The sequence below is a fragment of the Slackia heliotrinireducens DSM 20476 genome (genome assembly GCF_000023885.1).
In the GTDB taxonomy this organism is placed as follows: Bacteria; Actinomycetota; Coriobacteriia; order Coriobacteriales; family Eggerthellaceae; genus Slackia; species Slackia heliotrinireducens.
Map to the genome: position 1 here is coordinate 1952694 of NC_013165.1, position 114395 is coordinate 2067088.

Genomic DNA, 114395 nt, shown 5'->3' on the forward strand with positions numbered 1-114395 from the left:
AGTATGCGGCGCCGTGGCGGTACCAGGACGCGTAGCTGATGTCCGGGCACTCGTCCGGAGTCCATACGGCGTAGCACTGCGCCCAGGCAACGTCCCCCATGCGGTCGGCGGCTATCTGAAGGTTGTTGCTGACGAGCGTGCCCGCGCCCCGGCCGTCACGGTATTCGCCCAGGCCGTGCATGCACAGTTCGTCCACGGTGTCGCAATGCATGTCCAGCATGCGTATGGAAGGCACCGGTGCCGATGCGGACTGCGCCTTCGAAGCGGCATCTGAGGCAAATGCGTCCTCAAACAGGCTGCTTCCGTCGTTTGCGGAAGCAGGTTCGGGGCGGGCCCCCGCCTTCGAAACCGTCTCCGCCTCGGGCTGCGATGCGCATGCCGCCAACGGCATGGCGCCCATCGCAACGGCACCCATGCCTACCGCAGTGGTTTCGATCATCTTCCTGCGAGTCATCATGAACCGCGCCTCCGCTCGAATCGTTTTTGTGTACCGCCTGCAAGTCTAGCGCAAAACATGGCACAATGGGTGCCGCCGCACTTGGATTGGAAGGAGCGCCGTGCCGGATGTGGAACTGCATAGGGAGCCCGAAGGGCTCACGCTCGTCGGCGACGGCATGTCGTTGCGGGGCGATTTCACGCGGCTGCTCCCCCGTCTTAAACCCGGCACCGTGCAACGCGAGCTGCTGGTCAAAGCTGCAAAGGTGAAAGGCGTGGACGCTCCTGTGGCCGTGGACGCCACCGCTGGACTCGGCGAGGATTCGCTTTTGCTGGCCGCCGCGGGGTTCACAGTATATATGTATGAGAGGGACGAGGTCATTTTCGCCCTGCTGGAAGACGCCTTGGACCGCGCCGCGCAGGTGCCGCAGTTGGCCGACATCGTCCGCCGCATGCACCTGACCCAAGGCGATAGCGTGCAGGCTCTTGCCCACCTGGATTTTCTGCCGGACGTCGTCGTGTTGGACCCCATGTTTCCCATGCGGCAGAAAAGCGCTGTCAGCAAGAAGAAGATGCAGCTGTTCCAGATGCTCGAGGCGCCCTGCACCGATGAGGAGGCCCTGCTCCAGGCGGCAATCGATGCGAATCCGCGCAAGATCGTCGTGAAACGCCCGCCGAAGGGCCCGTACCTGGCAGGCCGCAAACCCAGCCATTCGGTTGCCGGCAAGGCCGTCCGCTTCGACGTCATCTCGCTGCCCCGAATGTGAGGAAACGCGTTGCGCCGCCACCCGCCCGCCGCCTCGCCCATGAGGCGAGCGCCGATTGGTATACAATGGTGCGCGCAAAACACCGAGCCGAAACAGAGGATCCATGGAAGAGCTTATCGACATCTACACCGAAGACCGCGTCAACACCGGCGTCTCCATACCCCGCGAGGGCGCGTTTTTGAAGGAAGGCCAGTTCATGCTGTACGTTCTGGCCATTCTGGAAAACCAGGAGGGAAAGATCCTCATCACGCAGCGCTCGTTGGACAAACACTGGGCGGCAGGCTGGTGGGAAGTCACCGGCGGCGGCGTGCTTTCGGGCGAAACGCCCCACGACGCCGTGACCCGCGAAGTTGGCGAAGAGACCGGTCTAGACGTTTCCGACCAGGACATCAGCCCCGTGTACAGCTACAAGAACGTGGATCTGGCCCGCGGCGACAACTACATCGTGGACATCTACCACTTCCATCTAGATTTCACGCGCGACGACGTGTCCCTTCAGAAGGAAGAGGCCGTGGACTGCATGCTCGCGACCTGGGATGACATCTGCGCCATCCATAATCGCGGCGAGTTTCTGCATTTCAGCCGGCTGCAGCAGGCCCTTTCGGCCGAAGGCATCCTGTAGCTTTCGGCAATCCTCCCACAACGACAGACTCCCGAGCGCCAGCCATCCTGCAGGCTACGGCGTTGGCGGTTCGAACCGCCACACCGTATAGTGCTGCGGGCTCTCGTAGGCCGCGATGCCCGCATGTGTGCGAATTCGGCCTTCCGCCAACCGCTGCCAGCCGGGTCGTCCCAGGTAGGAATAGGTTTCCCCGTTGTCGGACATATGGATGACGGTCACGGCGCCGGTCGCTTCGCGCTCCACCTTGGGAATGAACCGCTCCAGCACGAAGGTGTCGAAGGGGTTGAACAGGTAAAAATCCGTGTAGTCTGCAAACGGCAGGTCCAGCACGTCGCCTTCGACCACGTCGACGCTCGGGAAACGAGACGTCCACGCACGGCAGCGCCGGGCCAGATTTGCATCAAGCTCGACGCCGGTCGCCCTGCCGGGAAACCCCTGTTCAAGAAAGTATGCCAGCACGCGGCCCGACCCGCACCCCACATCCAGCAGATGGCTTTCCTCTGAAAACGCAACGTGCGCGAACAGCTCTTCCAGCACGAAGTAGAACGTAGGCGTCGGGTCATGGGCGCCCTTATCCGCGTGGCTGGTCGGCTGCCACGCGGACAGGGATAGCCCGCACACGGCGATGTCGCGGGCCGCGTCCGCCGCAATCAGGTCTTGTTTGGTTGCAGGCTTAGGCATCGCTTACGCGCGCTCGGGCATATCGCCCGCCTCGTAGGCTTCGGCCAAGCGAGTCAGTGCATCGATCTTGTCGCGCAGTACCAGGCCGTATTCGGTATCGCCCACGTGTAGCGGGGATTCGTTTTCGGCAAGCGTACGCCATTTCGGCACGATGTCCAGGTTGCGCTCGATGGCGGCCTGCTGCGACTCCAGCGGTTCCAGATAGCCCAGACGCAACCCGTTCGCATCGTTGACCAGGGCAAACCCGGCAATGCCCGTAGCGGACTGATACGCACGCGAGAAGCCGCCGTCGATGATCATGGCCTTCCCGCCGCATTTCACGGGATCTTCGCCGTCCTTCACCTTCACCGGCACATGCCCGCTCACGATGCGCGAGACGGCCGGATCCATGCCGAAGTCCTCGAAGATGCCCGCCAGCACCTGCTCGTCCTCGAGCAGCGAGTAGTACGGGTTCTTGACCTCCTTGCGGGCGGCTTTGTCGGCGATCATGTAAATCTCGAAGGTGGCCATCTTGCTCTTCGCGAACAGGGGCGAGCCTTGGCCGAGCCACATGTACCAAATCATGTCGCGGCCGACCTTGCGCTTGGCAGGGTCAGGGTCGTCGAATGCTTGGCGGGTGTAGCGCTCCATGGCGTCGAACAGCGAACGGCCCTTGTACGTTTCGCCGAGCACGGTGACTTCCTTCAGAGAGCCGTCGGCGTTCAGCGGAACGCACGCGTGGTACAGCAGAAAGTCGCCGCAGATTTTGTAGAAGCTGCCCGCATCCAGGAAGAAACGGATGTGGCGCTGGAGCTTCTCGCAGTTCATGAAGGCCTGCTCGAGGTAATCCATCACGGCCGATTCCTCATCCGACAGGCGGTACGGGTCGTCCCAGTCCACCGTCGGGAACACCATGTCCTGGACCTCGTATTCCACACCGTCCACCACCACCGTGCCGCGCTCGCGGTCGATAAGGTGCAGCAGGTTGCGGTCGTCCAGACCGAAGGACGGGTTCTCGGCGATAAGCTTGGCCTCCACCTTGAACTGGATGTATGCGATGGCCTTCTGGATCTTCGACCAACGGGCCAGCTCCTCGGGCGTGAAATCGCCCTTGATCTTCGGCGCGAAGCCCACGCAGGGGTCGTCCTTGTAGGTTTCCAACGCGAAGTCCACCAGGGGTTTCATGCTGATGCCGTAGGAATCCTCCAGAATGGGGAAATTGCCGTAGCGTGCGCAGATGCGCACAACGTTGGCCACGCAGCCCCGCTGGCCCAAAGCGGCGCCCATCCACAGGACGTCGTGGTTGCCCCACTGGATGTCGATGGAGTGGTAGCCCATCATCATGTCCATGATGAGTTCCGGCGACGGCCCGCGGTCGTACACGTCGCCCACCATATGCAAATGCGAAATCGACAGGCGCTGGATCAACGTGCCCACGGCCTCCACGATACCCGCCGGGTCGCCCGCCCTAAGAGCAGGTTCAGCATCGCCCGCAAGCAGGGCCCCGATCGTGTCGGCTGCACCTTCGGGCATCTCGCGACGAAGCGCCTCGGGGCGTCCTTCGGCAACGGCTTGCAGCACAGCCGCCAGCTGCGGCAACACCTTGCCCAGCCAGGTTGTCTGGTCTTCTGGCTGGGACAGGAGCAGCTCCGCCTTCTCGCGGGGATAGTACACGAGCGTTGCCAGTTCGGCCCGCTCCTCTTCGGTCAGCTCGTCGGCGAACAGACTGTCGATCGTCTGGCGGATGGAGCCGCAGCCGCTACGCAGGATGTGGTCGAACGCGTTGTATTCGCCATGCACGTCGGATGCGAAAACCACCGCGCCCTTGAGGTCGGCCAGCTGCCGGGCGCTAGCTTCCGCCTCTGCGCGAGCGGCCTGCGCGGTCGGATACGTTTCGCTCAAGTGTTCAAGGGTTTGCATGTCAATCGTGGTCATACGAGGCCTCCTCGAAATGCTTCGTTGGTACCCCTGCATTGTATCAATCCTGGCGGGCGTTTCGCATCATTTGCACCTATAGGTGCTCTAACCCTCGGCATAGTGCGGACCGCGACATGCCGGCAACAGAGGATTCAGGCCGATGCAGGGCCGTTTGCCCTTGCGCAGGCCCAGAAGAGAAGCGCCGATGCCCTGCCGTGCAACGATATTTCGATTCGTGGAGCACTTGAGGGGGATAATCCGCGCGAAAGGCCTTCCGCGGCCATCTTCTGAATGCTCGGTTCAACACGTTATGCCACATTTTTAGTTTTTCTGTTGCATATATCTATACACCTCTCCCCCAAATCGACGTTCAAACGCATTTGGTAAGAAGTTTTACGCGGATTATCCCCCTCAAGCGCTCCACTGGGCCGATTTTCGTTGCACGAGGCCCAGACCGCTCCACCTTTAGCCAATCCCGAAGCGTAACCGTTGCCGTGGCGATCCCTGCACGCCCAGGATCGACGGAATCGCGGCAATGCTTTGGGATGCAGGACAAGCGCCGCCGCCCAACGCCTTGCACGCTCGACAAACAACAAAAAGGCGCAGACCGAACGACCTGCGCCTTTACCGTACATATGCTGGGTTGCCGCTACGACTCGTTGGACTTCCAGGACTCGTCCACGGCACTCCTGTCGCTGCCGATGGAATGGATCTTATCGTCATCGGTGATGCCGTCCTGCTGGCGGATGAGCTTGCGCTTGATCTTGCCGCCGACAGTCTTGGGCAGCTCGTCCACGTACTCCACGATGCGGGGATACTTGTACGGCGCCGTCTCCTTCTTCACCCAATTCTGCAGCTCCTTGGTCAGCTCGGGGCTGGGCTCGTAGCCACGAGCCAGCACGATGGTGGCTTTCACGACCTTGCCGCGGATCGGGTCGGGCGCCGCCGTAACCGCGCACTCGACAACGGCGTCGTGCTTGACCAGGGCGCTTTCAACCTCGAAGGGACCGATGCGGTAGCCGGAGCACTTGATGACGTCGTCGTTGCGGCCGACGAACGAGATATAGCCCTCGACGTCGCGCCATGCCATGTCGTGCAGGTTGTAATACTCGCCGCCCACGGTTTCGGCGGTCTGCTCGGGCAGGCCGAAATAGCCCACGAACAACCCCGGCGGGTACGCCTCCTTCAGACGGGTGATGCAGATGGCTCCTTCTTCACCATCCTCCACCTCGCGGCCGTCGTCGTCGAGCAGCTTGATGTTCAGCAGCGGGCTGGGTTTGCCCAGCGCGCCGGGACGCGGCTCGATCCACGGGAACGTGGCCACGAGCACCGGGCCTTCGCTCTGGCCGAAGCCTTCGCGGATCTTCTTGCCCGTGAGCTGCTCCCATTTGATGGAGACCTCGGCGTTCAGGGGCTCGCCCGCCGTGGCGAAGTTCTCGATGCTGGACAGGTCGTAGGACGCCACGTCCTCCTGCAGCATGAAACGGTACATGGTGGGAGGCGCGCAGAAGGTTTTCAGGTCGTAATCCTGCATGTGCTGCAGCAGCTTGGCGGGAATGAACTTCATCATGTCGTAGCAGAAGATCTCGGCGCCCGAAAGCCACTGGCCGTAGATCTTGCCCCAGCCGAACTTGGCCCAGCCGCTATCGGTCACGCTCATGTGCAGGCCGTTCTCACGGACCTGCTGCCAGTACTTGGCCGTGATGATGTGCCCCAGCGGGTGTGCGAAATTATGCATGACCGCCTTGGGGTTGCCCGTGGTGCCGCTGGTGAAGTAGATGAGCATGAGCTCGTCGGACTTCGTGGCCTGGGGGCTGCCGGGCTCGGGGCGGGTCCATTCCTCGGACTCGTCGGCGATCATGTGGTCGAAGGACAGCCAGCCCTCGCGCTCGCCGGCGACGACGACCTTCTGCTCCACGGAGGGCGCCTGCTTGACGGCACCTTCCGCCTGGGTGCAAACGTAATCGTCGTTGACGCAGACCAGCGCCTTGATGCCGACGCTGTTGGCACGGTATGCGATGTCCTTGGTGGTCAGCTGCAACGTGGCGGGAATGATGGTGGCGCCGATCTTGCACAGGGCCATGGCGATGACCCAGTACTCCCAGCGGCGGCGCAGGATGCACATGACCACGTCGCCTTTCACGATGCCCATCTTGGTGAAGGCGTTGGCCGCACGGTTCGACAGTCGGGAGATGTCCGTGAACGTGAACTCGCGTTCCTCCCCGTCGTCGTTGCACCACAGAAGCGCCATCTTATCGGGCTCGACCCTGGCCCATTCGTCCACGACGTCGTATGCGAAGTTGAAATCCTCGGGCACGTCGATGCGGAAGTTCTCGTAGAAGTCCTCGTAGCTCTCGAAGGTGATCCGGGGACAGTATTTCTTCAGGATGTAATCCATGGGGTTCCTCGATGTTGTGGTTCTTGTACGTACTGTTGTTGGCGGCGCCTATTCGGCGATGACGGTGACGAACTTGCAGGGCACGTCGCTGGCGCAGCGCTGACCGTGCGGAATCTGCGGATTGAAGTAGATGCTGTCGCCGGCATTCAGGATGAACTCGCGGTCGCCCCAAACCACCATGACGGAGCCTTCCAGCACCAGGTTGAATTCCTGGCCCGAATGGGTTACCAGCTTGGCCGGCGCGTCGGAGGGGTCGATGGTCACTTCCAACGGCTGCATGATCTTGCCGGCGTAGTGGTACGCCAGGTCCTCGAAGTGGTAGCCCGGATAGCGCTCGACCTCTCGGCCCTGACCCTTGCGCACCAGCTGGAAGGTGTCCAGCTTGGCGGCGGTGCCGGTCAGGATCTCGGTGAACTCGACGCCGAACTTGCAAGCGATATGATAGATGGCGGAAATGGGTACATCGGCGCCGGTCTCTTCCCAACGCGTGTACTTCTCGAGGCTAACCTCGAGCTCTTCGGCCATCTCCTCACGCGTAACGTCGCACGCCTCGCGCAGACCTTCGATGCGCATGCCGATCTCGCGCATCTCCTTTTCGCCTTTAGCCATATCGCTCCCTTCAGACAGATGCGTTGTAATCCGCGGAACGACCCGCGGACGCTTGTCGGATAGTCGGATTCGTAAATAAGGAATTATAGCGGTTCGCGAAGCAAAACGGCCGTCGCATCGCTTTAGTGTGCAATAGTACCATAGGAACGCACAATTTTTTTCAAATCTTGCCGACATTTCCGCGCGCCCAATCGTGTATATGGCAGAAGGCGGAAAGGAGAAGGGCCATGGCAACCTCTAACCCCATTGCCGACATATTCAGCCGGCACGCGCAGAGCGTGTACCGGCTCTGCTACTCGTACCTCGGGTCCACAGCCGACGCCGAGGACGCGACGCAGGCCACGTTCATGAAGCTTGTCGCCAACCCGCGCGAGTTCGTGAACGCCGAACATGAGAAGGCCTGGCTGCTCACCTGTGCAGCCAACCTGTGCAAGGACGAGCTGAAGAGCGCCCGGCGCACCCGATCGGCCGACATGCCCGACGAACTGGTGGACCGCACTGCTTCTGCCGAAGGCGAAAGCGACCTGATGGCGGCGGTGCTGGCGCTTCCCGATATCTACAAAGACTGCGTGTACCTGCACTATTACGAAGGGTACAAGACCGACGAGATCTCCGTTATGACCGGAACACCGCCTTCCACGGTCAGAAACAGGCTCGCCGATGCTCGAAAAATCCTGCGCAGCGCACTGGAAGGTGGACATCATGACCGATAACAACCGCGATTTCGAACTTGAGCAGGCGCTCCGCGGCGCCTTTGACGAAAACGTCCGGCTGTCCGACGAGGCGTCGGCCCGGATTCTTGCAAACCTGACCGCAGCCGAGGCCCAGGCCCAGGCCGAAGGCCAGGCCCAAGCACAACCCGAGGCCCAGGCCCAAGCTGCCGCTTTCGACCAGCCACGGATGCAGGTCATCCCCGGCGCCCCTGCGCCCCGCAAGAAACGCCCCGCCGCCTGGAAGATAGCCGTGCCCGTGGCGGCATGCCTGCTGCTGGTCGCCATCGGCGTCGGCGTCGGCACCAATCTGCTCGGATCCAATGCCGAGATGCCCGTGGCCGAGACGAAAGCCGCCTCCGAGGACACGATGGCCGGCTCCGCAAACTCCTACGCGCCCGACGGCGGACTCGCGTATGAGACGGATGAGGCCTACGAAACCTTCGACACCCTCGACGAGGGCGCCCCGATGGAAGACTTCAATACCGAAGAGTACGCCGCCATCGAAGAGAACGGATTCGTCTCCACGGTCACCCGTCCCCTGTCGACCTGCTCCGCAGACGTGGACACCGCGTCCTACTGCAACCTGCGCCGCATGATCAACGACGGTTACTCGTTGGACGAGATTCCCGATGGAGCCGTGCGCATCGAGGAGATGCTGAACTACTTCCATTACGACTCCGGCGAGCCTGAAGGCAACGACCTGTTCGCGGTCCGTGCCGAATCGGCCCGGTGCCCCTGGAACGACCAGACGCAGCTGCTGGTCATGACCTTTACCGCCTCTGACAAGGCCCAAACCGCAAGCAAAGGCTCCAACCTGGTGTTCCTTATCGACATCAGCGGCTCGATGGACGAGCCGGACAAGCTGGACCTGCTGAAGGACTCCTTCGGCACGCTTCTTGAAAACCTCGGGCCGAACGACCGCGTATCCATCGTCACCTATGCCGCCGGCGAGGACGTGTTGCTGGAAGGGGCTTCGGGCGACGACACCCGCAAGATCATGCGCGCCCTGAACCGCCTCGAGGCCGACGGGTCGACCAACGGAGAAGCCGGTCTGGAAATGGCCTACGAAGTTGCCGAGCGTAACTATATAGAAGGGGGCGTGAACCGGATCGTCATGGCCTCCGACGGCGATTTGAACGTGGGCATCACCAGCGAAAGCGACCTGTACGACTTCGTGGAGGAGAAGCGCGAGACCGGCGTGTACCTGTCGGTGCTGGGATTCGGGTCGGGCAACTACAAGGACACGAAGATGGAGACCCTGGCCGACCACGGCAACGGCACCTACCACTACATCGACTGTGTCGAAGAGGCCGAACGGGTGCTGGGCGAAGACCTGACCGCGAACTTCGTGCCCGTCGCCGACGACGTGAAGCTGCAGGTGGAATTCAACCCTGCGCAGGTGAAGGCCTACCGCCTGATCGGCTACGAGAACCGCGCCATGGCTGATGAGGACTTCCTGAACGAGGCCGCCGACGCGGCCGAGGTGGGCGCAGGCGCGCAGTTCACCGTTGCATACGAGCTGGTTCTGGCCGATTCCGATTACGACGTGGCCGACGTGCCCGACCTGAAGTACGGCTCCGGCGAAGCCGCCGGCGATAGCAGCACCGACGAGTGGCTCACCTGCTCCATGAGGTACAAGGCCGTCGACGACGACAAGGCCGTCCGCAGCCAGGATCTGGTCGTGGGTGCCGACAGCCAGACGGAATCCCCCTCCGACGACTGGGTTTTCGCCAGCTCCGTCATCGAGTTCGGCATGATCGCCTCCGATTCCGAGTTCGCCGAAGGGCTCGACACCGGCGACGTCCTGGACCAGCTTGACACCATCCGTCTGAACGACGAGCGCCAAGGTTTCTACGACCTGGTCGAAATCGCCTGGTAACCAACAATGGGACAAAGGGGACAGTCCCCTTTGTCCCATTGCGGGACAGTCCCTTTTGTCCCGCTAGGCCAGGGGCACGTTGCCGAGAACCACGTGGTTCAGATGGCGACGCGCGATCTCTTGGGCCCGATAGAGCGTGTCCAAGGGAGTGCGCGGCAGGTGCATCCAGCGGTAAGCGGGATGAAACCGCGACAAATGCCAGGTCAAGTCGGGATCCACATCGGCAAGCCACGCCGCTGCCCGCTCGAAACCGTCCATGTCGTCGTTGTATCCGGGAATGACCAGCGTGGTCACCTCCACGTGGGAGCAGGCCGCCGCCCGCCGGATGGTTCGCTTCACCACATCGAGCTTGCCACCGCACACGTCGTATCCCTCCTGAGTGAATGCCTTCAGGTCGATGTTCCAGGCGTCGATCCACTCCAGCAGCTCCTCCAGAGGGCCTTCCCCCACCATGCCGTTGGTGACAAGCACGTTCACCAGATGGTCGGGACCGACCAGGTCAGGCGCCTCCTGCGCCCTGACCGCCTTCGCGCATTCCAGCACCTGCCGCCATCGGAGCAACGGCTCGTTGTAGGTGTAAGCAACGCCGATGTTGCCGTAAGGGATGTAAGATGCCGCCGCCTCCGCCAGCTCATCAGGGGTTATGGTGCGCGTCGGCACTGCAGAAGGATCCTCGGGCAACGCGATCTCGTGGTTTTGGCACCAGGGGCAGTGCAGCGTGCAGCCCACACCGCCTACGCTCAGGATGCGCGAACCGGGATAAAAACGAGCCAAAGGCTTCTTCTCGATGGGGTCGAGCGCGATTGAGCAGATTTCCATGGTCACCACCTTCTACACGTGGCGGACGACTTCGAAGCGCTGCAGCCGAACCGGCGCGCCCTCGGCGATGCCCGCCTTCCTTTTCGCGATGGAGATCTGCTGCTCAGCCGTATCGACGCCGTCCAAATCGGGCAGCAGCAGCCCGCGTTGCACGCCACGCGTGACGATGACGCCGTAGCGCTTTGGGTCGAGATCGTCGGCGGAATCGATGGGCTCCGGGTCGGTCAGCACGTCCACGCTCATGTCCAGAACATCCAGCTCGTCGGGCTCGACGGGGTCGAATCGTGGATCGGCGCTGCACGCGGTGACGGCGAACTCGATGATGGTGCGGGCCAAAGGCGCAGGCGACACCGTGCCCATGCAGCCGCGCAGCTGGCCGAAGGTGTGCAGCGACACGAATGCCCGAGCGTTTCGATTCAGCATATCCGCAGGCAGCGGGCTGGGTTTGCCGTCCACTTCGAAGGCGTCGGGAACAAGGCCGTACCTTTCGGGATTCGCGCAGACGTCCTCAACGGTGGGCGTTTCGCCATGCAGCACGTAGCGCTCCACCGTGGCCCGCGCCAGCTTGACGTAGATGTCTTCCGTCGCACGCTTTCGCGCCACTTCGTCGATGGCGTTTTGCAGATAAATCTCGCCGATGTGCCTTCCGGCATCTTCGCCGGTCACGTCGAACGCCGCCACGCCGTAGCCCACGCCGAAGGGCCCTTCGTAGCTGAGCAGCTCGCTTCTGACGGAAAGTCCGTCCAGCGCGCCCGCCATGATTTGGAACGACCGCAGGCCGCATTCGGCAGCGGTGTCGGCAAACGTCGGGTCCACGCTGAGGAAGTAAAGGAAATCGCCCTGGTCCATGGCCCGGGTTATCTCGGCGTCGAACCTTGGCCCTTCGGGCACGAACCCGTACGGGCCGTCGTCCAAAAGCTTGTGCGACAGGTCGCCGCTTGCTACATGAACCCAGTTGCGCCCCAGCTCATCGGCACATTCGGCAATCAACTGGCCCATCCGGTAGTGCATGTGCGGATTGAACCCAGAAAGCCCGATACGAACCGTTCGGCCGCGGAAGCCCGCCTCGCGCAGGAACCACAGAGGGATGTAGGTGGCGTGGTCCAGCTTCGGGTCGCGCTCCCCCTGCGTTCCTGCCGGAAACCCCGTCTCGTAAGCCCGCTGCGATATGAGCGCCGTAAGCTCCTCGTCGTAGTCGGTTTCAAGACGCGTGCCGAAGGCGCCGAAACCGTTCAGGTCGCCTACGGCCTTACGGCCTGGGCTCACGTGGAACCAATCGCGATAAAGCGTCGCGTGGGGAGATGTGATCACCACCGTGTCCGGCGAAAGAGCCACAATGCGACGCGCCACTTCCCTATACGAATCGATGGTCTTCTGAATGCCCCGCTCACGACCGTTTCCCACAGCGGGGATGATCAACGGCGGATGCGGAACGGCGAACGCTGCTTGAATGCCCATAGTTGGCCTCCTTCTTATGGTGGCACCCCTATAGTACCGCGCGAGGCGGATGAGTACGCATGGGGATGCGCAGCGTTTCGGGCTGGTGCCCCTATTTTCCGTCCTGCGTCTCCTGCCGACCAACCGCAAACAGACGAAAACACCGCACGCACAACACCGTTCACATATGAAAATATATAGTCACTTCAATAGGCATTCATGTAATATGCTTTATTCGAACTGAAGTCATCGAGCGAAAGACCGGAACCATGGAACGTTACATAGAATTGCCGAACGCAGAGGGAACCATCCTGCGCGGCATGCTCCACATCCCCGACGCCGAAGCAACCCGCAAGACCGCAAATGCCGAGGGGAAGATCCCCTTCGTCATCTTGTTCCACGGGTTCTGCGACGACCGGGCCGAAATCAACTTCGTCCACATCGACCTTTCACGCCGCCTGGAGAAAGCCGGCATCGGCAGCGCCCGGTTCGACTTCGCGGGCAGCGGAGAGTCCGACGGGGAGTTCATCGACATGACCGTCTCCGGCGAAGTGTCTGACGGCCTGGTCATTCTGGACTGGGCCAAAACCCTGGACTTCGTCGACGTCGACCGCATCGCCATCCACGGCCTGTCCATGGGCGGATGCGTGGCGTCCATGGTTGCCGGCACGCGTCCTGACGAGGTCAAATGCCTGTCGCTGTGGTGCCCCGCCCCAGATGTGGTCTACAACATGAAGGAACGCATGCTGCTCTGCGGCATCGACGCCAGCGACATCCGCGAAAAAGGCTACGTAGACGTCGAAGGACTGCAGGTGGGCGTCGGGTTCTACGAAGACTGCCTGAACATCGACCCCTTCGCAGTGGCGGCGCACTACCACGGCCCCGTCAACACCGTCCACGGCGACGCGGACACCACTGCGTCGTGCACCTGCTCTGAGCGCTACAAGGAAATCTACGGCGACCGCTGCTCCTACACCGTCGTGCACGGGGCCGAGCACCGGTTCAAGTCGGTGGACTTCCGCGCCGCACGCATGAACTCCGCTATGGAATTCCTCACCCGCGAACTGGCCGAATAGCCCTTCGCACACCCGGGCATACCTGGATTATTCCAGTTGCTGCATACAGAAGGAGAAGGTCATCAGGAGGCCTTCGCAACACACGAAAGGAGCAAACCGATGGCAGAAGAAACCGCGAGCAGTCGCAGGCAGCCCAGTGCTGCCGTGGCGGTCGTCTCGTTCTTGGCGATCGTCGCGGTTCTGGTTGTGCTGATCAACCTGAACGTCGACACCACGATGTCGCTGTTCGTAGCAACCATCATGGCGGCGCTTGTTGCCTTTGCGCTGAAGATCCCTTGGAAAGAAACCGAAAGCGTGCTGCTCAAGACAGTCGCAGACTGCATTCCGACGTTCATCATCGTCATCATGGTCGGCATGCTTGTGGGTATCTGGATTGCAGGCGGAACCGTTCCCGCTCTGATGTATTACGGCATGAAAATCGTGTCGCCTTCAATCCTGGTACCGCTGGCATTCATCCTGTGCTTCCTGACCTCTGAGTTCACCGGAACGTCCTTCGGTTCCATCGCCACCATGGGCGTGGCCTTCGTCGGCATCGCCTCGACCACCAACATCCCCATGGCCCTGGTCATCGGCGCAGTGGTCTGCGGTGCCTGGTTCGGTGACCGCATGTCCCCCATGTCCGACACCACCAACCTGGCCTCCGGCGTCTCCCGTGTGCCGCTGTACACGCACATCAACTCCATGCTGTACTCTGCCGTGCCGGCTGCCGTGATCGCGTTCGTGATGTTCGCCATCGCCGGCATCGCCATGGGCGGCGGTCACACCGACCCCGAAAGCCAGCAGATCATCATGAATGCTCTGACCGAAAACTACAACATGAGCATCTGGCTCGTCCTTCCCGCCCTCATGGTGCTGGTCGTCTCCGCGCTGCGCATGCCTGCGTTCCTCGGCTTCGGACTGACCATCATCGTGTCCGTCATCTTCGCGATGCTCACCCAGGGCGTCGGCTTCGTCGACATCATGAACTACGCGGCTAACGGATTCTCCATCGAAACCGGCGCAGGCCCCATGGTCGACAACATGCTCAACCGCGGCGGCATCTCCTCGATGACCGTCCTCCTGGTCACGTTCATGGTCGCCTCCCTCATGGGCGGCATCATCAAGGCAACGGGCATCCTGGAAGTCATCGCCAACGAGGTCCTGCTGAAGGTCATCAAGGGCAAGACCGCCCTGGTCGTCGTCACGCTCATCTACGGTTACGTGGTGAACTTCCTGGCCGCCGGCGGTCAGACCGTCTCCATCATCGTGACGCAGCAGACCTTCGAAGAGGCCTACGAGCGCCTCAACGTCGACCGCCGCGTGCTGTCGCGCTGCCTCGAGGACTCCGCAACCCTGTCCGCACCTATCGTTCCGTGGGGCGTCGCCACGCTGTTCGTCATGGCCACCCTGGGCTGCGGTCTGGAATACATCCCGTACTGCTGGTTCATCTTCCTGGTGCCGATCGCCGCAGTCGTCTGCGCCGCCACCAACATCGGCATGTGGGATGCCGACGGCAACCGCATGTGGGGCAAGTACAAGGGCATGAAGGGCGCTCCCGGCAAAGAGCCTGCCCAGCCTGTGAAGTAGCGTAATTCCCATATCGCGCTTTCTGTGCGGAGCGGTCGATTCGTCGGCCGCCCCGTTTCTTCATCCCGACGTCCTCCGATACGCCGCCCCGTTCCCATAAGAACAGGCGCAAAGGCCGATTGCGCATTTTCGCAGCTTCGCCGTATCGCCGTAGGCGAATCATGGGTATAATTGCCGTTTATATGCAGATAGCACAACGTACCTGAAGGAGCATTCCTATGGCAGACAACACAAGCTCCCCGGCCCCGATCCGCAGTTCCTGGTCGGGCAAATGGGGCTTCATCCTCGCGGCTTCCGCCAGCGCGGTCGGCTTGGGCAACATGTGGCGCTTCCCGTACTTGGCGGCCAAGTACGGCGGCGGCATCTTCTTGCTCGTGTACGTCGTTCTGGTGGTCACCTTCGGCTTCGCTTTGATGATGGCCGAAACGGCCCTGGGCAGGAAAACCGGACAGAGCGCCATCGGCGCCTTCTCCACATTGAACAAGAAATGGAAGTTCGTCGGCATCCTGGCCAGCATCGTTCCCTTCGTCATCACGCCGTACTATGCGCTCATCGGCGGCTGGGTCACCAAGTACATGATCGCCTACATCACCACCCCCGCTTCCGAAATCGCCTCTGACGGCTACTTCACCGGCTTCATCCTGCAGAACCCCGAGACGTATTTCTATCTGATCATCTTCCTGCTGCTCACCATCCTGATTGTCGCTTTGGGCGTGAACAAAGGCATCGAGAACGTCAACCGCGTGCTCATGCCGCTGCTCATCCTCATGTCCATCGGCATCAGCATCTATGCTCTCACGCTGCCGGGCGCCCTGTCCGGCCTGGCCTTCTACCTCATTCCGGACTTCAGCAAGTTCTCCGTCGAGCTGGTGCTGGGCGCGTTGGGCCAGATGTTCTACAGCCTGTCGCTGGCAATGGGCATCATGATCACCTACGGCTCGTACTTCTCCAGGGAACACGACCTTGAGCACTCCGTCCGCCGCATCGAGATCTTCGACACCAGCATCGCCATGCTGGCCGGATTTATGATCATCCCGGCCTCCTTCGCGGCACTGGGCAGCGGCGAGGCCGTCATGACCCATGCGGGCCCGGGCCTCATGTTCGGCGTCCTGCCCACCGTGTTCAACAGCATCGGCGCTTTGGGCCCCATGCTGGGCTTCCTGTTCTTCATGCTCGTGTTCTTCGCGGCAATGACCAGCTGCATCAGCCTGTTCGAGACCTGCACGTCCATCATCGCCGACGGCTTCAAGCTGTCGCGCAAGACCGCCATCCTTGCAAGCGGCATCTTCGTCGTGGCCATGGGCATCTTCGTCAACATGGGTTACGACAACCTGCTGTGGATGGACCCGATGCACTCGCTGTTCGGCTTGGGCGAATACCAGGACTTCCAGCTGCTGGACTTCTTCGACTTCATCTCCAACACCATCCTGATGCCCATCGTGGCTCTGCTGACCTGCATCTTCATCGGCTACATCGTGAAGCCGCAGGCCATTATCGACGAAGTGAAGCTGTCCTCGGCATTCAAGGGCGAGAAGCTGTTCGTCGTCATGATCAAGTACGTGGCACCCGTGCTGCTGGTGGTCATCCTGATCTCCTACACGCTGAACACCGCAGGCATCATTACCATCTAACGTTGCCTGCGCATTCACGTCGCACTTGCACAAGGCGCCGCTCCGATTTCGGGGCGGCGCCTTTGTTTCGGGAAACCCGCGCATGGCGGACGTGAAGCGAAATCGTTGAAAACCTGCTTCGATGTATTTGCCGAGCCGTAAATGACGAAGGAACCGCACAGGGGTATCATAGGCGTGGACATGCGCCCTGCGGCGCATCTTGGGACTAGAGAAGGAACCGCACTTCATGGAACAGCTCGACCTGCAATCGCTTCTGGAAACGTCGGACGAAGTTTGCCGCGACATCGCGCATTCGAACGTCAAAGGGCTTTCCACCAGCGGAAAAACCCCGAAGGAGAGGTTCTACGAGGATCTGGAGCGGTTCGGCGCCTACCTGGCCGATGCCGACGGCAAAATCGGGGACGACGAGGCCACGCTCATCCTGCAGGGCCTCGGCAAGCCGGCAAACGAGCTCAACAAACGCCAAATCATTGCGAGGCCGAAACCCACGGCCGCCTTCGCAGAAACCGTGCCGCTCTCCCTGAAGTACGCCGTGCTGGCAGATGCGGGCTGCAAGGTCAAGCCCGACCCGCACAAGGGCCAGCGCGCCATGGTCTTCTTCGACACGTTCAAGCTGTTCGGCCAGACCATCTTGGCCACCCGCACGCGCGACGTTAGCGACACCGCAGTGCGGAGGTTCACCTCTTACATCGACATGCTGGAGAAGTTCGTCAAAGAGTACGCGGTCTGGCACTCGGGCCCGCAGAAGTTCTACCGCGTGGCCGAAGCCGTCGTGGAAGACCCCGAATCCGCCGAGGAGAAACAGGAGAAGCTGGAGGAGCTTCTGGCCAACCTGGACTCGCTGGTGGGATTGGACGCCGTCAAGCGCCAGGTCCACGACCTGGTGAACCTCATCCAGGTGCAGAAGATGCGCCAGGAGCTGGGCATGAAGACCGACGGCGTGTCCAAGCACATGGTGTTTTCGGGCAACCCGGGAACCGGCAAGACCACCGTGGCCCGCATGCTGGCGGAGATCTACCACTACCTGGGCGTCCTGCGCAAAGGCCAGCTGGTGGAGGTGGACCGGTCGGGCCTGGTCCGCGGCTATGTCGGACAGACGGCCACCCGCGTGCAGGAAGTTGTCGAAGAGGCCTTGGGCGGCGTGCTCTTCGTGGACGAGGCCTATGCGCTCACCGTCAAGAAGGGCGACAACGACTTCGGGCAGGAGGCCGTGGACACCCTGCTCAAAGCGATGGAGGACAACCGCGACGACCTGGTGGTCATCGTGGCGGGCTACACCGACCTGATGGAGCAGTTCCTCGATTCCAACCCCGGCCTGCGCAGCCGCTTCAGCAACTTCATCTTCTTCCCGGACTACACGGCCAACGAGCTTATCGCCATCCTCCATCAGAATCTGGAGAAACGCGAATACAAGCTTTCCCCCGAAGCCGACAAGAAGGCCCGCAGACAGATTCGCTACCGTGTGAACCACAAGCCCGACAACTTCGCAAACGCTCGCGACATTCGCAACTACATGGAGCACGCCATCAGCAACCACGCCACCCGCGTGGTCGGTCTGGAAGAAGCCCGCGGGAACAAGGAGATCCTGAGCACCATCGAGCCCGAGGACCTGGGAGGCTGGAACTAAAACCAGCAGGCGGGGCATGTCTTCGGACGTTCACGCCCTTTCCCCTTCTCCAAATTGACCTGGGCCTTCAACGATAGTCGGAATTCTCCATATATCCGACGTCATATATGCGGAAATTTGTTGACTTTTCGTTAAATACCGCAAGACGGAGCCAACATCCGCCATGCGGTGCTTTCGCATACTGTAGTATGTCCTGCAACAGAAATCCTGATAGAGGAGCTTCTCGGCATTCCCGACGGACACACGGGACGAATTGCCCGCCGTCGCGAGGGAAGGCCAGAAGCCGAAGGGACCAGCAAGAATTCGATTGCCGCTCCTTGGGACGTCGGAGAACATCCGGCGGACTGTCACAGTGATGTGGAGCGCTATCGTGATTGCCGAATCCTCAGCAACCATGTGCGCAACGCATCCATGGTTGTTTTGTTTTGGAGGGCTTATGCTTACACCGAGGATTCAGAGGATGCGGGACCGGTACTTCAACACCATCCCGTCGATCACCGCAGAGCGCCTCGTGCTCGAAACCGAGGCGTACCAGAAGTTCGCGGGCGACGCCGTGCCCATCTTCCGCGCGAAGGTCGTGAATTACATCCTCGAGCGCATGACCACCCTCGTGCTTGACGATGAGCTCATCGTGGGCACCGCCACGAACGCCTACCGCGGCGCCAACCTGCACCCCGAGTTCCAATCCAGTTCTTGGTATATAAGCGACATCGACGAGTTCCAGACCCGCACCAAGGACCCCTACTACATTTCCGCCGAAGACCGCGAAACCATCCTGGCCACCCTTCCCTACTGGGAGGGCAAAGCCATGGAAGACGTCGCCGAGGAGGCCATGCCCGCCTACATCAAGGAGCTTGAATCCGACGACATCCTGTGCGTGGGCCTCGAGAACGGCGTGTCCGGCGAAACCACCTGCGACCATGAGAAGATCATGGCTGTCGGCATCCGCGGCTACATCGACGAGTGCCAGCGCAACATCGACGCCATCGTGCCGCAGACCATGGAAGACCAGGCCAAGGTCGATTTCTGGAAGGCTTGCATCATCCAGTCCGAAGGGCTTATCACCTACGCCCACCGCATGGCCGACGAAGCCGACCGGCTGGCCGACGCCTGCGACGACCCCGTGCGTGCCGCAGAACTGCGCCAGATGGCCGAAAACTGCCGCGTGGTTCCCGAAAACCCGCCGCAAACGTTCTGGCAGGCCTGCCAGATGGTGTGGTTCATCCACGTGGCGTTCTATATCGAAGTGTGCACCACCGCCATCGGCTTCGGACGCTTCGACCAGTACATGTGGCCCTTCTACAAGAAGGATGTCATCGACGAGAAGAACATCACCCGCGACCAGGCCTTGGAGATTCTCGAGAGCCTGTATCTGAAATCCTGCGAGGTGTACGAGGTGCGCGACAGCTGGTACGCCACGTCGTTCGCGGGCTACCCCATGTGGCAGATCCTGGTGGTGGGCGGACAGACCCGAGACGGTAAGGACGCATCCAACGACCTGTCCATGCTGTGCCTCGAGGCCGCCGATGCCCTGCAGACCACGCAGCCCGTCATGGCGCTGCGCGTGTGCGACACCACACCGGAAGAGCTTATCCGCTTCGGCTGCAAGATGACCCAGGAAGGCCAGGCCAACCCCGGCTTCTTCAACGACGCCACCGCCATGAAGATGGCGCTTGCCAAGGGCGGCACGTTGGAGGACGCCCGCGATTGGACCATCGTCGGATGCATCCAGGCCGGCCCCGGCGGCGGCGGAACCGACGGCTCGCCTGACGCCGGATACGTGAACATGGGCAAGATGATCGAGTTCGTGCTCCACGACGGCGTCGACCCGGCAACAGGCAAGCTCATGGGCCTGCGCACGGGCGATCCCCGCGAATTCAAGAACATCGAACAGTTCAAGGACGCCCTCAAGAAGCAGATTGTCCACGCCTACGACCAGATCCGCATCGGCTACAACCTGATGCAGTCCATCCATATGAACCGCTACCCCGTCATTTTCGCGTCCATGGTCACCCGCGGATGCGTCGAAAACGGCAAGTCCGTCCAGCACGGCGGCGCCAACGTATCCACGGCAGGCATGTACGTCACAGGCGCGGCGAACCTGGCGGACTCCATCGCCGCCGTCGAGAAGTGCGTCTTCGAGGACCACGACCTGACGATGGAGGAGCTGATCCGCGCCTGCGACACGAATTTCGAAGGTCAGGAGCGTCTTCGCCAGATGCTGCTGAACAAGCCTCCGAAATACGGCAACGACGACCCCCATGTGGACGCCATATACCGCGAGATGATGCACCATATCGCCGAAACCGTGCAGCAGTGGCCCGACGCCCGCGGCGGACACTACGCCTTCGGCATCGACTCGCAGACCATGAACCTCCCCCACGGCCAGGTAACAGGCGCGCTGCCTGACGGACGTCTGGCCGGAGAGTCGCTGTGCGACGCATCTTCGCCCATGATGGGACGCGACATCTGCGGCCCCACCTCCACGGTGAAGTCTGTGGCCGCCATCGACCAGGACATCCTGCAGGAAGGCGCGCTGTTCAACCTGCGCTTCGACCCCAAGGGCGTCCAGGGCGAGAAAGGCATCGACATCATCGAAGGCGTGGTGAAGACCTTCTTCCAGAACGGCGGCGAACATATCCAGATCAACGTCGTGGACAACGACACGCTGATCGACGCCCAGAAGCACCCCGAGCTGCACCGCGGTCTGATGGTCCGCGTCGCCGGCTACATGGCGTACTTCACCGAGCTGGACAAACAGGCCCAGGACACCATCATCCGGCGCACGCCGCATCTGTCCAGATAGAATACCGCAGGGGTTTAGCGCCGCATGACACGCAACGCCGACAGCACACTGGTGGGAAGCATCCAGAAGTTCTCGATCGAGGACGGCCCGGGTATACGGACGACCGTGTTCCTGAAGGGCTGCCCTCTGCGTTGCGCATGGTGCCACAACCCCGAGCTCATCAGCTTCGAGCAGCAGCTCATCCAGTCGCCGAACAACTGCATAGGCTGCGGCGAGTGCGTGAACGTGTGCCCTGTCGGAGCAATCCGCATGGATTCTGACGAAGGCGTCGTCATCGACAGGGCTTCGTGCACGCTGTGTTTGGCCTGTGCCGACCAGTGCTACGCCAAGGCGCTTCGTGCCGTTGCCAAACCCATGACGATCGACGAGATCCTGGCCGACGCCGAGCAGGACAAGGAGTTCTACGACAACACCGGCGGCGGCATCACCATCAGCGGCGGAGAGATGCTGACGCACGCCGCGTTCGTGGGCGAGCTCATAGACGAGGCTGCACGCCGCGGCATCAGCACATGCATCGATACCACAGGCTACGGCGATGCCGAGGCGCTTCTGGACCTGGCGTCCAAAGACAGCGTCACCACGGTGCTCTACGACCTGAAATCCATCGACGACGAGGTCCACCGCGAGTACACGGGCGTTGGAAACGAAACGATCCTGGCCAACCTGAGGCTTCTGGCAGCCGACGAACGCACGCGAAGCAAGATCGTCATGCGCATGCCGCTCATCAAAGGCGTCAACGACGACGAAGACATGATCGAGCGCACTGCCGAGCTGTACAGGGAATTGGGAATCACCCAGGTGAACCTGCTGCCCTACCACAATCTGGGGGTCGGCAAAGCCAGAAACGTCGGCCGGAGCCAGCGGGAGTTCGAGGCCCCGGACGAGAAGCGCATGGCAGCCATTGCCGAGCGCCTGCAACACGTTGACAACCTAGAGGTCGGAATTCTAGGGAAGTTATAAAGGGAAACTGCAAACTGGAGAGAAAAGGAAGGGAACTGTGGACGGAGGCAATCTAGGAATCATCACCTTGATTCCCGCATTGAGCTTCTTCGTATTCGCGTTTGTCACGAGGAAGTGCATTCTGAGCATCATGCTCTCAGGCCTGATGGGCTATATGTTCTATTACGGCCCCGGCTTCTTCATGCCCACGATGGACGCCATCGTCGATGCGGCAAGCGACTGGGATAACAACTACATCGTTATCATCTGCTTGCTGTTCGGCTGCTTGGTGCAACTGCTGAGGCAATCGAACGGCGCGACGGCCATGGGCAACTGGGCCCGCAACTACGTCAAGTCCCAGAAGCAGGTTCTGCTTCTGACCTGGCTGTGCGGCATCATCATCTTCATCGATGACTACCTGTCCATCCTGGTAACCGCCAACACCGTGCTGCCCCTGGCAGACGAGCACAAGACCCCCCGCGAGATGCTGTGCTACATCATCAACACCACTTCGGCGCCGGTCTGCCTGATCATCCCCATCTCCGCGTGGGTCGTGTTCTTCTCGGGCATCTTCGGCGAGCAGGCCGAAGCCGCCGTTGTCGGCAGCAGCGCCATGGAGATCTACTACCACATCATGCCGTACTTCTTCTACCCGTTCCTGTGCGTCATCTTCGTGCTGCTTGTCATTCTGGGCGTCGTGCCCAAGATGGGCGGCATTAAGAAGGCATACGAACGCGTAGCCGCAGGCGGTCCTCTGTGGCCCGAGTCCAGCGCGGCTCAGAACCAGAGCGGCGAGCTGGGCGAGGTCCTCGGCGCGATCACCGACGACAAGGCCAAAGAGGAAGCAGCCGCCGAGCCGCATCTGTGGGCGTTCCTCGTTCCCATGGCCGTGGTCATCGTCAGCACCATCTGGCTGGGCGACATCCTTTACGGCGTCGCCTTGGGCATCTTCACCTGCTTCATCACCTACCTGCCCACCCGCACCATGAGCCTGGGCAAGTTCTGCGACGCCTGCTACAAGGGCCTCGAGGACATGCTGTTCATCGCCGCCGTTCTGGTCACTTCGCTGTTCTTCAGGAACTCCATCAACCTGATCGGCCTGCCCGACTACCTCATCGAAGTCGCCGCCCCGTTCATGAACGCCGCCTGGCTGCCTGCCATCGCCTTCGTGCTGATCGGCCTAGTCTGCTTCGCAACGGCGAACATCTGGAGCATCCCCGCCGTGTGCACGCCCATCATCCTGCCTCTGGCCGCTGCCACCGGTGCCAGCATTCCGCTGACCCTCGGCGCTGTCATTTCCGCAGCTTGCTTCGGTGCACAGGCCTGCTTCTACTCGGACGTCACGCTGCTGTCGGCATCGGCCTGCCGAATCAACAACGTCGACTACGCCGTGGCCCAGCTGCCCTACATCGGCATCGTAACCGCCATCACGCTTGTGATGTACATCGTCGCCGGTTTCGTCATGGCGTAAGCCCGCAAAACACGCTCTACATCAAGAGGTCAGGCGCCCGCCTGGCCTTTTTTTGACGATATGAAGGCAATGCACAGGGCCTAAGTCCGACCCACCCCCGTGCAGATTCGGATTCGTCACGCTATGAAATGCATGAACGTATGTGCAAGGTGGCATGCCGTGAATAGAACTATCAGTATCACGGCAACGGTGTTACGCCTGTCAACTGCGAATAGTAAAAATGCAATGCACGGGAACAGCGTTAATCCCAAGATGACCGCTGCGCCCGTAACTCCTTGATAGTACAAGGCCCAGCAAACGTAATACAACAACACCGAAGCTACCGTGCATTTTGTCGTCCGGTTCAGGCAAAACGGGTTTTGATCCACCCGCATCAAAAGGCAAAGGCATAGAACAAAAGCGATCTGACACACCGTGGCTACAGAGTCTATCTCGGGCGTCAACGAATCTGCTCTCAATATGTCATTGGGCGCAGGAATCGCAAACCAAATAAAGTTCGGCACCATGACGGCTAAAAACAGCACCAGTCCGCGCCATTCGAAACCAAGGTTGTATTTCCGCAGCATAACCCTTCCTCCGCACAATTCTGGCTTGTCGCTCAGCCACCATTCTGCGGCTCAAGCGGAGTCGTTGCCGCGGCGGACACCCTGTTGCAATCGTCGGGGCGATGGCTTAGAAACCGCCGCCGACAGGACAGGTGGCTTCTTCGCTTCCGATGGTCGCCGATGCAAGGCGGGCACCGAAAGCCACGGCATCCGCCAGCACACACCCTTCGACAAGCTTCATGACCGTTCCCGAGAAGAACGCGTCTCCGGCACCGGTGCTGTCTACCATTTTGGCGGGATACGGCGGGCAGATGCCAGCGCTGCCGGCGCGTCCGTCGAAATAGACCGCACCTTCGGCGCCCATAGTGACGACCATGGAGGCAATGCCCTCCCGAGAAGCAGCATCGGGCAGGAACTCCAGCATCTGGGTCGGCGAATAGTCCGCCAGCGCGCCCAAGCCGAAGTACTTGGCGGCTTCGATCACGTTGCAGATGAAGCAATCCGTCTGCTTGACCAGGTCTTTTCGGCTGAGCACGACGCTCATGTTGCCCACGATGGCGTACAGCGGCTTGCCATGCCTTTTCGCCGCGTCCACGACCACCTCGGCGATGCGCTCGTTCAGGTCCAACTCCAGAACAATCGCGTCGGCCCCGGCCGCGATGGTGTCGATTTCGCGCGAAAGGTGCTCTTCCAGAAGGTCCAGCTCCGGCATTTTGGATATGGACCCGGCAAGGTCGCCGTTCTCGTCGAGGATGACCAGCCACATGCCGATGCCGTTGTCCGAAGCCTGCGGCGCATGGTCCAGATTCACACCGCGCTCGAGCAAACGCCGCCGAACATCCCGACCGAAGGCGGAATCCTCCATCGTACCCACGAAGGAGACCGGCTTGCCAACGTTCGCGAAGTTCTCGGCAACGTTGCGCCCCACCCCGCCGTGAACGATTTTGACATCGCCCACATTGCGGCCCTGCGGGTCGTATGCGCCCTTCGGAACCCCTTTGACATCCACGAACGTCGTGCCGATCACAACCGTATGGCCCATTGGCAATCGCTCCGTCCCAAAATCCCCGCCGCCGTTACAGGCGCTCTTGCACTTGCGCGTCCAACCGCTCCATGATTGCGCGGCACTCTTCGAACACCTTCGCCTCGTCGATGCTCACGAGCCTTCGGTGCTCCATAAGCAGCTCACCGTCGACGATGACCGTATCCACCTCGCTGCCTTTGGCGGAATACACAAGACCCGAAACGATGTTGTTCGCCGGCATGAACTGGGGTTCGTTCAGATTGACCAGAATCACGTCCGCCAAGGCGCCTTCTGCAAGTACGCCCAGCTCGCCTTCACGTCCGATCGCCTTTGCGCCGTTCAACGTCGCCATGCGCAGCACGTCGGCGGCGCTCACGCATTGCGCCTGCTCGGTGGCACCTTTGTACACAAGCGACGCGACGTTCATCTCGGAAAACAGGTTCAAGCTGTTGTTGCTGCCGCAGCCGTCCGTACCCAGGCACACGTTGATGCCGGCATCCAGGAACTTCTGGGCAGGCGCGAACCCGTTGCCCAGTTTCATGTTGCTCTTGGGGTTCAGCGCAACGCTCACGCCCTTTTCCGCCATAAGGCGGATGTCCTCGTCGGTCGCGTACACGCAATGCGCGGCGATTACCGGCACGTCGAAGACACCGAGTCCGTCGACGTACTGGATCGGCGTGGTGCCGTGATCTTCCGCAACGCCTGCCATCTCGGTGCGGCTCTCGGACAGGTGTATGGTCTGGCCGATGCCACGCTCCTTGCACGATTGCGTAAGCTTCTGCAGGTAGTCGGCCATGCAGCTGTACGGAGCATGGGGGCCGTGGATGAATTGGAGCCGGCTTTCGTCCTTGAACAGCTCCATTTCCCGCACGGCCTGGCCGAATTTCATGATGGACTCCTCGGAGTCGGCCACGCCCGCAAGGCCGCGGGAAATGACCGCGCGCATGCCGCTGTCGCGCACGGCGCCTGCCGCCGCGGAGCGCGGACCGTCTGTCTCCTGGGCCGACTTGATCGTCATATCCACGAAGCAGGTGGTGCCGCTGCGAATCATCTCGCAGGCGGCCAGCAACGTCGCCCAGTAGACGTCTTCCTCGGTCATGTAGTCCTCAAGCACCTGCACCTTGTCCAGCCAGTCGAAAAAGGCCATGTCGTCCGCGTAGTTGCGATGGAACGTCATGTAGGCGTGGGTATGCGCGTTGATAAGCCCGGGCATGGCAAGCATTCCCGTCGCATCGATGACCGTGCAATCCTGCGGCTCAACATCGGGCGCGATGCGTTCGATGCGGTTACCGGCGATGAGGACATCGCGTTTTTCACAGGTCCATCCGGACTCTCCGTGCAGCAGAACGAGACCGTTCTTGATCAGGGTATTCATCGGCACTCCTCTACCCTCTTGCGACGGCGGCCTAAATCGTCGAGTTGTTCAGATACGCTTCCTGTTCGGGCGTCAGCGTGTCGATTTCAATGCCCAGGAAGGCCAGCTTCCTGTGCGCGACCTCCAGGTCGACCTCTCGCGGCACGTCGATGAGCTTTTCAGTCAGCGTGCCCTGGTGCTCGACCAGGTATTTCGCGGACAGCGCCTGGATGGCGAAGCTCATGTCCATGATCTCCGCGGGATGCCCGTCACCGGCGGCCAGGTTCACCAGCCTGCCTTCCGCCAGCACGTACACGTGCGTGCCGTTGGGCAGCGTGTAGCCCATGATGTTGTTGCGCATCTCGCGCGCCTCGACGGCGATCTCGCGCAGGCGCTTCATGTCGATTTCCACGTCGAAGTGGCCCGCGTTGCACAGGATTGCGCCTTCCTTCATCACCATGAAGTCGGGCTCGGTGATGACCCCGTTGCAGCCGGTGACGGTGACGAAGAAGTCGCCGATCTTGGACGCCTCGTTCATGGGCATGACCTCGAAGCCGTCCATATACGCCTCGATGGCCTTGATGGGGTCGATCTCGGTGACGACCACCTTGGCGCCCAGGCCCTTCGCGCGCATGGCCACGCCCTTGCCGCACCAGCCATAGCCGGCCACGACAACGTTCTTGCCTGCGACGATGAGGTTCGTGGTGCGGTTGATGCCGTCCCAGACGGACTGGCCCGTGCCGTAGCGGTTGTCGAACAGGTGCTTGCAGTCGGCGTTGTTCACCTTCACCATGGGGAAACGCAGCTGACCTGCGTTGTCCATGGCCGTAAGGCGGACGATGCCCGTGGTGGTCTCTTCGCAGCCGCCGATCACGTATTGCAGCTCGTCTTGCATCTCGGTGTGCAGCATATGGACCAAATCACCGCCGTCGTCGATGATGATGTTCGCGTGATGCGACAGCGCCTCCTTGATGTGCGCGTTGTACTCCTGGTCCGTGGCCCCGTGCCATGCGAACACGTTCAGCCCGGCTTTGACCAGGGCGGCCGCGACATCGTCCTGCGTGGAGAGCGGGTTGGAGCCCGTCACGAACATCTCGGCGCCGCCCGCGGCCAAGACCTTGCACAGGTATGCGGTCTTCGCCTCCAGATGGATGGATAGCGCGATGCGAATCCCCTTAAAAGGCTGGGTTTGGCTGAAGTCCTCTTCCAAACTCCTCAGAAGCGGGCAGTTCCTTTTCACCCATTCGATTTTGTTCTCCCCAGAGGGCGCCAAATCGATGTCGCGAATGATGCTCATTGCCAGAATCCTCCTCGATCCATTGTTGCAGCAATCAAAGCCATGCGTAGACATGTTTCTTGGAGACAGGATACCCGATTGGCACCCGAACTGTCGGCGAAGGCGCCTTCCCCCACGATTTAAACGGGACGGGCGAAGGCGCCGCAAGCTTGCTGGGGCAGATACGTCAGCCCCTATTCCCAAAGAGAATCCGTACGGGCGGCAGCACGCTGCTCCCTGTATTTGCGCACGCCGAGAATCAAGAACACGGTGCCGGAGATAATCAGCCCGACCTCGACCGCAATCGGGAAGAGGTCTGTCACGTTGATAGGGCTCAATTCATGCAGCGTGTAGGCAAGCATCCCCGATCCAATCGCGAGCTGCGGTGCGCCGATTGTGAAGAAATGCGAGTAGCTTTTCCCAAGGTGCCGCTCGATGTCTTTCTTGTCGGTATACAAATCCAAGGGGCCGTCAGCCACATTTTTCCGTAGGTACACCCTGTCCGCGTACTCGGCAACGACGGTGATTCCGCTTTGCTCCAGAAAAGCCAGGTATTCCTTCCTTTTGGACCCAGAGTACTTCGGCAGGTCGACTGCATAGTGAAACTGAGCGGGGGCCACATCTTCGAACTCGTAGACGCCATTGTCGTACCCGATGAGCAGGCGTCCGTCCTTGCCCTGCTCGTTGAGCCATTCCTGCTCTTTCTGGATATCCAAGAATGCTTTCTTAACGGTCGTCCTCATCGGTCGCCTCCTTCATATTCGATGCGTTCGTCAGCATCTCTTCCAAACGATCAAGTTCCTTCTCAAAGAACTGCTTACCTGTATCCGTGATTATGTACTCGACCTTTCTGTCCGTCGGATGTTCGTCCAACGCCTTAATCCAGCCCTTCTTCTGCAACGCGTCCAACGCTCCGTACAAAGACCCTGCACCCAGATTGACCCGGCCGTTCGTCATCTGCGAGATCTCCTTCATCAAGGCGTACCCATGTGCCGGACGGTGAAGCCGCAGAAGAATATAGAAGACGGACTCGGTAAGTGCTCCGCTTTTCGCCGCTCGTCCCATGATTTCACTCCTTCTATTACGTAAAACGTTGTATCGTTATTTGTAATATTACATATTTCGTAATAGTCGTCAAGGGACGATTCGAAATTGTTTTCCAGGGAACGAAAGAGCCGACCGCCACCCCGCTAAGGCCCTGCACACAACAAAAAAAGGGCGCGCCGTTTATGCGACGCGCCCCGGTGTTCAAGCAGGTTCAGGCTACTTTGCAGCCTCGATGAGTTTCTGATGCAGCTGGCCTTCGATCTGGGCGAGCTCGGCCTCGGCCGCAGCGCGCTTCTCAGAACCTTCGCGCTGGATCTGCATGACCTCGTCCAGCGTGGCGATCAGCTGCTCGTTGGTGTGACGCAGCGTTTCGATGTCGACGATGCCGCGTTCGCTTTCGCGGGCAGCCGCCACCGTAGCAGTCTTCAGAGCGTCGGCATTGCGCCTGAGCAGCTCGTTGGTCATCTCCGTTACCTGGTGCGTCGCCGCAGCGGCCTGGTTGGCATGCTCAACGCCCAACGCGATGACCATCTGGTTCTTCCACAGCGGGATGGTGTTCACCACGGTGCTCTGGATCTTTTCGGCCATAAGCGCGTCGCTTGCCTGGACCATGCGGATCTGCGGCGCCGTCTGAAGCGCGATCTCGCGGGTCAGCTCCAGGTCGTAGACACGCTTCTCGAAGCGGTCGCACTTGACGGCCAAGTCGCGTGCGGCCTGGGCGTCTTCGGGCTTGCCGGATTCGTCGGCTTTGGCAATGGCGGCCGGAATGTCGTATGCGCGGACCTGGGCAATCTTCTCCTTGCCCGCCAGCACGTACATGGACAGCTCTTTGAAGTACGCTGCGTTCAGCTCGTACATGCGGTCCAGAACGCCGATGTCCTTCAGCAGCTCGCGCTGGTGCGCCTCAAGCTGGTTGGAGATCTCGCGCACGTTGGCTTCGACGGTGCTGTAGTTGGCCTTCAGCGCGGCGGTCTTGTCGCGGCCTTTCTTGAACAGGCCCAGGAAACCGCCTTGCTCCTCCTCGTCGGGACCCATCTTGCCAAGCTGGACAACCAGCGTCGAGAGCTGCTGGCCCATCTCCCCCAGGTCTTTGGTGCGCACGTTCTCAAGGGCGCGCTCGGAGAAGTCGGCCACCTTGTGCTGGGCGCCGACGCCGTAGGAAAGAACGGCGGACGAGTCTTCAAGGTCAATCTGCTTCACGAATTCCGTGACCTGGGCGCGCTCCTCGGCCGTAAGAGCAGAGCCCTCGGGCGGCGCCGGCATGATGGTCGTGGGCGTGACCTCGGGGGCCGCAGGGGCAGCGGGAACGGGAGTGCCGAACTCAAGCTTCGGAGTGGGTATGCTTCCGTCCTGGTTGAAGTCGAATTCGTTTGCCATCTGTTCTTTCCTTTCCAAAGTTGCACCTGAAACGGCGATTGATACCGAATTGCCTTAACGCTGGCCCGTCAAACCGTCCTGGCTCAGCATCGTGCGCATTACGTACGCGTCGCCGGACACGTCCCATACCTGATCCAGGCGGAGGTCGTCCAGCTGCTTATCCGTCGCGGACGTGAGCAGGTCGAGCATCTCGTCGACCTCCTGGCGCGTCGCGTCGGCATTGGCGCCCGTCGCCTGGACAGCATCGAGCTCGGCATAGGCGTTGACAAGCTTCTCGGTGGTGGGTAGATAGTATTCAACGTAGCGGTCCAGCTTCGGGGCCACGTCAGGATGGCTACGCACGGCCTCGGACATGCGGGCGATGCGGTCGGTCAGATCGGCCATGCGGCGGCGCGTGTCCTCATGGGTGATGCGCTCCGATGCCTTCATCATGGACATCGCGAAACGCTGGCACGCCGAAACGACGCGCTGGGCATCGTCGGGCATTTGGGAATCGGCCTGCCGGCGGGCCTGCTCATAGGCCTGCGCCTTCTGGATGTTCGCCTGGGATTGAAGATGCGCGTTGTAGGAAGCACTGGTCAGGTACAGCGTTTCGTTCACGCCGTCGCCCTCCAGGCGTCCCTGCGGTATGGATCCGCAGCTCAAGGCGCGCTTGAGGATCTTGCGAAGCCTCAGCATGGGGATGCCCGTCGCCACGGAAAGCTCCCTCACCGGAACGACAAGGCGGTCCGCCAACGCGTAGGCAATCCTATCTATATAGGCACCAAGGCCGAAGGTGTCGGTGCCGCGGGACACCAGAGCAACGCCGCCTGCCACGAATGCGGCCGTAGAAAGAAACCCCATGGCAGCGAGAACGCCGTTGATCTGGGTGAAGATGAGCGAGAACACCAGCGAGCTGACGGCCGTGGCCAGCAGGACGACTCCGCCCGCAACCTGAAGGCCGCCCACCAGCCCCGTGCGCTTCGGCGTGATGACGTAAGGCGAGCGGACGGGAGCCTGCGAATACCCTCTGACCTGGTCAATGGCGTGCTGCGCAGCATTCGCAAGCGTAGCGCCCAACCCGTCGAAGTCAAGGGAGGAAACGGCCCGGTTGGCAGCCTTTGTCGCGCGAACGACGGCATCTGCCCCAGTCGAAACGACCTGGGAGATAACGCCTTGCGAATTGCCGTTGCTGTTGTTCGGATAGGTTGCCATGCACGTTCCTCCATATGGTGGCGAGGTGTCGGCAGCTCCTACATCATTGCGTGCCGCACCAAGTTTCTGGGTACATCGTACCACCTCGTACCGAATACCGACCGAATCGCTACCGCGGTGTAATATTCAAAGGCCCTGCGTAACAAACCGGTGTCAGCTTGCCGTGCACCAGGCCTCCCTCGGACACCTTTAAACCGAAGCACATGCATCGATAAGGACCGATAGCGCTTTAGTGTGTAAAAGTGGTGATTCGAAAAAACACATCCAACGCTTTATGAAAAACGGTATCATGGCTCTATAGTTTTTAAAGGAGGCCAACACATGGAGATCACCAACATCAAGCAAGCCGCAGATCGCATCCGTGCGCTCCGCGAGGATCTTGGTCTGTCCATGCAGGAAATGGCAACTGCCACGGGCCGCACCCTTGCCGAATACGCGGCGCAGGAATCGGGAGAAACGGATCTTTCCTTCACGTTCCTGCACAAATGCGCAAAGGAACTGGGCGTTGACGTCGTCGAGTTGCTGACGGGCGAAACGCCGCACCTGACCGGATGCTCCCTCGTTCGCAAGAGCGAAGGCCTTTCCATCCAGCGCAAGGGTAGCTTCGAATACCTGCATAAGGCACCGAACCTCAGGCACCGCCTGGCTGAACCGTTCCTGGTTACCCAACCCTACGAGGAGGAAGAGCAGGGCAAGCCCATCCACCTCTCCTATCATGAGGGCCAGGAGCTCGACTACATCATCTCCGGCCGCATGCGCTTCGCATACGAAGACGGCGGCGATGTCGCCATCGAAGAACTCGGTCCCGGCGACCTTCTCATGTACGACTCCGGCAAAGGCCACGGCATGATTGCCATCGAAGGCGAGCCAGTCGTATTCCTCGCTATCGTAATGAAGCCCGAAGGGAACGCAGGCATTATCTAGGCGCCGCGCTTGTTATTTTGCGTCGGCGCCGAAACACAGCACCCCTGACCACGCTTTTAGAGGCGTGGCAGTTGGTGTGTTGTGCCCATGCCCGCTAACAACCCTCTCATTACGAAAGAAAACAAAACCATGCTGAATCTGAATGAACGTTACCTTACTGAACGCTACGACAAACTCGATCGCGTAAGGAAAATCACCGCGCAGTGGCCCGAGAACTTCAACTTCGGCTACGACATCGTCGACGAAATCGCCGGCCACGAGCCCGGCCGTCGCGCCATGGTCTGGTGCAACCCCGAAGGCGAAGAGCACACCTTCACCTTCGGCGACATGAAGAAGTGGTCCGACAAGACGGCGAATTTCTTCACCGACCACGGCCTGAAGCGCGGCGATTACGTGATGGTCATCCTGCGCCGCCACTACCAGTTCTGGTTCACGGCTCTGGCCCTTGCGAAAATCGGATGCGTCATGGTCCCGGCAACGTTCATGCTGAAGGAACACGACCTTAAATACCGTTTGGACGGCGCCTCCATCAAAGCCATCGTGGCAACCGATGTGGGAGACATCGCCGACATCATCGACAATACCGTGCCTGAATGTCCCAGCGTTGAGAAGCTCTTCCTGGTGGCAGGCGGCGGCGGTGGCAAAACGCCTTTGGACGAGATGGGCGACCCCATCTGCGACACGCCCATCGGCAGGCACCTCAGCGGCCCCGACAAGGTTTGCACCCTGCCCGCCCAGCGCGAGGGGTGGATCGACTTCAACACCGGCGTCCGCGAAGCCGACGACGAGTTCGCCCGCCGCGACACGCTGGCCGCCGACCCCATGCTGATGTACTTCTCCAGCGGCACGTCCGGCAACCCCAAGATGGTGCTGCACGATTCGTCCTACGCCATCGCACACATCGTCACCGCCAAGCATTGGCACAACGTGCGTCCCCACGGCGTCCACTTCACCATCGCAGACACCGGCTGGGGCAAGGCCGTCTGGGGCAAGTTCTACGGCCAGTGGATCATGGAGTCCTGCGTGTTCACCTACGACTTCGACCGCTTCCACGCCGAAGAGATCCTGGGGCTCATCGCCCGCTACCGCATCACCACGCTGTGCTGCCCGCCCACGATGTACCGCCTGATGATGGAAGCCGACTTCGACAAGTACGACCTGTCGTCGCTGGAATACTCCACCACCGCAGGCGAGGCCCTCAACCCCGACCTGTTCGCATTCTGGAAAGAGAAGACGGGTCTTACCATCTTCGAGGGATTCGGCCAGACCGAAACCCCGCTCACCGTGGCAAACCTGACCAACTCGGTGCCGAAGCCCGGCTCCATGGGTCGTCCGAGCCCGCTGTACACGGTGGAGATCAAGCGCGAAGACGGCTCCCGCTGCAAGACCGGCGAGACCGGTGAGATCTGCATCAAGATGGACCCGCGCCCTGCAGGCATCATGATGGAGTACTACCGCAATCCCGAAAAGACCGCCGAGGCCATTCATGACGGCTGGTACCACACCGGCGACACCGCCTGGTGCGACGAGCACGGCCTGTTTTGGTACGTCGGTCGCAACGACGACGTCATCAAATCCAGCGGCTACCGCATCGGCCCCTTCGAGATCGAGAGCGTCATGCTCGAACATGATGCCGTTCGCGAATGCGCCGTCACCGGCGTGCCCGATCCGCTCCGCGGCTTCGCCGTCAAGGCGACCGTGGTGCTGGCCGACGGCTTCAAGGGCAGCGACGCCCTTACCGCCGAGCTGCAGCGTTGGGTCAAGCGCAACACCGCTCCTTACAAATACCCGCGCATCATCGAGTACGTGGACGAGCTGCCGCGCACGGTCAACGGCAAGATCCGCCGCGTGGCCATCCGCCAGAACGATGCCGAGAAGAACATCGACGGATTGGTGTAATGGCGAATATTCCGGAAACATTGCTGCAGGCTGTCAAGCCGATTACCGTCATCGTCGGTCACTACGGCGTAGGCAAGACCAACTTCTCGCTGAACCTTGCTCTGGACCTGGTCCAGAGCGGGCGTTCGGTGACGTTGGTCGACCTGGACGTGGTGAACCCCTACTTCCGCGCGACGGAAAGCCGAACGCTTCTGGAGGAACACGGCGTCAATCTCATCGCCCCCGTGTTCGCCGAGGCCGGCTCGAGCCTTGACGTCCCGAGCCTGACCGGCAAGATAATCCCGGCCATCAACCGAGCCGGCGAGGACCACATCGTGCTGTTGGACGTGGGCGGCGACGACGCAGGCGCCACGGCCCTCGGCCGCTTCTCCCGAAACATCGCCGAGCGTGACCACGCCGTCTTCTATGTGCTTAACAAGTTCAGGAACCTGGTCCAGAATCCGGCAGACGCCGTGGAGAACCTGCGCGAAGTGGAGGCCGCGGCCCGCCTGAAAGCCACGGCGTTGGTCAACAACTCGCATCTCAAGGCGTCGACGACCGCCGAGACCATCGCGGAGGGCATCGCATATGCCCAAGAAGTAGCAAACCAGGCGATGCTTCCCCTGGTTTGCACGACCGCTTCTCCGAATGTCGACATATCTGCGGTAGAAAACAGGTATTCTGTCAAGATGTATGTTCGCACTCCATGGGAGTAAAGCGATCGGGCAAGGCATCCCACCGGCGTCGCAAGGCGTCGTCCGATCGCCTGCTTTCAGGAATGCCGAAGATTACCGTCAAAGGGGAACCATATGGCAAGAATAGAAGTTGATGAGTTCTTCTGCAAGGGCTGCGGGCTCTGCACCACCGTGTGCCCCATGCACATCGTAGAACTCGATGCCACTCGCATCACCGACAAGGGGTACCACCCGGCGCACTGCACCGACCAGGAGCGCTGCACCGGTTGCGCCACATGCGCAACCATGTGCCCCGACGTTGCAATTAAGGTTTGGAGGTGATCTGATGTCTGAGAAAGTCCTCATGAAGGGCAACGAGGCCATGGCTGAAGCAGCCTTGCGCGCCGGCTGCCGCTTCTATTTCGGATATCCCATCACGCCGCAGACCGAGCTGGCCGCGTACATGTCCAAGCGCATGCCCAAGATCGGCGGCACCTTCCTGCAGGCCGAAAGCGAAATCGCCGCCATCAACATGGTCTACGGCGCTTCCGCCGCAGGCGCACGCGTCATGACGTCCTCGTCCTCGCCGGGCATCTCGCTCAAGAGTGAAGGCGTTTCCTACATGGCCGGTGCCGACCTGCCGGGCGTCATCGTCAACGTCGAGCGTGGCGGCCCGGGTCTGGGATCAATCCAGCCCTCGCAGTCCGACTACTGGCAGGCCACCCGTGCCCTGGGCCACGGCGACTACCAGATGGTCGTCTATGCCCCGGCCACCGTGCAGGAAATGGCCGATTACGCCTACAAGGCCTTCGACATCGCCGACAAGTACCGCACGCCAGTCATGATTCTGGCCGACGGCATGCTGGGCCAGATGATGGAGCCGGTCGAGCTTCCCGAGGAGAAGACCGACCTGCCCGAAAAGCCTTGGGCAACCACCGGCACCAAGTGCCAGCGCACCCACAACGTGGTCAACTCGCTGTACCTGGTGGCCGACAAGCTGGAGCAGACCGTCGTCGACCGCTTCGAGCGTTACGAGACCATCAAGCGTGACGAGGCCCTGGCCGAAACCTTCCAGGTCGAAGACGCGGAAATCGTCGTCGTGGCGTTCGGCGCCTGCGCACGCATCGCCCGCAACGCCGTGGTCGCCGCTCGCAAGGAAGGCATCAAGGCAGGCCTGTTCCGCCCCATTACCCTGTGGCCGTTCCCCGAGAAGGAACTGGCGGCAACCGTCTCCACGGCCAAGCAGTACCTGTCCGTGGAGATGAACATGGGCCAGATGATCGAAGACGTGCGCCTGTCCATTCACGACCAGGCACCCGTCGAATTCTTCGGCCGCACCGGCGGCGTCATCCCGACGCCCGCCGAAGTGCTCGACAAACTACGCGCTATGAGCGGAAAGGCAGGTGAGTAACGATGGAAGAACGTGAAGAGAAAGTCGTGTTCGAACGCCCGAAGTCGCTGCTGCCCGTTGTCACGAACTTCTGCCCCGGCTGCACGCACGGCATCGTCATCCGTCTGGTCGCCGAGGTCATCGACGAGCTCGGCATCGAGGGCCAGACCATCGGCATCGCCCCCGTCGGCTGCTCGGTCATGGCATACGATTTCTTCGCCTGCGACATGATCGAAGCCGCCCACGGCCGCGCGCCCGCAGTGGCCACCGCCGTCAAGCGCGTGAACCCTGACAATGTGGTGTTCGCCTATCAGGGCGACGGCGACCTGGCCAGCATCGGCATGGCCGAAACCGTGCATGCGGCAACCCGCGGCGAGAAGATCACCGTCATCTTCATCAACAACGCGATCTACGGCATGACCGGCGGCCAGATGGCCCCTACCAGCCTGCCCAACCAGATTACGCAGACCTCCCCGTACGGCCGCGACGTCTCCAGCGCCGGCTACCCCGTGCGCGTCTGCGAGATGCTGTCCACCCTGGACGGCGTCGCCTACCTGGAGCGCGTCTGCTGCGATTCGCCCAAGAACATCCGCAAGGCGAAGCGCGCCATCAAGAAGGCGTTCCAGAACCAGATCGACGGTGTCGGCTACTCTCTGGTCGAAGTAGTTTCCACCTGCCCCACCAACTGGGGTATGACGCCGACGGACGCGTTCAAGTGGATGGACGAGAACATGCTGCCCTACTACCCGCTGGGCGTGTACCGCGACGTGAAGGCCGAAGGCTTCGCCAACGCCGCTGAAGCAGCGGCGGCCCGCGCCGTCGACTGCCCCATCGTGGTCGACAACCTGTCGGAAGAACTGCGTGGAGCCATCTCGTCGAAGGCTGCAGTGCAGGATGCCATGAACAAGGCTCAGGGAGGTGCGCAATAATGGAAGAGATGCGCGTCGTTTTGGCCGGCTTCGGCGGCCAGGGCCTGCTGTTTGCAGGCAAGGTCATGGCCCATGCGGCCCTGATCGACAACCACGAGGTCTCGTGGCTGCCATCCTACGGCCCCGAAATGCGTGGCGGCACCGCCAACTGCTCCGTCATCATCTCCGACGACCCCATCGGGTCTCCCCTGGTGACCGATCCCACCGTGCTGATCGCCATGAACCAGCCCAGCGTGGATAAGTTCATCGACGAGGTCGTCCCCGGCGGCATCGTGCTTATCGACGAGTCGCTGGTGAACCATGTTCCCGAGCGTGACGACGTCAAGATCTTCACGCTGAACGCCACCAAGATGGCCGAAGAGGCGGGGCTGAAAGGCCTGGCCAACATCGTGCTGGTGGGCAAACTGTTCGCCGAAACCAGCTTCTGCTCTGCGGAAACCCTGGAGGAAGCCATCCGCCACGTGGTTCCCGCCCGCAAAGCGGCATACGTTCAGAAGAACATCGACGCCGTCAAGCTGGGCGCCCAGGCGTAATAGGAACCACCCGAAGCGTAATCGAAAGGCAGGTCGCACGACCTGCCTTTTTTCGTCCTGCCGCTACCCCGCCCATTGCCCAATGGCCAGGCAACGCCTCCTTTACCATGGTTGCAGCACACAACCGACGAAAGGACGACCATGGGAATCCTCGGAAGCTTTTTGGCAGCAAAATCGGGCAGCAACGCAGGCGACCACTTCGACGTGTTCTACAGGCGGACCTTCGGCGAGCCCATGTCCGCCGAAGCCAAACAGGCCATCAGCTCGGCCGTAACCGTCATCCAATCCCATATCGGAACAGGCAGGCGTGGCGAGCAATACGGCGCAGAGATGCTTTCTGACTGCATCGACTCGTATGTCCGCGCAGTTGGCAGCAACGAGGACAAGCGAAGCTCCGGCATTATGTACCTCATGGGAATCTGCACGAATTCCAACAACCAGGTTTTGCGCGGCTACGACTGGGCGGCGCAAGTCATCATGCTGAAGGCGGCCCAATACTGCCCCAGCCTTTTCTGATGTTGAAGCGCGGATTCGCTTGCTCCGTCTGACGAATCCGCGAGTTTTCGCAACGTTGTAGAAGCGACTTCTCCAGTGTGCGCGTGGCAGTGACTCTGATTCGTAAAATGATTATTTATCATGGCGAAAAGATATATAACGTCATGTGGAAACGTTTAACAATGCCGGCTAGCACTTGCAAATGAAAAGGGCTTTCGTTGCCCTTTAGGCAATTGCTTACCGAACAATAGCAAGGATCACGTTGGCGATAGTGGCCCCAAGCATTACTGTGGTCATGGCCGTTATCCATTTGGTGCATTTCAGCATAGACTCGTTTATCCGCCCAGATTCACGCCTTGCAAGTTCGTCAAGGTAATAACTAACGCCCACCGATGTTGTTCTCGCATGATTGTCGTGTCGAGCAATCAGTTCCTCGTCGCTAAGTTCCTTCAACTCGCTATAAGAAGAACTCATGATACCTGCGCTTTCACGATATGAACCTCGCTCGTCATTATCGAATCGTTTTATCCTTCGGGCCTTAAATGTTGAGCTCTCTTGCGCAAACTCGTGTCAGCTGGTCGCTCCTTTTAGTAAGCAACAGCTTTAGTTCCTCTTCGGTGATACTCCCATACCGCGCAGGAGTGAAACGCGGATTTATCGTCATCGGGGTATAGCCCAAATCGTTCTTGAGCTGATTTGGGGGAACCGTATATTTGTTGCGATTCGGCGATTTCTCAAGATCGTTCAAATTGTCCGGATTAAACCACGAGAGCTCAACGAGCGTTTCCGAAAAGCTGAGCTCATTGAAGCAATTTGCATAAACAACCATCACGGCAATAATCACGCCGGAAAAGGGCTCTTCATGCCCGCCATTTTGAAGCCTTTGAATATTCTTTTTGTGCGTGATAGATAGATCATTCAGAATGGCTTCTATCTCCGCGGTCTCAAATACAATAGAAAAACTTGTTTCATCCCCGCCTTTAAGCCCTGCAATCAACTCAGAATCATGACTGGCAGCCACAGCCTTGTTCGAATCGGTTCCGTTCTGAAGCCTCGCCTCGCCAAAACAATAGATGGAAAGCGCGGGGTCCTGACCGTAGTTTGTAATAGAACAATTAAAGCTAAGCTGTCTTCTTCCGCGCTCGTTAAACACCTCCGACAAATGCCCCGAATCGTATTCGACGACAAGCTGAGGCAACGAACTCTTCCTCACCGCAAGAAGAGTGGCTTCGACTTGCTTTTTCGTCTGGAGAACGTAAATTGTCGTCACGATCAGGAGCAGAAAAGCGACCAGAAAGGAAAGAATCCCTGAGAAATCTCTGTTGACGATAGATAGAAACTCAAAAATATCCTGCATAATCCCCCGTTAACAGACATCCAAAGATTCAAAAGATTGTCATTTATATCGCTATTATAATCATTTGTTTCATTTTTATAATGCCCTCACAGGAGCATAGCTAGCGTCTTGTTCTCAGATATAGCAGATATACATACGGAGCCGTTCGATTTGCATCAATCATGTAATAGATAGGCAAGACCGAGTTTATTTATTTCTTTCCAATTGAATATTTGGCGGCGTAGTACTGCTCAAGTTGCGGCATATGCTTATGGCTATCCCAATCGACAATCTGCGTAAAACCATGATGCGGCTCGAGTGTAACTTCTGATATATAGGCATCAACCACAAAGAGGGCGCCGACTAGCTCTAATGCGGTTTTCAGATTGGCCGACTCATAATACTCAGCCCTCTTATGCTTGATATTGTTATAGCTCGCCCACCAATCGAAAACGCAGTTTGGACCATCTTTTAGTGAAGCCCATGGAGTCAGCACAATCTCTGAACGCAAGAATTTGACACTTGCGGTGGCGAATTGATCCTGCGCATACTCAATGAGCATGTACTTGAAGTGACACATGTTCGGCTGATTGTTGGTGGCCGCGTCATTCTCTGGGCACATGGCAAGGGCCAGGCTTTTCAGCGCAACATCCAACTCACTACCAGCTGAAAGAATCAGTTGCACCAGCCTGGGTCCATATGCAGAGTAGTTGTTTTCACTTAGTTCTAGCGTTTCCGCAATGGCAATCAAATCCTTTTCGAGGAGTAGGAAGTAATCCCAATGTAGTTGAGCTGCGCTTTTCATCATGTAGCTCCCAAACTAAAAAACCGCAATCTCCGACATATCAATCTCGCCTGACATGAGTTTTGGCAACAGCGTATCACGAAGGTCGGTCAGTTTCCTGTTTTGGGCATTGTTGGATTCGATGGCGTGGACAATCGGAACGATCAAATCCTCATACTCGATTCTTCTTTCCCCGATAAGCATTGGCACTGGCAGGGACTTCAGTGTTGTTAGACTTAGATTTGCCTGAACAGCCTGCTGCACGCGGCGGGAGTAATAGTCATTTTGCCAACCGCTTATGAAATATGATAGAAGCACTTCAGGAGCTATTTTTTCTACGTCTGGACGAATTATTCCAACAGCTTGATTAGTGTTTGCTGGCAGTATTTCGGGAACCGCCATAGCAAAGCGACCGAGCGTCCCCGCAATCGTAAATAACAAATCGCGATTCTCGATAATCGAGCGTTTCAGCGCAATGTTTGTTTCATCGTCGATATGGGCAAACTTGCTGTAATCAAATGAATGGTCATCCAGGATGCTTTCCCCTTTTATGTAGTTAATACCATGTTCAGTGAATCTATATCCAAGTGTTGTCGGCGTTGTGCCTTTCGTAATTGTTTTCGTCAAATCTTTAAGCGGCACTAGCCGTATTGAGGACGGTATTCTTCCGATTTCGCTTTCAACGTATGGCTCACCCGTAAAGGGCGCAAAGTCAACAAACCAGTGAGAGAAAAGAGCCCTGATACTCTCAGCCAAATAATCATTTGTGCAACTGTTGCTATGAATGGCATGAATGAGGGGGTCTGCGATTTGCGTAATGCGCTGTCTTGTCAAAACATCAGGCCAGTAGATTTCCATGTCTAAAAGTTGATCGGTATTGATTTTGCCCGCACCTATCCCGGTTACATCAAGCATCTTAGAAAACACCGGCCTTTGCGCAACTAGCCAGTGATATATGTATCGAGCGTCATCGGGTTTCTTGGCCTGTAGGCACTTTATGTCTTGATTAAAGGCAACTGGGCTCTCCACCCAGATAACTGGAATGCGTGAGAATAAGCCACTTCCGCGTGTAAGAAAGAGCATCGTGCCCTTCTCAGCTAGCCTGCTTCCCGAGGCAAGCCCTTTATCGGTTATATACAGCACACCGCTGTTAATGCTGTCGGCGTCCATGGACTTCGCGCTAACCCATGGGATATCGCCACCCCAGTACTCATGATTCTTCTTCGATGGCGTGCCACCGGAGAACAAATCGACAACGTCCCCAAGACTCACGACATTAGAACCCATAGCCGATAGCCTCCAAGTTCTTGCGAATCTGCTGCTGCAGCCGGTTAGACTCATCAAAACACTTGGCAAGCTCACCGGTCAGGCGCTCCATCTTCTCCTCGAAGGGCTCGCCGTCGTCTTCTTCGTCCTTTATGCCAACGTAGCGGCCGGGTGTGAGGATGTAGTCCTGCTTGGCGATGTCCTCGATGTCGACGGCGGCGCAGAAGCCCTTCTCGTCCTCAAGCTCACCTTTGCGGAAGGCATCGAAAGTTTCGGCGACCTTTGCTATGTCCTCGTCTGTGAACTCGCGCAGACGGCGACTCACCATCGTGCCCATCTCGCGGGCGTCCACGAAGAGTGTCCTGCGCTGTCGGTTCGATTCCTTGCTGATGATCCACAGGCTCACGGGGATGCCCGTACTGTAGAAGAGGCGGTCCGGCATGGCCACGATGCCTTCAACCAGGCCTGCATCCACGATCTTCTGCCTGATAGCACCCTCGTTGTTCGTTTGCGAAGAAAGCGAGCCGTTCGCGAGCACCATGCCCATGCGCCCGTCGTCGGCCAGGTGGTGGATCATATGCTGCATCCAGGCGAAGTTGGCGTTGCCTGCAGGAGGCGTGCCGAAGTCCCAGCGCGGGTCCTCCTTCAGCTGCTCGCCGCCCCAGTCGCTCATGTTGAACGGCGGGTTCGCCAGCACGAAGTCGAAGCGCTCGTTCTTGTGGATGTCGTTGAAGAAAGTGTCGGCGTTGAAGGTGCCCAGGTCCGCGTCGATGCCCCGGATGGCGAGGTTCATCATCGCCATCTTCCATGTGGTCGGGTTGGATTCCTGGCCGTACACGGACAGGTCGTCGATCCTGCCCTGGTGGTTCTTCACGAACTGGGCCGACTGCACGAACATGCCGCCGGACCCGCAGCACGGGTCGTATACGCGGCCGCGGTACGGCTCGATGATCTCGACCAGCGTGCGCACGACGCAGGCGGGCGTGTAGAACTCTCCCGCGTTCTTGCCCTCGGCCTCGGCGAACTTGGAGAGGCAGTACTCGTAGGTGCGGCCCAGGATGTCGCGGGTGTCGCCCTTCTCGGCCATCTGCACGTTGGTGAACAGGTCCACGACCTCGCCGAGCCTGCGCTTGTCAAGCTCCTGTCGCGCGAAGTTCTTGGGCAGGATGTTCTTGAGCTTGTCGTTCTCCGCCTCGATGAGGCGCATGGCGTTGTCGATTGCCTTGCCGATCTCGGGCGTGTGGGCGGCGCCGGCGATCACGCCCCACCTGGCCTCTGGGGGCACGAAGAAGATGTTCTTGTAGGTGTACTCGTCGCGGTCCTCCTCGAAGCCCTCGCCCTCGTCGACCAGCTCCTGGTAGCGCTGCTCGAACTTGTCTGAGATGTACTTGAGGAAGATCAGCCCCAGCACGACGTTCTTGTACTCGGACGCGTCCATGTTGCCGCGCAGCTTGTCGGCGGCAGACCATATCTGCTGCTCGAAGCCGATCTCCGCGGTGTTGTCTGCCTTCTTGCGTGCCACTTCTTCTCCTTATGCTTAGATCTTGGTGTCTGCCCAGAGCTCGCACTGAGCCATGACGGTGGTCATGGCCTCATCGGCGCCCTCGGGCGGATACTTGTACTTCCTCAGAAGCCGCTTGATGGCGCGGCGCATGCCGGCGCGCGCCGACTCCTTGCGCTGCCAGTCGATGGTGGCGTTCGTGCGCATCGCCTCGGTCAGCTCCCGCGTGATGGCGACGAGCTGGTCGTTGTCGTAGAAGTCCTTCACGGCCCGCGGCTTGGTTATCGCGTCGTAGAAGGCCATCTCCTCGTCGGATAGCCCCAGCTTCTCGGCGTCGGTGCGGTCCTTCATCATCTCCTTGGCCATGTTCACGAGCTCTTCGATGACCTGCGCGTTGGTGAGCATGCCGTTCAGGTAGGCGTTGAGCGTGCCCTGCAGCATGTCGCTGAACTTCTCCGCCTTCACCACGCTCGTGCGCTGATAGGCGCGCACGCGCTCCTTGATGAGGCGTTTGAGGCTCTCGACGGCGATGTTCTTCTGCTTCATGTTGGCGAGCTCCTGCAAGAACGCCTCGTCGAAGAGTGATATCTCCACGCTGTCCTTCTCGAACAGGTCGATGACGCCGTCGGCCTGCACTGTCTGCTCGAGAATGGCGGTCACGCGCTTGTTGAACTCGGCGTAGGTCATGCCGCCTCCGCCGGAGCCCTGCCGGCCCGTCAGCCGCAGCACCTGCACGCGCAGGACGGAGAGGTAGGCCGCCTCGTGCTGGTCCTCCTCGGATACCAGGCTCTTGCATAGGCTGAGCGCCTGGTTCATCAGCTGGCACTGCTTGATGAAGTCCTCGCGGTCCTCCTCGCGCGAGGGCTCCAGCAGCCAGTCGGTGCCCTCTGCGATGGCGGACGCGAGCTGCGCCTTACTGTCGGTGAAGATGGCCTTGCGGTAGTCGAAGCCGTACATGAGGTCGCGGCACACGTCCAGCTTCTCCAGGAACTTCGGGTAGGCGGTGGCCGCTACGTCCATGTCGCCGTAGTTGGACTGGTCGCGGTTGGTGTAGTCCTTCATCGCCTGCTTGAGGGCGCGGGCTATGCCGATGTAGTCCACGACCAGGCCGCCCTCCTTGCCCTTGCACACTCGGTTAACGCGGGCGATGGCCTGCATGAGGTTGTGGCCCCTCATAGGCTTGAACACGTACATGGTGGCGAGGCTCGGCACGTCGAAGCCGGTGAGCCACATGTCCACGACGATGGCGATCTTGAGCGGGTCGCAGTCGTCCTTGAACCGGCGCTCCATCTCCTTCTTGTGCGTCTTGCCGCCGCAGACGTCGAACCACTCCTCGGGGTCCTGGTTGCCCATCGTCATCACGACGCCGAGCTTGTCTTTCCACTCGGGACGCAGCTCCATCATGCGGTAGTAGATCTTCATGGCCACGGGCCTGCTGTACGCGACTATGAGGGCCTTTCCCGCCAGGATGTCGGCGCGGTTGTTCTCGTAGTGGTCTATGATGTCGCGGCAGAGCGCGTCGATGGTCTCGGGCGCGCCGAATATTGCGTCGAGTCCTCCCGTGTCGCGTTTGGCCTTCTCCACGCTGACCGCGTTGGCCTCGGATGCGAACTCGGCGTAGGCGGCGTCGAGTTGCGCGAGCTTGGCCTCGTCCAGCTTCAGCGCCACCACGCGGCTCTCGTAGTAGACGGGGCGGGTCGCGTTGTCCTCAACCGCCTGGGTCATGTCGTACACGTCGATGTAGTCGCCGAAGATCTCGCGGGTGTTCTTGTCCTCGGTCGATATCGGGGTGCCGGTGAAGCCGATGTAGCTCGCGTTCGGTAGCGCCTTGCGCACGACGCGGGCGGCGCCGACTCGCACGTTGCCCTCTGCGTCCATGCGCTCGGTGAGCCCGTACTGCCCTCGGTGCGCCTCGTCAACCATCACCACCACGTTGCTGCGGTCGCACAAAGGCTCCTCGCCGTCCATGAACTTCTGCATCGTCGTGAAGACGATGCCGTTCGCCTCGCGCCCGACGAGCAGCCGCTTCAGGCTGGTGCTGTCGTTCGCTCCGTCCCGGCTCGTCGCCTGCACGGCCGTCTGGCGAAGGAACGGCGCGCAGCGGCAGAACTGCCCGTAGAGCTGATCGTCCAGGTCGTTTCGGTCGGTGATGACCACGATGGTGGGGCTCTCCAGCCGCTCCTGCAGCAGGTGGGCGAAGAAGACCATCGAGAGCGATTTGCCCGAGCCCTGCGTGTGCCAGAACACGCCGATCTTGCCGTCGCCCGCCACCGCCTCCACGGCCCGGTCGGCCGCCTTCGTCACGCCGAAATACTGGTGGTAGCCCGCGAGGATCTTGACGACCCTGGACGAGTCGTCGTTGAAGCATACGAAGTTCCTGACGATGTCGAGCAGCCGCGCCTTCGGCATCATGCCGTCGAGCATCGTCCTCCATGTGGCCCCCTTCGTGCCGGAGTAGTCGCCGTCCACGCTCTTCCAGGAGACGTAGCGGTCCTCGTCGGCGGTGATGGTTCCCACGCGCGTCTCGCTCATGTCGCTCATCACGCAGAACACGTTCGGCACGAACATGCTGGGAATCTGTTTCATGTACTGCCGCAGCTGCAGGTAGGCATCCGACGCGTCGGTCTCCTCGCGGGACGGGCTCTTGAGCTCGAAGACGACGAGCGGCATGCCGTTCACGAACACGACGACGTCGGGGCGCTTCTGCGAGTACTCCACGAAGGTCCACTGGTTGACCACGTGGAAGGAGTTGTTCTCGGGGTCATCGAAGTCCAGCAGGTAGACGATGTCGTCCCGCTCCTCCTTTCCGTCGTAGAAGTGCACCTCAACGCCCGACTGCAGGTAGTCGTTGAACACCTCGTTCTTCTGGTAGAGCCCGCCGGCCTCGATGTTCGAGATCTTGAGGACCGCCTGCTCGATGGCGGCTGTGGGAAGGCCCGGGTTGATGCGCCTTAGACTGTCCGGCAGGACGGCCGGCAGGAAAACGTCGCGGTAGTCGGGGGTGGTGCGCGGCACGTCGGGGCCGTGCAGGAACTCGTAGCCGTGCTCGTCCCGAAGGTGCTCGATGATGACCTGCTCGAAGAAGTCCTCGTTCATCGGCATCGTGGCGGCAGAGTAGCGGAAGGAGGCTTTGTCGTCAAACATTCCTGGCACCTACTTCCGAATGCTGCGGGCGCTGAGCTTCTCGATCATGCTCTGCTTGACGAAGGACGTGAAGGTGAGCCCCGAAAGCGAAGCCGCCTCCTTCGCCGAGTCGCGCAGGCTCCTCGGGATGCGGATCGTCACGGGAACGAGCTCCGAATCCACGAGGTAGGCCTGAATCTCGGATGAGTTCGCTCCGGATTCGACAAGCTCAGAGTATTTCATGGTCCGTCCTAACAACATGTTAACGAGAGCAATACACAACAGGACCCATTCTAACAGAGTGCAGGGGACGAGCTGTTCGATAAACGGAACAGCTCATGATACGGGTGTTGCTGGTCAACCCCAATCAGCTCAGATCAGGCCCATGCGTCCCGCGCGCAGTTCCGCACGACGTGAAATGTCCAGTGGACATTTCACCAAAGCAGGACTGTTTGAGCACGGGGCGCATGGGGCTGATCTGGGCGCGAGACAAGAGGCAGAGCGTAAACCATGAAGCATGCATCCGACGAAACTGCTTTCGAGCCCCAGGCCGGCGACATCTCGACCTAGAACCTCGTGTTGCGATGGAATAAAATCTTGCACGTCACCCAATCAGCTCATCGCTACGCAGGAGGCCGCCATGCCGCTGAACGATTACGAGATCGAGCACAACCAGACCGTACGCACACTGGCCCCGGAATGCACGTTGCTGCTTCGTTCCGACGGGTCGTTCCCCTTGGAGGCGCCCTGCCGCATCGCCTTGTTCGGCAACGGCGCGCGAAACACCTTGCGCGGCGGCACGGGATCGGGCGACGTCTATTCGCGCGAGATCACAGGGATCGAGCAAGGCCTGGCAGAAGCCGGATTCACCGTCACGACCAAGAAATGGCTCGACGACTACGACGCATTGTACGCAGCGGCGAAAGACGAGTGGCGCACCAACCTCAAGAAGGGCAAGCGGGGATTTGCCGCCATCATGAGCGCCATGGGAAGCGCCATGCCCGAACCCGACTACGACCTGCCCATCGATTATGATGGCTATGCGGCGGTTTACGTCGTTTCGCGCATTTCGGGCGAAGGGATGGACCGAACCGAGGCCCGCGGCGACATGCGCCTGTCAGAAACCGAGATCCGTGACATCCAAGCGCTGGACAAGAAGTTCGAGAAGTTCCTGCTCGTCCTGAACGTAAGCGGCGTCATCGACCTGTCCGAAATTCCCGACGTGCGCAACATCCTGCTGTTGTCCCAGATAGGAGCGCAATCGGGACTGGTTTTCGCCGACCTTTTGCTGGGCCGCTCCTACCCCAGCGGAAAGCTGTCCACCACCTGGTCGGCACTTGAGGACTACTGCCCCATCGGCGAGTTCGGCAACCAGGACGACACCCGTTATCTCGAAGGCGTCTACGTGGGTTACCGCTACTTCGACTCGGTTGGCGTGAAAGCCCTCTTCCCCTTCGGATTCGGACTTTCCTACACCGCCTTCGACATCCAGACGACCGACGTAACCGCAGATGGCACCACCGTGCAAGCACGCGCGCACATCACCAACATGGGCGGATTCCGCGGCAAGGAGGTTGTGCAGCTCTACGTATCGGTGCCGTCGGGCAAGCTGGACCAGCCTTACCAGGCGCTCGCCGCATTCGCGAAAACCCCCGAGCTGGCGCCGGGAGAATCCTGCGACGTGACGATGCGCTTCGCCATGGAGGACCTGGCGTCCTACGACGTTGATGACCAGGCCTACATCCTGGAACCGGGCAGCTACATCCTGCGCGTAGGTTCGTCGAGTGTCGACACACAGGCGGAAGCCGAGGTCGTGCTTGACCGACAGGTCACGGTGCGCCGGGCGAAGGCGGTCCTGGGCAGCTGCGGATTCAAGGACTGGGCGCCGTGCGTGCCGACCGACGCCTGCGAAGACCCCGCACCCCGAACGCTGCGCATCGATGCGGAGGCCTTCACCACCGTGGAAACCTCCCCGGCTCCGGCAGGCGACATCCCGACGATCGTCAAGCAAATGACCGACGAGGAGCTGTGCCTGGTCAACATCGGCAACATCTCCGGAGGCTTTTTAAGCGTCGTGGGCAACGCCAGCAACAAGGTGGCGGGCGCGGCAGGCGACTTCACAAGCGCGTTCGTCGATCGCGGGTTCCCGCTCACGGTCACCGCCGACGGTCCGGCGGGTCTGCGCATCAGCCGCGAATACGTCGTCGACAAGAAAGGCGTGGTGCAGCCCATCGGCAACGACAAGCTAACGATCATCGGCGACGCCCTACCGAAATCCATCGTAGCCTTGTCCGACCGGTTCGCCCGCAGACCCAAGCGCGGCGAGACCGTCCACGAGCAGTACTGCACCATGATTCCCATCGCCACCGCTGTGGCCCAGAGCTTCAACGTACAGGTTGCCGAAGCGCTCGGCGACATCGTCGGCAGCGAGATGGAACGCTTCGGGGTGGATCTGTGGCTGGCCCCGGCGCTGAACATCCACCGCAACATCCGCTGCGGCCGCAACTTCGAATACTACTCGGAAGACCCGCTGCTGTCGGGCAAAATGGCCGCTGCGGTAACACGCGGCGTTCAGGCGCATTCGGGATGCGGCGTCACCATCAAGCATTACGCCGCCAACAACCAGGAGACCAACCGCTACAAGAACAATTCGCTGGTGTCGGAACGCGCCATGCGCGACATCTATCTGAAGGGGTTCGGCATCTGCGTGCGCGAGGCTGCGCCGAAAGCGGCAATGACATCGTACAACCTGGTCAACGGCGTACGCACCGCAGAGCACAAGGGGTTGATCGAACGCATCCTGCGCGACGAGTTCGGCTTTAACGGCGTGGTCATGACCGACTGGATCGTACACCCCATGTTCAAGGGCGGCAAATACGCCGAGCCCCAATCGTGGAAGATAGCCAAGGCGGGCGGCAACGTGGTCATGCCCGGCAGCAAAGAGGACTACAAGGTCCTGGTCGAAGGCCTGAAAACGGGATTGGTGAGCCGTGAGCAGCTGGAAGCCAACGCCGCCGTCATGTACCGTCTGGCAAAGGAGCTCAACGAGACGCGCGACGCCTAAGGGCGCAGCTTGGCGGCCAGTTCCGCACCGGCCTTCAAGAGCGTATCGTTGTCAATGGAATAGCGCTTCACCACATCGTCGAACTCTTCGGACGAGACGCCCATGATTCCGGCAAGCGTCTCCAAAGCGCGCCTGTTCAGAAACGCGATGTTCGGGACCCGACCGTCTTTGATACACTTGTAATGGACCTCGTAGACGCCGCCGTTGTCGAAGGTCATCGCGTCTTGCACGGAGTCGCACACGTCCGGGGCCTCGATGTCCTGCATCTGGAGATACCAGTCGTAGAAGTCGGGCGTGACGGCGTATTGCAAATCCCGGCTGGCGGAGACGTCGAGCAGGAACTGACGCAGGCCCGGCGTCGAGTAATACAGGCCATGGGACGTCTGTCCCGTAAGGAAGTACACGACCACGGGACGCTGGTCCTCCCCCGCAAGCATGCGGCCGTGCTGCAGGCAAAGCTCGGCAATGCAAGACATGAACTCGTTTGCGATCATGTTCTTCTCGGGAAGGTAATGCTGCACGGTGGTGCGGGGTATGCCCGTGAGTTTTGCGAGCTCGGTATAGGTGCAAGCCACGTAGCCCGACTCGAGCATGATCTCGAATGCGGCTTTCCGAATGGCAGCTACGGTCTCTTCATTCCTTTTACGGGCCAAAGCCTGCGACTCCTTCCATCTCGTAAGAACGTTTCAAAGCTTAACATCTTATGAACCTTCGGGCTTGCGATTCGCCCCAAGTACAACAACTCCGCATTATCACAAAATAGGATAAAGGCATCTATTGCAGCATGATTGGAACCTTCTAAATAGACGGATATAACCCCTGTTCAAGCGTATTCGATCGCACGTAATCCCGCAGTGTTCTCTTTACCGAACGCGCCCGTTGGGACCGACTGTATAGTGAAGAAAGCGACCCCTAGGCACAACACAAGTTTTCCAACCATAAAGAAAGAGGCCCCGCGTGCAGGGCCCCTTCAGAATCATGCGCCGGATGCATTCCTACAGGAACAGCACCGCCACGTGGTAAACGACGAAGCTGATGCACAGGGCCAGGCAGAAGTAGAACAGCGCGATGATCGCCGTCCACTTCAGCGAGTGGGTCTCCGCACGGGTCGAACCCAACACCATGACGCAGGGCACGTTGAAGGTGCAGGCGAACATGAAGGCCAGAGCCTCGGCCGGCGACACCTGCCCCACCAGCATGTCAAGAGAGAAACCTGCGGCGGAGGCGCCGGACGCTGCGGACAGCATGTTGGGATCGGCGGATGCGAACAGGGCCGCCAGCACGCCCAGCATGGCCTCCTTGGCCAGAAGCGAGCTCAGAAACGCGATGAACAGACGCCAGCCCATGCCGAAGAACCTGGTGATAGGCTCAAGCGTGGAACCCGCGATGTAGAGGAAGCTGTCCTCGATGCTGCCGGTGCCCGAATAGGTGAGCAGCCAGAACACCGTGGTGATCACGAAGATGACCTTGAAGGCGCGCCAGGCCAGGCTCTTGTAGCGGCGCAGCGCCAGGATGAAGATGTGCTTGAACTTGGGACGGTGGTACGGAGGAAGCTCCATGACCAGACCGGCCCTCTCCTCCTCGGGAACCAGCCTGCGCCCGAACACCTTCGCCACCAGAAGCATGACCAGAACCACGCCCAAAGCCATGCCCAAAACCACCAGGATCATGCCGCCGAACCCGAAGAACGTGAAGGCCAGCACGGGGATGATGGACATGGTGGAGCCGCACGGCACCGCCCAGCACATGGCGATGCCCAACATGCGCTGGCCCCAGGAATCAACCACGCGCATACCGTGGACCGATGCGATGTTGCACCCGAAGCCGGACAGGAAGGGCATCATCACCTTGCCCGGAAGGCCCAGGCGCGCCATGGTGCCGTCGAACAGGTAGCTGATGCGGGCGACGATGCCTATCTCGTCAAGAATGCCGAACACGAAGGTTACGCCGAACACGAAACCCGCCATCGAGAACACGAAGAACAGGGCCGTCATCAGGGCGCTTGAGAGGTAGTTCGTGACGAACGCAGGCAGGCCGATGGCGGTCAGGGCTGAAGCGAGCGGACCGGACAGCATGACGGGAATCTGGCCCAGCATCATGAGCGGCGAACCAATGAGCATGGCACCCAGCAATGCGACCAGACACGTCAGCACGCCGGCGGGCTTTCCCCACCGCGGATGCATGAGGGCGGCATCCAGCCATTTCATGAAGGCAGGCGCCGCATCCCCTTCTTCCACCTGCACGTTCTCGAGCATCTGGTCAACCCATTTGAAGCGGGCGAAGGCGCAGGTCGTAGCGCCGTCTTCGGACTGCGTGGCCTGCTGGGCCGCCAGCCACACGTCGTCGAAACGCTCCTGCTTCGCAGACCTCGTGCCCGCAAGGCCCTCGTAGGCCGCCGTCCATTCAGGCGAGTAGTGGGCGTACAGGTTCCGCAGCGCCTGCGAGTCCACGCAGGTCTTGTTGGCGGCAGCCTTGTCAACAGCCTTCATGAACGCGTCGTAATAGCTCGAGTCGTTTGCCACGAAAGGCACCACAGGGATGCCCAGACGCTGTTCGAGCAGTCCCGCATTAATGCGTTTGCCCTGGTCTTTCGCCACATCCATCATGTTCAGCACCAGCACGGCCGGCACCTTGGTGCCCACGAAGTCGGCCAGCATGTACAGGCTTCGCGAAAGTTGGGAAGCATCCACCATCACGCATACCACATCGGCTTCGCCGCTTTCGATGTACGCCTGCGTGATCTGCTCCTCGTCGCTCATGGCCGAAAGGCTGTAGGCGCCCGGCAGGTCGCATACCGTGTAGGTCGTGCCTGAGCGGGTGCAGGTTCCGAGTTTCTTCTCGACGGTCTTGCCAGGCCAGTTGCCAACCTTCTGATGGCTGCCTGTCAGCCCGTTGAACAGGGTCGACTTTCCTGAGTTCGGCTGCCCGAGCAGGGCAAGGCTCAACGTCGCTTCCATAATCTAGGCCACCTCCTCAACTTCGATGTGCTGCGCCTCTTCGCGGTTGATGGCCAGAAGCGTATCGCGTTCGAACACCAGCACAGGACGATGCTTGTCGTTCCTGCGCACCACCACGGTGCTGCCCGGCATGATGCCCACGCTTGACAGGCGTGTCAGCAACCGGACGTTGCCCGACACTCCCTTCACGCGCACGGTGGTGCCGGGCGCAACTTCGTTCAACCTTGTCATCTGGCATTTCTCCTTTCCCACAGCAGCATTGCAACCTGCCGTAAACCACTCGGATCACCCACGCGATTCCAAACGCGACCTGCGCCGGTACTCGAGGGGGTTGACGTCGAATTCCTTCTTGAACGCAGCCGAGAATTTGCTCGGGTTGACATATCCGCAGCTCAAGGCAACATCTCCCACAGGCTCGTCGGTGTTGGCCAACAGCTTGGCGGCACGTCCCATGGCAAGGCCCCGCGCGAACGCCGTCGGAGTAGTGCCGTAGATGCGTCCGAAATACCCGCGCAGGCTGGCCTCGCTGATGCCGTGCGCATTTGCGATACGCGACACGGGCAAGGGAGCGGTCGGGTCTTCGAGAATGGCGTCGTGCAGCATTTGGGCCAATTCCCTCTGGCTCTTCTGAAGGTACGACGAGGACACGCGGCTTCTTGCCGGGTCGATGTCCGAAAAACCTGCGAGAAGCAGGCACACGGCAGCACGCATGGCGTTTCTATCAGGCACTTCCGCATCCAGAATATCCTCTATGGCCCGCATGGCATGGCGGCATGCCTCGGGCGGCTCGACCGTAAGCGCGTACGCAGGACGACAAAGCCGCTTCTCAAGGTCGCCGAAACGTATGCCGAATTGCCCGAACACGCCCGGCTCTTCCATCACCTTATCCAGCTCCACCACAAGCTCGTATCCGCGATAGGAACCCGTCGGATAGGAACACGTCCTTGCCACGGAGGACGATATGCAGAGCAGACCCTCGTCCACAACCGTCGACCCGCGTTGGGGCGACGAGGCCTCGCATCGGCCCTGGGTACACCAGTTGACCGTCATGAACGTACGTCGGCCCAATTCGAATTGCGGGAGCCGATGGCATTTCAAGTCGATGTCGAGAAGCAACACGCCAGGCACGACGGAGTAATACGCCACATGCGCATATCGATCCCCATCGGCGCAACAAAAGACCCAAAGGTCGTCTTCTTTGGTTTCGATAGCCCATCCCTCAGGAATGGCGAATTCACCCACGTAGTCAATCATACAACCCTACAATCTGCATCGTTGGTTCTTACGGTACAAAGAGTTAGCCAAGGCTGCCACTCTTTGGCAATAATAATGCTCCAATGCGCAAGATTGTTATAGGAAGGTTACTTCTTACGAATCGGGACGGATCGAAAAAGACCGTAGACCCACGAGACGCTGCTGCCGCAAACCAGGCCGAACCCGCAGAATGCGCCTGAACTCGCATTTTCCGGAAGCTAGCATATGTAATCTTTTATAAAGGACAATTAACAACCAGGAAAAATGACTCCGTCCGTACGCCCGTGTGCGCCGTACGGCGGATTGTGCCACCGCCAGCCATCCGCCTCATCCATACAATGAACTAAGCATGCGTGCGACAAGCATGGTTCATACGGAGCCCTTGGCAATCTGACGCTTTCGCTCCGTATCAGACGGAATCAATGCAGGTCATTCGCGCGCATCGGAAATGAAAGGGGGCGGCCCATGCATTCCATGGACCTATCAAGCGTTTCCGCCGATGACATTCGGGCATGCCAAGCCATTGCCGACGAGGCCGGTATCGATCTGAAGGATTGCTACCAATGCGGCAAATGCACAGCGGGTTGCCCGCTGGCCGAAAGCATGGATCTCATGCCTCGCGAAGTCATTCGGTACCTGCAACTTGGCGCCATCGACACGGTGCTCGAATCGAGAACGCCGTGGATCTGCGCCCAATGCTCCGTGTGTTCCAGCCGCTGCCCGCAAGGCGTGGACATTTGCTCCACCATGCGTGCGGTTCGCCTTGCCGCCAAGCACGCCGGCAAACGCCCTGTTCCAGAGGCGGACATCTTCGATGACGAGTTCATCGCCAACGTGCGTTCGCACGGAGTGTCCAACGAACAATACCTGGCCGCGGCGTACAACCTGAAGTCCGGCCACCTGATGCAGGACATGGGCAACGCCACGCGCATGCTCAAGCGCAGGATGGTTGGCCCGGCTATGCACAACATAAAAGGCAAAGCCGACGTGGCCGCGCTCATCGACCGTGCGCTGGCCGCCGACGAGGCTCGCCGAAAGGCTTCCGACGCCAGCCAGAACGGGGAGGCGCAACCATCATGATGAAGTATTCCTATTTCCCCGGCTGCTCAGCCAATTCGACCGGCAAGTCGTTCACCGTATCGACCGATTACGTGACCCGCGCCATCGGTTTTGAAATGTTGGAGATTCCCGACTGGAACTGCTGCGGCACCTCAGCCGCCTCGCTTACGAGCCCCGAGCTTGCCGTGGCCCTGCCCGCCCGCAGCTTGGCCATATCCGAGCGCGAATACCCAGGCCTTGACGTGGTGGCGCCCTGTGCCGGATGCTTCCGCTCCCTCAAGACGTCGGTGGTCTACGCCCGCGAAAGCCAGGAGAACCTGGAAGAGGTGCAAGCCCTGATCGACATGCCCTACGAGGCGAAAGCCGACGTGGTGAGCCTGCTCGAAGCCTTCTCCAACGACGAGGTGAAGGCGGCCATCGCCGAGAAGGTGCAGCGCCGCCTGCGCACGCTGAAGGTGGCCTGCTACTACGGATGTGCCATGGTGCGTCCCGCCGAGGTCTGCGGTTTCGACGATGTGGAAGACCCCCGGAGCATGGAGGAGATCATGTCTCTCATCGGCGCCGAGCCGGTGGAATGGGCCTTCAAGACCGAATGCTGCGGCGCCGCCCAGCAGATGACGGTTCCCAAGGAAGCCCGTCCGATGATCGAACGCATCTTCCAAAACGCCCAGGCCAACGGTGCCGACTGTATCGTCACGTCCTGCCCGCTGTGCATGCTCAACTTGGACATGCGCGAGGCCGAGATCAACAAAAGCCGCATCGCCCGCGGCCTCGAGCCATTCGACATCCCCTGCTACTACTTCACCGAGCTGATCGGACTGGCCTTCGGCGCCACGCAGAAGGAACTCGGCATCGACACCCACTTCCACCCTGCCGAGAGGCTGCTGCTGCAGCGCGAGCTGGACGCCCTCGAGCTCGAGGAGCAGGAACTTGCAGCCGCTCGTGAAGAGGCGCGCAAGAAGGCCGAGATAGCTGCCAAGATCGCCGCCAAGAAGGCCGCGAAGGAGAAGGCTGCCAAGGCGGCTGCCGCACCTGCGACACCTGAAGGAAAGGAGGCCGCAGAATGAGTCGAATCGGAGTGTTCATCTGCCACTGCGGCACCAACATCGCAGCGACGGTGGACGTGGAAGCCGTAGCCGCCGCCGCCCGCAAGCTGCCCGAAGTGGTGCATGTCGAAACCAATAAGTACACGTGCTCCGACCCGGGCCAGGAAGGCCTGCGCCAGGCCATCGTCGACCATGGGATCGACCGCGTGGTCGTCGCCGCCTGTTCGCCCCGCATGCATGAGGCGACCTGGCGAAAGCTTCTGGCCGACACGCCCGTGAACCCCTACATGCTGGAAGTAGCGAACATCCGTGAGCAGTGCTCCTGGGTGCACAAGGACCGCAGCGTGGCCACGGAAAAGGCCATCGACCTGGTGAAGATGGCCGTGGCCAAGGTGGCCCGCCTGCAGCCCCTGCATTCCACGGAAATCCCCGTGCACAAGCGCGCCTTGGTCATCGGCGGCGGCATCGCCGGCATGCAGACGGCCTTGGACATCGCCGACGCCGGATTCCCTGTGACCATTGTCGAACGGGAAACGTCGTTGGGCGGCAAGATGGTCATGCTGGACAAGACCTTCCCCACCATGGACTGCTCGGCCTGCATCTGCACACCGAAGATGTCGGAAGTGGGCAACCACCCCAACATCACGGTGAAGACCCTGGCCGAGGTGGAGAACGTCTCCGGCTACATCGGCAACTTCGAAGTGACCATCCGCGAGAAAGCCAAGTACATCGATTACAACCTGTGCACCGGTTGCGGCGCCTGCGAGACCAAATGCCCCGTGCGCGTGGACAGCGATTTCGAGCAAGGCATGAAGAAACGCACGGCCATCTACAAGATGTTCCCCCAGGCCGTGCCCGCCAAGCCGGTCATCGACGCCGCGCATTGCCGCAAGCTCACCGAAGGCAAGTGCGGCGTGTGCGCTCGGGTGTGCCCCACCGGCGCCATCCGCTATGACGACGAGGACAAGGTGACCACCGAAACCTACGGCGCGATCATCTTCGCCACCGGATACCAGCTCATCGACTGGAAGCCTCTGTATCCCGAATACGGCGGAGGCAAATACCCCGACGTCATCACAGGCCTGCAGTTCGAACGCCTGGTCAACGCCTCCGGCCCCACCGAAGGCCACATCCTGCGCCCCTCCGACGGCACCGAGCCCAAGACGGTGGTCATCGTCAAGTGCGTCGGTAGCCGCGACCCTACCAAGGGTAAAGCCTACTGTTCCCGTGCCTGCTGCATGTATTCGGCCAAGCACGCCCACCAGTATCTTGAAAAGGTGTCCGACGGCCGCTGCTACGTCTTCTACATGGATGTACGCACGCCGGGCAAAGGCTACGACGAGTTCTATGTGAACACGGTGCATGAAGGTGCCCAGTATCTGCGCGGCCGCGTATCGAAGATCTTTAAGGAAGGCGACAAGCTCATCTGCAAGGGCGAGGACACCCTCACAAGCCGGCAGGTCAGCGTCGCTGCGGATATGGTAGTGCTCGAAACCGCGATGGTGCCCGCCGACGGCATCGACGAGCTTGCTGCGAAATGCACCGTGGGCCGCGACGCCGACAGCTGGCTGGTGGAAGCCCATGCCAAGCTGCGTCCCGTCGAGACGAACACAGCCGGCATCTATCTGGCAGGCACCTGCCAGGGCCCTAAAGACATCCCCGACACGGTCTGCCAGGCAGGCGCTGCCGCATCGAAGGTCATCGGTCTGCTCAACAAAGACATGCTGCAGTCCAACCCGCAGATCTCACGCGTGAACGAGAGCCTGTGCCAAGGCGATGGTGCCTGCGTGAACACCTGCCCCTACGGCGCCATCTCCATCGTGCAGAAGCAGTTCCGCGAGAACTCGAAGAAGGTCACGCGCCCGGTGGCACAGGTGAACCCCGGCCTCTGCCAGGGCTGCGGCGCCTGCACCGTCACCTGTCGCGCCGGAGCTATGGATCTGCTCGGCTACACCAACGAGTCCATCATGAGGGAGGTTGATGCGCTGTGTCAGTGGTAGAGAACAGCAATGCTGCCCGGATTCCCGAGGATTGGGAGCCGAAGATCGTGGCGTTTTGCTGCCATTGGTGCACCTACACCGGTGCCGACCTGGCGGGATTGAACCGCATGAACTACCCAGCCAATGTGCGCGTGCTGCGCATCCCCTGCTCGGGCCGCATGAATCCGCAATACGCCATCGAAGCCATCAACAAGGGGTGCGACGGTGTGCTGGTGTGCGGCTGCCATCCCGGCGACTGCCACTATGCGACCGGCAACTACTTCGCCCGTCGACGCATGATGGTGTTCAAGCGCCTGTTGGAATACGAGGGGCTTGAACCCGAACGCTTCCAGGTGCGCTGGATTTCCGGCGCCGAAGCCGGCAAGTTCCGCGACACCGTCATGGAAACGGTCGAACAGGTGCGCGCCTTGGGCCCGCTGAACCTGACCCGCGAGATTCCCGCCTTGGAATTCCCGCCCATGCCCGATGACGACGACGGAGCCTTCGATGCGGTGCCTGAGGAGGTGACGCAGTAATGACTATCCAGGACGACATCCGAATCCGTGCGGCAGAGCTGCTTGCATCGGGCGACATCGCCGTGTTCGTGGGCTGGGAGGCCGGACGCCTGGAGAACCAGACCACGCCTTTCGTCATGTCCGACCCCGCCCAGGCAGATCGCCTGGTCTACAACGATTATTGCGTGAACACCCTGGCCAAATACGCCCGTGACCTGGTAGGTCGTGGCAAGGTTGGCATGGTGGTCCGCGGATGCGACAGCCGCGGCATTGTGCGCCTGATCAACGACATGGTCATTTCACGCGATGACGTCTACCTGCTGGGCGTGGGATGCGCCGGCGTGCTGGACCGCAAGACCGGTGAGATGCTCAAGAAATGCACCGAATGCCGCCACAACAACCCGGTGCTCTGCGACGAGATGATCGGCGAGCCCGTGGGGAAACCCGTACCTGAGAACCGTTTCTCCGAGGTCGCCTCGATCGAAGCCATGACGCAGCCCGAGCGCTCGAATTACTTCGAGAACATGTACGCCAGCTGCATCCGCTGCTATGCCTGCCGCGACGTGTGCCCCTGCTGCACCTGCCGCGAGTGCTTCGTCGACCAGCGCCGCGAAGGCTGGGTGGGCAAGCAGAACAACGTAGCCGAGAACCGCTTCTACAGTCTGACCCGCGTGATGCACATCGGCGACCGTTGCATCGAATGCGGCGAATGCGAACGGGCCTGCCCCATGGGGCTTCCCCTCATGAAGCTCAACCGCAAGGTGATTCAGGACATGAACGCGCTGTTCGGCGAGTTCGAATCGTCCATGGGACTCAACGATCCGCCCGAGGTGCTCACCACCTATGACGTCAACGACCGAGAAGAATTCATGTAAGGAGGCTGCAGATGATTCTCTCCAAACAGAACCTGGCGCCTCTGCTGCAGAGCATGGCTGGGCGCCGCGAGGTGTTCGTTCCTGCCGAAGTCAATGGCGTGACGAAGTTCGCCCAGTACGATGAGAACGTCGATCCGAGGTTCGACCTGATAAACACCACCATGCCGCCGAAAGACCTGCTATTCCCGCAGACGCAACGCATGTACGGCTTTCGTGTGAACGACGAGGGCAACTACGAGATCCTCGAATACGACGAGTCTCGCGAACGTGCCGTGGTGGGCATCCGACCCTGCGACATGCGCTCGATCGTTTGCCTTGACCAGGTGTTTCTGACCAAAGGCTTCGTGGATGAGTTCTACGCCAACGCCCGAGAAAAACTGCTGACCGTCTGCATCGGCTGCACCCAGGCCTCAGAGACCTGCTTCTGCGAGTCCATGGGCACCGACCCTCAAGCCGCCCCCAACGCCGATATCATGCTGCAGGACTGCGGCGAGACGTACAACGTGGTGGCTCAGACCGAGAAGGGCGAAGCCGAGGTGGCCCTTTGGGGCGACCTTATCGAAGACGGCCGAGCCGAGCCGACGGCCTGCGACGTGACGCTGCGCGTCAGCATGGACGGCGTCGTGGACGCCCTGGAGAACATGTATAACCATCCCATCTGGGATGACCTGAGCGTCAAGTGCCTGAACTGCGGCACCTGCACCTACGTGTGCCCCACCTGCCACTGCTTCGACATCAGCCAGGACCTCAAGATGAAGGAAGGGGTGCGTTTCCGCTGCTGGGACAGTTGCATGTTCTCGGAGTACACCGCCATGGCCGGCGGACACAACCCGCGCCCGACCAAGAAAGAGCGCGTGCGCAACCGCTTCATGCATAAGCTGAACTTCTTCGAGCGTCGCTACGGCATGTCGCTTTGCGTCGGATGCGGACGCTGCGTGGAGAAGTGCCCGGTGGCGCTGGATATCACGCGGCTCATCGACGACGTCGGAAGCCTGGCGGCCGCCGAATTTGCGGAGATTGGAGGAGCGAATGCCTAGCATCGAGATTTCTCACGGTTGCGCCAAAGGCGACCGCCCGCTGGTCCCTCAAGTATGCCGCGTGCTCAAGATCACCCAGGAAACCCCCGACGTGAAGTCGTTCCGTCTGGTGACGCTCGACGGAAGAAAACCCTTCGACTGCCGCCCCGGGCAGCTAGGCATGTTCGGCCTTTTGCCCTACGGCGAGTGCATGTTCGTGGTGTCGGCCCAATCCGACGAGTGGGTTCAGTTCACCGTAAAGAAGGTGGGCCTGGTCACCGAGCAGCTGCACGCCTTGGCCGAAGGCGACGAAGTCACCCTGCGCGGACCGTATGGCAACTGGTGGCCGGTTGAGGCCTGCAAGGGCAAGGACATGCTCTTCGTCAGCGGCGGCATCGGCCTTCCCCCGGTGCGTTCGTTCCTCCTGTACTGCCTGGAGCACCGCGAGGACTACGGCCGCATCGATTTGGTCTATTCCGGCTCTACCTATGATGACCTGGTATTCAAAGACCAGCTCTTCGACGTCTGGCCCAACGAGCCCGACATGCACGTGCACGTGTCCCTATACCACAGCGACGAGCGTTGGGAAGGCCCCGTGGACTACACCGCTCCCTTCTTGGAGACGCTGGAACTGGGTCCCGAAGACGGCAACCGCGTGGCCGTCTTCTGCGGTGGGCCTTCTCTTTCTCGCACCGTCCGCGAGAGTCTGCTGAAAGCAGGCTACGACGAAGGCGGCATCATCACCACATTGGAGATGCGCATGAAGTGCGGCGTCGGCAAATGCGGCCGTTGCAACCTGGGCGGACATTTCATCTGCCTGGACGGACCCATCTTCACGGTGGAAGAGATCAACAATATGCACAGCGACGTGTAGCGCCCTGCCGCCCATACGAAACAGAAGAACGGGACAATCGACCGTCATTTCGCCGAGAATGGCGGTCGATGTCATTCGCACGACACGTTATAGTAAATTCATATGATATCTTGTACCCATCATATGTAGGCAAAAGAATCCATAACCCCGGTTAAAGAGGCAGGCGGCATATGTTTCAGGCACTCGTCGACCCCATCGCCGGCAACCTCGCGCTTTCGGCGCTCGTTGCATGCGTTCCTTTGATTACGTTCTTCATCATGCTTATAGGGGTGAAGGCCCAAGCCCATCTGGCTGCGGTGACGGCATTGGCTGTGGCGGTCATCGTCGCCATCGTCGGATGGAAGATGCCTGTCGGATACGCCCTTATCTCGGCAACGCAAGGCGCTGCGTTCGGCGCCTTCCCTATCGTGTTTATCATCGTCTTGGCCGTATGGTTCTACGAAGTGACCGTGAAGGCGGGCCGCAGCGAAGACCTGCGTAAGTTTTTCGACATGGTAGGCGGCGGCGACATCCGCATCCAGGCTATGCTCGTCGCCTTCAGCTTCGGCGGACTGCTCGAGGCCCTCGCCGGCTTCGGTGCACCCATCGCCATCACCGCCACGATGATCCTGGCCTTGGGCGTCAAGCCCAAACGCGCAGCGTTGGCAGTCATGCTTGCCAACACCGCCCCCGTCGCTTACGGCGCGGTGGGCACGCCTATCACCACCGCAGGCAACATGGTCGCAAGCGGCGATGCCGCAGCGGCGTCGGCAACCGCGCAGCACATCGCGGCAATCGTAGGCCACCAAGCCCCCTTGTTCGCTTTCTTCGTCCCGCTGCTGCTCGTCATCATCCTCGACGGGAAGCGCGGCGCGCGCGACTGCTGGGCGCCCGCCTTCGTGGTGGGCGGGAGCTTCGCCATCACCCAATGGTGGTGCTCAAACTTCTTCGCCTACGAGCTGACCGACGTTATCGCCGCACTCGTCTCCATGGCCGCTCTGGTCCTGTTCATGAAGGTCTGGAAGCCCCGCGGCGTCAACGACGTCCGCGCCGACTTCGGTCTGCCTCCCACAGACGGCTCCTCCGCCTCCGAGCTCACGGCATCCCGCATCTTCATGGCGCTTGTCCCTTACATCGTCGTCGTGGCGGTTTTCGGCATCTGCAAGCTCGGCATACCGCAGCAGTTGGCCATGACCGACATCAAGATTCCCTGGCCCTTCATTTCCGACGGAAGCATCCTGTCCGCAGCCGGCAAGGACCCGGGCACCACATACACGCTGAACCTCCTATCCTGCCCCGGCACCATGATTCTTGTCGCTGGCGTGATCTCCGCGGCCATCTACACGATGTTCACCGAGGACGGCCGCTACCAGATGTCCATGGGAGCCGCCGCCAACTCGCTTATGAATTGCTGCTACCGCATGCGCTACTCCGCATTCACCATCGTGTTCGTCCTGTCGTTGGCTTACGTGATGAACTTCAGCGGCCAGACCATCAGCATCGGACAGTTCCTGGCCGGCTCCGGCCCCGCCTTCGCATTCATCTCCCCCACGCTTGGCTGGGTGGGCACCGCCGTGACCGGCAGCGACACCAGCGCGAACGCCCTGTTCTCCGGCCTGCAGTATTCCGCAGCCCAAGCGAACCCTGCGCTTGTGGGCGTGACCCCCGACCTGTTCCTGGCGGCCAACACCATGGGCGGCGTTGTGGGCAAGATGATCAGCCCTCAGTCCCTGGCCATCGCGGCCGTTGCAACGGGCGAAAAGGAAGCCGACATCATGAAGGCGGTCCTCCCCTGGAGCATCGGATTCCTGGTTGCGCTGTGCATCCTGGTCTTCCTGCAGACGAACATCCTCAACTTCATGCTCCCCTAACGGGCCAGCCGCATCCGACCGATCGCCCCGCCTCACACCGGCGGGGCTTTTTTATGGGACGGGATACGCCCCATGCCCCGGCCTATGAATCGTTCGTCCTTTCGCATGCCTCCGGCGGGCACCTCAACCCTGCCGACGTGTAGAATCAGAACCGAGAAGCGGAATCGACGTTCGTCCGGAGGATTGGAGACGCCATGGGATCGTTCAACGACAAGGTGTATGAAGTGGTGCGCGAGATTCCCTATGGGCGCGTAACGACCTACGGCGCCGTTGCGCGGGCCATCGGCCAGCCGCGAAAAGCCCTGTTCGTAGGCTTCGCCATGCACTCCAGCGCCGACCCGGACGACCCGCCGTGCCACCGCGTGGTCTACAAGGACGGACGCGTCTTCGAAAACGAGGACGGCAGCCCCAGCCTGCAGAAGCTCCTGCTGGAAGCCGAAGGCGTGCCGTTCCTCGACGACACCCATGTCGATCTGGACGCCTGCCTGTGGCACCGCGTGCCTACCGACGAAATCGGGAGGCCCACGGACATCGACTGGGAACGCGAAATGGCCGAAGACCAATAGCCCGAAAACAGGCTTCGACCCGACGAACCGAACAGGAGTGCCCCATGAGCAAGGACGTTTCTTTCCGCAAAGCCACCATGGACGATCTGGACCGCATCTCGGAGATCTACGAGATGATCCACGATTTGGAAGAGCAGGGCAAGATCACCGTCGGTTGGATCCGCGGCGTGTATCCCACCCGCGACACGGCCCAAGCCGCCATCCGCGCAGACGAGATGTTCGTCGAGGAGTTCGACGGGCGCATCGTGGCCTCGGGGAAGATCAACCAGAGCCAGGAGAACTCCTATGCCGGCGGCGATTGGCGATACGACGTGCCGAACGACCAAGTCATGGTGCTGCACACGCTTACCGTGGCGCCTGACGAGGGCAAACACGGGTTCGGCACCAGGTTCGCAGCGTTCTACGAGCAATATGCGCTAGACCATGGCTGCCCCTACCTGCGCATCGACACCAATGCCCGCAACGCCCGGGCGCGAGCCCTGTATGCGAAGCTGGGCTATACGGAAGTCGGTATCGTACCCACCGTGTTCAACAATATCCCCGACGTGCAGCTGGTACTGTTGGAGAAGAAGGCGGTCGCCGAACGCTGATGCGTCTGACCCCACAACCGGTTCCCGCAGCACGCGAAGATACGCAAGCATTCTTCGGCACCGCACGGAAATCGAATCAAGCACCGACTTGTTCCATATGGAGTACAATGCGATGCATGCAACTTATCCAGGCCGGAAGGACAGCCTTATGAAACTGTTGGAAGACCGCATCGTCCGCGACGGCGTCGTGAAAACCGAATACGTCATCAAGGTAGGCAGCTTCTTGAACCACCAGATCGACACCGCACTGGTCGACGAGCTGGGTGCCGAATGGGCCCGCAGGTTCGCAGGCAAGCCCGTCGACAAGATCGTGACCATCGAGTCCAGCGGCATCGCCCTTGCGGCCATCGCCGCCCGCCACTTCGGGAACTGCCCTGTGATTGTCGCGAAGAAGTCCCGGTCCATGAACCTGGACGGCGACCTTTACGCGACGCAGGTGGAAAGCTTCACCCGCGGCGGCGTTTTCGACATCGTCATGGAGCGCCGGCTGCTTAAACCCGGCGACCACATCCTGATCATCGATGACTTCTTGGCCACGGGTTCTGCCCTGACGGGTCTTTTGGACATCGCCGAACAGGCGGGCGCCACCGTCGAAGGCATCGGCATCGCCGTGGAGAAGGGCTTCCAACCCGGCGGCGAATCCATCCGAGCCCACGGCTACCAGCTGGAATCCCTCGCCATCATCGAGAAGATGGACCCGGACACCGGCGCCATCGAATTCCGCTAACGTTAGAAGGGCGGCCCTTAAGCCGCCCTTTCCGTTTCTATTCTTCCCAGTAATCCATGGGTTGGTAGCTCTTGACCAGCTCCACGCGGAGCGCCTCGATGGTCGAGCAGTTGGCGATGACCGTCACCGGCTCGTCCATGGCTGCGATATCGGCCACAAGCCCGGCGTAGTCGGTCTGGATTCGCATCCTGGACTCGTCGACGCCCGCTTCGACCAGACGCGCCTTCATGTCCTCGAAGCACGGGCCGCCCACGATGACCTTCGTCTCCGGCGTGATGAGCTTCTCCCAATGCACGCCCTTGATCCAGTCGGTGTAGATGCCGTCCATGATTTCGTTGCCCAGCAGGCACACCAGGTTCTTCGGCGGATTGTCCTCGGACACCAGCATGTTGATGAGCTGGTTGCAGCCCGCGGTGTTCTTCATGAGCAACAGACGCGCCTCGGTGCCTTCCACGTTGAAGATCTCGAAGCGGTGCGCGGCGTGCTTGAAGTGCGCCAGCGCATCGGCCGCCTGCTGTTCGGTCAGACCCAGCGTGGTAAGGCCCGCAAAGGCGGCCACCGCGTTGTAGACGTCGTAGCCGGCGCGCACGTTCACCGGCAGGGTAAGCTCATGGTCGTGGACCCGCAGCGTGAGCGTGCAGCTCTTCTCCTGCTTGTCGGTTATGCCCACCACGGCGATGTCGGCCTTATGGTGCGTATATCCGCAGCTCGGACACGTGAACGTTCCCAGATGAGCGAAAGTGCGGTGCTCGAAGGACAGAGGCTCGCCGCACTTGATGCAGTCCACCTGCTCGTCAAAGTCGGCCACGCCGTCGTCGTAGGCGTCGCACTCCATGCCGTACCACACCACCTTGTTGGGCACGAAATCGGCGATCGATGCCGTCACCTGGCAGTCAGCGTCGAGCACCAGCACGGTGTCGGGCGACTTCTTGATGGCCTCGATGATGTAGTCGCGGGCCGTAGTCCAGGTGGGATAACGGTCCACCTGGTCGCGGTACAGATTGGTCACGACCAGGACCTGCGGAAACGTTGCAGGCATGAGGATCTTCGAGGCCCCCTCGTCGCTTTCGATGACGGCCCAGTCGCTCTTGCGCTTGCCGCCGATAGTGCTGTCCAGGCACAGCGTGGTGGCAATGCCCTGCTCCAGGTTGGTGCTGGAGGGGTCGTAGGCCGCCCCGCCGAACGTGTTGATGATGGCCTGCTGCACCATGTGGGTGGTGGTGGTCTTGCCGTTGGTGCCGCTGATCATGATGGTCTTGTGGCCATCGCTCAGCTTATGGATGATGTTGCCGTCAATCTTCATGGCAATCATGCCGGGAAGCGCACGGCCGTTTCGGCCCAAAGCACGCATGGCGTTGTACGCGGCGTGGCACACGGCGATCGCAGCAGACGTTCTAATAGACATCTCGGTACCTCGGAATCGTTTCGGAATTCATTAACGCACGAGGATAGCAGAAGCAGCCCATGGGCACCTGCGCAGGAGCAAGAGTTCACAAGGATGTAATCTTTCGCCGCAGGACGACGAGGCGCGGGACGACGGGGACGGAGCCTTTTGTCCCGCGCAGCGCACGGGACAAAAGGCTCCGTCCCCGTCGTCCCGCCCGATACCCCCGATTATTCCACGGCGTCGCAGGGCCAGTCTTCGTTTTCAAGAAAACTGGCGAACGTCGATGTGGCTGCACTCACGTTCTCGCGAGCCCAAGCAAGGCGATAGCTCAAATGAACATCCAGATCGTTGAAGGGAATCGCTTTGAACCGGGAATCATTCCTGCAGAAGGAAATCGGAATGCAACCGAAACCCAAACCCGATTCCACCAGGGTGAGCGCAGCGCCGTAGTCCTCTCCCCGTCCCCCATGCTTCACCTTGAAGCCGACCTGCTTCATGGCTTCGTAGTACCTATGGAGAAAGCGCGGCGAAATCTCCTTGTCGGGAACAATGAGCGTCTCCTCAGCGACCTCGGAAAACCGGCTCCTGGGAGAAATCGCGACCTGGGGTTATGCCGCTGGAGAATCCATCTGGGCAGAGCCCGCAATGCACAACTTCGAATCTCGTGCAAAACATGGCCAAAACGCCAACTGACACCGACCGAAGGGCCCTATCGGGACTGTCGACGCCATCGCGCAAGAGCCGATTACCAGGCGCGCCTCCCGAAGAGCCGCGCCAAAAACGAAGCGCGCGGGCCATGGCGTCGGTCCGCGCGCTTTTCAGCCATATCGTTGTGCTGAAGCTTATGCCTCGGGGGCTCCGCTCTTCCATGTTGCAGGGTCGTTGACGTAGGGCTCCATGGCGTCCTCGTCGTCGCCCGCCTCCTTCAAACGGCGCAGGTAGTCAGCAGTCTCGCGAGCCACCACACCGGACAGGGCGATCAAGGCGATCATATTGGGCAGCGCCATCAGGCCGTTGAAGATGTCAGCGATGGTCCACACGGCGGAAACCGTCATGTAGGGGCCGATGAGCACAGCTAGGATGTACAGCCAGCGGTAGACCTTGACGGCCTTCATGTTGCCACCGCTCAGGTACTCGAGGCAGCGCTCGGAGTAGTAGTCCCAGCCCAGGATGGTGGTGAAGCCGAACAGGGCCATGCACAGCATGATGAGGAAGCTCACCAGCACCTCGGGCAGGAAAGGCAGGCCAATCTGGAAGGCCTGCACGGTAAGCGCCGCGCCCTCGGCCGTCGGGTCGATGTAGGCGCCGGACATGACCAGGGCAAGACCGGTCATGGAGCACACGATGATGGTGTCCAGGAAGGTGCCGGTCATAGACACCAGACCCTGACGCACAGGTTCCTTGGTCTGGGCGGCCGCAGCGGCAATGGGGGCGGAACCCAAGCCGGCCTCGTTGGAGAAGATGCCGCGGGCGATGCCCTTCTGCATGGCGATGATGATGGCACCCATGGCACCGCCGGCAGCAGCGCGGAACCCGAAGGCGTCGGCGAAGATCTCGGCGAACGCGGCCGGAACCGCCGTGATGTTGCAGACGATGAGCAGCAGCGAAAGCGCCAGGTAGATGACAACCATGGCGGGAATGACGCGCTCGGCGACAGAGGCGATGCGCTTCAGTCCGCCGATGACGACCAGCGCGACGAAGAACGCCAAGGCCAGACCGCCGAGGACCGTCGCCCAGGAGTAATCAAGGCCGAACAGCGAGAAGGCGATGGCCTGCTTGTCGGGGTCGAAGAACGACAGGATGGCACCGGAAATGCTGTTCACCTGCGTGAACGTGCCGATGCCGAACAGGCCGACGCACACGCCGAAGAACGCGAAAAGCTTGGCCAGCCACTTCCAATTGGCACCCATGCCGCGCTCGATGTAGTAGAACGGGCCGCCCAGCACATGGCCGGTCTCGGCGTCATGGGTGCGGTACTTGACGGCCAGCAAACCCTCGGAGAACTTGGTGGCCATGCCAAACAGCGCGGCAATCCACATCCAGAACAGGGCGCCGGGACCGCCGGCCACGACCGCCGTGGCCACGCCGACGATGTTGCCGGTGCCGATGGTGGCCGAAAGCGCCGTGCACAGGGCTCCGAAGCTGGTGACCTCGCCCTTGCCGTCCTTTTCGTTCTTCACCATGTAGCGAAGCGCACGGCCCAGCTTGTGGAACTGCAGGCCGCGGACGCGAATGGTCAGCCAGATGCCGCCGAACAGAATAAGGCAGATCAGCGGGATGCCCCACACCGCGTCGTCGATGGCGACCAGGGTTGCGTTCAATGAATCTAACACTCGTTTACCTTTCTCCTTCCGTATACACCATGCACGTACACGGAGCCTCTATATGTTCTGGAGAAAGAAACGGCGCGGCAGAAAGACGCGCGTTTGCTCTGTCCGTTTGCCTGAGAGATTCGGCTGTTTAAGCCTTGCACCTTCGGCACTCACTTAAGAGTTCTCCAGAGTTTCCTCCGCTTCCGGTTTCAGGCCGAACGCCCGATTCCGAAAGCCTCATAGGAATCGCAAATCGGCATTATGCACTTCTATAGCCGTTTGCGCAACACGCTTTTTGATATTTATTGAATAGTCTCTATGTTTTAGGAAATATACACAAAGCGAGACAGAAAATCTCCGCGCCGCCTAACGCACGCGAAAAGCCTCGACCAAGCTGACGAAAGTCGAGGCGTATCGTCTTCGGTCGTTTTTCTGTGCTAACGGGCGCGCTTGTCCAGCAGGTACCGCATTACTCGCAGGATGGTGTATGCGGCGAACACGACGCTATACACAACCACGCTGGCCAACGCCTGATGTCCGCCCCGCATTGCAGCCGGCGCGAGCATGAACATCAGGTGCAGGTAGATCAACCCGTAGAACAGATAGGCGAACCGCTGCACGTTCTTCCACACGCGACCGCTCATACGGCGCTTGACCGTTCTGAAGGACGTGACGCCCAGCACCGTCAGCAGAACGAACAGCACGCAAGCCACTACGAACGACACCATCGTGCTCGTCGGCAGTGCGCCTCCGAAAGCCGAACGGGCATACGGGAGCAGGTACTGGAACATGTGTCCGAGGGCGAGAATGCACGCGATGATCGAAAGCTCGGCGCGGATCGGACGCAGCCACAAGTCAGGCTTCGAGCCTCGCGGCAGCACGCCTATGAACATGACCACGACGAACAGAGCCAACGCCACCATGCACCGCTGAACCACCAGGACCAACGGACGAAGCGTCGCCACAGGCAGCATTCCGTTCACACCCGCCAAAAGCGCCGCAACGGCAGCGACGGAAAGCGCATAGAACGCGGCCGGACACTTCATGATGGCGTTGCGCAGCACGAACACGCAGGCCACAGTCACGGCGAGAACGATGGCGAAGCTCATGTCTGTTCCTTTCTGGAAGCGATCGGCGAAACCGTCGCACCTGCTGAAGGCGCGCGTCCGCAAGCGGCTGCGCAGGAGAGGCCGGGGCGGCTGCCGCAAAATGTGACACGCAAGGTTCGGGTGTTTGTCACATGCGGGACAGGAGCGCGCCCAACTTGGCGACGGCCCGGTAAGCAGGGGTCCGAGCAGCCTCCAAGCTGCGCCCGAAGAAGGCCTCCGACCATTTGGCCAGGTGCCTGACCTGGAAGTCCGACCAGGTCTCGGCTGCCTTTAGGGCGCGGGCCGCGTCGCAGGCTTCGACCGCGGAGGCCTGTTCCGCTAGCAAAAACGATGCGAACTCGCATTCGGCAGCCATATGGTCGGCGGAGTTGTTGTCCGTACCGCCCATCTTCAGGCCGTAGGATCTGTAGAACCTCTCGGCGCTCAATGCGTTCGGGGATATGAACGTGAGCTTGCTGGTGTCGAAGTCGTCGCGGTCGCGGAAAATCGCCTCGTAGATGGGAACTTTCGGACCGCTGGGACTCGTATAGAGAGCCGTGTAGTCGGCACGCAGACCATCTAGGGAAACACCCGCGTCTGCAAAGCCCGCCATATCCGCAACGGCGTCCTCGCCCATGCCCAGCTCGGAGACGATGGCCTGCGCGTCGGCGGCAACGGACCCGTCGGCTACGCCGGCCCACAGCTCCTTCGTGGGAAGGTGCAGGAACAGCGAGATCAGCCGGTAGGCATCGGATTTCACCTGAAGCTCTACGATGGGTTCGGACATTGGGCGCCTCCTTGGGCTTGATGGCGGGCCGGCATGCGGCCCGCCAAGACGGCTGGAAGAAAGGCGCCTGCGCATGTTGCAAACGCCTGCGAAGGCAACGGCCGCCCGCCGAAGAAGGAGGGGGATGCGGGCGGCCTTGCCAAGGGATTACTTGAAGTAGAAGAACTGGGGCTCGGTGCCGGCCTCTTCGAACAAGAGCTCGATCTCGCGGCCCGCGATGGCCTTGGAGATCTCGCTTTCGGGGTCGTCGATGTCGCCCCAGTAGCGGGCGCGGCCCGGGCACAGCACCATGCAGGCGGGCGCCTCGCCGCGGTCGATGCGGCCCTTGCAGAAGTCGCACTTGCCCACCTTGCCGGCCGCATGCTGGGGAGCTGCCACGTCGCCGATGGCGTGCTCGGTGTAGAACTCCAGGTCGTCGGCCAAATGCCGGCGCACGTCATAGGGGCATGCGTTTATGCAGGAGTCGCAGCCGATGCACAGCTCGGTGTCCACCCACACGATGCCGTCCTCGCGCTGCTGCGTGGCGCCCGTGGGGCACACGGTCAAGCACGACGGATTCGCACAGTGCTGGCAGTTCACGGGATGGTATTCAAGGCTCAGCTCTCCGCCGTATTCGCCGACGCTGCAGTCGAAAGGCTGGCCTTCGGACATGCGGATCGTGTTCCACCATACGTCCTTGGGCAGATTGTTGTTCACCTTGCAGGCCATGGCGCAGGCATGGCATCCGATGCAGCGGGTCTTGTCCACTGCCATTGCGTAACGGGTCATGGTTTACGCCTCCACTTTCTCGAAGTCGCCGGCGGCGTCGAAGAACGCCTGGGTAACGCAGATTTCGCTTACCTTATGGTTGAGCAGGCTCTGGAAGCTGCCTTCCTTGAACGAGCGGGAGTCCCAGCCGCGCGAGCACAGCAGGATGCCGGGACGCACGCCCTCGCTGATGTGGGCCAGAACCGTCATGGAGCCGCGGTCGTTGAACACGCGGATGTAGTCGCCCTCGGCCACGCCGCGCTCGGCCGCCGTGTCGGGATGCATCTTCGCCGTGGGCTCGGGGTCGATCTCCTTGGAGGCGGCGACGTTCGCCCACTGGGTGTGCGTGCGCAGCTTCTGGTGGTCGGACAGGATCTGGAACGGGAACTTGCCCGCGTTCTCGTTGTCGTCGAAGCCGGGCAGCTCGTTGGGCGACTCCCAGTACGGCAAGGTTTCATTGGACAGGTCGGGGGTCTGGCCGAAGTTCATGTTGGGAGCGGGGTTCTCCTCATAGAACTGGATGCGGCCGGTTGCCGTCGGGAACGCGAAGCCCGCGCCATGCACGAAGGGCTCCTCGGCGCTGCCCGGAAGGCCGCGCACCGCACCCGTTTCCTGCAGGGCGGCGGCGCTGATGCCCATCGAAGCCGCGAGGTCGTTCACCACGTGGTCGTCGAAGAACTCGGCGGGCGTGAAGTCGAAGTACTCGCCCAGGCCCATGCGGTCCGCGATGCCCTTGATGCAGTCGAAGTCCGACTTGCTCTCGTACAGCGGGTCGATGGCTTTCGCCTGGTACTCGATGTAGACGTTCTGCGGGTACGTTGCGCCGAAGTCCTCCTGCTCGAACCAGTGGGCCACGGGAAGCACCAGGTCGGCGTTGCGGGCGGTGTCGTTCATGATGGTCTCGGAGGCCACCAGGAACTCCACCTTGTCAAGCCAGCTCTTGGTGTAGCTGGCCTCGGTCATGTTGCCGATGATGTTCGCGCGGAACGACCACAGGGCCTTCAGCGTGAAGGGGTTGCCCAGGAACTCGCCGGCCTCGAAAATCTCGTTCATGCGCGGCGCGGGCAGAACGTACTTGGTGCCGATGGCGTCGGGCGACACGGCCAGCTGGGCGTTGGGGTTCGCGTAGAACATGTGCAGGCACTCGCTGGAGCCGTAGTAGGAACCCGGGGTGCCGGCGCAGCCGGTCAGCGCTGCGATGCACAGGATGTCGTACATGTTGTAGAAGCCGTTCACGTAGTGGTCCAGGCCCAGAATCATGTAGATGGTGGACGGCGTGTTCACGGCCAGGTCCTCGGCCAGCTGCTCGATGGTCTCCAGCGGCACTTCGCACATCTGGACGGCCTGGTCGACCGGGTACTGGGCCAAGCGCTCAAGCAGCAGCATGTAGGCGCAGGTCACAGCGATGCCGTTGGCGTCGAAGGTGCCCTCGATGGCGGGGTCGGCGATGTTCTCGGGAACGTCGAAGGTGCCGTTTCCGTCGGTGACCACGATGGCGTCGGTCTCGCTGCCGGCCTCGGCCTGGCCAAGGTCGCTCAGGCGCAGGTACTTGCCGTCTTCCTTCACCAGGAAGGGGGCCACGGTGTGGGCCTTCAGGAAGTCGATGTCGTGCCAGCCCTTTTCGATGATGGTATTCATGATGGCGATGGCCAAAAGACCGTCGGTGCCGGGCTTGATGGGCACCCACTGATCGCACTTGGCGGCCGACGCAGAATACACGGGGTCGATGCAGATGAGCTTGGCGCCAGCCTCTTTGGCGTCCATGAAGAAGTGCATGCCCTGCATCTGCGACACGGCGGGGTTAGAGCCCCAGATGACGATGGTCTTGGCGTTCACCAGATCGGTCATCTCGTTGCCGTTGAAGTTCATGCCCACGCCCACGGTTTTCTGGCTGGCGTAGAAGATGGCGTTGTCCAGCGTCTGGTTCACCTGCGACGCACCGATCATGTTCATGAACGGCTGGATGGTGTTCACGAAGCTGTCGTTGCCAGAGCCGTACCAGTAGGCCACCGACTCGGGGCCGAACTCATCGGCGTAGCCCGTGAACTTCTCGGCAATCAGGTCGAACGCCTCGTCCCAGGTGATCTGCTCCCACTCGCCGGCGCCGCGCTCGGTGCCCTCGACGCGCTTCATGGGGTACTTCACACGCTCGGGGTCGTACACGCGGTACACGTGCGAAAGGCCCTTCGAGCAGATGCGGTTCCACTGGGTGTCCGGCAGGTCGCGCGCGGAAGTCTTGACCACCTTGCCATCGCGCACGTGCACGTTCAGGAAGCATCCGCCGTAGCAGTTGCCGCGGCACACGCCCGGGAACAGCTGCTCTCCGGCCTCTTCCGGCGTCATGACGTGCTCCTGCTCCGATGCGGCGGTCTCTTCGGCGGTTTCGCCCTGAGATTGAGGCGCGCATGCCGTTAGGTACGTTGCACCCGCAGCCGCACCTGCGGCCAGCGAGCCCTTCAGAAAGGTGCGGCGGCTCAGACCGTCGCGCTTGAGCAGTTCGCTCATATATCCCCCTTCGAATCGCGAGCGCCGGGCCCTTCTGCCCCGCGCTTCCTTCTGCTGCGTATTCTGCCTGGTCAGAAGCTTTTTCAACATCATCGAAGGTAGTATCTGGTGTTCTCTTTTGTCGTACTACTCAGGTAGTATGTTGTTCCCCTTTAGGTATATACTTATACGAAAGTAGCATTACTACCAAGGAGCATGCATGGAACAGACTGCCGCATGGAAGGAAATAGCGCAGTTCCTTCTGGACAACGTCGACGACATCGGAGAAGAGCTTGAGGCGTCGTTCGTGCAGGAGTACCCCCGAGCCCGTGCGAACGTGCTGGACTACGAGGCCATTCACGGGTGGACTGTCGATGCGATCCACGAGATCGCCGATTGCCTGGATTCGGGCGACTATTCTGCATACACGTACCTGAACCACACGGGCGATGTGCTCGACGACCCCTACGAGACCGAACTCACGCTGTTCGCCTCGTTCCTCTCTAGCACCCTGTCCATCACCCGGCACATTGCCCCGATGCTGATGCGGTCGACATATACAAAGCCAGCGCATGGCCGCGAGCTCATCAACGCGCTCGAGAGCTTCACACAGCAGGTTATTGCCCTGAACTGCGATTTGTTCAAACAGGAAACGGGGGCTCCGCGCGCGCTTTCCCGCGGTTGGCGGCTTCTGGACGGGCAGCGCGATCGCCGCATAGCCAGCGACTCCCCCGCCAAGCGCCGCATGACGCAGGAACGCTACAGCCGCATTGTGAAAAGCACCATCGAACCCGCCAAGCCCAAGGGAGATGCGCTGACCCCGCGCGAGCAAGAAGTGCTGGTGCACATTACAGACGGACGCTCGAATGCCGAGATCGCCCGCATCATGGGAATCAGCGAGGCCACCGTGAAGAAGCACGTGTCGCACATCTTCGACAAGTACAACGTGTTCAGCCGCACCGAACTGATTGCCCGCGTGCGCGAGCGTCGGCAATGAATCAGGGGGATCGAAGAGGGTTTGAAGAGGCGGACAGCCGAATTTTGCGCCATTCCCCTGTTCAGTCAAATGCCACAGGCTAGGCTTCTTGCGCCTTGGCCATGCGGGGGCCGGTGAGAGGCTTGTAGCCCAATTCCTCCTGCATCAGCATGATGAACGGAACCGCGAAGAAAAACGGGAACAGCGTTCCATTCCCTATGACCGAAAGGGCGAACAGGCCGGCGTCCACATCCGGATAGAAATGTGCGACAGCGGGCGTGATGATCAGCGCCTGCAAGACCGAGCAGATAGCGAAGCTTGCGACGAACGCCGTCAACATGCGCCGTCTGCGCAGACAGAACCGTGTCTTCGGCACCTTCGTCCACAGGATATAGAGGATGTACGGGTACAGGAAGTTCGCTATGAAACCCGATATGGATGACAACCGCAGGCCGTCGGATACGACGTCGCAAATGAGGTTCCCGAAGGCGGTGGCCAAACATCCCGGCACACCGAAGAAGATGCCGTACACGGGATAGAGCATGTACACGGGCCGAATGTCTGAGAACCCCGGTATGACCAGCAATACCTTGAACGGCAGCGCAATGACCAAGTAGACCACGAGCAACGCGGCGAACAGCAAGACGCTTCTGCCGAACGGGGTCTTCGTGCTGTCCAGCAGACGTGCATACGGGTGCGAAACTCTGATCATGACGTCGTCTTCAGCATCCTTCTTCCAGTGGCCTTTCTCGTCGTCTTTGCTGGGCGAGATTTCGATCAGGTTGCCCGCCACGACGAACAGGCAGCCGATGACGACCGGCAGCGTGATCTCGACATGGTGCACGATGACAGAGGGAAGGAACATCGCCCACACGGTGGTGAAGACGATCTCGGTAGAGTAGATGATGGTCGCATGCGTCGCAGACGTACGCTTCTGGGCGTAGATGTTCAGCACGGTCGCGAACGCCACGATGAAGTATCCGTAGATGAAATACGTGGCGATGAGCCTGCCGCTCCACGGCAGCGCCAGGAAGGTCGCAGGCTGCACGATTGCCCAGGGGATGAACGAAAGGACGGCGCTTACGCCCGTCAGGCCGGCGGCCAGCGTCACGGGATCGTACACCTGGGCGTACTCGTTCAACTTGACGATGAACAGGGCTCGGAACATGGCGCCCAACGCCATGAGCGCCAGGCCCGGAATCTCGTTTTGACCGACGTTCGGCGAAACCGCGACCAAGATGCCGAAAAGGATCATTCCCGCCGAAATCCAGCTGCGCGCGCTGATGGAGTGCTTCATCACCAGGACCATGACCGGCAGGATGACCGCGGTCATCGAGGCCGTGAAGGCGCCGACGGAAACGTTGAAATACTCAAGGCCGATGAGGTAGAGCACGTTGTAAATCGCGTTCAAAACGCCGAGCAGAAGCAGCCGGCGCGCATACACATCGCGATGCCATTTGAGGACCAGGATGATGCGCCTGAAGAAGTACCCCCACAGAAGCACTGCACCGATGAGCGACGTGACGCAGGATGTGGCGAAGGGGCTGATGCCGTGCGGGATGGCGGCATGGACGATCACCTCGAACGACCAGACGAACGTGACGGCGAGAAGGCAGATGTTTCCCTGCAGTGGGCTCATGGAGGATAGACCGTCTTTCGCTTCGGGGATACCGTTTCTGTACCGCAGCGACCGCAGGCGCCACGTGTGACGCGATGGATTCTAACGTATCCATTGGCATTTCATAACTAACGTATAACCAATTCTTTCAATCTGCCAGAAATTCCGACATCGGACATCACCCCTGCGATGGTTCCGACACCAAGCGCCATTGGCCCAACCCAATGTTAGCGTTTTCTAACTTCTACCTATATAATAGGGTCGTCACACGTCAATCGATAGGAGGCCTATGGACATCACATTCGGCGACATCCAAGAGACAGCGCTGGTCACACTGGCCATACGCGCAAGCGAAACCGCGCGCCCCAACCCGCGCATCCGAGACGAGAAGGCGGCCGAGATCATCCGCACCCTGGGCGTGGACGTGAGCAAATACGACCCCTTCCTCTCCCATGAAGGCGTGGTGGCGCGCACCATCATGTTCGCAGATGCGCTGCGCGCGCTTATCGAGAAGTTTCCCGACGCGGTCTGCATAAACCTGGGGTGCGGCTTCGACGACAAGTTCAGCCAGGTGGACAACGGGCGCATCGAGTGGTTCGACGTGGACTTGCCCGACCAGATCGCCGTGCGACGCAAGGTGTATGAAGACCGTCCGCGTTGCACCATGATGGACGGCGACGCGCTTGACGGCGGCTGGACCGCACAGCTTCCCAAGGGCCGGGACTACATAATCGTGCTAGAAGGCGTTGTCGAATATTTCACGAAGGAGCAGACGGCCACATGCCTGCACATGCTGTGCGACAGCTTCGAGCACGGCTGGCTTGTGTGCGAGATGAATTCGCCGGTTATGGCCAAGCATTCCGACAAGCACGACGCCATCAAGAACACGAACGCCACGTTCAAATGGGGCACGAAGTCTGGTGCGGAATTCGTCGAGCTGGAGCCGAGGATGCAGCTTGTGTCCGAACGCAGCTACAACGAGGAGATGCGCAAGCACACGCTGCGCGGCAAGCTGTTCGCCGCCACCGTCGGCAAGAACCTGAACAACCGAATTGCCGTGTTCGCCTGGTAGCGACGCTTCGCATTTCCGAAAACATCCTTTCGTATAACCACGAATGCCCAACGTCAGCGAGCTTGCCTGCTGACGCAAATTTGCGGCGTCTATGGCTCGACGGTATAATGAGGTCGGTGCAATCGGTGCACAAAGGGAGGCAAGCAGCGTCATGAAGAAGCGCACAATCGGACTCGTCACGGCATCTTCCCTGGTGGCAGGGGCGGCTGTGGCAGGCGCGCTCTTCATTCCCAGCTGCAACCAGCCTGTAGCCGTATACGGCCCTCCCGACCCCGAACCCGTCTACGATCCGGCGAACAACGAGAACGAGGATGTTTACGGCCCGCCCGAATACTTCGACGACAACGACTCCGCAGACATTGTGGACGAAGCCGAACACGAATCCCCCGACGCATCCGAGGACGAAGCCGAAACCGCCGATAAGGCGAACGCCGACCAGGCCAGCGCCTCTTCCGGGGTCGTAACCACCGGCCAGACGTCGTATACGTCATCTTCCGCCCAATCCGCGTACGCTGACGAAGCCGACATCCAGTCCGTCGATTACGAACCCGCGAAAGACCCCGAGCAGACGATTCCCTCCTCGGCAGAAGCCGCAAATGCAGCCGGCCCCGGCTTCTTCGTAGTCGACGAAAACGAGAACGTGTGCGTGTACGGGCCTCCGGAATGGTTCGAGCCCGGATACGACCCGACCAACAACCAGAACGTCGACGTGTACGGTCCGCCCGAATATTACGATGATTCCGACAAGCCGGAATTCATCGCCAGCAGCAACGAGAACGTGTGCGTGTACGGGCCGCCGGAGTGGTTCGAACAGCACGGCGGCAACCCCGATAAGCCCGATCAGGGCGGCACGTCGGAAAACGAGTCTGAAACCAGCGAACCCTCCGAGGGCGCGGACGAGCAACGATAACGAACCGATACGGATCGGCCGAAACCACATGCATGCCTTGAAAGAACAGCACCTCAACCAGCTGGCCGATTACACCCGGCAGCTTTACCGCGCTCCCGAGCTGCGCAAGCTGTTTCTGGAACTCACACTGCAATGCAACGAGCATTGCTGGCACTGCGGCAGCAGCTGCACCGCTGCCCGCGGCGACGAGCTGTCGACCCAGGAATTCTGCAGCGTCATAGACCAGGTGAAGATAGACTTCGCCGACAAGCTCCCCTACCTGTGCATCACGGGCGGCGAGCCTTTGCTGCGCCACGATTTCTTCGACATCATGGGGCATGCGCACAGGCTGGGATTCGACTGGGGCATGACCAGCAACGGCACGCTCATCACGCCCGAAGTGGCCCACAAACTGGCGGCATGCGGCATGCGCACCGTTTCGATATCGATAGACGGAACGCCTGAAAGCCACGACCGGTTCCGCGCGAGCTCCAGCGGGTTCGACCGCGCGATGGCAGGCGTGCAGAGCCTCATCGACGAAGGCGCCTTTTCCAGCGTACAGGTGACCACTGTGGTGAACCACGTGACCGTGAACGAGCTGGACGCGATGTTCGACATGCTTGGCGACGTGGACATCGATTCGTGGCGCGTCATCAACGTGGAACCCATCGGTCGCGCGCTGCAACGCCCCGACCTGATGTGCACGCCTGACGACTTGCGCCGCATGTTCGGGTTCATCCGCGAGAAGCGCGCCCAGGGCTGGCCCGTGGAGTACGGCTGCAGCCACTATCTGGGACTGGACTTCGAGGTGGAGGTGCGCCCCTGGTACTGGCTGTGCAACGCGGGCGTGTACACGGCGAGCGTCACGTCCAACGGCGACATCGCCGCATGCCTGGACATCCCCCGCCGACCCGACACCGTGCAGGGCAACATTCGCAAGCGTCGGCTACGCGATGTGTGGGAAAACGAGTTCACCTTGTTCAGGCGCGATATCGGCGACTCCTGCGAGGAGTGTTGCTCCTGCGAGCACATGCGCTTCTGCCGCGGCGGCGCCTGCCATAGCTGGGATTTTGACGCCAACCGCCAGCAAATCTGTCTGAAAGGCGTGCTCTTCGACTGACGCAGGTTCGGGTGGTTGTCACTCGTTTCGTTCGGCGAATTCCCTCATGTTCTTGGCGATGACCGCCAGGCCTTGGTACACGTTTTCACGCACCTCTTCGGAAAGACCCTGGCCGGCGGCCTCGAGGGTTGCAGCGGCTTTGCGCTGGACCTGCTCGGCCACGGCCCGGCCTTCGTCCGTCAGGATGATCGGGGCGCGGTAGCGTTTCTCACCATAAGGTTCCACCAGGCCTTTTTCCTGAAACACGGCGACGGCCCGCGAGATGTCGGCCTTGTCGCGCTGGGTTATCTCGGCTAGGCGGGCGGCCGTAAGCTCCTTGCCGGCAGCCGCCAGAACCTCCAGGTACAGCGCATAGGTGCCCTTCATGCCGTATTGCTGCATCTCCTCGGCGGCAATCCTGTTCCAATACCGGTTGATGGTGAAAAGCGACAAGGTATATTGTTCGAATCGTTCCATTCAAGCACCTAGTTCCCTCGGACCGGTAATACCCAGTCGCCGACAACCCTAGACAGTCTGCACCATGAAGAACGCGGCCACAACGCCGCCCGGGCCCACATGGGTTCCCACAACGCTGCAGATCTGCGCGCAGTCCAGCTCATCCCGGTAATCTTCCCATAGAGCACGGCTGTCCTCTATGTAGTTCTGCAATTGCTCGTCTGACGTCCCAGTATAGCCGAGTAGAATCGGCAAGGCATAGTCGATTCCGCTTTCTTCCGTCTGTTTGATGAGAAAGTTGTTGGCCTTCTTGGAACCGCGGGCCTTGCCCAGAAACAGGATCTCACCTTCCTTCACCCTGACCACCGGCTTAACGTTCAGGACGCCGTCCGCGAACGCCGTGGTTTTGGAGATGCGACCGCCGCGCTTCAGGTACTCCAGCGTGTCAAGCACCGCCATCAGACAGATGCGCTCGCGCTTCTCCTCGATTTCGGCCGCGAGCTCATCGAGCCCCATGCCTGCTTCGGCGCACGCAAGGGCGTGCTCGACCAGAATGCCGGCCCCGATGGATACGCTGCCGCTGTCGATTACACGAATTTCCGGGTAGGCATCCGCCGCGATGCAGGCGCTTTGGTAGGTACCGGAAAACTGCGACGCCACAGTGATGACGATGCCTTGCTGGCCCCTTTTTCGGATTTCGGAATAGACCTGCTCGAAAGCCATCGGGGTCGCCTGGCTGGTCTTCGGCATGATGACTCCCGATTCCAGCTTCTCGTAAAACTCGTCGCGGCTCAAGTTGATGCCGTCTAGGTACTCCTGGTCGCCGAAGGACACGGTCAGAGGCACCGTTTCCAACCGATCCTGGAAACGGGCGGGCATATCGGTGGTCGAATCGATGATCACCTGTATGTTCGAAGAGCTTGCCATGCAAGCCCCCTTTCAAGTCTGCAAAACCGAATGTTCACGCATAGATGTTGATGCATCAACGTCGGGATTGTAGAGACCATTTGTTGATGCGTCAACATTTGTGGAGAAACGAACGTGCGAATCCACAGACGTACAAGCTCCGGCACGAAGCCGCCCCCATACACGAAGGGAGGGCGCCCTGCACCCTCCCTTGGAATCAACCGTATCGCCTTGCGCCATCGGCCTTTGACCAGACAGTCTATTTCAAATACGGCCGCCCCTTTATGAAGATGTAGACCACCGAAACCAGGCTGAAACCGAGCCCTATGATGCCGATGATCGGCACGCCGCCAAAGCCGGGCGAGACCTCCGACGCCCCCAGGATGCAGCACCCCAGGATGAAGGCCGAACTCACCAACGCCAGCGATACGATCGAGGCAACGGCACGCAGGTCCTTGGCGAAACGCTCGTTGCTGGAAAGCTCCATGTTCAAGCGCACCTGTGTCGAAGCTTTCCAAATCCACCCCGATGAACTGGTCCGACATGGTTTCGCACAGTTCGAGCAAAGCCGCATGGTCAACCGCCCCGCGGGGCTTGGCGATTTTGAGGACCTGGCGCTTCAACCCGTAAGCATCACCTTTCACCAGGGCCAAAATAAGCTGTTCAAGCGTATCGCGTTGCCCCGAGGTCATCGTGCCCATCATGCCGAAATCGATCCATTCGATACCGCCGTCATCGGGCAGGACGAGGACGTTGCCCGCATGCGGGTCGGCATGATAGAAACCATCCTCCATGAACTGCTCCATATAGTTATGGGCCACCAGATAGGCCAAGTCGTCGCGCTGATTGTCGGACAGCCCGAGGCCGTCGATTTTCTCCACGCAAGGGCTGCCCGCGAAATCCTCGGTCAGCACCGCCGAGGTGGAGTAGTCGCGGTAGCAACGAGGCGATGTCACGCGCTCGCGAGACTCGTTGTTGGTAAAGAACCTCTCCAGATTGTTTGCCTCGTTTTCGAAATCCAGCTCTTCGGTGGAGGTGCGCACCATCTCGTCAACCAACTCCTTGACGGACAGGCCCTCCCCTTCGGGCACCACGCAATCGTAGACGTCGACGATTCGCTCCATGATGGCCAAGTCGTTCGTCACCGTATCGACGATACCGGGACGCTGAACCTTCACGGCAACGACGGTGCCGTCGGGAAGCGTCGCCTTGTGCACCTGCGCGATGGAAGCAGACCCGACCGGATTCTCGTCGAAATCCGCGAACGTTTGCGGGCCCTCTTCATCATCTCAGGAAACGTCGCCACGAGAACTCCCCTCGTCTCTGTCGGCTTGCAGCTGCAGTGCCGATTGTTAAATCATGCACGACCATAATGACAGACCTACGGCAGAATGAAAATTCAGTATTCAAGTCTTCTAATGTATAGTTCTAGAAGCGCCGCCCGACCGCTCCCCCAAAAGGCCGCGGCTGCCGGCAGATCGCCCCTTTTTTGTGCGAACGGGCTTTGCACAAAGTTGACATTCGCCTAACAGCCGCCGAACCGTCGGTTCGTATCATCGTCTCCGTTAATGAACCATATGACGAAAGGTACGCATCATGACGGTATCTTTAGCGACGGTGGCAGCAGCGTTTGCAGCGAATCCCATTCTGCTGCTCATCATTGTGCTCTGTCTGGGAGCGACAATGGTCAACGGAGCCACCGACGCACCCAACGCCATCGCCACCGTGGTCGGCACGAAGGCCATGGCACCGACACCCGCCATCATCATGGCTGCCATCTGCAATTTCATCGGCATGGTGGGCATTACCGCCGTCAGCACCGCCGTTGCCAGCACCATCTTCGGCATGGTGGACTTCGGCGGCGACACCCATGCGGCGCTTGTGGCCCTTGCGGCCGCCATGGTCGCCATCATCGTCTGGGGCGTTGCGGCATGGGCGTTCGGCATTCCCACCAGCCAGAGCCATTCGCTCATCGCCGGCATCACCGGCGCTGCCATCGCCTTGCAGGGCGGTTTGGGCGGCGTGAATCCCGACCAATGGATCAAGGTCGTATACGGCCTGGTCGTGAGCACCGGTCTGGGATTCGGCACAGGTTGGCTCTTCACGAGACTCATTAAAATGACTTGCTCGCAGATGCACCGCAGGCGTGCGACCAAAGCCTTCGACTGGATGCAGATCGCAGCTGGAGCAGGCGTGGCCATCCTCCACGGCGCCCAAGACGGCCAGAAGTTCCTGTCGCTGTGCATGCTCGCCGTCATGCTGGGCATATACGGCACCACCGAGATGAGCGCATTCCCCCTGTGGATGGTCGTGCTCGTCAGCCTCACCATGAGTTTGGGCACCGCCGTCGGTGGACGCAAGATCATCAAATCCGTCGGCATGAACATGGTGAGGATGGAAACCTACCAGGGATTCGCCGCCTGCCTGGCCGCCTGCTTCTGCATCGCCTTGGCCACGTTCACGGGCATCCCCGTGTCCACAACCCACACCAAGACCACGGCGATCATGGGCGTCGGTGCCGAGAAGAGCATGCGCAACGTCAAATGGGACCTGGCCGGAACCATGGTGCTCACCTGGGTGCTGACCTTCCCCGGATGCGGCCTTATCGCCTACGTGTTCACCTACATCTTCCTGCTCGTCCTGTAAAACAGCCCCCCTTCGAACGGACGCCTTCATGCATTACGATCCGGACAACCACTACGACCCCTATGCGCCGCAGACGTCGATCGCACAAAAGGTGATCAGGTATATCGTCCGCCTTATCAAGCAACACAGGCATACGGGCCCGAACGATTCTTCGACAACGCCTAAGAACGAGCGGCCTGACCACGACGAACGCCACAGCGAACAGCCACCACGCACCGCAGATGCGAACGACGGCACCCCGCCGTATGGGCCGGCTTAAGACCATTGCAGCCGACGACTGCCGCGCTGCGGACTACATGGAAGCCGCAAAACAAGCGTAACAGGAACAACTCAACGACAAAGGAGCGCCATCGTGGGACGAGCCGACGCCGCTGAATCGACTTTTCAAGAATTTGACAATGGCATAGGACGGGAATCGGAACCGCTAGCCTATAATGAACGTATGATTTACTACGTCGAAGATGACCAGAACATACGTGAGCTGGCATTGTACGCCCTGTCTTCCCAGGGTTTAGAAGCCTGTGGCTTCGCTGCTGCCGGCGATTTCAAGAAAGCATGTTCAAAATTACGTCCTGACCTGGTGTTGCTTGACATCATGCTGCCTGGTGAAGACGGCCTTTCCATTCTCTCCTGGATTCGCAACAACGCGGATATGGCAGAAGTGCCGGTCATGATGCTCACCGCGAAGGGAACCGAATTCGACAAGGTTTTGGGGCTTGATTCCGGGGCCGACGACTACCTTGCCAAGCCCTTCGGCATGATGGAGCTGGTCAGCAGATGCAAGGCGCTGCTCAGGCGCCCTGCCATGGCCCATCCTGCAGACGGCCGGGATGGAGCCGTGACCATCGGTCCGATCTCCCTGTCCGTCAGGGACCACGAGGCCTTCGCCGGCACCGCCGAACTCGACCTGACGCTCAAGGAGTTCGACCTGCTCCGCAAACTCATGGAAAACCCTGGCCGGGCATTCACCCGCTCGCAACTGCTCAAAGACGTATGGGACGTGTCGTTTGTGGGAGAAACCCGAACCGTGGACACGCACATCCAGACGCTGCGTCGCAAACTCAACGACGCCTACCCAGGCGCGGGCAACGCCATAGAAACGATCCGCGGGGTTGGATACAGGTTCTCGAAAGAAGGATAGCCATGGCGCAGACCAAGAACAGGAAGAAGCTCTCAAGCCGCTTGTTCGCTGCGTTCTTCCTGCTGTCCTTGGTCGTATTCCTGGCCGCCACAACGACCGTCGTGGCCATGAGCTGGATGGTGTACGAAGGCAACGCCGAAGAGCGGTTGGTGCACCAGACGGAAACGACGGCAGCTGATTTGCGCGGCATGGATACCGAGGAGATGAAGGCGGAGCTGGCCCGCACGGCCCTTGCTGACACCCGCATAACGCTAGTCGCCCCTGACGGGACCATCCTGTACGACACCGACGCCGACCCGTCGACCATGGCCAACCACGCCGACCGAGAAGAAATCTTTTCGGCCCGGCACGGCGACGAGATCGTAGTGCACCGCAGGTCGGCAACAACGGGTACAGACACCGTCTACGCGGCTGTCGCCGTCAATGACGAAGACGTGGTTCTAAGGCTCGCGGAGACCCGAACATCCCTCCCCTATTACTTGAGAAGCCTGTTCGTCCCACTCGCGTTGGCGGCGCTTCTAGCTGCGGCCCTGTCCGCAGCGCTGGCCCGGACCATCACCCGCATGGTTGTCACGCCTCTTCTGTCCGTCGATCTGGATGAGCCTCTAGAAAGCGAAGCTTACGAGGAGGTGGAGCCGCTCCTGTCCCGCATTGCGACGCAACGTAGCGAGCTTATCGGCCAAAATGAGCAGCTTGAAAAGTCCATGAACATGCGCAAGGAATTCACCGGGAACGTCAGCCACGAGATGAAATCGCCGCTGCAGGTTATCGGCGGCTATGCGGAGCTCATCGAAAGCGGCGTGGCCGGTCCCGAGGACACGAAGCGGTTCGCCAGCCTAATCAGGTCAGAATCCCATGCGATGCGCGAGCTCATCGATGACGTGCTTCTGCTGTCCAAATTGGACGAGAACGCCTTCGGCGAACCACTTCCCATCGACCTTTCGGAAGTGTGCCTGCGCGCCGTAGCCCGACTGGAGAACACCACACAGGCCCACGGCACCGAAATCCGCACCGACTGCCCTTCGGGGATGTTGATCTTCGGGTCGCAGGCCCTGGCCGACCAGGTGGTGTGCAACCTGCTGGAAAACGCCATCCGATACGGCGGAGGCTTGGTTGAGGTGAAGGTGGCCAGGTGCGGCGAAAACATCGAGCTGTCGGTGGCGGACAACGGCCCGGGCATCCCCGACGACCAGAAGGAGCGAGTGTTCGAACGGTTCTACCGCATGGACCCGTCGCGCTCCAGGGAGACCGGCGGCACGGGACTCGGCCTTGCCATTGTAAAACACGCCACCCAGACCATGGGAGGAACCTCTTACACAGAGGATTCGGAGCTCGGCGGCGCCCGACTGTGCGTCAGGGTGCCGGCGGCTTCGGCATAAGGCCGGCACACCCGCGGCAAACGGATTCAGACCCGAATGAAGAAGGGCCGCCCCCGAACGTGCGTCGGGGGCGGCCCTTCTCTGAGCCGACATATGACGTGTGCGGTTACGCCTGATTACGGTGCTCCGCCGTCCTAAGGACCACGGCTTCACCGACAACGCATGCCAGCGCGAAACCCCAAGAGGCCAAAGAGCTTGCCAAGGTGATTTCAGCTTTCTCCGTCGGAGCATCGCTGGAAGCGCTCTGGGCAGCGTTCGCGTCCGCTTCGGTTTCAACAGCGGTCTCGGCTGCAGTCTGGGTTGCGTTGTCTGCAGCAAATGCATGTGCTGACGGCATCATCAGCGAGAACATGACGATGGCTGCAATCACGGCCATCACAACGCGGCCGAACACTTCGGCCGCACGCACAGAATTCGAATTCATACGAACCTCCTGTTGCCTGGATATGTTTCCCGTAGCGGATCGGGCGAATACCAGGCTCGGTCCGTTGCGCATGCTGCATATTTTAATCCTAAATATACTGAACGCGATTGTAAAATTGCTACAATTATTAAGTTTTTTAATATAACGGTGCCATTTCTGGCAAATTCGCGCCGCCGGCATCCACGAAATGCCGTTCCGCCGTGCCGCAAAGCCCCGCAGACGCAAGAAAGCCGCCCGGACGGACGGCTTGAGGATTACAGTAGCTCCGTTTTGGCAGATTCGCCATGGGACTGCCAGTTGAAATGCTCGCTGAGCACTGTCAGCAGGAAACCCGAGCCTACGCAGAGCACCGAGGATACGTTGTTCGGAACGCCGAGAGACATGGGGACCACATAGAAGACGGCGCCAACCAAGCTCGAAATGCCGTAGAACTTGCCCGGCAGGAAGATGCGAGGGATCTCGCCCGTGCAGATGTCGCGGCAGGCACCGCCGCCCACCGCCGTCACGCTGCCCAGGATGATGGATATGACGGCACCCGAGCCCGCGTACCAGCATTTGCTGGCGCCGGCCAGAACGTACCAGGCCATGCAGAACGCATCAAGGTAGAACAGCTTGTCGTAGAAATAGGACAGGTGTTTGCGCCCTTTTGAAAGCGCCATGCTGATGATGATGCCCATAAGCACCACCATGGGATGCTGGGTGAAGAACATGCCCTGGTCCTGCAGCAGCACGTCGCGAACCACGCCGCCGCCGAAGCCGGTGACCATGCCCAGCGACGCCGCTCCGAACGTGTCCATCTTGCGGTCGATGGCATAGATCGTTCCCGCCACCACACCAATGAACACACCCAGATAGTCGATGATGGTCGTTACCGGAACTTCGCTCAGGAGTTCCAAAATCGTTGCAAACATCAGGTCCCTGCCCTTAATCGTATCGCGATTCACATACATTTCGCCGTTGGCGAGTTCCACAGGATAGGTTTCGACGCCCCGTTGGAAAAGGTGCGTCACCGAAAGGCACGAGGTCAACACAATGCGGTCCGATTAAGGGACGGAATTGTCGCTCCTCGTCCCATTTCACCTGGTCTTCCATCTCATTTTCATCACATTTCGATGGCGGACGGACTCGTGCGTAGTAATTATGTGAACACTTCCCTCGACGTGTTGGCACAACCAGAATCGAGGTCGATACTGACATGCGTTTTGCGACGGCGCGATTCAAGACAGGAGATGAGTTCTGCGCTGCCCCCAGCCGCAGAAACGCGACTGCCCGACAACGCCCACGACGCGAATTGAAGAACACCTCCAGAAACATCGACATGATGAACGGGCCCATTGCGGGAAAGCTCGTGCGGTTCGCCATGCCCATCGCCGTTGCCAGCATCCTGCAGCAGCTCTTCAACTCCACAGACTCCGCGGTGGCGGGACGCTTCGTCGGCGCCGACGCATTGGCGGCCATCGGGGGCTCCATGCCCGTGGTGATGCTGCTCATCAGTCTGTTCACCGGTTTGGCCATCGGAACGAACGTGGTCGTGGCCATGCATATCGGCAACGGCAGGCGCGACCTGATTTCAGACGCCGTGCATACGTCTATCTTTGTGGCCCTGGTCAGCGGCGCGCTGCTGCTGACGCTCGGCATCGCGCTCGTCGGGCCCATCCTCACGCTCATCGGCATGCCGGCGGACGCCTTCGACCTGGCCGTGGTCTACCTCGTCATCTACTTCCTGGGCATGCCGTTCGCGATGCTGTACAACTTCGGGTCGGCCGTGCTGCGCAGCAAGGGCGACACCATGCGCCCCCTGTACGCCCTCATCGTGGGCGCCATGCTCAACACTGTGCTCAACATCGCGTTCGTGACCGTCCTGCCCTTAGGCGTTGCGGGCATCGGCATCGCCACGGACATAGCCAACGCGGCAAGCGCGGGCATCGTGCTTTGGTTCCTCATGCATGAAGAAGGCCCCTACCGTCTGAACTGGCGAAAGATCCGCCCGAAGAAATCCGAGCTTATGATCATCCTGAAAATCGGTGCCCCGGCGGGCCTGCAGGGCATGGTGTTCGCATTCTCCAACGTCATCATCCAGTCGGCCATCAACAGTTTCGGCGCCGCATCCACCGCTGGCGTGGCCGCCGCTTTGAACTTCGAGTTCTACACGTATTTCTTCATCAACGCCTTCACCCAGGCGGCCGTCACCTTCGTCGGCCAGAACTACGCCGCCCGTCAGCTCGACCGCTGCGACAGGACCTTCGTCCTGTGCATGGCCTTCGCTATGGGAAGCGTGGTGGTGCTCAACACGGTGTGGCTCACGCTGGGGTCGACGGCCCTGGGCATCTTCACCACCAGCGAGCAGGCAATCCGCTACGGGCTTGCGCGGCTTTGGACCGGCACGGCGTTTCAGATCATCGCCACGGCATACGAACTGGCCGCAAGCACCATGCGCGGCATGGGCTGGTCCATGACGCCCACGATCATCACCGTGATAGGGTCCTGCGTCCTGCGCATCATCTGGGTGTTCACCGTGTTCCAATTCAGTCCCACGTTCACCACGCTCATCGCGGTCTACCCCGTGAGCTGGACCGTCACCAGCGTAGCCATGCTCGCGGCGTTCTATTTCGTGCGCAAACGGGCCTACGGAGCCGTGGATGCGAGCTACCTGAAACGCAGCAGCGAGCATGTGGGCATACGTCGAAAAGTCGTGCAGGTCCTGCATGCGCCCGGCCTTTCTTAAGGCCGAATTCACGTGAGGCGCCTATTCTGAAACCATGTCGTCGAAGGGAATCGGGAAGCCTTTCGCGGTCGTCGGCGAACGCTCCTGTTTCGGGCCTATCGGACAAGCGATTCTTTCAACGCGTCCACGAACAGCTGGGCCGCCGGCGCGAACACCTGGTATTTCTTCCAAATCACACGGCCTGTGACCTGCTGCGCAGGCTCCAACGGTCGAAAACACAGCGAACTTTCTGGACCGGTGTTCACCAATCCGCCGAATGCCAACGCAATGCCGATGCCGTCCTCCACCATAAGCGAGGCGTTATAGATTAGGTTGTACGTGCCCGCAATGCGTAGCGAACGCAGCGCCTCGCTCCCCTCGGCTGCCGGCATGAACGCGCGTGACACGAGCACGGGCCGGCCGGCCAGGTCGTCATAGGTTACCGAATCTTTGGCTGCAAGGGCATCGTCTTTGCGCATCAGGATGCCGAAGGCGTCCGCATCGGGAACCGCCACCGACTGGTACAAGGCCTGGTCGAAGTCGCTGAACACGAGTGCGACGTCCAGAAGGCCGTTCGCTATCTGATCCATCAGGTCCTGCGTGTCGCCGCTCACGGTATGGAAGCGAATGTCGGGGTGGTCGGCCTGCACGCGGGCCACCACCTGCGAGATAACATGGAACGCCTGCGACTCCCCCGCACCGATGTAGACGTCGCCCGAAACCGAGCTGCCCGCCTCGGCCACCTCGCGTTCGGCCTGGCGGACGAGCCGCACGATCTCCTCCGCGCGCCTGCGCAGGATCATGCCCTCTTCGGTCAGAGTGATGCGCCGGTTGCCGCGCTCGAACAGCGTGGCCCCCAGGCCTTCTTCCAAATCGCGCATCTGGCGCGAAAGGGACGGCTGGGCGATATGCAATGCGGCGGCGGCCCCTGAAATGGTGCCTTCCCGCACCACAGCCAGATACCGTTCCAAGTCCTCGACGTCCATACGCTCTCCTTACTATACAGAATATGTATACCAGTATATCCGATATAGGTATTTGTTTATAGATGCAATCCGTGCCAAGATGTCCTCAAGAAAGAAAACAGACTGGATTGGATACATCTATGGCATACGGATACATCGCAAACCTGCCCGAAGGCGTCGTACGTGAGCACGTGCGCTTCAACAACCGTTACGGCATCGCTATCGCCGGCGACCTGTACCGACCGGCCGAAATCGCCGACGGAGACAAACTTCCCGCCATAATCGTAGGCGCACCCTACGGCGGCGTGAAGGAGCAAGGCCCTTGCGTCTACGCCGGCGAACTTGCCCGCCGCGGATTCGTGGCGCTCACCTTCGACCAAGTGTTCATGGGCGAATCCGGCGGCGAGCCCCGCAACGTGTCCAGTCCGGAGCTCTTCGCGGAAAGCTTCAGCGCCTGCGTCGACTACCTGGGCGTGAAGGTTCCCTACGTGAACCGTGAGAGGATCGGGGTCATCGGCATCTGCGGATCCGGCGGCTTCGCATTGTCCGCAGCCCAGGTCGACACCCGCATCAAAGCCGTGGCAACCACATCGATGTACGACATTTCCGACGTCCGCGGCATGTTCGGCGACAACCTGGAGGCTCTGCAGGCCGAAAAGGACCGGCTGGCCGCCCAACGCTGGGTCGACTTCGAAGCCGGCCGTCCCGAATACCTGCCCAGCTTCCCTGAGACGCCCTACAAAGACGTCGATGCCCTTCCCGAAACAGACCCGCTGACCAACGAATGGATGCGCTTCTATGCGGTGCCTCGCGGACACCATCCCAACGCACTTGGCGGGTTCACCACCACATCGAATGCAGCCATGGCCAACTTCCGCCTGCTCGACTTCATCGACGAGATATCCCCTCGCCCCATCCTGTTCATCATGGGCGACCGAGCCCATTCGAAGTTCTTCAGCGAAAAGGCCTTCGCAGCCGCATCCGAACCGAAGGAGCTGTACGTGGTCGAAGATGCCGAACACATCGATCTGTACGACCGCACGGACCGCATCCCCTTCGACAAGCTGGAATCGTTTTTCGCCAACGCCTTGAGATAACGGCCATGCACGCGCGATGTGACATCGTCCAAGGGCTGCGGGACGCCTGCTGCACCGAAGAGTGCATCGAGGCGTTCATGCGGGCTTACGACGAAGGCCGCCCGAAGGACGGCCTGAAGGCGATCGAGGGATTCCGCCGCAAAACACTTGAAGAGCTGCATGAGCAGCAACGGCGCATCGATTGTCTGGATTATCTGACCTACGAGATGAACAGGCTTGCCGCCCGATGACGGCAATGCCCACGAAAGGAACGTACATGACCACCATCAAACTCGTTTTCGGGAATACCGAAGTGTTCGCCCAGCCCAACGATTCGCAAACCGCCAAAGCCTTCGCAGAGAAGCTGCCGGTCACCATCCCCGTGGGAGGCACGGGCATCGACTTCTGCGGTCGGATGCCCTTCGCCCTGCCTTACGATGAGGCCGACGTGCATTCCGGATGGGTCAATGGCGATGTGAACTACAACCCCCACGGCGGCTGGTTCGCCGTGCTGTACGGAGACGAGGAGCATTCCGGCCGCTATGGCGACCAGGTTGTAATGGGGCGTATCGAAGGTTCCGAGCTTGCGAAGGTCCAATCGCTGGACGGCGACTTCGACCTGCGCATCGAGCTGGCTTAAGGTTTGAATAAAGGGGGATTCGGTATGAAGATCATGGTGCTGAACGGCTCGGCCCGCAGAAACGGAAACACCGCCGCAATGGTATCCGCGTTCAAGCGCGGTGCCGAAACCGCAGGACATGAGGTTATCGTGTTCGACGTGGCCAACATGACCATCGCAGGATGCCGCGGCTGCGAGTACTGCCACACAAAGGGCAACGGCTCCTGCATCCAGAAAGACGATATGCAGGCGATCTACGACGAATGGAACGAAATGGACATGCTGGTGCTGGCAAGCCCCATCTATTACGGGTCGCACACCGGCCAGCTTTCCTGCGCCATCCACCGCACGTACGCCCTGGACATCCCCAAGCGATGCCGCAAATCGGCCATGATCCTGAGCTCCGGCGCCCCCGATGTATACGACGCGTCGCGGTCCATCTACAACGGGTTCATCCACGGGTACTTCCGCACCCAGGACATGGGCGTGTTCACGGCGGTAGGGGCCGAGGCGAAATCCCCCGCGATGCAGGAAAAACTGGAAGCGTTCGGAAGGTCGCTGTAAATATGAAACGAGCGAAATTCGCAGCGGCGTTCCTGGTGGCGGCGGCCATCGCCCTCCCCTCGTGCGAGGCAGCACAGCCTCAGGATGCCGCAGACCCGTCCGGCACGGAATCCGCTGCAGCCGTCGGGGCGCCCTCCGACCAGGCGGAAAACGACGCCGAAACCACCGAGGCCGCCGCGCCCCAAGAGTCGGAGGCCGAAACCACCGAAACGCAACCCGCACAACCCCAGGAGGAGCCCATGCTGGCCATTACCGCAAACGGAACCACGTTTCTTGCCGCATTCGAAGACAACTCTTCGGCCCGCGCCCTTGCCGATCGGCTGCAGGACGGCCCTTTGACGCTGGAACTGCACGATTACGGCGATTTCGAGAAGGTTGGGCCGCTGGGCTTCGATCTGCCCGCCAACGACGAGCAGATCACCACCGCCCCGGGCGACGTGATCTTATACCAGGGCAACCAGATCACCATCTACTACGACACCAACACCTGGAACTTCACCCGTCTTGCCCATATCGACGGCGTGTCACGCGACGACTTGCTCGACGTGTTCGGAGGCGACGATGTGACCGTGGAGCTGTCGCTTCAGTAGGGCATTCCCTGGCGCAGCGCGCGTACTAACGCCCTTTGCGGGACGGGCGCTTCGGCATCAGCGCTGCGCCGACGAGAAGCAGGATTGCACCCACTCCGAAGACCGCCAGGTCAATCGGCAAAGCAATGCTGTAAACCTCTAACATGCCGCGGGTCAGGCAGCCGAACGCGATGGCTGCGACGCCGGCAATCCAGATCCTGCGGGCAGCGGTCGCCGCTCGGCAGACCTGCCGAACCGACCCGGCAATATGTTGTGACTGCGATGCGTACATGGTCTCTCGTTCTCCGTTCCTCAAGCGAACCAAAGGTTGTGAAATCATTGGCGATGCCTGATCCGACCCGGTGCCAGCACTGGCCGACCAGGCGATTGCCAAAAGATGCTCTTGCGAATCGAACGTTGTGTTCGATTGGGCACATCATGCCACCCGACCCTGAAAACAGGCTGAATGGCAAAGCATCGATTCCTGAATCGAAAACCGCAGTGTCCCTTCTGCACCCATATTCAAGAAAACTCGAAAATATTGTAGATTATCTCTTGACTTAAACTATGGTTTAAGTCGCAGAATCATCTACAACGACGTCGCAGCGAACACAATCATACGTAAAAGGATATTGAACATGACAGACATCAAACTCCCCAAGATTGCACTCGGCGCATGGGCCTGGGGCAACGACGGCACCTTCGGCAGCGGCATCGACGCGGCCGAGCTGAAGCCCATCTTCGACGCCGGCATGGCGGCCGGTCTGAACCTGTGGGACACCGCATACGCCTACGGCATGGGCACATCCGAAAAGGTGCTCGGCGGCTTCCTGAAAGGCCTGCCGCGCGACAGCTACCTGGTCTCCGACAAGCTGACCCCGCAGTGCATGGACGCTTCCGCCGCCGACCCCGTGAAGGCGATGCTCGACATGCAACTTGATCTTATGGGTCTGGACCGCTTCGACATCTATTGGGTGCACAACACCGCGCAGGCGCCCAACTGGATCCGTGCGCTGGCCGAATTCTTCGAGGGCCGCGACGACGCCCCCATGATCGGCGTGTCCAACCACAACCTGGCCGAAATCAAGGAGGCCGACGCCATCCTGCGCGAGCACGGCCTGAAGCTGGGCGCGGTGCAGAACCACCTGAGCCCGATCAACCGCAGTTCCATCGACTCGGGCATTCTGGACTGGTGCAGGGAAAACGACGTCGTGTTCTTCTCTTATATGGTGCTTGAACAGGGCGCGCTGTCCGGTAAGTACGACACCAAGAACCCCATGCCCGAAGGCTCCGCACGCGCAGCCACGTACAACCCCGTGTTGGACAAGCTGGAGGTTCTCAACGCCAAGCTGGCCGAGGTGGCCGAAGCGCACGGCGTCGGAATCGCACAGGTGCCGGTTGCCTGGGCCATCGCCAAGGGCACGCTTCCTATCGTGGGCGTGACCAAGGAACGCCACGTGGCCGACGCCGCGGCGGCAGCGGCCGTCGAACTGACCGACACCGAGGTGCGCGAGCTGGAAGAGCTGGCGGATTCGCTGGGCATCAACGCCATCCGCTTCTGGGAAAAGGTCATGGACTAAGAAAGGCGGCACATCATGAAGAACGTACTCATCGTTTCCGGCCATCCCAATTTGGAAGGCGACTCCGTTGCCAACAAGGCAATGGTGGAAGCATTCGCAGGGCTTGAGGGCTACACCGTCGATCGCCTCGACCTGCTTTACCCGGACTACAAGATCGACGTTGCCGCCGAACAGGCGAAGCTCGTTGACGCCGACGTCATCGTGCTGCAGTATCCGGTGTTCTGGTACGGCATGCCGGCGCTTCTGCAGAAGTGGATGGAGGACGTGTTCGCACACGGCTTCTCCCACGGCAGCCAGGGCAAGGCGCTCGTCGGCAAGAAGCTCGTGCTGTCCATGACCATCGGCGCACCCGAAGAGGCATATGGCGAAGGTGCTGCGGTGCATGTTGAGGACCTGCTGGTACCGGCGAAGGGAGCTTGCGCGCTTACAGGGATGGAATTCTCAGGCTGCGAGTACACCTTCGGCGTCTCCTACGCGAGCCGTGTGGACGATGCCGCCCGCAAGGCGATTGCGGATGCAGGCCGCAACCAGGCAGCACGCGTGGCCAAGCTGATCGAGGAACTCTAGACGATGGAGAAGATGTACACCATCGGCGATGCGGCGGCTGAGCTGGGGATGCCGGCGTCGACCATTCGCTTCTACGAGAAGAACGGGCTCATCCCCAACCAGCGCCGCTCAAGCGACGGCCGTCGTCTGTTCGACGAGGACGACCTGGAATGGATGCGCTTTGTGGAGCGTTTGAAGGTCTCGGGCATGCCCATCAAGGAGATTCGCGAGTACATTCGGCTGTACATCGAAGGCGATTCCACCATCGAGGAGCGCCGCCGCATCGTCTACGAGCGTCAGGCCGCCATCGACGCGCAGATCGAGGAGCTGAAGCTGGCGCGCGATTTCATCCACTACAAGTGCTGGTTCTACGACGTGGCACGTGAGTCGGGCACCTGTGACACGCCGCGCAACATGCCCTTCGACGAGCTGCCCGACGATATCAAACGCATCAAATCGAAGTGTCGGATCAACAGGTACTAACGCTACGCCGCCCGAAACAACGTCGGGCGGCGCACGATTGAACAGGAGAATCGAACATGAGCAAAACACTGGTTGCATACTTCAGCGCAAGCGGAACCACCGGACGCGTGGCAAAGGACCTGGCAGACGCCGCAGGCGCCGACCTGTTCGAGATTGCGCCCGAGCAGCCCTACACACGCGCCGACCTGAACTGGCAGGACAAGTCGAGCCGCACGACCTTCGAGATGAACGACGAATCGTGCCGCCCGGCCATTGCGAAAACGGTTGCGAACATGGCCGATTACGACACGGTGTTCGTGGGCTTCCCCGTATGGTGGTACGTCGAGCCGCGCATCATCGACACGTTCCTGGAGGCGTACGATTTCGCCGGCAAGACGGTTGTGCCCTTCGCCACCAGCGGCGGAAGCGGCCTGGGCCAGGCGCCGAAGCGCATGCAGTCGCTGGTGCCGGACGCCAAGGTGCTGCCGGGACGCCTGTTGAACGGCCGTCCTTCAAAGTCCGAGCTTGCTAACTGGGCAAACTCTCTGTAGGAGGCATCAAACCTTATGGAATACATCAAGCTTGGCACAAGCGACCTGAACGTTTCGCGCATCTGCCTGGGCTGCATGGGCTTCGGCAACCCTCAGACGGGACAGCACACCTGGACCGTCGGCGAGGACGACACGCGCGCCATCGTGAAGCGGGCGCTGGATGCCGGAATCAACTTCTTCGACACGGCTATCGCCTACCAAAACGGCACGTCGGAGGAGTATTTAGGACGAGCCCTGCGCGATTTTTCGCGCCGCGACGACGTGGTGGTGGCCACGAAATTCCTGCCGCGCACGGCCGACGAAATCGCAGACGGCGTGACGGGCCAGCAGCACATCGCCAACAGCATCGACACCAGCCTAACGCACCTGGGCATGGACCATGTGGACCTGTACATCTACCACATGTGGGATTACAACACGCCGCTTCACGACATAATGGAAGGGCTGTCCCAGGTGGTGGCCTCCGGCAAGGCACGCTACATCGGCATCGCCAACGTGTACGCCTGGCAGCTGGAGAAGGCCAACGCCCTGGCCGAGCGCGAAGGCTTCCCGAAGTTCGTGAGCGTGCAGAACCACATGAACCTGATCTTCCGCGAGGATGAGCGTGAGGTGGCACCGTGCTGTGCCGAAGAAGGCATCGCACTTACGCCCTATAGCGCGCTTGCAAGCGGACGTTTGTCCCGCCGACCTGGGGAAACCAGCACACGTCTGGAGCAGGACTCCTACGCCAAGTTCAAGTACGACGCCACCGCCGAAGCCGACGCCCGCGTAATCGAGCGCGTGGCCGAAGTGGCCGATTCGCATGGCGTGTCGATGACCGAGGTATCGCTGGCATGGCTGTTGACCAAGGTGGCTTCGCCCATCGCCGGGGCCACGAAGTTGCATCATGTGGACGGTGCGGCAGCAGCCGTTGATTTGAAGCTTTCCGCAGATGAAGTAGCCTATCTTGAAGAGCCCTACGTGCCGCACGCAATCGTCGGCGTCATGGCGCAGAACAAGCCCGCCGACGCCGGCAAGGAGCATGTGTGGTTGACCAACGCTAAATACCTGAAAGAAGAACAGCAGCGATGAGAATCCTTGTATTGCAAGGCAGCCCCAACACGAACGGATCGACGGCCATGCTGGCCGGCGAGTTCGCCCGCGGAGCGCGGGAAGCGGGGCATGCCGTGGACATCGTCGACGTGGACGGCCTGGACATAGCCCCCTGCACAGGATGCGTGGCCTGCGGATTCGGCGGGCCATGCGCATTGTCGGACGACATGGACGACCTGCGGAAGCGCATCCTAGGCTCTGACATGCTGGTGTTCGCCACGCCTCTCTATTACTTCGGCATGACCGCCCAGCTGAAGATCGTCGTGGACCGGTTCTGTTCCGCCAACCCGTCCATTTCCGGTAGACATCTGAAATCGGCGCTGCTTACCGTCGCCTGGAACGACGACGATCGGACCTTCAAGGCCCTGGAGGCGCACTACGACACGCTCGTCGGCTACCTGAACATGCGCGACTGCGGCCGCGTTATCGGCGGCGGATGCGGCACTCCGGCCATGACCCGACGATCGCGCCATCTCAAAGAGGCCTACGACCTGGGAAGAAGCCTTTAGCGAAACGGCCCTTCCCCATATCCGAACCCACCCATGTACGGGACGCGCTCTTTGCGCGCCCCGTTTCTTTTTGTGGCGGCTCGGTGCAGAAACTTCCGTTCGCGGCGATGTCGTCCTCCCCTTCGCGTATTATATTTGAGAATCGTTCTCAATTTCGAAACGAAGGGCACCGTCTGGAATCTGCATGATGAGCACCGGCCTTGCAACATCCAAGCGCACCGCGCACTCCCGCATCTTCACGCTGGCGGTGGCGATCATCGCCGCCGCCAGCATGGTGGCCGTCGAAGCTTTGCATGGGCATGCCTGCACCGGCGACGGCTGCGTGCTGTGCTTGGCTGCCGGATGCGCGCAGGCCATGTTGGGGCTGTGCATCGGCATCACGGTTGCGCGCCCCGTCCTGCGCATCGTTTGGAACCTTCAGCCCGCAAGCGCAACGGTATCGCCCATCCACAACACGCATACCATCCTGTCATGCCAGGTCAGCTTCGTGCGCTCAGCCCAGACGCCCGTCTCGTTGGGAACGATGCTGCGCATCTGATACGCACTCCGCAGCGGACGCCCGAACGTCCGCCACCATGTTTCCAGAACAATCGAATGCGGCCGCCCAGGCCGTAAAGGAGTGCATCATCATGAAACACATCGTGAACGCCGCCCTCGCGGCGGCAATGCTTTGCATCGGGCTGCTCGTCGGATGCACCGGCACTGACAGCCAAAACGCAGACAAGAACCAAGGCGACACCATCCGAATCGTGTGCGCCACCTTCCCAGCCTACGACTGGGTCAACCAGGTGATAGGCGAAAACGCCGAGAACTACGAGGTCACCTATCTCATGGGCAGCGGCGTGGACCTGCACAGCTACCAGCCCACGGTCGAAGACATCGCCAAAATCGCCGACGCGGACCTGTTCGTCTACGTGGGCGGCGAGTCCGACGAATGGGCCGCCGACGCCGTCGAAGCCGCGAACAACCCGGATTTGCACACCGTGAACATGCTCGAAGCGATAGGCGACGCCGCGGTTGAAGAGGAAATCGTCGAAGGCATGGAGGCCGAAGAGCACGACCATGGCCATGAGCACGGCGAAGCCGACCATGAGGAAGGCGCCGAGCATGACCACGAGCACGAGCATGGCGAAGCAGAGCTTGACGAGCACGTGTGGCTGTCCCTCAAGAACGCCCAGGTGCTGGTGGGCGCCATCGCCGACGAGCTTGCCGAGATCGACCCCGCAAACGCCGACGCCTACGCCGCCAACGCCGAAGCCTACAACGCCCAGCTTTCCGATCTGGACAGCCGTTATGCCGAAACCGTAAACGCCGCCGCCAAGGACACCGTGGTGTTCGCGGACCGCTTCCCCTTCCGCTACCTTGTGGATGACTACGGCCTGAACTACTACGCCGCCTTCGTCGGCTGCTCCGCCGAAACCGAAGCCAGTTTCGACACCATCGCGTTTCTGGCCCAGAAGGTAGACGAGCTGGGCCTTGAAACCGTACTCGTCATCGAGAACTCGGAAGAGACCATCGCCCAGACGGTCGTCCAGAACACGGGCGGCAAGGACCAGCAGATACTGGTGATGGATTCGCTGCAGTCCACCACCGACGCAGACGTCGCCGCCGGCAAAACCTACCTGTCCGCCATGGAAGCCAATCTGGACGTCCTGACCCAAGCCCTGGCTTAAGGAGCACGCATGGCCTACCTCACCTGCACAGCGCTGTCCGTCGGACATGCGGGGACCCCCGTGGCCCGCGACATCTCGTTTTCCGTCGGAGCGGGAGACGCCCTGTTCGTCGTCGGCGAGAACGGCGCAGGCAAAACAACCCTCCTCAAGACCATCCTGGGGTTGCAGCCTCCCCTGGCAGGAGATGTCGCATTCGGAGACGAAGCGGCCGCAGGCGAGGTGGGCTACCTGCCCCAAAAGGGAGAATCCCAACGCGACTTCCCGGCTTCTGTCTGGGAGGTCGCCTTGTCGGGCCGGGCTTCCCGCCTGGGAAAACGGCCTTTCTACTCGCGGGCCGACAAGTCGGCTGCCGCCGAGGCACTGCACCGCGTCGGCGCCTGCGAGCTGCGCGACATGCCCTTCGGCAGCATTTCCGGCGGCCAGCAGCAGCGCGTTCTGCTGGCGCGCGCTCTGGCCTCTTACCCCAAGCTGCTGGTGCTGGACGAACCTACCACCGGCCTTGACCCCGAAGCCGCCGAATCCCTCTACCGCACCATCGACGAGCTGAGGGCAAGCGGCGTGGGCGTGCTTGCCGTAACCCACGATGTGGCCGCGGCGCTCCCCCACGCCACCCAGGTGCTGGAAGTGCGGGATAAGACAGCAAAGCTTCACCCCGCGTCAGCCTGGGTAACGCAAGGAGGTACCGTATGAGTTCGTTTGCCCAACTGGCGGAATACCTTAGCTACCCCTTCGTCGTGAACGCCATCATCGTGGGCGCGCTTGTGGCCCTGTGCTCGTCGCTTCTGGGAACGACCCTCGTGATGAAACGTCTCTCCTACATCGGTGACGGCCTGTCGCATGTGGCCTTCGGCGCTTACGCCGTTGCTGCGGTTGCGGGCACCACGCGGGAAATGCTGTTCATCGCGCCGGTAACCGTCATCGCCGCCGTCCTGCTGCTGCGGCGCGGCCAGTCTTCCAAAGTGAAAGGAGATGCGGCGATCGCCATGATGTCGGTTACCGCCGTCGCCGCAGGTTACCTGATCATGAACGTGTTCGGCACAAAATCCAACGTGTCCGGAGACGTGTGCTCGACGCTGTTCGGCTCCACTTCCATCCTCACGCTGACCGCCTTCGACGTGGGTGTGTGCGGCGTTATGTCCGTTGCCGTGGTGGGCGGTTTCGCACTGTTGTACAACCGTATTTTCGCGGTCACGTTCGACGAGGCGTTCTCCCAGGCCATCGGCCTGCCCGTAGCCCGATACAACCTGGCCGTCGCCATCATGATCGCCTTCGTCATCGTGGTGGGCATGAATCTGGTTGGCGCGCTTCTGCTTTCCGCCCTTGTGGTGTTTCCGGCGCTGTCCGCCATGCGGGTGTGCCGGACCTTCCGAAGCGTGACCGCTCTGGCCGCCGCCATCGGCGTGGTGTGCGCCCTTATCGGCATTCTGGCATCCATCCTGTTCAGCACGCCGGTCGGCTCCACCATCGTGCTGTTCGACGCCGTCGCCTTCACCCTTTTCTGCCTGGTCGGAAAGCTGTCCGGAAGCAAAGCCGTATAAAGCACGTAGCGCAATGCCGAGCCGACACCCCCTTTGCGCCTGCTCCGCTGAACGCACCGGCAGGCCGGTATGGCATAATGGGCTTGCCGCCGGTTGCAGCGCCCCAGCTTCATCCGGCATGTTCCTCATGCGTCGAAAGGACCGCCATGGCCGACGGATTGCAGCCGCAGCCCATCCCCCAGCAGCGCATCGTCGAGAAGCTTGACGAATACATGAGCCGCAACGACTACACAGGAGCCGAGCGGCATCTGCTGTACTGGCTGGAAGAGGCGCTGGCCTCAGGAGACCAGCGCGGCGAGCTTCTGGTCCGCAACGAGCTGGTCGGACACTTCCGCAAGACCGGGGACAAGGACTCCGCCCTCACCCACGGGCGCGAAGCCATCCGGCTCATTCACGACCTGGGCTTCGAAGACACCATCAGCGCAGGCACCACCTACACCAACGTGGGTACGGCCTGCAACGCCTTCGGCGAGAACGAACGGTCTTTGGAGCTGTTCCAAGCGGCCGCCGAAATCTACGAAGGCAACCAGGGCACCCGACCCGATCTCTTGGGCGGGCTGTACAACAACATGGCTCTGACCTGCGTCGCTCTGGGTCGCTTCGACGAAGCGGACGCTTTGTACGCCCGGGCGCTTTCCAGTATGGAACAAGTCGAGCACGGCGAGCTCGAGCAGGCGATCACATATCTCAACATGGCCGACGCCGTGGTGGCCCGCAGCCAGGCCGAATCCGGAAGCGACGAACCCATGGATGCGGATTGCGAAGCCACCGTCGAGACGCTGCTCGATGTCGCCCTCGAACTGTTGAACACGCCATCCGTTCCGCGTGACGGCTATTACGCCTTCGTGTGCGAGAAGTGCGCGCCTACGTTCGCCCACTACGGGTATTTCCTCGTAGACGGCGACTTGCGGCAGCGCGCGCAGGACATCTACGCGAAAAACTGATTCGGCGTATTTTGCGGCGGCTTCTCTATATATAGAAAGGACACGGGCGGTTTATGCAGGGCCTTGAAATCTCGAAGGCGTATTTCGACGAGTACGGCATGCCGATGCTTCGCGAGCAGTTCGGCGATTTGATGCCGCACCTGGCAGCTGGCCTGTTCGGCAGCGGGTCGGAATGCTTCGGATTCGACGACGAGTTGTCCCGCGACCACGATTTCGATCCGGGGTTCATGTTGCTGCTGCCCGGCGAAGACGTCATCGACCGTAAGCAGGAGTTCGCCTTAGAGCGCGCCTACGCCAAGCTGCCCAAGGAGTTCATGGGCGTGAAGCGGCCGATGCTCGCCCCGGTTGGCGGCGCCCGCCGAGGCGTGCTGCGCGCCGCGGACGTGTTTAGGGAGAAGACGGGAAGCCCCGACGGTATCCTCACCGTTGAGCAGTGGCTCACGACCCCTTCCCACGCGCTGGCCGAAGCCGTCAACGGGCGTGTCTTCTTCGACGGGTCGGGCGAGGTCACCCGCATCCGCCAGCGTCTTTCCCGCTACCCCGAGGACATCCGCCGCAAAAAGCTGGCGGGACACTTGCTTTCCGCAGGTCAAGCGGGGCAATACAACTACCGCCGCTGCCTGGACCATGGCGAGTCCGCAGCAGCCCAGCTGACGGTTTTTTCCTTCGTGCAAAGCGCCATGGAGACCGTCTTTCTGCTTAACAACGTCTACCAGCCCTTCTACAAGTGGCGGTTCCGCGCAATGCGGGCCCTGCCGAAACTGGCGTTGGATGCGGAGCTTTTCGAATACCTGCTCACCACCCACAACGATGGCGACCTTGCCGAAGAGAAACTCCAGGTCATAGAGGGTATAGCTGCCGACCTTATCGAAGAGCTGCAGGCCCAAGGCCTCACTCGGGCAACCTGTGGCGATTTGGAGAAGCATGCGTATTCCGTCAACGACGGAATCGTCGACGGGGATATCCGCAACCTGCACATCCTGGCTGGTGTATAAAGGAACACGACGCTTACCGTTCGGCACGAGGGGAGCCGCATCATGAGAATTCAAGGCCTGCAGAAGATGACGTTGCTCGACTACCCGGGACGCGTTGCGTGCACGGTGTTTCTGGGCGGCTGCGACTTCCGCTGCCCCTTCTGCCACAATTTCGAGCTGGTGGTGGGGCCTTTGCCCGTCGCCATGGAGGACGAAGAGTTCTTCGCGTTTCTGGACAAGCGCCACGGCCTGCTTGACGGCGTAGCCATCACCGGCGGCGAACCCTGCCTGCGCCGCGACCTGCCCGAATTCATCAAGAAGATCCGAGACGCCGGCTTTCCCGTGAAGCTGGACACCAACGGCTACCACCCCGAAATGCTCAAGCATCTGCTGGACGAGAAGCTGGTGGACTACGTGGCCATGGATGTGAAGAACTCGCCCGCCAAATACGCCAGGACCATCGGGCTTGAAACCATCGATACCGAACGCATCACCGAGAGCATCAACCTGCTCATGCATTCCGGTATCGACTACGAATTCCGTACCACCGTGGTGCGCCAGTTCCACGAGGCGCAGGATTTTGAAGAGATAGGGGCCTGGATCGCCGGAGCCGAGCGGTATTTCCTGCAGCCGTTCACATTCCGCGACACGGTCCCCGACCCTACGCTTTCCGCTCCCGACCCCTCTGAACTGCAGAATTACCGCGACATCGCCGCCCGTTACGTCACGTTGGCCGAAATCAGAGGAATGGACTCGTAGCACTAAATATATTGGTTTTCGTTTGGAGACGACACAACATATTGATACCAATCCTTCCAAGCTGTTACATTGATGCCCATCCGCATTTAGAGAGTGAATTGCAGGCATCTGTTCAGTTTGAAGGGAACGAACATGTACCAGGTTGTCAAACGAGACGGTAAAATCGTCGATTTCTCCATCGACAAGATCAGTGTGGCCATCACGAAGGCGTTCGACGCGCTCAACAAGCAGTACCACCCCAGCGTCATCGAGCTCATCGCGCTCCATGTCACCTCCGACTTCGAGGATAAGATCGTCGACGACAAGATCACCGTCGAAGACATCCAGGACAGCGTGGAGAAGGTGCTTTCCGAGTCCGGTTACGCCGACGTAGCCAAGGCTTACATCCTGTATCGCCGCCAGCGCGAAAAGGTGCGCAACGTCAACTCCGCACTGCTCAACTACAAAGACCTGGTCGACAACTACCTGAAGATCAACGACTGGCGCGTCAAGGAGAACTCCACCGTCACCTACTCCGTCGGCGGCCTCATCCTTTCGAACTCTGGCGCCATCACCGCCAACTACTGGCTGTCCGAGGTCTACGACGACGAAATCGCCGAGGCCCATCGCAGTGCCGCCATCCATCTGCATGACCTGTCCATGCTCACCGGCTACTGCGCCGGCTGGAGCTTAAAGCAGCTCATCCAGGAGGGTCTGGGCGGCGTCCCGGGCAAGATCACCTCTTCGCCGGCCAGCCACCTGTCCACCCTGTGCAACCAGATGGTCAACTTCCTGGGCATCATGCAGAACGAGTGGGCCGGCGCCCAGGCGTTCTCTTCCTTCGACACCTACCTGGCCCCCTTCGTCAAGGTAGACAACCTGTCCCAGAAGGAAGTCAAGCAGTGCATCCAGTCGTTCATCTACGGCGTCAACACCCCCAGCCGTTGGGGCACCCAGGCACCCTTCTCCAACATCACGTTGGACTGGACGGTCCCCAACGACCTGAAGAACCTCAACGCCATCGTCGGCGGCAAGGAGATGGACTTCACCTACGGCGAATGCCAGCACGAGATGGATATGGTCAACAAGGCGTTCATCGACATCATGATCGAAGGCGACGCCAACGGCCGCGGTTTCCAGTATCCCATCCCCACGTACTCCATCACCCGTGATTTCAACTGGGACGAGACCGAGAACAACAAGCTGCTGTTCGAGATGACGGCCAAGTACGGCACGCCCTACTTCAGCAACTACATCAACTCCGACATGGAACCCTCCGACGTGCGTTCCATGTGCTGCCGCCTGCGCCTTGACCTGCGCGAACTGCGTAAGAAGTCCGGCGGCTTCTTCGGCAGCGGCGAATCCACCGGATCGATCGGCGTCGTGACCATCAACCTGCCCCGCATCGCCTACCTGGCAACCGACGAGGCCGACTTCTACGCACGCCTCGACCACCTGATGGACGTGGCCGCCCGCAGTCTCAAGACCAAGCGCGCGGTCATCACCACGCTGCTGGACAAGGGCCTGTACCCCTACACCAAGCGCTACCTGGGCACCTTCGAAAACCACTTCTCCACTATCGGCCTTATCGGCATGAACGAAGTGGGCCTGAACGCCAACTGGCTGCGCGCCGACCTGACCGACGAGCGCGTGCAGCGCTTCGCCCGTGACGTGCTCAACCACATGCGTAACCGCCTGTCCGACTACCAGGAGATGTACGGCGACCTGTACAACCTGGAAGCCACGCCGGCCGAGTCCACCACGTACCGTTTCGCCAAGCACGACAAGGAGAAGTACCCCGACATCATCACGGCCAACATGAACGGCACGCCGTATTACACCAATTCCAGCCACCTGCCCGTGGGCTACACCGAGGACGTCTTCAGCGCGCTGGACATCCAGGACGACCTGCAGACCCTCTACACCTCCGGCACGGTGTTCCATGCGTTCCTCGGCGAGAAGCTGCCCGACTGGAAGGCGGCCGCCAACCTGGTGCGCAAGATCGCCGAGAACTACAAGCTGCCCTACTACACCATGTCGCCCACCTATTCGGTGTGCAAGGACCACGGCTACCTGACCGGCGAGCAGTTCACCTGCCCGCACTGCGGCGCCAAGACCGAGGTCTACAGCCGCATCACCGGCTACTACCGTCCGGTCCAGAACTGGAACGACGGTAAGGCCCAGGAGTACAAGGACCGCAAGGTGTACAACATCGGGCACTCCACCCTTACGCATCAGGGTCCGAACCCGGCGCCTGTGGACGACGTCATCTGGGAAGCCGCCCAGGAGCGCGGCTGCTGCGAGCCCGCACAGGTGCTCATGACGCCCGAGGCCGAGCCCGAGGTCGAATCCGCACCCGCACCCGCTGCCGACAATCCGCAGATCATCCTGTTCAAGACCCCCACATGCCCCAACTGCAGGGCCGCAGGTGCGCTTCTGGACAAGGCCGGCATCGCCTACCAGGCGGTCAACGCCGACGAATCCAAGGAGCTCGTCGAGAAGTACGGCGTCAAGCAGGCCCCGACGCTGGTGGTCCTGAAGGACGACGGCTTCGAGAGCTATCGCAACGTCTCGAACATCAAGGGCTGGATCAAGGAGCGCTAAGCGCGACGGCAACCCGACTACCGTAAGCTTCAACCGGGCGGACATGGCTGCATGTTCGCCCGCTTTTCGCAAGGAGAGAATCATGCATGACATCATCGTGGTGGGTGCAGGCCCCGCAGGCATGACGGCGGCCCTGTATGCGCTCAGGAACGGCAAGAGCGTCCTGATCATCGAGAAGGAAGGCTTCGGCGGGCAGATGACCCTGTCCCCCAAGATCGAGAACTACCCCGGCACGGTGCAGATCTCCGGCATGGAGCTTGCCGACCAGATGATGAACCAGATCATCGAGCAGGGCGTGGATTTCGAGATCGAAGAGGTGACGGGCATCACGCAGGAAAACGGCACCTTCACCGTAAGCACCGATGACGGAGAGCATCAGGCGAAAGCCGTCATCATCGCGACCGGCGTCAAGCACCGCATGCTGGGGCTTGAAGGCGAAGACGACCTGGTTGGCGACGGCATCTCGTTCTGCGCGGTGTGCGACGGCGACTTCTACACCGACAAGGTAGTCTGCGTGGCCGGCGGCGGCAACTCCGCCCTGCAGGAAGCCGTGCTTCTGGCCACCAAGTGCAAAGAGGTCATCATGCTGCAGGACCTGGAATTCTTCACCGGCGAAGAGCGCCTGCAGGAGGTGCTGTTCGCAAACGAGAACGTAAGCGCCCACACGAACACCCTCATCAAATCGCTGGTCACCGGCAAAGACGGTCTGCGCGGCGTCGAGATCGCCGACCGCACCACCGGCGAATCCCAGGTCGTGGGCTGCGACGGCCTGTTCGTGGCCATCGGCCTGATTCCCGACAACATCCCCTACGCCGAGCTTGCCGACCTGAACGACTGGGGTTATTTCGACTCGGACGAGAACTGCACCACCAAGACGCCGGGTCTGTTCGTGGCCGGCGACTGCCGCAGCAAGTCCATCCGTCAGATTACCACGGCCTCCGGCGACGGCGCCGTAGCAGCGCTTGCCGCCTGCCGCTACATCAATCTGAGCTAAGGGCAAAGCGCATACCCGCAGCCGACAATCAAACAGGGCCGGTTCCCTCGTTCGGAACCGGCCCTGTTTCGTTTGACGCATGCGGGCATGGCGGCTTAGACAGCGCTTCCCTTCTGGCCGATACGGACCGAACCGTACTCGCGCACGGCATCCATGAACGCCACCACGTTCTCCAAAGGTGTATTGACAGGAAGGTCACACCCGGTCGAGACGATGTATCCGCAGGGCGAATCGACGCAATCCTCGATATTTCGCAGCACGTTTTCGCGCACCTCGTCGGGCGTGCCCAGCATCATGACGTCCATGGGGTCGACGTTGCCGATGATCGGCACCTTGTCGCCGCCCATCTCTTTCGCGAAGGTCAGCGGCACCTTCGCGTCCACACTCAGCATGTCGCAGCCCGATTCCAGCATAGCTCCCGTGATCTTGTTGGTGTTGCCGCAGATGTGGTAACCCATGGCCACGTTGTGCTTATGGATGACAGGCGCCAGCTCCTGGGTGTAGGGCAGCACCCATTCGCGATAGGTCTTCTCGTTGATGATGTCGCCCGATGCCACCGGGTCGCAGATGAAGATGTCCACGCCCAGGCTTGCGAACTGGTCGCTCACCAGCTTGAGAGCGTCGGTCGAGAACCGGATGAGCTTGCGGGCAAGCTCGGGTTTCTTGCGGGTGGCCACCAGTAGGTCGCGCATGGGAAGAAGGCTCGCTGCGGCCGTCAAAGGACCGGTCAGACTAGCCGACGTCCCCACCACATCGCCCATCTGGTCCACCAGCATTTCGCAGGCCGTCATGCACATGTCGATCCACGGGTCGTTCTTGCGCAGCACGCAGTCCAGATCGAGTCGGTCGACCTGCTCGATGGATTCAAGCACGTGCTTGTCGATGGATGGCGTCCTGTCGGCCGGATCGTTCAGGACGGTGCCGCAGGCCTGGCCGATGCCGTGCAGACCGTACTCGATAGACAGACCGTCCAATCCCAGCAGGTCGTAGCAGGCCTTCTGCACTTCCACCTGGTGCTCCGCCGAAAGACGCTTGTAACGCATCTCGTATCCGGCAAGCCTGGGGCCGAAGGAATCGACCATCGGCATGGCGGGCAGGCGGTCCACCTCTTCCCCATCGAAGTACGCCGCCATACGCTCATTCGAGGTCATCTCATCTTTTCTCACCTGCATGGTTCGCCCCTTCGCCCATCCGCATCCGTTCGCCGGTACGTATTTGCTTCAATAGTATCGCAGATACCATAGCTCGCATCGGACTGTGCCGTGTTTTTTACGATGCCTTCTGGCAGGACACGACCCTTGGGGCAAATGCCACATTGATGACCTTATTGGGATCGGCAGCGCCCCAAACGACATCCTTTCAGCCGCCGAAGGACCCCATTGGACCAGAACCACCACCCGCATGACGACCAATCGTCCGCAATGCCGATTCCGTACGCCCACGCGGCAGAATAATCCCTAGAATGGCAACTGAAAGCAATCAGGACGCGAAAAGAGGTCTGACATGGAATTCTTGGAATTGGCAAAACGCAGGTATTCGGAACGTTTCTTCGACAGCAAGCCCATTGAACAGGAGAAACTCGACTTGATTCTGGAAGCGGGACGCATCGCCCCGACCGCTGCCAACTATCAACCGCAACGGTTCTTCCTCATCCGCAGCGATGAAGCGCTCGCCAAGCTGAAGACCGTCACCAAATTCACCTTCAACGCCCCGACGGTTATCCTCGTCTGCTACGACGACGATGAGGCATGGGGCACCTTCAACGACAGGCTCCATCCGAACTACTGCTCCGGCGAGCAGGATGCGAGCATCGCTGCTGCAAACATGATGTACGAAGCCGAAAATCTTGGCATCCATACCCTCTGGATCAGGGGGTTCGACTCCCAATCCGTCGTGGACACGTTCGAGCTGCCCGACACTATGATTCCCGTCATGATGCTGGCGCTGGGCTATCCGAACGACCGCGCGAAACCCAGCCAGGCCCACTTCCAGAGGAAGCCCATCGAAGACTTCGTGCTCGAACTGTAACGAAGAAGGGCAGATAAGCCCATTTTGGTTTATCCGCCCCTCCAACAGATGCGTTCGGCCTAATTGCGCCTTATGTTTTGCGCTGCAACGTGGAATAGCCCAGCCTATCGGCCCATTTGCCAATCTTACGCGTACCCCTGCGTCATGAGGTTCCAGCTGCCCTCTCCCTGGGTGCGGCCGAGTATCCACTGGTAGTCGTTGTAGTCCGCATCGGCCTCGAACACAAGCTCGCCGATTTCCTTGGGCGTATGGAAGTCGGAAAGGAGCACGAGAGCCTGGTCGAATTCCGCCGCATCGGGCATCTGCGCCTCGCGCAGCTCGTTGACATAGGCTACGTTGTCTTCGCACGTCTGGTCATCGGTAAAGGCGATGCGCTGCAACGTGACGCCTTCCCAACCGCTGACCATGGCCAGAATCGGATCGAGGGCGCCGTCGATGTCGGTCTCTTCGAATACCTGGGACGTTCCGTAGTCGACCGTGCAATCCGCCACCATCGGGTCGAGCGCGTCCAGATAGCGCTCGTAGGTAATGCCCTGGTCGGTGATTTCCCGCGCCATGTCGGGATCGTCCAGGTAGCGGATGTGCCAAGGTTCGTAACTGTACCCGGTCTCGATCTTCTTCTTAGGCAGATAACGCAGGATGAAACCGTGGTCGGCAAGCTTTGCATGGATTTTCGCCCAGACCTCAGGGTATTGGACCATGTCCTCGTTCATGTACACGTCTTCGCCGTCGATGATCAGATAGAGGTCGAGCGCAAGCCCGGTGTGATGCTCGGAGTAGCCGGGCGTCGCCACATGCAGCTTGGTGTACTCTTCGCCGTAATCCTTGGTGAAATCATCCCAGATGCGCTGCTGCTCGGCAATGGGGCGGAATGCGGAATCCAGGTCCACATACACGCCGTCGGCCTCCAAATCCGCCTTAAGCTCCAGGTAGGCGGCATAGGCCTTCTTCTCGACATCGACGTCCCATCCTGCGGTGTTGGTGAAATGCTCAAGTTCGATGGCCTCTTCCCAACCATCCGGAAGCTTGTTCTGCTTGTTGACGAGCACCGTGTAGTCGATGCCGTCGGCCTCCGCAGAATCAGCTTTATCGTCAGCGGCCTCGTCACCGGTTTTCCCAGAGCAGCCCGCCAGCGCCGCAGCGCCCAACGACACGCCCATGAGCGAAACGAACGTTCTTCTGCTAAAAAAGTTAATCATGCCACAACCTTTCCCCATGGGTTAACTCAGGCAGATTATACTCAAACGCCCCATTCCGCGAAACTCGAAGCGTTCGGGGGCTCAAGCGGCTGTTCGAATGCGGTCGACACGGATGAAAACCGACGTCGTCTCGGGAAGTTCGGCAGACGCGCCGAGCAAAGCGATTCCCCAGAAACGCTACTCGGAAGCCGCGGTATAGAGTTCGGGCCTGTAAGCCACAGCCCAATCCCGCAGCTTGCAAAGTATGGGAACCAAGCTTTCACCGGCTTCGGACAGGCAGTATTCCACCTTCACGGGCATAGTGTCATACATGGTGCGCACGACCAGACCATCTTCCTCAGGCTCCCGAAGCGAGGATGCGAGCATGGTAGGGCTTACGCAGGCCACCAAGCAGGACCTTCTGGACGCTTCGGCCGACGACATGGTGACGATGCAGCCGTTGGGCTGTGCATCGGCACGGGCCGTGGCGAACACAACTGCGTCCACTTTTGCGAACAGCTCCTGGGCTTCTTCCGGGGTTTTTGCCATCCGTCGAAACTCCTTAGCAATACGAATTCCGTACCAACAATGGCACACGGATTACAAGGCTGGCTTAATTAGGCAGTTTAACTGGATATGGTACGGAATTCCGTAGCGCATCGCCGCCGCCAACCATCAGCCGCAACGGTTCTTCCTCATCCGCGGCGAAAGCGATAGGGGCTGCATCTCCAAACTTGCCGAACTTCTAACCGTTGCGTTCGACGGCAGAATCGTCTTGCAGGACGCTCGGCGACTCACCGCTGATGGATTCCTGGGCATACGCATCTTGCGCTATCTCGAGAAAGCGCGGGACCAATCCCCCGCGCTTGACGTTGCGAACGAACGCCCCGTAAGTAGCCTGGGGACTGTTCCGCCAGATGAGCGCCTTCTGGTGCGGATCGGGCATGGTCTCGACGGCGGGTATGAGCGCGTACCCGAAACCTGCATCCACCAGGCAGAACGCTTCGGTCGTCGTCGAGCAGACAATGGTTTGGGACTGGCTGGTTTCAGGAAACGTGCCCTGGGCCAGCGAGCCTTTCCTGCGGATGTTCGCAGGAAGGCATATAACCTGCGAAAACCCCTCTACCTCCTCGTGTCCGACCTCGTCGTATTCGGCCAGGGGAGAATCCTTGCGCACAACGCAGCTGAGTCCGCTCGTATGCAGCGGCCGAAACAGGATTCGCTCCGACTCCGCCGCATCGCTCTTGAAACCGAGCACGATGTCGAGCTGCTCCCGCAGAAGACGGTCGATGTTGGCATCGCGGGGGCCAAGGCTCAGTGTCACATGGAACCCTTCGTAATCCTTGCGAAGCATGTCAAGCACAACGGACAAGCGCATCAGCTCGTTGGGGTCGGAGTATCCTATGGCCAGTTCCACACCTTCGGCCTTCTTGCGTGCCCGCTCCGCGGCGGCATAGGTCATGCGCAGGATCTCACGGGCATCGGGCAAAAACGAAACGCCGAGCGGCGTCAGCAGCACCTCTCTGGTCGACCGGGTGAACAGGGCCCCGCCTAGCTCATCCTCCAACGATGCGACCTGCTTCGATACCGTCGGCTGCGACAAATGAAGCTCATCGGCCGCACGCCGGAAGTTCAGGTTGTCGGCCACCTGCACGAAGCATTCCAATTGGGTTGTGTTCATATTCACACCTTACCAACGATTTATTCTATAATCGCATCAATGATAGCATCATTGACATTCTCTTTCGAGTCCGAACACCGCATACTGGGTTCAGGCGCGGAAAGTACCGCGCACGACAGAAAGAAGGAAATCATGTCCCTCGACCGTTTCGCATCCTGGAACAATGCCCGTTCCGCCTCTTCCGCATGCGGCGCTTCTGATGGCCGCAGCGCATGCGGTGCCTCCGACGGCCGCAGTGCCTGCGGTGCTTCGGATGCCTTCAGCTCCGCCTGCGGCGCCAACGACCTGCGCCCCTCCGCTTGCGGCGCATCCGACGGCCGCAGCTCCGCCTGTGGCGCATCCGACCGCTTCTAAACGAAGCACACCAGACAAGGGCGCCCTCTTCAAGAAGGGCGCTCTTTTTCGAAAGGAAACCACCGTATGGCACGTCCGACCTTCTCGTTTCAGTGGCACCTCCTCGACGACTGCGACCAGCGCTGCAAGCACTGCTACATCTTCTCGGGGGACGAAAACGAGGAACTCAACCGAATGAGCTTCGAGCAGATGCAGCAGACGCTCTCCAATATCGAGGATTTCTGCGAGACCTTCGGGCGCGAGCCGTACCTCTACATCTCCGGCGGCGACCCCATCCTGCATCCCGACTTCTGGAATCTGATGGACCTGCTCAAAAGCAAGGGTATCCGATTCACTATCATGGGCAACCCGTTCCATCTGACAGACGAGGTGTGCGAACGCCTGCATGACAGCGGCTGCGTGCGCTATCAGATGTCGATCGACGGCAACCGCCAAACCCACGATTGGTTCCGAAAGCCTGGATCGTACGACGAGACGCTGGCACGCATCCCCATGCTTGCCCGCCACGGCATCCGTTCCATCATCATGACGACGGTTTCCGACGTGAACGCCGCCGAGCTGCCCGAAATCATCGACGCCGTGGTCGAAGCGAAGGCAAACGCGTTCGCCTTCTCGCGTTACGTTCCGACCTTGGGCGAAAACATGGACGGCCTCTCCCCTCTCGAATACCGCGCCGTGCTCGACCGCGCCCACAAGAAGTTTACGGCCTACGAGGAATCGGGCTGCGAAACCTATTTCAACCGCAAAGACCACTTGTGGCGCCTTTACGAATGGGAAGAAGGGCTCTGGTCGATTCCGGGCAATGCCGAAGAAGGCATCATCTACGACGGGTGCAACTGCGGAAGCGGACATCTGACCATCCTTCCCACCGGCGACGTATACGCCTGCAGGCGCGTGGCCGACTCCAAGGTGGGAAACGCCTACGAAAATCGCCTTGCCGACATTTGGCTGAACTCCATGGAAGACTACCGCCAGATCGATGAGTTCTCCAAGTGCAGCCGATGCGAGCTTTTGGCCTGGTGCCGCGGATGCCCGGCCGTGGCCCGCGGAACCGACGGAAGCTTCTACGGCGAAGACCCGCAATGCTGGCATGAGGTTCCCGAAACGGGCGATCGCAGGCCCGTGCTGCAGATGCCGGCCGAAACGTCCGGTTGCGCCTGCGGCGCCGTGGACCGCATGGTCGCCAACATCGAAGCGGCACTCGAAAGGACGGTGGCGTAGATGCCTTCCGAAACCATGCGCGCACTCGTGATCGAAGACGTCACGCCGGCGGCGGCCGCGCGCCTTTCCACCGTGCCCGTTCCCGAGGTCAAGCCTGGCTGGGCGCTCGTCCGCGTCCGCGGCTTCGGCATGAACCATTCCGAACAGGTCGTGCGGCTGGAAGAAATCAAGCACGACTACATAAAACATCCGGTCATCCCAGGCATCGAGCTTGTCGGCGAAGTCGAGGTCCCTTCCGATTCGGGGCTTGCCAAAGGGCAGAAGGTCTGCGCGCTCATGGGAGGCATGGGTCGCAGTTGGGACGGCTCGTACGCCGAATACTGCCTCGTGCGCACCAACCGCTTGTTCGCAATTCCCGACTCGGCCCGCGAACTTCCCTGGTCGAAGCTGGCAGCCGTTCCCGAAACGTTCTTTACGGCCTGGGGGTCGCTTTTCGAAGGGCTGCAGATCTGCCCCGACGACCGCCTGCTCATCCGCGGCGCGTCCTGCGGCTTGGGCTATGCTGCAATTCAGCTGGCGCACGCGCTCGGGTGCACGGTCGTCGCGACCACGCACAGGGAGAAGTACCGCGCAACCCTCGAACGCTTCGGCGCGGACACGGTTATCGTCGATAGCGAAGGATCCCTTGCTGAACAGGGCATACAGTCCGACAAGGTGCTCGAGCTGATCGGGGCTGCCACGCTGCGCGATTCGCTGGGCCTGCTCGCTCCAAAAGGCATCTGCTGCCACACGGGCATCTTGGGCGGAGCGGAGCAGCTCGAAGGGTTCGACCCCATAAAAGACATCCCCAACGGAAGGTATCTGACCGGCTTCTTCTCAAACTACCCGACGCAGGAAACTATAACCGCCATCTTCGAGTTCGTGGTGGAACACGGCATCGAGCCGTACGTCGCCGAGGTCTTCAGCTTCGACCGTCTGACTGACGCAATCGCCCTTCAGGACGAAGGCGGTTTCCAGGGCAAGCTTGTGGTCGTGGACGAATAGCGAGGTGCGCCCATGGGTGTCGAGTCGAAAACGCTGTTCAAGGTGGACGTGGACCGCTGCATCCGCTGCGGGCGGTGCGTGAACGTCTGCTCGGGCATGGTGCTCGAGCGAGGTCGGGACCAAACGCCGCACATGCTGCCCTTCGAACGCTTCGGCTGGAAAGGCTGTTGGCGGTGCGAGCATTGCCTTGCCGTGTGCCCCGTGGGGGCCATCTCGATATTCGGGAAGGACCCGTCCGACTCGTCGTCGCCCGCCCCGCCTGAGGCCGCCGATCATCTGGAACGGCTGGTGGCCAACCGCAGAACCTGCAGGCGCTACCTGGACAAAGACGTGGACCCGACCATCGTCGACAGCATTCTGGACGCCATGCAGAACGTGCCCGCCGGCGGAAACGCCCAAAACACCGAATACACCGTGATCGATTCGAAAGAACGGATGGACC

107 protein-coding genes, 1 pseudogene and 2 riboswitches (2 of these 110 cut by a window edge) are annotated in these 114395 nt (G+C 60.5%); of the genes and pseudogenes, 65 read left to right on the forward strand and 43 right to left on the reverse strand.

Annotated elements, in window-relative coordinates; genetic code table 11:
- On the reverse strand, window positions 1–457 hold the start of the coding sequence (locus SHEL_RS08455; RefSeq protein WP_012798849.1) for a dipeptidase. It extends 746 nt beyond the left edge of the window; the window shows 457 of its 1203 coding nt (coding positions 1–457); its start codon is at window positions 455–457; its stop codon lies off the left edge, out of view.
- A 100-nt stretch (window positions 458–557) separates the two neighbouring features.
- On the opposite strand from SHEL_RS08455, the gene SHEL_RS08460 reads away from it, so the two are divergent.
- Window positions 558–1202: a class I SAM-dependent methyltransferase gene (locus tag SHEL_RS08460; RefSeq protein ID WP_012798850.1), complete on the forward strand. Its 645-nt coding sequence runs from the start codon at window positions 558–560 to the stop codon at window positions 1200–1202.
- Between the two features lie 103 nt (window positions 1203–1305).
- On the forward strand, window positions 1306–1824 hold the full coding sequence (locus SHEL_RS08465) for an NUDIX hydrolase (RefSeq protein WP_012798851.1): 519 nt from the start codon (window positions 1306–1308) through the stop codon (window positions 1822–1824).
- A 54-nt stretch (window positions 1825–1878) separates the two neighbouring features.
- Here SHEL_RS08465 and SHEL_RS08470 read toward each other — a convergent pair whose 3' ends face one another.
- The 4 genes from SHEL_RS08470 to SHEL_RS08485 form a co-directional block, all read right to left on the reverse strand.
- Window positions 1879–2505, reverse strand: a complete 627-nt coding sequence (locus SHEL_RS08470; protein WP_012798852.1) for a class I SAM-dependent methyltransferase — start codon at window positions 2503–2505, stop codon at window positions 1879–1881.
- 3 nt (window positions 2506–2508) lie between these two features.
- Window positions 2509–4419 carry a fructose-bisphosphatase class III gene (locus tag SHEL_RS08475; RefSeq protein ID WP_012798853.1) on the reverse strand — a complete coding sequence of 637 codons (1911 nt, stop codon included), beginning with the start codon at window positions 4417–4419 and terminating at the stop codon, window positions 2509–2511.
- A gap of 631 nt (window positions 4420–5050) precedes the next feature.
- Complete coding sequence (locus SHEL_RS08480; RefSeq protein ID WP_012798854.1) at window positions 5051–6799, reverse strand: AMP-binding protein; 1749 nt, start codon at window positions 6797–6799, stop codon at window positions 5051–5053.
- Window positions 6800–6847: 48 nt separating this feature from the next.
- The gene (locus tag SHEL_RS08485) at window positions 6848–7408 is read right to left on the reverse strand and encodes a helix-turn-helix domain-containing protein (RefSeq protein WP_012798855.1); all 561 of its coding nucleotides are present in this window, start codon (window positions 7406–7408) and stop codon (window positions 6848–6850) included.
- Window positions 7409–7635: 227 nt separating this feature from the next.
- Here SHEL_RS08485 and SHEL_RS08490 point away from each other — a divergent pair, with 227 nt between their 5' ends.
- Together SHEL_RS08490 and SHEL_RS08495 are read left to right on the forward strand one after the other, a co-directional pair.
- The gene (locus SHEL_RS08490; RefSeq protein ID WP_012798856.1) at window positions 7636–8121 is read left to right on the forward strand and encodes an RNA polymerase sigma factor; all 486 of its coding nucleotides are present in this window, start codon (window positions 7636–7638) and stop codon (window positions 8119–8121) included.
- Complete coding sequence (locus SHEL_RS08495; RefSeq protein ID WP_012798857.1) at window positions 8111–10000, forward strand: vWA domain-containing protein; 1890 nt, start codon at window positions 8111–8113, stop codon at window positions 9998–10000. Before SHEL_RS08490 ends, SHEL_RS08495 begins: the two co-directional genes overlap by 11 nt.
- Window positions 10001–10063: 63 nt before the next feature.
- Here SHEL_RS08495 and SHEL_RS08500 read toward each other — a convergent pair whose 3' ends face one another.
- Both SHEL_RS08500 and amrA read right to left on the reverse strand, forming a co-directional pair.
- A complete protein-coding gene (locus SHEL_RS08500; RefSeq protein WP_012798858.1) occupies window positions 10064–10819 on the reverse strand; it encodes a radical SAM protein in 756 nt (251 codons plus the stop codon).
- Window positions 10820–10831: 12 nt separating this feature from the next.
- Entirely contained in the window at window positions 10832–12277 is a 1446-nt protein-coding gene (gene amrA, locus SHEL_RS08505) for an AmmeMemoRadiSam system protein A (RefSeq protein WP_012798859.1), read from the reverse strand.
- A gap of 248 nt (window positions 12278–12525) precedes the next feature.
- Between amrA and SHEL_RS08510 the strand changes: the two genes are divergently transcribed.
- The 7 genes from SHEL_RS08510 to SHEL_RS08545 all read left to right on the forward strand — a co-directional run bounded on the left by SHEL_RS08510 (window position 12526) and on the right by SHEL_RS08545 (window position 23372).
- Window positions 12526–13332, forward strand: a complete 807-nt coding sequence (locus SHEL_RS08510; RefSeq protein WP_012798860.1) for an alpha/beta hydrolase — start codon at window positions 12526–12528, stop codon at window positions 13330–13332.
- Window positions 13333–13431: 99 nt separating this feature from the next.
- The gene (gene nhaC / locus SHEL_RS08515) at window positions 13432–14898 is read left to right on the forward strand and encodes a Na+/H+ antiporter NhaC (RefSeq protein WP_012798861.1); all 1467 of its coding nucleotides are present in this window, start codon (window positions 13432–13434) and stop codon (window positions 14896–14898) included.
- A gap of 218 nt (window positions 14899–15116) precedes the next feature.
- Window positions 15117–16529 carry a sodium-dependent transporter gene (locus SHEL_RS08520; protein WP_012798862.1) on the forward strand — a complete coding sequence of 471 codons (1413 nt, stop codon included), beginning with the start codon at window positions 15117–15119 and terminating at the stop codon, window positions 16527–16529.
- 226 nt (window positions 16530–16755) lie between these two features.
- Window positions 16756–18156 carry an AAA family ATPase gene (locus tag SHEL_RS08525; RefSeq protein WP_012798863.1) on the forward strand — a complete coding sequence of 467 codons (1401 nt, stop codon included), beginning with the start codon at window positions 16756–16758 and terminating at the stop codon, window positions 18154–18156.
- A gap of 203 nt (window positions 18157–18359) precedes the next feature.
- Window positions 18360–18532, forward strand: a riboswitch (Lysine riboswitch).
- 60 nt (window positions 18533–18592) lie between these two features.
- Window positions 18593–20962, forward strand: a complete 2370-nt coding sequence (locus SHEL_RS08535; protein WP_012798865.1) for a glycyl radical protein — start codon at window positions 18593–18595, stop codon at window positions 20960–20962.
- 24 nt (window positions 20963–20986) lie between these two features.
- Entirely contained in the window at window positions 20987–21922 is a 936-nt protein-coding gene (locus tag SHEL_RS08540; RefSeq protein ID WP_012798866.1) for a glycyl-radical enzyme activating protein, read from the forward strand.
- A gap of 37 nt (window positions 21923–21959) precedes the next feature.
- A complete protein-coding gene (locus SHEL_RS08545; RefSeq protein ID WP_012798867.1) occupies window positions 21960–23372 on the forward strand; it encodes a Na+/H+ antiporter NhaC family protein in 1413 nt (470 codons plus the stop codon).
- A 672-nt stretch (window positions 23373–24044) separates the two neighbouring features.
- On the opposite strand, the gene SHEL_RS08555 is transcribed toward SHEL_RS08545, so the two are convergent.
- The 7 genes from SHEL_RS08555 to SHEL_RS08585 all read right to left on the reverse strand — a co-directional run bounded on the left by SHEL_RS08555 (window position 24045) and on the right by SHEL_RS08585 (window position 31189).
- Complete coding sequence (locus tag SHEL_RS08555; RefSeq protein ID WP_012798869.1) at window positions 24045–24959, reverse strand: carbohydrate kinase family protein; 915 nt, start codon at window positions 24957–24959, stop codon at window positions 24045–24047.
- A gap of 34 nt (window positions 24960–24993) precedes the next feature.
- Window positions 24994–26316 (reverse strand): amidohydrolase family protein, encoded by a 1323-nt coding sequence (locus tag SHEL_RS08560; RefSeq protein ID WP_012798870.1) that lies wholly within the window; start codon window positions 26314–26316, stop codon window positions 24994–24996.
- 31 nt (window positions 26317–26347) lie between these two features.
- Window positions 26348–27592, reverse strand: coding sequence for an adenosylhomocysteinase (locus SHEL_RS08565; RefSeq protein WP_012798871.1), 1245 nt, complete (start codon window positions 27590–27592; stop codon window positions 26348–26350).
- A 173-nt stretch (window positions 27593–27765) separates the two neighbouring features.
- A complete protein-coding gene (locus SHEL_RS08570) occupies window positions 27766–28314 on the reverse strand; it encodes a DUF2812 domain-containing protein (protein ID WP_012798872.1) in 549 nt (182 codons plus the stop codon).
- Complete coding sequence (locus tag SHEL_RS08575; protein ID WP_012798873.1) at window positions 28298–28636, reverse strand: PadR family transcriptional regulator; 339 nt, start codon at window positions 28634–28636, stop codon at window positions 28298–28300. Before SHEL_RS08575 ends, SHEL_RS08570 begins: the two co-directional genes overlap by 17 nt.
- Before the next feature lie 198 nt (window positions 28637–28834).
- A complete protein-coding gene (locus tag SHEL_RS08580) occupies window positions 28835–29995 on the reverse strand; it encodes a toxic anion resistance protein (RefSeq protein ID WP_012798874.1) in 1161 nt (386 codons plus the stop codon).
- Between the two features lie 54 nt (window positions 29996–30049).
- Window positions 30050–31189, reverse strand: coding sequence for a 5-bromo-4-chloroindolyl phosphate hydrolysis family protein (locus SHEL_RS08585; protein ID WP_012798875.1), 1140 nt, complete (start codon window positions 31187–31189; stop codon window positions 30050–30052).
- A 321-nt stretch (window positions 31190–31510) separates the two neighbouring features.
- On the opposite strand from SHEL_RS08585, the gene SHEL_RS08590 reads away from it, so the two are divergent.
- The 8 genes from SHEL_RS08590 to SHEL_RS08625 all read left to right on the forward strand — a co-directional run bounded on the left by SHEL_RS08590 (window position 31511) and on the right by SHEL_RS08625 (window position 38033).
- Window positions 31511–32113 carry a helix-turn-helix domain-containing protein gene (locus tag SHEL_RS08590; protein ID WP_012798876.1) on the forward strand — a complete coding sequence of 201 codons (603 nt, stop codon included), beginning with the start codon at window positions 31511–31513 and terminating at the stop codon, window positions 32111–32113.
- A gap of 129 nt (window positions 32114–32242) precedes the next feature.
- On the forward strand, window positions 32243–34012 hold the full coding sequence (locus tag SHEL_RS08595; RefSeq protein ID WP_012798877.1) for an AMP-binding protein: 1770 nt from the start codon (window positions 32243–32245) through the stop codon (window positions 34010–34012).
- Window positions 34012–34707, forward strand: coding sequence for a nucleotide-binding protein (locus SHEL_RS08600; protein WP_012798878.1), 696 nt, complete (start codon window positions 34012–34014; stop codon window positions 34705–34707). The genes SHEL_RS08595 and SHEL_RS08600 overlap by 1 nt, the downstream gene beginning before the upstream one ends.
- Before the next feature lie 93 nt (window positions 34708–34800).
- Window positions 34801–35007, forward strand: coding sequence for a 4Fe-4S binding protein (locus SHEL_RS08605; protein WP_012798879.1), 207 nt, complete (start codon window positions 34801–34803; stop codon window positions 35005–35007).
- Window positions 35008–35011: 4 nt separating this feature from the next.
- Window positions 35012–36076: a 3-methyl-2-oxobutanoate dehydrogenase subunit VorB gene (locus SHEL_RS08610; protein ID WP_012798880.1), complete on the forward strand. Its 1065-nt coding sequence runs from the start codon at window positions 35012–35014 to the stop codon at window positions 36074–36076.
- 2 nt (window positions 36077–36078) lie between these two features.
- Window positions 36079–36984 (forward strand): thiamine pyrophosphate-dependent enzyme, encoded by a 906-nt coding sequence (locus SHEL_RS08615; RefSeq protein WP_012798881.1) that lies wholly within the window; start codon window positions 36079–36081, stop codon window positions 36982–36984.
- Window positions 36984–37517, forward strand: a complete 534-nt coding sequence (locus SHEL_RS08620) for a 2-oxoacid:acceptor oxidoreductase family protein (RefSeq protein ID WP_012798882.1) — start codon at window positions 36984–36986, stop codon at window positions 37515–37517. Before SHEL_RS08615 ends, SHEL_RS08620 begins: the two co-directional genes overlap by 1 nt.
- 141 nt (window positions 37518–37658) lie before the next feature.
- Window positions 37659–38033, forward strand: coding sequence for a hypothetical protein (locus SHEL_RS08625; RefSeq protein WP_012798883.1), 375 nt, complete (start codon window positions 37659–37661; stop codon window positions 38031–38033).
- A gap of 517 nt (window positions 38034–38550) precedes the next feature.
- Here the strand turns inward: SHEL_RS08625 and SHEL_RS08635 are convergent.
- The 6 genes from SHEL_RS08635 to SHEL_RS08660 form a co-directional block, all read right to left on the reverse strand.
- Entirely contained in the window at window positions 38551–39369 is an 819-nt protein-coding gene (locus SHEL_RS08635; RefSeq protein ID WP_012798885.1) for a hypothetical protein, read from the reverse strand.
- Window positions 39370–39559: 190 nt separating this feature from the next.
- On the reverse strand, window positions 39560–40156 hold the full coding sequence (locus SHEL_RS08640) for a hypothetical protein (RefSeq protein ID WP_041422528.1): 597 nt from the start codon (window positions 40154–40156) through the stop codon (window positions 39560–39562).
- A 12-nt stretch (window positions 40157–40168) separates the two neighbouring features.
- Window positions 40169–41419: a restriction endonuclease subunit S gene (locus tag SHEL_RS14890; protein WP_012798887.1), complete on the reverse strand. Its 1251-nt coding sequence runs from the start codon at window positions 41417–41419 to the stop codon at window positions 40169–40171.
- Window positions 41409–42920, reverse strand: a complete 1512-nt coding sequence (locus SHEL_RS08650) for a type I restriction-modification system subunit M (RefSeq protein WP_012798888.1) — start codon at window positions 42918–42920, stop codon at window positions 41409–41411. Before SHEL_RS08650 ends, SHEL_RS14890 begins: the two co-directional genes overlap by 11 nt.
- Window positions 42921–42935: 15 nt before the next feature.
- The gene (locus tag SHEL_RS08655; protein WP_012798889.1) at window positions 42936–46043 is read right to left on the reverse strand and encodes a type I restriction endonuclease subunit R; all 3108 of its coding nucleotides are present in this window, start codon (window positions 46041–46043) and stop codon (window positions 42936–42938) included.
- 9 nt (window positions 46044–46052) lie between these two features.
- Window positions 46053–46265: a hypothetical protein gene (locus SHEL_RS08660; protein ID WP_012798890.1), complete on the reverse strand. Its 213-nt coding sequence runs from the start codon at window positions 46263–46265 to the stop codon at window positions 46053–46055.
- 397 nt (window positions 46266–46662) lie between these two features.
- On the opposite strand from SHEL_RS08660, the gene SHEL_RS08665 reads away from it, so the two are divergent.
- The gene (locus tag SHEL_RS08665; RefSeq protein WP_012798891.1) at window positions 46663–49086 is read left to right on the forward strand and encodes a glycoside hydrolase family 3 protein; all 2424 of its coding nucleotides are present in this window, start codon (window positions 46663–46665) and stop codon (window positions 49084–49086) included.
- On the opposite strand, the gene SHEL_RS08670 is transcribed toward SHEL_RS08665, so the two are convergent.
- The 4 genes from SHEL_RS08670 to SHEL_RS08685 all read right to left on the reverse strand — a co-directional run bounded on the left by SHEL_RS08670 (window position 49083) and on the right by SHEL_RS08685 (window position 53297).
- Window positions 49083–49739 (reverse strand): TetR/AcrR family transcriptional regulator, encoded by a 657-nt coding sequence (locus SHEL_RS08670; RefSeq protein WP_012798892.1) that lies wholly within the window; start codon window positions 49737–49739, stop codon window positions 49083–49085. The two genes, SHEL_RS08665 and SHEL_RS08670, sit on opposite strands and share 4 nt — an antisense overlap.
- A gap of 342 nt (window positions 49740–50081) precedes the next feature.
- The gene (gene feoB / locus SHEL_RS08675) at window positions 50082–52043 is read right to left on the reverse strand and encodes a ferrous iron transport protein B (RefSeq protein ID WP_012798893.1); all 1962 of its coding nucleotides are present in this window, start codon (window positions 52041–52043) and stop codon (window positions 50082–50084) included.
- Between the two features lie 3 nt (window positions 52044–52046).
- Entirely contained in the window at window positions 52047–52274 is a 228-nt protein-coding gene (locus SHEL_RS08680; RefSeq protein ID WP_012798894.1) for a FeoA family protein, read from the reverse strand.
- Between the two features lie 54 nt (window positions 52275–52328).
- Window positions 52329–53297, reverse strand: coding sequence for a helix-turn-helix domain-containing protein (locus SHEL_RS08685; protein ID WP_012798895.1), 969 nt, complete (start codon window positions 53295–53297; stop codon window positions 52329–52331).
- Between the two features lie 465 nt (window positions 53298–53762).
- Between SHEL_RS08685 and SHEL_RS08690 the strand changes: the two genes are divergently transcribed.
- From SHEL_RS08690 to SHEL_RS08740, 11 genes are all read left to right on the forward strand, one after another.
- Window positions 53763–54377: a 4Fe-4S dicluster domain-containing protein gene (locus SHEL_RS08690; protein ID WP_012798896.1), complete on the forward strand. Its 615-nt coding sequence runs from the start codon at window positions 53763–53765 to the stop codon at window positions 54375–54377.
- Entirely contained in the window at window positions 54374–55423 is a 1050-nt protein-coding gene (locus SHEL_RS08695; protein WP_012798897.1) for a CoB--CoM heterodisulfide reductase iron-sulfur subunit B family protein, read from the forward strand. Before SHEL_RS08690 ends, SHEL_RS08695 begins: the two co-directional genes overlap by 4 nt.
- A complete protein-coding gene (locus SHEL_RS08700) occupies window positions 55420–57402 on the forward strand; it encodes a CoB--CoM heterodisulfide reductase iron-sulfur subunit A family protein (protein ID WP_012798898.1) in 1983 nt (660 codons plus the stop codon). The genes SHEL_RS08695 and SHEL_RS08700 overlap by 4 nt, the downstream gene beginning before the upstream one ends.
- Window positions 57390–57917, forward strand: coding sequence for a hydrogenase iron-sulfur subunit (locus tag SHEL_RS08705; RefSeq protein WP_197720351.1), 528 nt, complete (start codon window positions 57390–57392; stop codon window positions 57915–57917). The genes SHEL_RS08700 and SHEL_RS08705 overlap by 13 nt, the downstream gene beginning before the upstream one ends.
- Window positions 57917–58771 carry a 4Fe-4S dicluster domain-containing protein gene (locus tag SHEL_RS08710; protein ID WP_012798900.1) on the forward strand — a complete coding sequence of 285 codons (855 nt, stop codon included), beginning with the start codon at window positions 57917–57919 and terminating at the stop codon, window positions 58769–58771. Before SHEL_RS08705 ends, SHEL_RS08710 begins: the two co-directional genes overlap by 1 nt.
- Window positions 58772–58782: 11 nt before the next feature.
- The gene (locus SHEL_RS08715; RefSeq protein WP_012798901.1) at window positions 58783–59808 is read left to right on the forward strand and encodes a 4Fe-4S dicluster domain-containing protein; all 1026 of its coding nucleotides are present in this window, start codon (window positions 58783–58785) and stop codon (window positions 59806–59808) included.
- Complete coding sequence (locus tag SHEL_RS08720; protein ID WP_012798902.1) at window positions 59801–60661, forward strand: FAD/NAD(P)-binding protein; 861 nt, start codon at window positions 59801–59803, stop codon at window positions 60659–60661. The genes SHEL_RS08715 and SHEL_RS08720 overlap by 8 nt, the downstream gene beginning before the upstream one ends.
- A 170-nt stretch (window positions 60662–60831) precedes the next feature.
- Complete coding sequence (locus SHEL_RS08725) at window positions 60832–62511, forward strand: L-lactate permease (protein WP_012798903.1); 1680 nt, start codon at window positions 60832–60834, stop codon at window positions 62509–62511.
- A 194-nt stretch (window positions 62512–62705) separates the two neighbouring features.
- A complete protein-coding gene (locus SHEL_RS08730) occupies window positions 62706–63077 on the forward strand; it encodes an MGMT family protein (RefSeq protein WP_012798904.1) in 372 nt (123 codons plus the stop codon).
- 44 nt (window positions 63078–63121) lie between these two features.
- Window positions 63122–63667 carry a GNAT family N-acetyltransferase gene (locus SHEL_RS08735; RefSeq protein ID WP_012798905.1) on the forward strand — a complete coding sequence of 182 codons (546 nt, stop codon included), beginning with the start codon at window positions 63122–63124 and terminating at the stop codon, window positions 63665–63667.
- A 148-nt stretch (window positions 63668–63815) separates the two neighbouring features.
- The gene (locus SHEL_RS08740) at window positions 63816–64394 is read left to right on the forward strand and encodes a xanthine phosphoribosyltransferase (protein WP_012798906.1); all 579 of its coding nucleotides are present in this window, start codon (window positions 63816–63818) and stop codon (window positions 64392–64394) included.
- 37 nt (window positions 64395–64431) lie between these two features.
- Here SHEL_RS08740 and SHEL_RS08745 read toward each other — a convergent pair whose 3' ends face one another.
- The 7 genes from SHEL_RS08745 to SHEL_RS08775 all read right to left on the reverse strand — a co-directional run bounded on the left by SHEL_RS08745 (window position 64432) and on the right by SHEL_RS08775 (window position 73220).
- On the reverse strand, window positions 64432–65799 hold the full coding sequence (locus tag SHEL_RS08745; protein ID WP_050749566.1) for a MurT ligase domain-containing protein: 1368 nt from the start codon (window positions 65797–65799) through the stop codon (window positions 64432–64434).
- Between the two features lie 209 nt (window positions 65800–66008).
- Window positions 66009–66377: a LysR family transcriptional regulator substrate-binding protein gene (locus SHEL_RS08750; RefSeq protein ID WP_083762295.1), complete on the reverse strand. Its 369-nt coding sequence runs from the start codon at window positions 66375–66377 to the stop codon at window positions 66009–66011.
- A gap of 246 nt (window positions 66378–66623) precedes the next feature.
- The gene (locus tag SHEL_RS08755; protein WP_041422529.1) at window positions 66624–68114 is read right to left on the reverse strand and encodes an alanine/glycine:cation symporter family protein; all 1491 of its coding nucleotides are present in this window, start codon (window positions 68112–68114) and stop codon (window positions 66624–66626) included.
- Window positions 68115–68202: 88 nt separating this feature from the next.
- A riboswitch (glycine riboswitch) is annotated at window positions 68203–68292 on the reverse strand.
- A gap of 238 nt (window positions 68293–68530) precedes the next feature.
- Window positions 68531–69202 carry a ferric reductase-like transmembrane domain-containing protein gene (locus tag SHEL_RS08760; protein WP_012798910.1) on the reverse strand — a complete coding sequence of 224 codons (672 nt, stop codon included), beginning with the start codon at window positions 69200–69202 and terminating at the stop codon, window positions 68531–68533.
- 127 nt (window positions 69203–69329) lie between these two features.
- On the reverse strand, window positions 69330–69968 hold the full coding sequence (locus SHEL_RS08765) for a TorD/DmsD family molecular chaperone (RefSeq protein WP_012798911.1): 639 nt from the start codon (window positions 69966–69968) through the stop codon (window positions 69330–69332).
- Window positions 69969–70115: 147 nt separating this feature from the next.
- Window positions 70116–70736, reverse strand: coding sequence for a 4Fe-4S dicluster domain-containing protein (locus SHEL_RS08770; RefSeq protein WP_012798912.1), 621 nt, complete (start codon window positions 70734–70736; stop codon window positions 70116–70118).
- Window positions 70737–70739: 3 nt separating this feature from the next.
- Window positions 70740–73220 carry a molybdopterin-containing oxidoreductase family protein gene (locus SHEL_RS08775; RefSeq protein WP_012798913.1) on the reverse strand — a complete coding sequence of 827 codons (2481 nt, stop codon included), beginning with the start codon at window positions 73218–73220 and terminating at the stop codon, window positions 70740–70742.
- A gap of 199 nt (window positions 73221–73419) precedes the next feature.
- On the opposite strand from SHEL_RS08775, the gene SHEL_RS15745 reads away from it, so the two are divergent.
- Window positions 73420–74196: a response regulator transcription factor gene (locus tag SHEL_RS15745; protein ID WP_012798914.1), complete on the forward strand. Its 777-nt coding sequence runs from the start codon at window positions 73420–73422 to the stop codon at window positions 74194–74196.
- A 79-nt stretch (window positions 74197–74275) separates the two neighbouring features.
- On the opposite strand, the gene SHEL_RS14455 is transcribed toward SHEL_RS15745, so the two are convergent.
- On the reverse strand, window positions 74276–75814 hold the full coding sequence (locus SHEL_RS14455; RefSeq protein ID WP_012798915.1) for a DMT family transporter: 1539 nt from the start codon (window positions 75812–75814) through the stop codon (window positions 74276–74278).
- A 268-nt stretch (window positions 75815–76082) separates the two neighbouring features.
- Between SHEL_RS14455 and SHEL_RS08795 the strand changes: the two genes are divergently transcribed.
- The 3 genes from SHEL_RS08795 (at window position 76083) to SHEL_RS08805 (ending at window position 78874) form a co-directional block, all read left to right on the forward strand.
- On the forward strand, window positions 76083–76865 hold the full coding sequence (locus SHEL_RS08795; RefSeq protein WP_012798916.1) for a class I SAM-dependent methyltransferase: 783 nt from the start codon (window positions 76083–76085) through the stop codon (window positions 76863–76865).
- A 151-nt stretch (window positions 76866–77016) separates the two neighbouring features.
- Window positions 77017–77775, forward strand: a complete 759-nt coding sequence (locus SHEL_RS08800) for a hypothetical protein (RefSeq protein WP_012798917.1) — start codon at window positions 77017–77019, stop codon at window positions 77773–77775.
- Window positions 77776–77803: 28 nt separating this feature from the next.
- A complete protein-coding gene (locus tag SHEL_RS08805) occupies window positions 77804–78874 on the forward strand; it encodes a radical SAM/SPASM domain-containing protein (RefSeq protein ID WP_012798918.1) in 1071 nt (356 codons plus the stop codon).
- An 18-nt stretch (window positions 78875–78892) separates the two neighbouring features.
- Here SHEL_RS08805 and SHEL_RS08810 read toward each other — a convergent pair whose 3' ends face one another.
- The 3 genes and pseudogenes from SHEL_RS08810 to SHEL_RS14895 form a co-directional block, all read right to left on the reverse strand.
- Window positions 78893–79330 (reverse strand): MarR family winged helix-turn-helix transcriptional regulator, encoded by a 438-nt coding sequence (locus SHEL_RS08810; protein WP_012798919.1) that lies wholly within the window; start codon window positions 79328–79330, stop codon window positions 78893–78895.
- Window positions 79331–79378: 48 nt separating this feature from the next.
- Complete coding sequence (locus SHEL_RS08815; protein ID WP_012798920.1) at window positions 79379–80236, reverse strand: DegV family protein; 858 nt, start codon at window positions 80234–80236, stop codon at window positions 79379–79381.
- Window positions 80209–81474, reverse strand: a pseudogene (locus SHEL_RS14895) (AarF/ABC1/UbiB kinase family protein); the annotation flags it as partial. The gene SHEL_RS08815 and the pseudogene SHEL_RS14895, both read right to left, overlap by 28 nt.
- A gap of 337 nt (window positions 81475–81811) precedes the next feature.
- Here SHEL_RS14895 and SHEL_RS08830 point away from each other — a divergent pair.
- The 4 genes from SHEL_RS08830 (at window position 81812) to SHEL_RS15890 (ending at window position 85381) form a co-directional block, all read left to right on the forward strand.
- On the forward strand, window positions 81812–82861 hold the full coding sequence (locus SHEL_RS08830; RefSeq protein ID WP_012798922.1) for an inorganic phosphate transporter: 1050 nt from the start codon (window positions 81812–81814) through the stop codon (window positions 82859–82861).
- Between the two features lie 28 nt (window positions 82862–82889).
- On the forward strand, window positions 82890–83120 hold the full coding sequence (locus SHEL_RS08835) for a hypothetical protein (RefSeq protein ID WP_012798923.1): 231 nt from the start codon (window positions 82890–82892) through the stop codon (window positions 83118–83120).
- Between the two features lie 183 nt (window positions 83121–83303).
- On the forward strand, window positions 83304–84002 hold the full coding sequence (locus SHEL_RS08840; RefSeq protein ID WP_012798924.1) for a winged helix-turn-helix domain-containing protein: 699 nt from the start codon (window positions 83304–83306) through the stop codon (window positions 84000–84002).
- 710 nt (window positions 84003–84712) lie between these two features.
- A complete protein-coding gene (locus SHEL_RS15890; RefSeq protein WP_475908228.1) occupies window positions 84713–85381 on the forward strand; it encodes an ATP-binding protein in 669 nt (222 codons plus the stop codon).
- A 106-nt stretch (window positions 85382–85487) separates the two neighbouring features.
- Here the strand turns inward: SHEL_RS15890 and SHEL_RS08850 are convergent, their stop codons facing one another.
- Window positions 85488–85805 carry a hypothetical protein gene (locus SHEL_RS08850; RefSeq protein WP_012798926.1) on the reverse strand — a complete coding sequence of 106 codons (318 nt, stop codon included), beginning with the start codon at window positions 85803–85805 and terminating at the stop codon, window positions 85488–85490.
- A gap of 254 nt (window positions 85806–86059) precedes the next feature.
- Window positions 86060–86716, reverse strand: a complete 657-nt coding sequence (locus tag SHEL_RS08855) for a trimeric intracellular cation channel family protein (RefSeq protein ID WP_169304515.1) — start codon at window positions 86714–86716, stop codon at window positions 86060–86062.
- Between the two features lie 407 nt (window positions 86717–87123).
- Here SHEL_RS08855 and SHEL_RS08860 point away from each other — a divergent pair, with 407 nt between their 5' ends.
- Window positions 87124–88530, forward strand: a complete 1407-nt coding sequence (locus tag SHEL_RS08860) for an MATE family efflux transporter (protein ID WP_012798928.1) — start codon at window positions 87124–87126, stop codon at window positions 88528–88530.
- A gap of 95 nt (window positions 88531–88625) precedes the next feature.
- Here the strand turns inward: SHEL_RS08860 and SHEL_RS08865 are convergent, their stop codons facing one another.
- Entirely contained in the window at window positions 88626–89495 is an 870-nt protein-coding gene (locus SHEL_RS08865) for a LysR family transcriptional regulator (protein ID WP_012798929.1), read from the reverse strand.
- A gap of 119 nt (window positions 89496–89614) precedes the next feature.
- Here SHEL_RS08865 and SHEL_RS08870 point away from each other — a divergent pair, with 119 nt between their 5' ends.
- The 5 genes from SHEL_RS08870 to SHEL_RS15465 are packed head-to-tail and all read left to right on the forward strand — an operon-like array spanning window position 89615 to window position 92323.
- Window positions 89615–90571 (forward strand): alpha/beta hydrolase, encoded by a 957-nt coding sequence (locus tag SHEL_RS08870; RefSeq protein ID WP_012798930.1) that lies wholly within the window; start codon window positions 89615–89617, stop codon window positions 90569–90571.
- A gap of 5 nt (window positions 90572–90576) precedes the next feature.
- Window positions 90577–90801: a hypothetical protein gene (locus SHEL_RS08875; RefSeq protein ID WP_012798931.1), complete on the forward strand. Its 225-nt coding sequence runs from the start codon at window positions 90577–90579 to the stop codon at window positions 90799–90801.
- Window positions 90802–90827: 26 nt separating this feature from the next.
- Window positions 90828–91190, forward strand: coding sequence for a cyclophilin-like fold protein (locus tag SHEL_RS08880; RefSeq protein ID WP_012798932.1), 363 nt, complete (start codon window positions 90828–90830; stop codon window positions 91188–91190).
- A 24-nt stretch (window positions 91191–91214) separates the two neighbouring features.
- Window positions 91215–91733 carry a flavodoxin family protein gene (locus SHEL_RS08885; protein WP_012798933.1) on the forward strand — a complete coding sequence of 173 codons (519 nt, stop codon included), beginning with the start codon at window positions 91215–91217 and terminating at the stop codon, window positions 91731–91733.
- Window positions 91734–91735: 2 nt separating this feature from the next.
- Complete coding sequence (locus tag SHEL_RS15465; RefSeq protein ID WP_012798934.1) at window positions 91736–92323, forward strand: cyclophilin-like fold protein; 588 nt, start codon at window positions 91736–91738, stop codon at window positions 92321–92323.
- A gap of 25 nt (window positions 92324–92348) precedes the next feature.
- Here the strand turns inward: SHEL_RS15465 and SHEL_RS08895 are convergent, their stop codons facing one another.
- A complete protein-coding gene (locus SHEL_RS08895; protein WP_012798935.1) occupies window positions 92349–92594 on the reverse strand; it encodes a hypothetical protein in 246 nt (81 codons plus the stop codon).
- A gap of 346 nt (window positions 92595–92940) precedes the next feature.
- On the opposite strand from SHEL_RS08895, the gene SHEL_RS08900 reads away from it, so the two are divergent.
- The 15 genes from SHEL_RS08900 to SHEL_RS08970 all read left to right on the forward strand — a co-directional run bounded on the left by SHEL_RS08900 (window position 92941) and on the right by SHEL_RS08970 (window position 106507).
- Window positions 92941–93882, forward strand: a complete 942-nt coding sequence (locus SHEL_RS08900; protein ID WP_012798936.1) for an aldo/keto reductase — start codon at window positions 92941–92943, stop codon at window positions 93880–93882.
- 15 nt (window positions 93883–93897) lie between these two features.
- The gene (locus SHEL_RS08905) at window positions 93898–94449 is read left to right on the forward strand and encodes an NAD(P)H-dependent oxidoreductase (protein ID WP_012798937.1); all 552 of its coding nucleotides are present in this window, start codon (window positions 93898–93900) and stop codon (window positions 94447–94449) included.
- Window positions 94450–94452: 3 nt separating this feature from the next.
- Window positions 94453–94911, forward strand: coding sequence for a MerR family transcriptional regulator (locus tag SHEL_RS08910; protein ID WP_012798938.1), 459 nt, complete (start codon window positions 94453–94455; stop codon window positions 94909–94911).
- A 56-nt stretch (window positions 94912–94967) separates the two neighbouring features.
- Window positions 94968–95441 carry a flavodoxin gene (locus SHEL_RS08915; RefSeq protein ID WP_012798939.1) on the forward strand — a complete coding sequence of 158 codons (474 nt, stop codon included), beginning with the start codon at window positions 94968–94970 and terminating at the stop codon, window positions 95439–95441.
- A 15-nt stretch (window positions 95442–95456) separates the two neighbouring features.
- Window positions 95457–96512 carry an aldo/keto reductase gene (locus tag SHEL_RS08920; RefSeq protein WP_012798940.1) on the forward strand — a complete coding sequence of 352 codons (1056 nt, stop codon included), beginning with the start codon at window positions 95457–95459 and terminating at the stop codon, window positions 96510–96512.
- The gene (locus SHEL_RS08925; RefSeq protein WP_012798941.1) at window positions 96509–97042 is read left to right on the forward strand and encodes a flavodoxin family protein; all 534 of its coding nucleotides are present in this window, start codon (window positions 96509–96511) and stop codon (window positions 97040–97042) included. The genes SHEL_RS08920 and SHEL_RS08925 overlap by 4 nt, the downstream gene beginning before the upstream one ends.
- A gap of 184 nt (window positions 97043–97226) precedes the next feature.
- Window positions 97227–97580: a hypothetical protein gene (locus SHEL_RS08930; protein WP_041422535.1), complete on the forward strand. Its 354-nt coding sequence runs from the start codon at window positions 97227–97229 to the stop codon at window positions 97578–97580.
- A gap of 91 nt (window positions 97581–97671) precedes the next feature.
- On the forward strand, window positions 97672–98715 hold the full coding sequence (locus SHEL_RS08935) for a metal ABC transporter substrate-binding protein (protein ID WP_041422536.1): 1044 nt from the start codon (window positions 97672–97674) through the stop codon (window positions 98713–98715).
- A 9-nt stretch (window positions 98716–98724) separates the two neighbouring features.
- Window positions 98725–99405: a metal ABC transporter ATP-binding protein gene (locus SHEL_RS08940; protein ID WP_012798944.1), complete on the forward strand. Its 681-nt coding sequence runs from the start codon at window positions 98725–98727 to the stop codon at window positions 99403–99405.
- Window positions 99402–100253 carry a metal ABC transporter permease gene (locus tag SHEL_RS08945; protein ID WP_012798945.1) on the forward strand — a complete coding sequence of 284 codons (852 nt, stop codon included), beginning with the start codon at window positions 99402–99404 and terminating at the stop codon, window positions 100251–100253. Before SHEL_RS08940 ends, SHEL_RS08945 begins: the two co-directional genes overlap by 4 nt.
- A 146-nt stretch (window positions 100254–100399) precedes the next feature.
- Entirely contained in the window at window positions 100400–101197 is a 798-nt protein-coding gene (locus tag SHEL_RS08950) for a tetratricopeptide repeat protein (protein WP_012798946.1), read from the forward strand.
- A gap of 53 nt (window positions 101198–101250) precedes the next feature.
- Window positions 101251–102192 (forward strand): DUF4037 domain-containing protein, encoded by a 942-nt coding sequence (locus SHEL_RS08955; protein WP_012798947.1) that lies wholly within the window; start codon window positions 101251–101253, stop codon window positions 102190–102192.
- 42 nt (window positions 102193–102234) lie between these two features.
- Entirely contained in the window at window positions 102235–102930 is a 696-nt protein-coding gene (locus SHEL_RS08960) for an anaerobic ribonucleoside-triphosphate reductase activating protein (protein ID WP_012798948.1), read from the forward strand.
- A gap of 132 nt (window positions 102931–103062) precedes the next feature.
- Window positions 103063–105513 carry a ribonucleoside triphosphate reductase gene (locus SHEL_RS08965; RefSeq protein ID WP_012798949.1) on the forward strand — a complete coding sequence of 817 codons (2451 nt, stop codon included), beginning with the start codon at window positions 103063–103065 and terminating at the stop codon, window positions 105511–105513.
- Window positions 105514–105595: 82 nt separating this feature from the next.
- Window positions 105596–106507, forward strand: a complete 912-nt coding sequence (locus SHEL_RS08970; protein ID WP_012798950.1) for an NAD(P)/FAD-dependent oxidoreductase — start codon at window positions 105596–105598, stop codon at window positions 106505–106507.
- 95 nt (window positions 106508–106602) lie between these two features.
- On the opposite strand, the gene SHEL_RS08975 is transcribed toward SHEL_RS08970, so the two are convergent.
- Window positions 106603–107679: a uroporphyrinogen decarboxylase family protein gene (locus SHEL_RS08975; RefSeq protein ID WP_012798951.1), complete on the reverse strand. Its 1077-nt coding sequence runs from the start codon at window positions 107677–107679 to the stop codon at window positions 106603–106605.
- A gap of 331 nt (window positions 107680–108010) precedes the next feature.
- On the opposite strand from SHEL_RS08975, the gene SHEL_RS08980 reads away from it, so the two are divergent.
- Complete coding sequence (locus tag SHEL_RS08980; RefSeq protein WP_012798952.1) at window positions 108011–108535, forward strand: nitroreductase family protein; 525 nt, start codon at window positions 108011–108013, stop codon at window positions 108533–108535.
- A 125-nt stretch (window positions 108536–108660) separates the two neighbouring features.
- On the opposite strand, the gene SHEL_RS08985 is transcribed toward SHEL_RS08980, so the two are convergent.
- From SHEL_RS08985 to SHEL_RS08995, 3 genes are all read right to left on the reverse strand, one after another.
- Window positions 108661–109734, reverse strand: a complete 1074-nt coding sequence (locus SHEL_RS08985; protein ID WP_012798953.1) for a M15 family metallopeptidase — start codon at window positions 109732–109734, stop codon at window positions 108661–108663.
- A 177-nt stretch (window positions 109735–109911) separates the two neighbouring features.
- Entirely contained in the window at window positions 109912–110262 is a 351-nt protein-coding gene (locus SHEL_RS14460; RefSeq protein WP_012798954.1) for a winged helix-turn-helix transcriptional regulator, read from the reverse strand.
- A 196-nt stretch (window positions 110263–110458) separates the two neighbouring features.
- Window positions 110459–111394 carry a LysR family transcriptional regulator gene (locus tag SHEL_RS08995; RefSeq protein WP_012798955.1) on the reverse strand — a complete coding sequence of 312 codons (936 nt, stop codon included), beginning with the start codon at window positions 111392–111394 and terminating at the stop codon, window positions 110459–110461.
- A 132-nt stretch (window positions 111395–111526) separates the two neighbouring features.
- Between SHEL_RS08995 and acgA the strand changes: the two genes are divergently transcribed.
- The 4 genes from acgA to SHEL_RS09015 all read left to right on the forward strand — a co-directional run.
- Window positions 111527–111748, forward strand: a complete 222-nt coding sequence (acgA, locus tag SHEL_RS15095) for an ACGX-repeat peptide (RefSeq protein ID WP_012798956.1) — start codon at window positions 111527–111529, stop codon at window positions 111746–111748.
- Between the two features lie 66 nt (window positions 111749–111814).
- On the forward strand, window positions 111815–112969 hold the full coding sequence (acgM, locus tag SHEL_RS09005) for a radical SAM/SPASM domain protein, ACGX system (RefSeq protein WP_012798957.1): 1155 nt from the start codon (window positions 111815–111817) through the stop codon (window positions 112967–112969).
- Window positions 112970–113953 (forward strand): zinc-binding alcohol dehydrogenase family protein, encoded by a 984-nt coding sequence (locus SHEL_RS09010; RefSeq protein WP_012798958.1) that lies wholly within the window; start codon window positions 112970–112972, stop codon window positions 113951–113953.
- 12 nt (window positions 113954–113965) lie between these two features.
- A protein-coding gene (locus SHEL_RS09015) for a nitroreductase family protein (RefSeq protein WP_012798959.1) crosses the window boundary here: on the forward strand, window positions 113966–114395 show its beginning. The gene runs 458 nt beyond the window's last position; only the first 430 of its 888 coding nucleotides appear in the window; the start codon lies at window positions 113966–113968; its stop codon lies off the right edge, out of view.

Bases quoted from the DNA above. Each gene is read 5' to 3' on its own strand.
- SHEL_RS08585 (WP_012798875.1), bottom strand. From the start codon at position 31,189: ATGGCAACCTATCCGAACAACAGCAACGGCAATTCGCAAGGCGTTATC.
- SHEL_RS08475 (WP_012798853.1), bottom strand. From the start codon at position 4,419: ATGACCACGATTGACATGCAAACCCTTGAACACTTGAGCGAAACGTAT.
- SHEL_RS08615 (WP_012798881.1), top strand. From the start codon at position 36,079: ATGGAAGAACGTGAAGAGAAAGTCGTGTTCGAACGCCCGAAGTCGCTG.
- SHEL_RS08575 (WP_012798873.1), bottom strand. From the start codon at position 28,636: ATGGGACGAGCGGCGAAAAGCGGAGCACTTACCGAGTCCGTCTTCTAT.
- SHEL_RS08835 (WP_012798923.1), top strand. From the start codon at position 82,890: ATGCATTACGATCCGGACAACCACTACGACCCCTATGCGCCGCAGACG.
- SHEL_RS08625 (WP_012798883.1), top strand. From the start codon at position 37,659: ATGGGAATCCTCGGAAGCTTTTTGGCAGCAAAATCGGGCAGCAACGCA.
- SHEL_RS08525 (WP_012798863.1), top strand. From the start codon at position 16,756: ATGGAACAGCTCGACCTGCAATCGCTTCTGGAAACGTCGGACGAAGTT.
- SHEL_RS08925 (WP_012798941.1), top strand. From the start codon at position 96,509: ATGAGAATCCTTGTATTGCAAGGCAGCCCCAACACGAACGGATCGACG.
- SHEL_RS08570 (WP_012798872.1), bottom strand. From the start codon at position 28,314: ATGAGGACGACCGTTAAGAAAGCATTCTTGGATATCCAGAAAGAGCAG.
- SHEL_RS08535 (WP_012798865.1), top strand. From the start codon at position 18,593: ATGCTTACACCGAGGATTCAGAGGATGCGGGACCGGTACTTCAACACC.
- SHEL_RS08935 (WP_041422536.1), top strand. From the start codon at position 97,672: ATGAAACACATCGTGAACGCCGCCCTCGCGGCGGCAATGCTTTGCATC.
- SHEL_RS08870 (WP_012798930.1), top strand. From the start codon at position 89,615: ATGGCATACGGATACATCGCAAACCTGCCCGAAGGCGTCGTACGTGAG.
- SHEL_RS08540 (WP_012798866.1), top strand. From the start codon at position 20,987: ATGACACGCAACGCCGACAGCACACTGGTGGGAAGCATCCAGAAGTTC.
- SHEL_RS08905 (WP_012798937.1), top strand. From the start codon at position 93,898: ATGAAGAACGTACTCATCGTTTCCGGCCATCCCAATTTGGAAGGCGAC.
- SHEL_RS08950 (WP_012798946.1), top strand. From the start codon at position 100,400: ATGGCCGACGGATTGCAGCCGCAGCCCATCCCCCAGCAGCGCATCGTC.
- SHEL_RS08580 (WP_012798874.1), bottom strand. From the start codon at position 29,995: ATGGCAAACGAATTCGACTTCAACCAGGACGGAAGCATACCCACTCCG.
- SHEL_RS08600 (WP_012798878.1), top strand. From the start codon at position 34,012: ATGGCGAATATTCCGGAAACATTGCTGCAGGCTGTCAAGCCGATTACC.
- SHEL_RS08875 (WP_012798931.1), top strand. From the start codon at position 90,577: ATGCACGCGCGATGTGACATCGTCCAAGGGCTGCGGGACGCCTGCTGC.
- SHEL_RS08940 (WP_012798944.1), top strand. From the start codon at position 98,725: ATGGCCTACCTCACCTGCACAGCGCTGTCCGTCGGACATGCGGGGACC.
- SHEL_RS08955 (WP_012798947.1), top strand. From the start codon at position 101,251: ATGCAGGGCCTTGAAATCTCGAAGGCGTATTTCGACGAGTACGGCATG.
- SHEL_RS08770 (WP_012798912.1), bottom strand. From the start codon at position 70,736: ATGACCCGTTACGCAATGGCAGTGGACAAGACCCGCTGCATCGGATGC.
- SHEL_RS08775 (WP_012798913.1), bottom strand. From the start codon at position 73,220: ATGAGCGAACTGCTCAAGCGCGACGGTCTGAGCCGCCGCACCTTTCTG.
- SHEL_RS08810 (WP_012798919.1), bottom strand. From the start codon at position 79,330: ATGGAACGATTCGAACAATATACCTTGTCGCTTTTCACCATCAACCGG.
- SHEL_RS08660 (WP_012798890.1), bottom strand. From the start codon at position 46,265: ATGAAATACTCTGAGCTTGTCGAATCCGGAGCGAACTCATCCGAGATT.
- SHEL_RS08700 (WP_012798898.1), top strand. From the start codon at position 55,420: ATGAGTCGAATCGGAGTGTTCATCTGCCACTGCGGCACCAACATCGCA.
- acgM (WP_012798957.1), top strand. From the start codon at position 111,815: ATGGCACGTCCGACCTTCTCGTTTCAGTGGCACCTCCTCGACGACTGC.
- SHEL_RS08975 (WP_012798951.1), bottom strand. From the start codon at position 107,679: ATGCAGGTGAGAAAAGATGAGATGACCTCGAATGAGCGTATGGCGGCG.
- SHEL_RS08720 (WP_012798902.1), top strand. From the start codon at position 59,801: ATGCCTAGCATCGAGATTTCTCACGGTTGCGCCAAAGGCGACCGCCCG.
- SHEL_RS15890 (WP_475908228.1), top strand. From the start codon at position 84,713: ATGCGCAAGGAATTCACCGGGAACGTCAGCCACGAGATGAAATCGCCG.
- SHEL_RS08840 (WP_012798924.1), top strand. From the start codon at position 83,304: ATGATTTACTACGTCGAAGATGACCAGAACATACGTGAGCTGGCATTG.
- SHEL_RS09010 (WP_012798958.1), top strand. From the start codon at position 112,970: ATGCCTTCCGAAACCATGCGCGCACTCGTGATCGAAGACGTCACGCCG.
- SHEL_RS08910 (WP_012798938.1), top strand. From the start codon at position 94,453: ATGGAGAAGATGTACACCATCGGCGATGCGGCGGCTGAGCTGGGGATG.
- SHEL_RS08560 (WP_012798870.1), bottom strand. From the start codon at position 26,316: ATGAATACCCTGATCAAGAACGGTCTCGTTCTGCTGCACGGAGAGTCC.
- SHEL_RS08510 (WP_012798860.1), top strand. From the start codon at position 12,526: ATGGAACGTTACATAGAATTGCCGAACGCAGAGGGAACCATCCTGCGC.
- SHEL_RS08900 (WP_012798936.1), top strand. From the start codon at position 92,941: ATGACAGACATCAAACTCCCCAAGATTGCACTCGGCGCATGGGCCTGG.
- SHEL_RS08605 (WP_012798879.1), top strand. From the start codon at position 34,801: ATGGCAAGAATAGAAGTTGATGAGTTCTTCTGCAAGGGCTGCGGGCTC.
- SHEL_RS14460 (WP_012798954.1), bottom strand. From the start codon at position 110,262: ATGGCAAAAACCCCGGAAGAAGCCCAGGAGCTGTTCGCAAAAGTGGAC.
- SHEL_RS08880 (WP_012798932.1), top strand. From the start codon at position 90,828: ATGACCACCATCAAACTCGTTTTCGGGAATACCGAAGTGTTCGCCCAG.
- SHEL_RS08490 (WP_012798856.1), top strand. From the start codon at position 7,636: ATGGCAACCTCTAACCCCATTGCCGACATATTCAGCCGGCACGCGCAG.
- SHEL_RS08740 (WP_012798906.1), top strand. From the start codon at position 63,816: ATGAAACTGTTGGAAGACCGCATCGTCCGCGACGGCGTCGTGAAAACC.
- SHEL_RS14890 (WP_012798887.1), bottom strand. From the start codon at position 41,419: ATGGGTTCTAATGTCGTGAGTCTTGGGGACGTTGTCGATTTGTTCTCC.
- SHEL_RS08815 (WP_012798920.1), bottom strand. From the start codon at position 80,236: ATGGCAAGCTCTTCGAACATACAGGTGATCATCGATTCGACCACCGAT.
- SHEL_RS08610 (WP_012798880.1), top strand. From the start codon at position 35,012: ATGTCTGAGAAAGTCCTCATGAAGGGCAACGAGGCCATGGCTGAAGCA.
- SHEL_RS08680 (WP_012798894.1), bottom strand. From the start codon at position 52,274: ATGACAAGGTTGAACGAAGTTGCGCCCGGCACCACCGTGCGCGTGAAG.
- amrA (WP_012798859.1), bottom strand. From the start codon at position 12,277: ATGGGCATTCAAGCAGCGTTCGCCGTTCCGCATCCGCCGTTGATCATC.
- SHEL_RS08485 (WP_012798855.1), bottom strand. From the start codon at position 7,408: ATGGCTAAAGGCGAAAAGGAGATGCGCGAGATCGGCATGCGCATCGAA.
- acgA (WP_012798956.1), top strand. From the start codon at position 111,527: ATGTCCCTCGACCGTTTCGCATCCTGGAACAATGCCCGTTCCGCCTCT.
- SHEL_RS08715 (WP_012798901.1), top strand. From the start codon at position 58,783: ATGATTCTCTCCAAACAGAACCTGGCGCCTCTGCTGCAGAGCATGGCT.
- SHEL_RS08495 (WP_012798857.1), top strand. From the start codon at position 8,111: ATGACCGATAACAACCGCGATTTCGAACTTGAGCAGGCGCTCCGCGGC.
- SHEL_RS15465 (WP_012798934.1), top strand. From the start codon at position 91,736: ATGAAACGAGCGAAATTCGCAGCGGCGTTCCTGGTGGCGGCGGCCATC.
- SHEL_RS08855 (WP_169304515.1), bottom strand. From the start codon at position 86,716: ATGTTTGCAACGATTTTGGAACTCCTGAGCGAAGTTCCGGTAACGACC.
- SHEL_RS08555 (WP_012798869.1), bottom strand. From the start codon at position 24,959: ATGGGCCATACGGTTGTGATCGGCACGACGTTCGTGGATGTCAAAGGG.
- SHEL_RS08850 (WP_012798926.1), bottom strand. From the start codon at position 85,805: ATGAATTCGAATTCTGTGCGTGCGGCCGAAGTGTTCGGCCGCGTTGTG.
- SHEL_RS15745 (WP_012798914.1), top strand. From the start codon at position 73,420: ATGGAACAGACTGCCGCATGGAAGGAAATAGCGCAGTTCCTTCTGGAC.
- SHEL_RS08885 (WP_012798933.1), top strand. From the start codon at position 91,215: ATGAAGATCATGGTGCTGAACGGCTCGGCCCGCAGAAACGGAAACACC.
- SHEL_RS08500 (WP_012798858.1), bottom strand. From the start codon at position 10,819: ATGGAAATCTGCTCAATCGCGCTCGACCCCATCGAGAAGAAGCCTTTG.
- SHEL_RS08930 (WP_041422535.1), top strand. From the start codon at position 97,227: ATGATGAGCACCGGCCTTGCAACATCCAAGCGCACCGCGCACTCCCGC.
- SHEL_RS08945 (WP_012798945.1), top strand. From the start codon at position 99,402: ATGAGTTCGTTTGCCCAACTGGCGGAATACCTTAGCTACCCCTTCGTC.
- SHEL_RS08805 (WP_012798918.1), top strand. From the start codon at position 77,804: ATGCATGCCTTGAAAGAACAGCACCTCAACCAGCTGGCCGATTACACC.
- SHEL_RS08665 (WP_012798891.1), top strand. From the start codon at position 46,663: ATGCCGCTGAACGATTACGAGATCGAGCACAACCAGACCGTACGCACA.
- SHEL_RS08795 (WP_012798916.1), top strand. From the start codon at position 76,083: ATGGACATCACATTCGGCGACATCCAAGAGACAGCGCTGGTCACACTG.
- SHEL_RS08565 (WP_012798871.1), bottom strand. From the start codon at position 27,592: ATGAGCATCATTCGCGACATCGATTTGGCGCCCTCTGGGGAGAACAAA.
- nhaC (WP_012798861.1), top strand. From the start codon at position 13,432: ATGGCAGAAGAAACCGCGAGCAGTCGCAGGCAGCCCAGTGCTGCCGTG.
- SHEL_RS08760 (WP_012798910.1), bottom strand. From the start codon at position 69,202: ATGAGCTTCGCCATCGTTCTCGCCGTGACTGTGGCCTGCGTGTTCGTG.
- SHEL_RS08730 (WP_012798904.1), top strand. From the start codon at position 62,706: ATGGGATCGTTCAACGACAAGGTGTATGAAGTGGTGCGCGAGATTCCC.
- SHEL_RS08690 (WP_012798896.1), top strand. From the start codon at position 53,763: ATGCATTCCATGGACCTATCAAGCGTTTCCGCCGATGACATTCGGGCA.
- SHEL_RS08895 (WP_012798935.1), bottom strand. From the start codon at position 92,594: ATGTACGCATCGCAGTCACAACATATTGCCGGGTCGGTTCGGCAGGTC.
- SHEL_RS08765 (WP_012798911.1), bottom strand. From the start codon at position 69,968: ATGTCCGAACCCATCGTAGAGCTTCAGGTGAAATCCGATGCCTACCGG.
- SHEL_RS08915 (WP_012798939.1), top strand. From the start codon at position 94,968: ATGAGCAAAACACTGGTTGCATACTTCAGCGCAAGCGGAACCACCGGA.
- SHEL_RS08865 (WP_012798929.1), bottom strand. From the start codon at position 89,495: ATGGACGTCGAGGACTTGGAACGGTATCTGGCTGTGGTGCGGGAAGGC.
- feoB (WP_012798893.1), bottom strand. From the start codon at position 52,043: ATGGAAGCGACGTTGAGCCTTGCCCTGCTCGGGCAGCCGAACTCAGGA.
- SHEL_RS08860 (WP_012798928.1), top strand. From the start codon at position 87,124: ATGATGAACGGGCCCATTGCGGGAAAGCTCGTGCGGTTCGCCATGCCC.
- SHEL_RS08655 (WP_012798889.1), bottom strand. From the start codon at position 46,043: ATGTTTGACGACAAAGCCTCCTTCCGCTACTCTGCCGCCACGATGCCG.
- SHEL_RS08695 (WP_012798897.1), top strand. From the start codon at position 54,374: ATGATGAAGTATTCCTATTTCCCCGGCTGCTCAGCCAATTCGACCGGC.
- SHEL_RS08590 (WP_012798876.1), top strand. From the start codon at position 31,511: ATGGAGATCACCAACATCAAGCAAGCCGCAGATCGCATCCGTGCGCTC.
- SHEL_RS08620 (WP_012798882.1), top strand. From the start codon at position 36,984: ATGGAAGAGATGCGCGTCGTTTTGGCCGGCTTCGGCGGCCAGGGCCTG.
- SHEL_RS08960 (WP_012798948.1), top strand. From the start codon at position 102,235: ATGAGAATTCAAGGCCTGCAGAAGATGACGTTGCTCGACTACCCGGGA.
- SHEL_RS14455 (WP_012798915.1), bottom strand. From the start codon at position 75,814: ATGAGCCCACTGCAGGGAAACATCTGCCTTCTCGCCGTCACGTTCGTC.
- SHEL_RS08735 (WP_012798905.1), top strand. From the start codon at position 63,122: ATGAGCAAGGACGTTTCTTTCCGCAAAGCCACCATGGACGATCTGGAC.
- SHEL_RS08640 (WP_041422528.1), bottom strand. From the start codon at position 40,156: ATGATGAAAAGCGCAGCTCAACTACATTGGGATTACTTCCTACTCCTC.
- SHEL_RS08710 (WP_012798900.1), top strand. From the start codon at position 57,917: ATGACTATCCAGGACGACATCCGAATCCGTGCGGCAGAGCTGCTTGCA.
- SHEL_RS08595 (WP_012798877.1), top strand. From the start codon at position 32,243: ATGCTGAATCTGAATGAACGTTACCTTACTGAACGCTACGACAAACTC.
- SHEL_RS08985 (WP_012798953.1), bottom strand. From the start codon at position 109,734: ATGATTAACTTTTTTAGCAGAAGAACGTTCGTTTCGCTCATGGGCGTG.
- SHEL_RS08520 (WP_012798862.1), top strand. From the start codon at position 15,117: ATGGCAGACAACACAAGCTCCCCGGCCCCGATCCGCAGTTCCTGGTCG.
- SHEL_RS08480 (WP_012798854.1), bottom strand. From the start codon at position 6,799: ATGGATTACATCCTGAAGAAATACTGTCCCCGGATCACCTTCGAGAGC.
- SHEL_RS08995 (WP_012798955.1), bottom strand. From the start codon at position 111,394: ATGAACACAACCCAATTGGAATGCTTCGTGCAGGTGGCCGACAACCTG.
- SHEL_RS08725 (WP_012798903.1), top strand. From the start codon at position 60,832: ATGTTTCAGGCACTCGTCGACCCCATCGCCGGCAACCTCGCGCTTTCG.
- SHEL_RS08745 (WP_050749566.1), bottom strand. From the start codon at position 65,799: ATGTCTATTAGAACGTCTGCTGCGATCGCCGTGTGCCACGCCGCGTAC.
- SHEL_RS08920 (WP_012798940.1), top strand. From the start codon at position 95,457: ATGGAATACATCAAGCTTGGCACAAGCGACCTGAACGTTTCGCGCATC.
- SHEL_RS08800 (WP_012798917.1), top strand. From the start codon at position 77,017: ATGAAGAAGCGCACAATCGGACTCGTCACGGCATCTTCCCTGGTGGCA.
- SHEL_RS08965 (WP_012798949.1), top strand. From the start codon at position 103,063: ATGTACCAGGTTGTCAAACGAGACGGTAAAATCGTCGATTTCTCCATC.
- SHEL_RS08980 (WP_012798952.1), top strand. From the start codon at position 108,011: ATGGAATTCTTGGAATTGGCAAAACGCAGGTATTCGGAACGTTTCTTC.
- SHEL_RS08465 (WP_012798851.1), top strand. From the start codon at position 1,306: ATGGAAGAGCTTATCGACATCTACACCGAAGACCGCGTCAACACCGGC.
- SHEL_RS08685 (WP_012798895.1), bottom strand. From the start codon at position 53,297: ATGATTGACTACGTGGGTGAATTCGCCATTCCTGAGGGATGGGCTATC.
- SHEL_RS08635 (WP_012798885.1), bottom strand. From the start codon at position 39,369: ATGCAGGATATTTTTGAGTTTCTATCTATCGTCAACAGAGATTTCTCA.
- SHEL_RS08970 (WP_012798950.1), top strand. From the start codon at position 105,596: ATGCATGACATCATCGTGGTGGGTGCAGGCCCCGCAGGCATGACGGCG.
- SHEL_RS08830 (WP_012798922.1), top strand. From the start codon at position 81,812: ATGACGGTATCTTTAGCGACGGTGGCAGCAGCGTTTGCAGCGAATCCC.
- SHEL_RS08470 (WP_012798852.1), bottom strand. From the start codon at position 2,505: ATGCCTAAGCCTGCAACCAAACAAGACCTGATTGCGGCGGACGCGGCC.